This window comes from Mesorhizobium sp. M0189 (genome assembly GCF_040322135.1).
In the GTDB taxonomy this organism is placed as follows: Bacteria; Pseudomonadota; Alphaproteobacteria; order Rhizobiales; family Rhizobiaceae; genus Mesorhizobium.
This window is the reverse complement of record NZ_JAMYSW010000003.1, coordinates 1-109,130: the sequence shown is the minus strand read 5'-3', so window position 1 is coordinate 109,130 and position 109,130 is coordinate 1. Positions and strand designations below refer to the sequence as shown.

At 63.9% G+C, this 109,130-nt stretch carries 118 protein-coding genes (1 of these 118 running past the window's edge); 49 read left to right on the top strand and 69 right to left on the bottom strand.

Annotated features, from left to right (window positions below; all coding sequences use genetic code 11):
* The 6 genes from NKJ09_RS06260 to NKJ09_RS06235 all read left to right on the top strand — a co-directional run.
* Positions 1–668: the final stretch of a glucan 1,4-alpha-glucosidase gene (locus NKJ09_RS06260; RefSeq protein WP_352762486.1), read on the top strand. The gene continues 1,771 nt to the left of window position 1, outside the view; only the last 668 of its 2,439 coding nucleotides appear in the window; its start codon lies beyond the left edge, outside the window; it ends in the stop codon at positions 666–668.
* A 14-nt stretch (positions 669–682) separates the two neighbouring features.
* A complete protein-coding gene (gene gnd, locus NKJ09_RS06255) occupies positions 683–1,699 on the top strand; it encodes a phosphogluconate dehydrogenase (NAD(+)-dependent, decarboxylating) (protein ID WP_023721366.1) in 1,017 nt (338 codons plus the stop codon).
* 22 nt (positions 1,700–1,721) lie between these two features.
* Positions 1,722–3,098 (top strand): glucose-6-phosphate dehydrogenase, encoded by a 1,377-nt coding sequence (gene zwf, locus NKJ09_RS06250; RefSeq protein ID WP_352494084.1) that lies wholly within the window; start codon positions 1,722–1,724, stop codon positions 3,096–3,098.
* A 19-nt stretch (positions 3,099–3,117) separates the two neighbouring features.
* A complete protein-coding gene (locus NKJ09_RS06245) occupies positions 3,118–3,822 on the top strand; it encodes an ROK family protein (RefSeq protein WP_023721368.1) in 705 nt (234 codons plus the stop codon).
* Positions 3,823–3,986: 164 nt separating this feature from the next.
* Complete coding sequence (locus NKJ09_RS06240) at positions 3,987–4,451, top strand: Ros/MucR family transcriptional regulator (RefSeq protein ID WP_023721369.1); 465 nt, start codon at positions 3,987–3,989, stop codon at positions 4,449–4,451.
* A gap of 182 nt (positions 4,452–4,633) precedes the next feature.
* The gene (locus NKJ09_RS06235; protein ID WP_023721370.1) at positions 4,634–5,875 is read left to right on the top strand and encodes an MFS transporter; all 1,242 of its coding nucleotides are present in this window, start codon (positions 4,634–4,636) and stop codon (positions 5,873–5,875) included.
* Positions 5,876–5,957: 82 nt separating this feature from the next.
* On the opposite strand, the gene NKJ09_RS06230 is transcribed toward NKJ09_RS06235, so the two are convergent.
* From NKJ09_RS06230 to hemC, 6 genes are all read right to left on the bottom strand, one after another.
* The gene (locus tag NKJ09_RS06230) at positions 5,958–6,674 is read right to left on the bottom strand and encodes a glutamine amidotransferase (RefSeq protein ID WP_352494083.1); all 717 of its coding nucleotides are present in this window, start codon (positions 6,672–6,674) and stop codon (positions 5,958–5,960) included.
* A gap of 19 nt (positions 6,675–6,693) precedes the next feature.
* Positions 6,694–7,173 carry a tellurite resistance TerB family protein gene (locus NKJ09_RS06225; RefSeq protein ID WP_352481012.1) on the bottom strand — a complete coding sequence of 160 codons (480 nt, stop codon included), beginning with the start codon at positions 7,171–7,173 and terminating at the stop codon, positions 6,694–6,696.
* A 39-nt stretch (positions 7,174–7,212) separates the two neighbouring features.
* The gene (locus tag NKJ09_RS06220; protein WP_352481013.1) at positions 7,213–8,829 is read right to left on the bottom strand and encodes a heme biosynthesis protein HemY; all 1,617 of its coding nucleotides are present in this window, start codon (positions 8,827–8,829) and stop codon (positions 7,213–7,215) included.
* Between the two features lie 8 nt (positions 8,830–8,837).
* Complete coding sequence (locus tag NKJ09_RS06215; protein WP_352494082.1) at positions 8,838–10,343, bottom strand: COG4223 family protein; 1,506 nt, start codon at positions 10,341–10,343, stop codon at positions 8,838–8,840.
* A 337-nt stretch (positions 10,344–10,680) separates the two neighbouring features.
* Positions 10,681–11,397, bottom strand: a complete 717-nt coding sequence (locus NKJ09_RS06210; RefSeq protein WP_023721375.1) for a uroporphyrinogen-III synthase — start codon at positions 11,395–11,397, stop codon at positions 10,681–10,683.
* 1 nt (position 11,398) lies between these two features.
* Positions 11,399–12,325 (bottom strand): hydroxymethylbilane synthase, encoded by a 927-nt coding sequence (gene hemC / locus NKJ09_RS06205; protein ID WP_023721376.1) that lies wholly within the window; start codon positions 12,323–12,325, stop codon positions 11,399–11,401.
* A 106-nt stretch (positions 12,326–12,431) separates the two neighbouring features.
* Between hemC and tsaD the strand changes: the two genes are divergently transcribed.
* The 6 genes from tsaD to NKJ09_RS06175 all read left to right on the top strand — a co-directional run bounded on the left by tsaD (position 12,432) and on the right by NKJ09_RS06175 (position 16,535).
* Entirely contained in the window at positions 12,432–13,517 is a 1,086-nt protein-coding gene (gene tsaD, locus NKJ09_RS06200) for a tRNA (adenosine(37)-N6)-threonylcarbamoyltransferase complex transferase subunit TsaD (protein WP_031194644.1), read from the top strand.
* 11 nt (positions 13,518–13,528) lie between these two features.
* The gene (locus tag NKJ09_RS06195) at positions 13,529–14,530 is read left to right on the top strand and encodes an NAD(P)H-dependent glycerol-3-phosphate dehydrogenase (protein ID WP_352494081.1); all 1,002 of its coding nucleotides are present in this window, start codon (positions 13,529–13,531) and stop codon (positions 14,528–14,530) included.
* A gap of 26 nt (positions 14,531–14,556) precedes the next feature.
* On the top strand, positions 14,557–14,853 hold the full coding sequence (locus NKJ09_RS06190) for a YciI-like protein (protein ID WP_023721379.1): 297 nt from the start codon (positions 14,557–14,559) through the stop codon (positions 14,851–14,853).
* A 135-nt stretch (positions 14,854–14,988) separates the two neighbouring features.
* Positions 14,989–15,414, top strand: coding sequence for an EVE domain-containing protein (locus NKJ09_RS06185; protein ID WP_352494080.1), 426 nt, complete (start codon positions 14,989–14,991; stop codon positions 15,412–15,414).
* The gene (locus tag NKJ09_RS06180) at positions 15,411–16,067 is read left to right on the top strand and encodes a class I SAM-dependent methyltransferase (protein ID WP_023721381.1); all 657 of its coding nucleotides are present in this window, start codon (positions 15,411–15,413) and stop codon (positions 16,065–16,067) included. The genes NKJ09_RS06185 and NKJ09_RS06180 overlap by 4 nt, the downstream gene beginning before the upstream one ends.
* A gap of 48 nt (positions 16,068–16,115) precedes the next feature.
* Positions 16,116–16,535: a DUF1761 domain-containing protein gene (locus NKJ09_RS06175; protein WP_023721382.1), complete on the top strand. Its 420-nt coding sequence runs from the start codon at positions 16,116–16,118 to the stop codon at positions 16,533–16,535.
* 25 nt (positions 16,536–16,560) lie between these two features.
* Here NKJ09_RS06175 and gcvA read toward each other — a convergent pair whose 3' ends face one another.
* On the bottom strand, positions 16,561–17,481 hold the full coding sequence (gene gcvA / locus NKJ09_RS06170; protein WP_352494079.1) for a transcriptional regulator GcvA: 921 nt from the start codon (positions 17,479–17,481) through the stop codon (positions 16,561–16,563).
* A gap of 162 nt (positions 17,482–17,643) precedes the next feature.
* On the opposite strand from gcvA, the gene NKJ09_RS06165 reads away from it, so the two are divergent.
* Entirely contained in the window at positions 17,644–17,889 is a 246-nt protein-coding gene (locus NKJ09_RS06165; RefSeq protein WP_023721384.1) for a hypothetical protein, read from the top strand.
* Positions 17,890–17,973: 84 nt separating this feature from the next.
* On the opposite strand, the gene NKJ09_RS06160 is transcribed toward NKJ09_RS06165, so the two are convergent.
* On the bottom strand, positions 17,974–18,510 hold the full coding sequence (locus tag NKJ09_RS06160) for a L,D-transpeptidase family protein (RefSeq protein WP_352494230.1): 537 nt from the start codon (positions 18,508–18,510) through the stop codon (positions 17,974–17,976).
* Positions 18,511–18,654: 144 nt separating this feature from the next.
* Here NKJ09_RS06160 and NKJ09_RS06155 point away from each other — a divergent pair, with 144 nt between their 5' ends.
* The gene (locus tag NKJ09_RS06155) at positions 18,655–19,338 is read left to right on the top strand and encodes a response regulator transcription factor (protein WP_023721386.1); all 684 of its coding nucleotides are present in this window, start codon (positions 18,655–18,657) and stop codon (positions 19,336–19,338) included.
* 195 nt (positions 19,339–19,533) lie between these two features.
* A complete protein-coding gene (locus NKJ09_RS06150; protein ID WP_023680480.1) occupies positions 19,534–19,989 on the top strand; it encodes a Crp/Fnr family transcriptional regulator in 456 nt (151 codons plus the stop codon).
* 43 nt (positions 19,990–20,032) lie between these two features.
* Here NKJ09_RS06150 and NKJ09_RS06145 read toward each other — a convergent pair whose 3' ends face one another.
* The 6 genes from NKJ09_RS06145 to NKJ09_RS06120 all read right to left on the bottom strand — a co-directional run bounded on the left by NKJ09_RS06145 (position 20,033) and on the right by NKJ09_RS06120 (position 26,765).
* Positions 20,033–20,926, bottom strand: coding sequence for a sugar phosphate isomerase/epimerase family protein (locus tag NKJ09_RS06145; RefSeq protein WP_352494078.1), 894 nt, complete (start codon positions 20,924–20,926; stop codon positions 20,033–20,035).
* 117 nt (positions 20,927–21,043) lie between these two features.
* The gene (locus NKJ09_RS06140; protein WP_023721388.1) at positions 21,044–21,982 is read right to left on the bottom strand and encodes an ABC transporter substrate-binding protein; all 939 of its coding nucleotides are present in this window, start codon (positions 21,980–21,982) and stop codon (positions 21,044–21,046) included.
* A gap of 85 nt (positions 21,983–22,067) precedes the next feature.
* Positions 22,068–23,045, bottom strand: coding sequence for an ABC transporter permease subunit (locus NKJ09_RS06135; protein WP_502896313.1), 978 nt, complete (start codon positions 23,043–23,045; stop codon positions 22,068–22,070).
* A 20-nt stretch (positions 23,046–23,065) separates the two neighbouring features.
* On the bottom strand, positions 23,066–24,610 hold the full coding sequence (locus tag NKJ09_RS06130) for a sugar ABC transporter ATP-binding protein (protein WP_352494077.1): 1,545 nt from the start codon (positions 24,608–24,610) through the stop codon (positions 23,066–23,068).
* Positions 24,607–25,986, bottom strand: coding sequence for an FGGY-family carbohydrate kinase (locus tag NKJ09_RS06125; protein ID WP_352494076.1), 1,380 nt, complete (start codon positions 25,984–25,986; stop codon positions 24,607–24,609). The genes NKJ09_RS06130 and NKJ09_RS06125 overlap by 4 nt, the downstream gene beginning before the upstream one ends.
* Positions 25,983–26,765 carry a DeoR/GlpR family DNA-binding transcription regulator gene (locus NKJ09_RS06120; protein WP_023721392.1) on the bottom strand — a complete coding sequence of 261 codons (783 nt, stop codon included), beginning with the start codon at positions 26,763–26,765 and terminating at the stop codon, positions 25,983–25,985. Before NKJ09_RS06120 ends, NKJ09_RS06125 begins: the two co-directional genes overlap by 4 nt.
* A gap of 229 nt (positions 26,766–26,994) precedes the next feature.
* Here NKJ09_RS06120 and NKJ09_RS06115 point away from each other — a divergent pair, with 229 nt between their 5' ends.
* From NKJ09_RS06115 to NKJ09_RS06105, 3 genes are read left to right on the top strand one after another with little or no spacing between them, the layout of a single operon-like run.
* Positions 26,995–28,038, top strand: a complete 1,044-nt coding sequence (locus tag NKJ09_RS06115; RefSeq protein ID WP_023721393.1) for a class II aldolase/adducin family protein — start codon at positions 26,995–26,997, stop codon at positions 28,036–28,038.
* A gap of 1 nt (position 28,039) precedes the next feature.
* Entirely contained in the window at positions 28,040–29,341 is a 1,302-nt protein-coding gene (locus NKJ09_RS06110) for an FGGY-family carbohydrate kinase (protein WP_352494075.1), read from the top strand.
* The gene (locus NKJ09_RS06105) at positions 29,338–30,189 is read left to right on the top strand and encodes a TIGR01459 family HAD-type hydrolase (protein WP_023721395.1); all 852 of its coding nucleotides are present in this window, start codon (positions 29,338–29,340) and stop codon (positions 30,187–30,189) included. The genes NKJ09_RS06110 and NKJ09_RS06105 overlap by 4 nt, the downstream gene beginning before the upstream one ends.
* A gap of 20 nt (positions 30,190–30,209) precedes the next feature.
* On the opposite strand, the gene NKJ09_RS06100 is transcribed toward NKJ09_RS06105, so the two are convergent.
* From NKJ09_RS06100 to NKJ09_RS06090, 3 genes are all read right to left on the bottom strand, one after another.
* Positions 30,210–31,016 (bottom strand): exodeoxyribonuclease III, encoded by an 807-nt coding sequence (locus tag NKJ09_RS06100; RefSeq protein ID WP_023721396.1) that lies wholly within the window; start codon positions 31,014–31,016, stop codon positions 30,210–30,212.
* A 384-nt stretch (positions 31,017–31,400) separates the two neighbouring features.
* Positions 31,401–32,084 carry an outer membrane lipoprotein carrier protein LolA gene (locus NKJ09_RS06095; protein WP_352481025.1) on the bottom strand — a complete coding sequence of 228 codons (684 nt, stop codon included), beginning with the start codon at positions 32,082–32,084 and terminating at the stop codon, positions 31,401–31,403.
* A gap of 133 nt (positions 32,085–32,217) precedes the next feature.
* A complete protein-coding gene (locus NKJ09_RS06090; protein WP_352494074.1) occupies positions 32,218–34,878 on the bottom strand; it encodes an FtsK/SpoIIIE family DNA translocase in 2,661 nt (886 codons plus the stop codon).
* Between the two features lie 136 nt (positions 34,879–35,014).
* Here NKJ09_RS06090 and NKJ09_RS06085 point away from each other — a divergent pair, with 136 nt between their 5' ends.
* Entirely contained in the window at positions 35,015–35,164 is a 150-nt protein-coding gene (locus NKJ09_RS06085; protein ID WP_023722684.1) for a hypothetical protein, read from the top strand.
* 130 nt (positions 35,165–35,294) lie between these two features.
* Here the strand turns inward: NKJ09_RS06085 and NKJ09_RS06080 are convergent, their stop codons facing one another.
* The 3 genes from NKJ09_RS06080 to tesB form a co-directional block, all read right to left on the bottom strand.
* The gene (locus NKJ09_RS06080) at positions 35,295–36,716 is read right to left on the bottom strand and encodes an ammonium transporter (RefSeq protein ID WP_352494073.1); all 1,422 of its coding nucleotides are present in this window, start codon (positions 36,714–36,716) and stop codon (positions 35,295–35,297) included.
* Positions 36,717–36,747: 31 nt separating this feature from the next.
* Positions 36,748–37,086, bottom strand: coding sequence for a P-II family nitrogen regulator (locus NKJ09_RS06075; protein ID WP_023679755.1), 339 nt, complete (start codon positions 37,084–37,086; stop codon positions 36,748–36,750).
* A gap of 219 nt (positions 37,087–37,305) precedes the next feature.
* A complete protein-coding gene (gene tesB / locus NKJ09_RS06070) occupies positions 37,306–38,181 on the bottom strand; it encodes an acyl-CoA thioesterase II (RefSeq protein WP_023722686.1) in 876 nt (291 codons plus the stop codon).
* Between the two features lie 100 nt (positions 38,182–38,281).
* Here tesB and NKJ09_RS06065 point away from each other — a divergent pair, with 100 nt between their 5' ends.
* Entirely contained in the window at positions 38,282–39,526 is a 1,245-nt protein-coding gene (locus tag NKJ09_RS06065) for a ubiquinone biosynthesis hydroxylase (RefSeq protein WP_352494229.1), read from the top strand.
* A gap of 187 nt (positions 39,527–39,713) precedes the next feature.
* Here the strand turns inward: NKJ09_RS06065 and NKJ09_RS06060 are convergent, their stop codons facing one another.
* The 3 genes from NKJ09_RS06060 to NKJ09_RS06050 all read right to left on the bottom strand — a co-directional run bounded on the left by NKJ09_RS06060 (position 39,714) and on the right by NKJ09_RS06050 (position 40,954).
* On the bottom strand, positions 39,714–40,241 hold the full coding sequence (locus NKJ09_RS06060; protein WP_023722688.1) for a hypothetical protein: 528 nt from the start codon (positions 40,239–40,241) through the stop codon (positions 39,714–39,716).
* A 117-nt stretch (positions 40,242–40,358) separates the two neighbouring features.
* Positions 40,359–40,715 (bottom strand): YciI family protein, encoded by a 357-nt coding sequence (locus NKJ09_RS06055; protein WP_031195230.1) that lies wholly within the window; start codon positions 40,713–40,715, stop codon positions 40,359–40,361.
* Positions 40,716–40,717: 2 nt separating this feature from the next.
* Complete coding sequence (locus NKJ09_RS06050) at positions 40,718–40,954, bottom strand: hypothetical protein (RefSeq protein ID WP_031195231.1); 237 nt, start codon at positions 40,952–40,954, stop codon at positions 40,718–40,720.
* 237 nt (positions 40,955–41,191) lie between these two features.
* On the opposite strand from NKJ09_RS06050, the gene NKJ09_RS06045 reads away from it, so the two are divergent.
* Complete coding sequence (locus NKJ09_RS06045) at positions 41,192–41,617, top strand: OsmC family protein (protein ID WP_352494072.1); 426 nt, start codon at positions 41,192–41,194, stop codon at positions 41,615–41,617.
* 311 nt (positions 41,618–41,928) lie between these two features.
* On the opposite strand, the gene NKJ09_RS06040 is transcribed toward NKJ09_RS06045, so the two are convergent.
* A complete protein-coding gene (locus NKJ09_RS06040; protein WP_352494071.1) occupies positions 41,929–42,888 on the bottom strand; it encodes a helix-turn-helix transcriptional regulator in 960 nt (319 codons plus the stop codon).
* 180 nt (positions 42,889–43,068) lie between these two features.
* On the opposite strand from NKJ09_RS06040, the gene NKJ09_RS06035 reads away from it, so the two are divergent.
* From NKJ09_RS06035 to NKJ09_RS06025, 3 genes are read left to right on the top strand one after another with little or no spacing between them, the layout of a single operon-like run.
* The gene (locus tag NKJ09_RS06035) at positions 43,069–43,221 is read left to right on the top strand and encodes a hypothetical protein (protein ID WP_352494070.1); all 153 of its coding nucleotides are present in this window, start codon (positions 43,069–43,071) and stop codon (positions 43,219–43,221) included.
* Positions 43,218–43,571: a hypothetical protein gene (locus tag NKJ09_RS06030; protein WP_352494069.1), complete on the top strand. Its 354-nt coding sequence runs from the start codon at positions 43,218–43,220 to the stop codon at positions 43,569–43,571. The genes NKJ09_RS06035 and NKJ09_RS06030 overlap by 4 nt, the downstream gene beginning before the upstream one ends.
* Positions 43,572–43,626: 55 nt before the next feature.
* Positions 43,627–44,109 (top strand): hypothetical protein, encoded by a 483-nt coding sequence (locus NKJ09_RS06025; protein WP_352762477.1) that lies wholly within the window; start codon positions 43,627–43,629, stop codon positions 44,107–44,109.
* A gap of 9 nt (positions 44,110–44,118) precedes the next feature.
* Here the strand turns inward: NKJ09_RS06025 and NKJ09_RS06020 are convergent, their stop codons facing one another.
* The 8 genes from NKJ09_RS06020 to NKJ09_RS05985 all read right to left on the bottom strand — a co-directional run bounded on the left by NKJ09_RS06020 (position 44,119) and on the right by NKJ09_RS05985 (position 50,119).
* A complete protein-coding gene (locus NKJ09_RS06020; RefSeq protein ID WP_352494067.1) occupies positions 44,119–44,754 on the bottom strand; it encodes a YceH family protein in 636 nt (211 codons plus the stop codon).
* Entirely contained in the window at positions 44,751–45,563 is an 813-nt protein-coding gene (locus NKJ09_RS06015; RefSeq protein ID WP_352494066.1) for a nucleotidyltransferase domain-containing protein, read from the bottom strand. The genes NKJ09_RS06020 and NKJ09_RS06015 overlap by 4 nt, the downstream gene beginning before the upstream one ends.
* Before the next feature lie 6 nt (positions 45,564–45,569).
* The gene (locus tag NKJ09_RS06010; protein ID WP_023722699.1) at positions 45,570–46,349 is read right to left on the bottom strand and encodes a succinate dehydrogenase iron-sulfur subunit; all 780 of its coding nucleotides are present in this window, start codon (positions 46,347–46,349) and stop codon (positions 45,570–45,572) included.
* Positions 46,349–46,786, bottom strand: coding sequence for a DUF3052 domain-containing protein (locus tag NKJ09_RS06005; RefSeq protein ID WP_352494065.1), 438 nt, complete (start codon positions 46,784–46,786; stop codon positions 46,349–46,351). The genes NKJ09_RS06010 and NKJ09_RS06005 overlap by 1 nt, the downstream gene beginning before the upstream one ends.
* Before the next feature lie 2 nt (positions 46,787–46,788).
* A complete protein-coding gene (gene sdhA, locus NKJ09_RS06000; protein WP_352481037.1) occupies positions 46,789–48,627 on the bottom strand; it encodes a succinate dehydrogenase flavoprotein subunit in 1,839 nt (612 codons plus the stop codon).
* Positions 48,628–48,630: 3 nt separating this feature from the next.
* The gene (sdhD, locus tag NKJ09_RS05995) at positions 48,631–49,026 is read right to left on the bottom strand and encodes a succinate dehydrogenase, hydrophobic membrane anchor protein (protein WP_352494064.1); all 396 of its coding nucleotides are present in this window, start codon (positions 49,024–49,026) and stop codon (positions 48,631–48,633) included.
* On the bottom strand, positions 49,023–49,448 hold the full coding sequence (gene sdhC / locus NKJ09_RS05990) for a succinate dehydrogenase, cytochrome b556 subunit (protein WP_352494063.1): 426 nt from the start codon (positions 49,446–49,448) through the stop codon (positions 49,023–49,025). The genes sdhD and sdhC overlap by 4 nt, the downstream gene beginning before the upstream one ends.
* Before the next feature lie 242 nt (positions 49,449–49,690).
* The gene (locus NKJ09_RS05985; RefSeq protein WP_352494062.1) at positions 49,691–50,119 is read right to left on the bottom strand and encodes a hypothetical protein; all 429 of its coding nucleotides are present in this window, start codon (positions 50,117–50,119) and stop codon (positions 49,691–49,693) included.
* Positions 50,120–50,311: 192 nt separating this feature from the next.
* On the opposite strand from NKJ09_RS05985, the gene NKJ09_RS05980 reads away from it, so the two are divergent.
* Positions 50,312–50,671 carry a hypothetical protein gene (locus NKJ09_RS05980; protein WP_352494061.1) on the top strand — a complete coding sequence of 120 codons (360 nt, stop codon included), beginning with the start codon at positions 50,312–50,314 and terminating at the stop codon, positions 50,669–50,671.
* Here NKJ09_RS05980 and NKJ09_RS05975 read toward each other — a convergent pair.
* Together NKJ09_RS05975 and NKJ09_RS05970 are read right to left on the bottom strand one after the other, a co-directional pair.
* Positions 50,655–51,881, bottom strand: coding sequence for a GGDEF domain-containing protein (locus NKJ09_RS05975; RefSeq protein WP_352494060.1), 1,227 nt, complete (start codon positions 51,879–51,881; stop codon positions 50,655–50,657). The two genes, NKJ09_RS05980 and NKJ09_RS05975, sit on opposite strands and share 17 nt — an antisense overlap.
* 78 nt (positions 51,882–51,959) lie before the next feature.
* A complete protein-coding gene (locus NKJ09_RS05970) occupies positions 51,960–53,156 on the bottom strand; it encodes a GGDEF domain-containing protein (protein WP_352494059.1) in 1,197 nt (398 codons plus the stop codon).
* 161 nt (positions 53,157–53,317) lie between these two features.
* Here NKJ09_RS05970 and NKJ09_RS05965 point away from each other — a divergent pair, with 161 nt between their 5' ends.
* On the top strand, positions 53,318–53,629 hold the full coding sequence (locus tag NKJ09_RS05965) for a hypothetical protein (RefSeq protein ID WP_023722708.1): 312 nt from the start codon (positions 53,318–53,320) through the stop codon (positions 53,627–53,629).
* Positions 53,630–53,687: 58 nt separating this feature from the next.
* Here the strand turns inward: NKJ09_RS05965 and leuC are convergent, their stop codons facing one another.
* The 5 genes from leuC to rplS all read right to left on the bottom strand — a co-directional run bounded on the left by leuC (position 53,688) and on the right by rplS (position 58,522).
* Entirely contained in the window at positions 53,688–55,097 is a 1,410-nt protein-coding gene (leuC, locus tag NKJ09_RS05960) for a 3-isopropylmalate dehydratase large subunit (protein ID WP_023722709.1), read from the bottom strand.
* A gap of 250 nt (positions 55,098–55,347) precedes the next feature.
* Positions 55,348–55,983 (bottom strand): class I SAM-dependent DNA methyltransferase, encoded by a 636-nt coding sequence (locus NKJ09_RS05955; RefSeq protein ID WP_023722711.1) that lies wholly within the window; start codon positions 55,981–55,983, stop codon positions 55,348–55,350.
* Positions 55,984–56,034: 51 nt separating this feature from the next.
* Positions 56,035–56,850 carry an amino acid ABC transporter permease gene (locus NKJ09_RS05950; protein ID WP_023722712.1) on the bottom strand — a complete coding sequence of 272 codons (816 nt, stop codon included), beginning with the start codon at positions 56,848–56,850 and terminating at the stop codon, positions 56,035–56,037.
* A gap of 76 nt (positions 56,851–56,926) precedes the next feature.
* Positions 56,927–57,724 carry a transporter substrate-binding domain-containing protein gene (locus NKJ09_RS05945; RefSeq protein WP_031195240.1) on the bottom strand — a complete coding sequence of 266 codons (798 nt, stop codon included), beginning with the start codon at positions 57,722–57,724 and terminating at the stop codon, positions 56,927–56,929.
* A gap of 258 nt (positions 57,725–57,982) precedes the next feature.
* Positions 57,983–58,522 (bottom strand): 50S ribosomal protein L19, encoded by a 540-nt coding sequence (gene rplS, locus NKJ09_RS05940; RefSeq protein ID WP_352494058.1) that lies wholly within the window; start codon positions 58,520–58,522, stop codon positions 57,983–57,985.
* 367 nt (positions 58,523–58,889) lie between these two features.
* Between rplS and NKJ09_RS05935 the strand changes: the two genes are divergently transcribed.
* Positions 58,890–59,642 carry a sulfite exporter TauE/SafE family protein gene (locus NKJ09_RS05935; protein WP_352481045.1) on the top strand — a complete coding sequence of 251 codons (753 nt, stop codon included), beginning with the start codon at positions 58,890–58,892 and terminating at the stop codon, positions 59,640–59,642.
* Here the strand turns inward: NKJ09_RS05935 and trmD are convergent.
* Together trmD and rimM are read right to left on the bottom strand one after the other, a co-directional pair.
* Positions 59,624–60,322 carry a tRNA (guanosine(37)-N1)-methyltransferase TrmD gene (gene trmD, locus NKJ09_RS05930; protein ID WP_031195242.1) on the bottom strand — a complete coding sequence of 233 codons (699 nt, stop codon included), beginning with the start codon at positions 60,320–60,322 and terminating at the stop codon, positions 59,624–59,626. The two genes, NKJ09_RS05935 and trmD, sit on opposite strands and share 19 nt — an antisense overlap.
* Positions 60,319–60,918 (bottom strand): ribosome maturation factor RimM, encoded by a 600-nt coding sequence (rimM, locus tag NKJ09_RS05925; RefSeq protein ID WP_023722717.1) that lies wholly within the window; start codon positions 60,916–60,918, stop codon positions 60,319–60,321. Before rimM ends, trmD begins: the two co-directional genes overlap by 4 nt.
* A 115-nt stretch (positions 60,919–61,033) precedes the next feature.
* On the opposite strand from rimM, the gene NKJ09_RS05920 reads away from it, so the two are divergent.
* Entirely contained in the window at positions 61,034–61,972 is a 939-nt protein-coding gene (locus tag NKJ09_RS05920; RefSeq protein ID WP_352494057.1) for a tyrosine recombinase XerC, read from the top strand.
* Between the two features lie 84 nt (positions 61,973–62,056).
* Positions 62,057–63,124, top strand: a complete 1,068-nt coding sequence (locus NKJ09_RS05915) for a TraB/GumN family protein (RefSeq protein WP_023722719.1) — start codon at positions 62,057–62,059, stop codon at positions 63,122–63,124.
* 936 nt (positions 63,125–64,060) lie between these two features.
* Here the strand turns inward: NKJ09_RS05915 and lpdA are convergent.
* From lpdA to mdh, 11 genes are all read right to left on the bottom strand, one after another.
* Positions 64,061–65,467 carry a dihydrolipoyl dehydrogenase gene (gene lpdA / locus NKJ09_RS05910; protein WP_352494056.1) on the bottom strand — a complete coding sequence of 469 codons (1,407 nt, stop codon included), beginning with the start codon at positions 65,465–65,467 and terminating at the stop codon, positions 64,061–64,063.
* Positions 65,468–65,484: 17 nt separating this feature from the next.
* Entirely contained in the window at positions 65,485–66,234 is a 750-nt protein-coding gene (locus tag NKJ09_RS05905) for an SDR family oxidoreductase (protein WP_502901332.1), read from the bottom strand.
* Positions 66,231–66,758, bottom strand: a complete 528-nt coding sequence (locus NKJ09_RS05900) for a hypothetical protein (RefSeq protein ID WP_352481048.1) — start codon at positions 66,756–66,758, stop codon at positions 66,231–66,233. The genes NKJ09_RS05905 and NKJ09_RS05900 overlap by 4 nt, the downstream gene beginning before the upstream one ends.
* A 23-nt stretch (positions 66,759–66,781) precedes the next feature.
* Positions 66,782–68,083, bottom strand: coding sequence for a 2-oxoglutarate dehydrogenase complex dihydrolipoyllysine-residue succinyltransferase (odhB, locus tag NKJ09_RS05895; protein ID WP_352494054.1), 1,302 nt, complete (start codon positions 68,081–68,083; stop codon positions 66,782–66,784).
* A 49-nt stretch (positions 68,084–68,132) separates the two neighbouring features.
* Positions 68,133–71,120, bottom strand: a complete 2,988-nt coding sequence (locus tag NKJ09_RS05890) for a 2-oxoglutarate dehydrogenase E1 component (RefSeq protein WP_352762467.1) — start codon at positions 71,118–71,120, stop codon at positions 68,133–68,135.
* 36 nt (positions 71,121–71,156) lie between these two features.
* Complete coding sequence (locus NKJ09_RS05885; protein WP_352494052.1) at positions 71,157–71,903, bottom strand: hypothetical protein; 747 nt, start codon at positions 71,901–71,903, stop codon at positions 71,157–71,159.
* Between the two features lie 41 nt (positions 71,904–71,944).
* Positions 71,945–72,847, bottom strand: a complete 903-nt coding sequence (sucD, locus tag NKJ09_RS05880; RefSeq protein WP_352494051.1) for a succinate--CoA ligase subunit alpha — start codon at positions 72,845–72,847, stop codon at positions 71,945–71,947.
* 64 nt (positions 72,848–72,911) lie between these two features.
* Positions 72,912–73,283: a cupin domain-containing protein gene (locus NKJ09_RS05875; protein WP_352494050.1), complete on the bottom strand. Its 372-nt coding sequence runs from the start codon at positions 73,281–73,283 to the stop codon at positions 72,912–72,914.
* An 18-nt stretch (positions 73,284–73,301) separates the two neighbouring features.
* Positions 73,302–73,685 carry a hypothetical protein gene (locus NKJ09_RS05870; RefSeq protein WP_023723109.1) on the bottom strand — a complete coding sequence of 128 codons (384 nt, stop codon included), beginning with the start codon at positions 73,683–73,685 and terminating at the stop codon, positions 73,302–73,304.
* 18 nt (positions 73,686–73,703) lie between these two features.
* Positions 73,704–74,897, bottom strand: a complete 1,194-nt coding sequence (gene sucC, locus NKJ09_RS05865; RefSeq protein WP_352494049.1) for an ADP-forming succinate--CoA ligase subunit beta — start codon at positions 74,895–74,897, stop codon at positions 73,704–73,706.
* Positions 74,898–74,938: 41 nt separating this feature from the next.
* Positions 74,939–75,907 (bottom strand): malate dehydrogenase, encoded by a 969-nt coding sequence (gene mdh / locus NKJ09_RS05860; RefSeq protein ID WP_023723107.1) that lies wholly within the window; start codon positions 75,905–75,907, stop codon positions 74,939–74,941.
* 231 nt (positions 75,908–76,138) lie between these two features.
* Here mdh and NKJ09_RS05855 point away from each other — a divergent pair, with 231 nt between their 5' ends.
* Positions 76,139–76,567 carry a GNAT family N-acetyltransferase gene (locus NKJ09_RS05855; RefSeq protein ID WP_031195456.1) on the top strand — a complete coding sequence of 143 codons (429 nt, stop codon included), beginning with the start codon at positions 76,139–76,141 and terminating at the stop codon, positions 76,565–76,567.
* Positions 76,568–76,654: 87 nt separating this feature from the next.
* On the opposite strand, the gene zapE is transcribed toward NKJ09_RS05855, so the two are convergent.
* Positions 76,655–77,851: a cell division protein ZapE gene (gene zapE / locus NKJ09_RS05850; RefSeq protein WP_352494048.1), complete on the bottom strand. Its 1,197-nt coding sequence runs from the start codon at positions 77,849–77,851 to the stop codon at positions 76,655–76,657.
* A gap of 82 nt (positions 77,852–77,933) precedes the next feature.
* Positions 77,934–78,473 (bottom strand): protease inhibitor Inh/omp19 family protein, encoded by a 540-nt coding sequence (locus NKJ09_RS05845; protein ID WP_023723103.1) that lies wholly within the window; start codon positions 78,471–78,473, stop codon positions 77,934–77,936.
* A 281-nt stretch (positions 78,474–78,754) separates the two neighbouring features.
* Between NKJ09_RS05845 and NKJ09_RS05840 the strand changes: the two genes are divergently transcribed.
* Complete coding sequence (locus NKJ09_RS05840; RefSeq protein WP_352494047.1) at positions 78,755–79,765, top strand: MBL fold metallo-hydrolase; 1,011 nt, start codon at positions 78,755–78,757, stop codon at positions 79,763–79,765.
* Here the strand turns inward: NKJ09_RS05840 and NKJ09_RS05835 are convergent.
* Positions 79,762–81,021, bottom strand: coding sequence for a flavin-containing monooxygenase (locus NKJ09_RS05835; RefSeq protein WP_352762463.1), 1,260 nt, complete (start codon positions 81,019–81,021; stop codon positions 79,762–79,764). The genes NKJ09_RS05840 and NKJ09_RS05835 overlap by 4 nt on opposite strands.
* Before the next feature lie 289 nt (positions 81,022–81,310).
* Here NKJ09_RS05835 and NKJ09_RS05830 point away from each other — a divergent pair, with 289 nt between their 5' ends.
* From NKJ09_RS05830 to NKJ09_RS05800, 7 genes are all read left to right on the top strand, one after another.
* Positions 81,311–81,472, top strand: a complete 162-nt coding sequence (locus tag NKJ09_RS05830) for a DUF1328 family protein (protein WP_031195454.1) — start codon at positions 81,311–81,313, stop codon at positions 81,470–81,472.
* A 74-nt stretch (positions 81,473–81,546) separates the two neighbouring features.
* Positions 81,547–82,431, top strand: coding sequence for a diaminopimelate epimerase (gene dapF / locus NKJ09_RS05825; RefSeq protein WP_352481057.1), 885 nt, complete (start codon positions 81,547–81,549; stop codon positions 82,429–82,431).
* Entirely contained in the window at positions 82,431–83,732 is a 1,302-nt protein-coding gene (gene mtaB / locus NKJ09_RS05820; protein WP_352494045.1) for a tRNA (N(6)-L-threonylcarbamoyladenosine(37)-C(2))-methylthiotransferase MtaB, read from the top strand. The genes dapF and mtaB overlap by 1 nt, the downstream gene beginning before the upstream one ends.
* 11 nt (positions 83,733–83,743) lie before the next feature.
* Positions 83,744–85,507 (top strand): signal recognition particle-docking protein FtsY, encoded by a 1,764-nt coding sequence (gene ftsY / locus NKJ09_RS05815; RefSeq protein ID WP_352494044.1) that lies wholly within the window; start codon positions 83,744–83,746, stop codon positions 85,505–85,507.
* A 60-nt stretch (positions 85,508–85,567) separates the two neighbouring features.
* The gene (locus tag NKJ09_RS05810) at positions 85,568–86,233 is read left to right on the top strand and encodes a septation protein A (RefSeq protein ID WP_352494043.1); all 666 of its coding nucleotides are present in this window, start codon (positions 85,568–85,570) and stop codon (positions 86,231–86,233) included.
* Between the two features lie 91 nt (positions 86,234–86,324).
* Complete coding sequence (locus tag NKJ09_RS05805; protein ID WP_352494042.1) at positions 86,325–86,945, top strand: pyridoxamine 5'-phosphate oxidase family protein; 621 nt, start codon at positions 86,325–86,327, stop codon at positions 86,943–86,945.
* Between the two features lie 40 nt (positions 86,946–86,985).
* Positions 86,986–87,519 carry an NADPH-dependent FMN reductase gene (locus NKJ09_RS05800; protein WP_352494228.1) on the top strand — a complete coding sequence of 178 codons (534 nt, stop codon included), beginning with the start codon at positions 86,986–86,988 and terminating at the stop codon, positions 87,517–87,519.
* A 278-nt stretch (positions 87,520–87,797) separates the two neighbouring features.
* On the opposite strand, the gene NKJ09_RS05795 is transcribed toward NKJ09_RS05800, so the two are convergent.
* Together NKJ09_RS05795 and NKJ09_RS05790 are read right to left on the bottom strand one after the other, a co-directional pair.
* The gene (locus tag NKJ09_RS05795; protein WP_352494041.1) at positions 87,798–88,007 is read right to left on the bottom strand and encodes a tautomerase family protein; all 210 of its coding nucleotides are present in this window, start codon (positions 88,005–88,007) and stop codon (positions 87,798–87,800) included.
* Positions 88,008–88,039: 32 nt separating this feature from the next.
* On the bottom strand, positions 88,040–88,957 hold the full coding sequence (locus tag NKJ09_RS05790) for an SMP-30/gluconolactonase/LRE family protein (RefSeq protein ID WP_352494040.1): 918 nt from the start codon (positions 88,955–88,957) through the stop codon (positions 88,040–88,042).
* Between the two features lie 256 nt (positions 88,958–89,213).
* Here NKJ09_RS05790 and NKJ09_RS05785 point away from each other — a divergent pair, with 256 nt between their 5' ends.
* Positions 89,214–89,381, top strand: a complete 168-nt coding sequence (locus tag NKJ09_RS05785; protein WP_023721879.1) for a hypothetical protein — start codon at positions 89,214–89,216, stop codon at positions 89,379–89,381.
* A 32-nt stretch (positions 89,382–89,413) separates the two neighbouring features.
* Here the strand turns inward: NKJ09_RS05785 and NKJ09_RS05780 are convergent, their stop codons facing one another.
* The 5 genes from NKJ09_RS05780 to ccmA all read right to left on the bottom strand — a co-directional run bounded on the left by NKJ09_RS05780 (position 89,414) and on the right by ccmA (position 91,921).
* On the bottom strand, positions 89,414–89,989 hold the full coding sequence (locus NKJ09_RS05780) for a DsbE family thiol:disulfide interchange protein (protein WP_352762458.1): 576 nt from the start codon (positions 89,987–89,989) through the stop codon (positions 89,414–89,416).
* Positions 89,986–90,153, bottom strand: coding sequence for a heme exporter protein CcmD (gene ccmD, locus NKJ09_RS05775; protein WP_352494038.1), 168 nt, complete (start codon positions 90,151–90,153; stop codon positions 89,986–89,988). Before ccmD ends, NKJ09_RS05780 begins: the two co-directional genes overlap by 4 nt.
* Before the next feature lie 102 nt (positions 90,154–90,255).
* Positions 90,256–90,633: an Imm50 family immunity protein gene (locus NKJ09_RS05770; protein ID WP_352481064.1), complete on the bottom strand. Its 378-nt coding sequence runs from the start codon at positions 90,631–90,633 to the stop codon at positions 90,256–90,258.
* The gene (gene ccmB, locus NKJ09_RS05765; protein WP_352481065.1) at positions 90,633–91,298 is read right to left on the bottom strand and encodes a heme exporter protein CcmB; all 666 of its coding nucleotides are present in this window, start codon (positions 91,296–91,298) and stop codon (positions 90,633–90,635) included. Before ccmB ends, NKJ09_RS05770 begins: the two co-directional genes overlap by 1 nt.
* A complete protein-coding gene (gene ccmA, locus NKJ09_RS05760) occupies positions 91,292–91,921 on the bottom strand; it encodes a heme ABC exporter ATP-binding protein CcmA (protein ID WP_352494037.1) in 630 nt (209 codons plus the stop codon). The genes ccmB and ccmA overlap by 7 nt, the downstream gene beginning before the upstream one ends.
* Positions 91,922–92,204: 283 nt before the next feature.
* On the opposite strand from ccmA, the gene acnA reads away from it, so the two are divergent.
* Positions 92,205–94,895, top strand: coding sequence for an aconitate hydratase AcnA (gene acnA / locus NKJ09_RS05755; protein WP_352481066.1), 2,691 nt, complete (start codon positions 92,205–92,207; stop codon positions 94,893–94,895).
* A 67-nt stretch (positions 94,896–94,962) separates the two neighbouring features.
* Here acnA and NKJ09_RS05750 read toward each other — a convergent pair whose 3' ends face one another.
* Complete coding sequence (locus NKJ09_RS05750; RefSeq protein WP_023721887.1) at positions 94,963–95,625, bottom strand: ceramidase domain-containing protein; 663 nt, start codon at positions 95,623–95,625, stop codon at positions 94,963–94,965.
* Between the two features lie 175 nt (positions 95,626–95,800).
* Here NKJ09_RS05750 and NKJ09_RS05745 point away from each other — a divergent pair, with 175 nt between their 5' ends.
* Both NKJ09_RS05745 and NKJ09_RS05740 read left to right on the top strand, forming a co-directional pair.
* Positions 95,801–96,550 (top strand): DUF1223 domain-containing protein, encoded by a 750-nt coding sequence (locus tag NKJ09_RS05745; RefSeq protein ID WP_023721888.1) that lies wholly within the window; start codon positions 95,801–95,803, stop codon positions 96,548–96,550.
* A gap of 599 nt (positions 96,551–97,149) precedes the next feature.
* Complete coding sequence (locus NKJ09_RS05740; RefSeq protein WP_023721889.1) at positions 97,150–97,536, top strand: DUF2794 domain-containing protein; 387 nt, start codon at positions 97,150–97,152, stop codon at positions 97,534–97,536.
* Positions 97,537–97,540: 4 nt separating this feature from the next.
* On the opposite strand, the gene NKJ09_RS05735 is transcribed toward NKJ09_RS05740, so the two are convergent.
* The 4 genes from NKJ09_RS05735 to NKJ09_RS05720 all read right to left on the bottom strand — a co-directional run bounded on the left by NKJ09_RS05735 (position 97,541) and on the right by NKJ09_RS05720 (position 102,533).
* A complete protein-coding gene (locus tag NKJ09_RS05735) occupies positions 97,541–98,110 on the bottom strand; it encodes a GNAT family N-acetyltransferase (RefSeq protein ID WP_352494036.1) in 570 nt (189 codons plus the stop codon).
* 164 nt (positions 98,111–98,274) lie between these two features.
* The gene (locus NKJ09_RS05730) at positions 98,275–99,054 is read right to left on the bottom strand and encodes a Bax inhibitor-1/YccA family protein (protein ID WP_254817871.1); all 780 of its coding nucleotides are present in this window, start codon (positions 99,052–99,054) and stop codon (positions 98,275–98,277) included.
* A gap of 219 nt (positions 99,055–99,273) precedes the next feature.
* Entirely contained in the window at positions 99,274–101,823 is a 2,550-nt protein-coding gene (locus NKJ09_RS05725; RefSeq protein ID WP_352515627.1) for an ABC transporter permease, read from the bottom strand.
* A complete protein-coding gene (locus tag NKJ09_RS05720; protein WP_023721893.1) occupies positions 101,823–102,533 on the bottom strand; it encodes an ABC transporter ATP-binding protein in 711 nt (236 codons plus the stop codon). The genes NKJ09_RS05725 and NKJ09_RS05720 overlap by 1 nt, the downstream gene beginning before the upstream one ends.
* Positions 102,534–102,641: 108 nt before the next feature.
* Between NKJ09_RS05720 and NKJ09_RS05715 the strand changes: the two genes are divergently transcribed.
* From NKJ09_RS05715 to NKJ09_RS05700, 4 genes are all read left to right on the top strand, one after another.
* Entirely contained in the window at positions 102,642–103,286 is a 645-nt protein-coding gene (locus tag NKJ09_RS05715) for an arylesterase (protein ID WP_023721894.1), read from the top strand.
* Between the two features lie 137 nt (positions 103,287–103,423).
* Positions 103,424–104,020, top strand: a complete 597-nt coding sequence (thpR, locus tag NKJ09_RS05710; protein WP_352481070.1) for an RNA 2',3'-cyclic phosphodiesterase — start codon at positions 103,424–103,426, stop codon at positions 104,018–104,020.
* 6 nt (positions 104,021–104,026) lie between these two features.
* Positions 104,027–104,323 (top strand): 4a-hydroxytetrahydrobiopterin dehydratase, encoded by a 297-nt coding sequence (locus NKJ09_RS05705; protein ID WP_023721896.1) that lies wholly within the window; start codon positions 104,027–104,029, stop codon positions 104,321–104,323.
* A gap of 92 nt (positions 104,324–104,415) precedes the next feature.
* Entirely contained in the window at positions 104,416–104,778 is a 363-nt protein-coding gene (locus NKJ09_RS05700; protein ID WP_023721897.1) for a YkvA family protein, read from the top strand.
* 45 nt (positions 104,779–104,823) lie between these two features.
* Here NKJ09_RS05700 and NKJ09_RS05695 read toward each other — a convergent pair whose 3' ends face one another.
* Complete coding sequence (locus tag NKJ09_RS05695) at positions 104,824–105,432, bottom strand: methyltransferase family protein (RefSeq protein ID WP_352494034.1); 609 nt, start codon at positions 105,430–105,432, stop codon at positions 104,824–104,826.
* Between the two features lie 362 nt (positions 105,433–105,794).
* Between NKJ09_RS05695 and NKJ09_RS05690 the strand changes: the two genes are divergently transcribed.
* The 3 genes from NKJ09_RS05690 to NKJ09_RS05680 all read left to right on the top strand — a co-directional run bounded on the left by NKJ09_RS05690 (position 105,795) and on the right by NKJ09_RS05680 (position 108,324).
* Positions 105,795–106,301, top strand: a complete 507-nt coding sequence (locus tag NKJ09_RS05690; protein ID WP_023721899.1) for an invasion associated locus B family protein — start codon at positions 105,795–105,797, stop codon at positions 106,299–106,301.
* Between the two features lie 314 nt (positions 106,302–106,615).
* Positions 106,616–107,848 (top strand): dual-specificity RNA methyltransferase RlmN, encoded by a 1,233-nt coding sequence (gene rlmN, locus NKJ09_RS05685; RefSeq protein ID WP_352481073.1) that lies wholly within the window; start codon positions 106,616–106,618, stop codon positions 107,846–107,848.
* Positions 107,845–108,324 carry a hypothetical protein gene (locus tag NKJ09_RS05680; protein ID WP_023721901.1) on the top strand — a complete coding sequence of 160 codons (480 nt, stop codon included), beginning with the start codon at positions 107,845–107,847 and terminating at the stop codon, positions 108,322–108,324. The genes rlmN and NKJ09_RS05680 overlap by 4 nt, the downstream gene beginning before the upstream one ends.
* Here the strand turns inward: NKJ09_RS05680 and NKJ09_RS05675 are convergent.
* Positions 108,296–108,937, bottom strand: a complete 642-nt coding sequence (locus NKJ09_RS05675; protein ID WP_023721902.1) for a LysE family translocator — start codon at positions 108,935–108,937, stop codon at positions 108,296–108,298. The genes NKJ09_RS05680 and NKJ09_RS05675 overlap by 29 nt on opposite strands.
* Positions 108,938–109,130: the final 193 nt, after the last annotated feature.

Sequence of the window (109,130 nt, the reverse complement as noted above, 5' to 3'; positions counted from 1 at the left end):
CCGACGGCGCACCCTTCGATGGAACCGGCCCGCGCCGGCCCAGGCCGCTGCTGGTCGGCGAGCGCGCCCATTACGAGCTGGCGGCAGGGCGCAGGGACAGTGCGGCACGCCTGCTCGCCACGTTTGAGGGCTCCGCCGGGCCGGGCGGCCTGCTGCCGGAGCAGGTCTGGGACGGTCCCGACATGCCGGAGCGCGAATTGCGGCATGGCGGCCCCTCCGGCAGCGCCAAGCCGCTGGTCTGGGCGCATTCCGAGCACATCAAGCTGCTGCGTTCGCTGCGCGACGGCGCCGTGTTCGACATGCCGCCGCAAGGCGTCAAGCGCTATATCGAGGGCAGGACGGTGTCGTGCCTCAGGGCATGGCGCTTCAACCACATGATCCGTACCGTCCCGGCAGGCAAGGCGCTGCGCATCGAACTTCTGGCCCGGGCGGTGGTTCATTGGAGCAGCGACAATTGGGCAACCGTCCATGACACCGAGACCGCCGCGAACCTTTTCGGTATCCATCTCGCAGAGTTGCCGGTTGCCGACGCCGCTCCGGGCAATAGCCCGGACAATAGCATTGTCTTCACATTCTTCTGGTCCGATGCCGGCCGTTGGGAGAATGCTGACTTTTCTGTCGGCATCGGCGATACCGCACAGCCACTAGATCATCGATCCCTCAAGTAAGGCAGGACGAGACCATGCAGATAGGAATGATGGGACTGGGCCGGATGGGCGCCAACATGGTTCGGCGCCTGTTGCGCGATGGCCACGAATGCGTCGTCTACGACATTAACCCGGCGAGCGTCGCGGCGCTTGTGACCGCCGGCGCGGTCGGAGCCGCCTCGATGGAGGAGTTCGTCGGCAAGCTGACCAAGCCGCGCAGCGCCTGGCTGATGCTGCCGGCGGCGATCACCGGCCGGATCGTCGACCAGGTGGCCGCCCTGATGGAGCCGGGCGACATCATCATCGACGGCGGCAATTCCTATTATCATGAGGCCGTCGACCACGCCGCGCGCCTGGCCTTGAAAGGCTTGAGCTATGTCGATGTCGGCACCAGCGGCGGCGTCTGGGGCCTCGAGCGCGGCTACTGCCTGATGATCGGCGGCCCCGACAGCGCGGTGCAGCATCTCGATCCGATTTTCGCAACGCTGGCGCCGGGCGCCGACGCCGCTTCGCCCGCCCCTGCCAAGGACGCCGGAACCGCTCCCTTCGGCTATCTCCACTGCGGACCGAGCGGCGCCGGCCATTTCGTCAAGATGGTCCATAACGGCATCGAATACGGCGTCATGGCCGCCTATGCCGAGGGCATGAACATCCTGAAGTCGGCGAACGCCGGCAAGCGGCAGCGCACCGCCGACGCCGAAACCAGTCCACTCGAGAACCCGCAATATTACCAGTTCGACATCGACATCGCTGAGGTGGCAGAGGTCTGGCGGCACGGCAGCGTCATCGGCTCGTGGCTGCTCGACCTGACGGCCGGCGTGCTGAAGGCCGATTCGTCGCTGACACAGTTCGGCGGGCGGGTCTCGGATTCCGGCGAAGGCCGCTGGACGCTGAAGGCGGCGATCGACACCGGCGTGCCGGCGCCGGTGCTGTCGTCGGCGCTGTTCGACAGGTTCTCCTCGCAAGGCGAGTCCGAATTCGCCGACAAGCTTCTGTCCGCCATGCGCTATGCCTTTGGCGGCCATGTCGAAAAACCCAAGGCCGGCTCGTGACGGGCGACAGGGAGGCACGCCCATGAGCCAGGAACGATCGGACACGCTGGTGCTTTTCGGCGCCACCGGCGATCTCGCCCACAAGAAGATCTTCCCCGCCCTCTACGCCATGGTGGCCAAGGGAACGCTGAACGAGCCGGTGATCGGCGTCGCCTTCGATCCTTGGGATATCGCCAAGCTGCAGGCGCGCGCCCGCGACGGCATCGTCAACGCCATCGGCAGCATCGACGAGAAGATCTTCGCAAGGCTCGCGTCGCTGCTGCGCTATGTCAGCGGCGACTACCGGGCGCCTGCGACCTTCGATAAACTGAAGACCGCGCTCGGCAGCGCACAGCGGCCGCTGCACTATCTGGCGGTGCCGCCCGCCATGTTCGAGGTCGTCGTCCAGGGACTGGAGCAGTCGGGCGCCGCCCAGGGCGCACGCCTGATGGTGGAAAAGCCGTTCGGCCATGATCTGCAATCGGCGCGCTGGCTGAACCGGGTACTGCATCTGGTCTTCGACGAAAAGTCGATCTTCCGCATCGACCATTATCTCGGCAAGGAGGCGATCCAGAACCTGCTCTATTTCCGCTTCGCCAATTCCTTCCTCGAGCCGATCTGGAACCGCAACTTCGTCGAGAGCGTGCAGATCACCATGGCCGAGGATTTCGGTGTCGAGGGCCGCGGCCGCTTCTATGACGAGGTCGGCTGCATCCGCGACGTCATCGAAAACCATCTGCTCAACATCCTCTTGCTGCTCGCCATGGAGCCGCCGGTCGGCCGCTCGGCCGACGATCTGATCGACGAGAAGGTGCAGGTGCTGCGGGCGATCCGGACGCTGACCAGGGACGATGTCGTGCGCGGCCAGTTCGACGGCTATCTCAACGAGCCGGGCGTGGCGCCGAACTCGCCGGTCGAGACCTTCGCGGCGGTGCGCTTTTTCGTCGATACCTGGCGCTGGCAAGATGTGCCGTTCTTCATCCGCGCCGGCAAATCCCTGCCGGTGCACGCCACCGAGGTCATCGTGCGGCTGAAACGGCCGCCGCTCGACGTCTTCGATCCAATCAAGCCCGGCGACTGCAATCACGTGCGCTTCCGCATCGATCCGCAGGTGGCGATCTCGATCGGAGCCCGGCGCAAGGCGCCCGGCGACGACATGGTCGGCGAGCAGGTCGAGCTCACCGCGCTCGACGATTCGAAGGGCGACATGCCGCCTTACGAGCGGTTGATCGGCGACGCTATGAACGGCAACGGCCAGCTGTTCACCCGCCAGGACGCCAGCGAGCTCGCCTGGCGCATCGTCGGCCCGGTGCTCGGCGACACCACGGCGCCCGCGATCTACGCGCCAAAGACCTGGGGGCCGACCGAAGCGATGACTGGATTCGGCCCGCCGAACGGCTGGATCAATCCATCGAAATGATTTCTGGGAGGCGAAAGCGATGGCCAAAGCGGTGAAGCGACCGGCACCCGACGCCGAAAAGATCGTGCTTGCGATCGATATCGGCGGCTCGCACGTCAAGATCCGCACCAGCGCCGGCGGCGACGAGCGCAAGACCGCTTCCGGACCGGAGCTGACGCCGCAGCAGATGGTCGCGGCGGTGAAGACGCTGGCCGAAGGGCTGCAATACGATGTCGTCTCGATGGGCTATCCGGGTCCGGTGCACCACAACCGGCCGCTCACCGAACCCGCCAATCTCGGCAAGGGCTGGGTCGGCTGCGATTTCGCCGCTGAGTTCGGCAAACCGGTGAAGGTCGTCAACGATGCGCTGATGCAGGCCGTCGGCAGCTATGAAGGCGGCCGCATGCTGTTCCTCGGCCTCGGAACCGGCCTCGGGGCCGCGATGATCGTCGACAACGTCGCCCAACCGATGGAGCTTGCCCATCTTCCCTACAAGAAGCGCGGCAGTTTCGAAGACTATGTCGGCGAACGCGGCCTGCAAAAGCGCGGCAAGAAGAAATGGCGCAAACACGTCTTTGACGTGGTCGACCGGCTTCGCGCCGCCATGCAGCCGGATTACGTGGTCATCGGCGGCGGCAATGTCGAGGAACTCGCCGACTTGCCCGCCGATTGCAGACGCGGCGACAATACACGCGCCTTCGAGGGCGGATTTCGACTGTGGCGCGACAAATCCCTGATTATCTGATATTGCTGATTGTCTGATATTATCGAGCACCGGCTCAGGGTTGTTAATCCCGCGCTGCCGTTAGTATTATTATTCAAAATAATGTGTGACGTGGTGCGGCGTCATTGCATTGCGCAGATTTGCCGACTAGGAATTTCTGCGACCCCCACGGACGGAGAAATAGATTGACCGACGACAACAACAACGCTCGCAAAGACATCGACCTGCTTGAGCTGACCGCCCATATCGTGTCCGCATATGTCGAGAAGAACCGCTTGCCGGCTTCCGGCCTCGGCGATCTCATCGCCAGCGTCAGCGCTTCCATAGGCGGGCTCGGGCAACCGGCAGTGCCGGTCGCCGCGCCGCTGACGCCTGCCGTCAATCCCAAGAAATCGGTGACGCCGGACTACATCATCTGTCTCGAGGACGGCAAGAAGTTCAAATCCTTGAAGCGCCATATCGGCGTCCATTTCGGGCTGACGCCCGACGCCTATCGCGCCAAATGGGGCCTGCCGTCCGACTACCCGATGGTCGCCCCCAACTACGCGGCCTCGCGTTCGCAGCTGGCCAAGGCAATCGGTCTCGGCCGCAAGGCCGCCCCGCCCGCGCCCGTCAAGGGCAGGGGCAGGAAGGCCAAGGCGACGGCCTAAAGCGTTCGGAGCAGGTCCGGTCGCTCCGCCAGCGGCAACGCCCGGCGGAGCGGAAATTGTTGATCCAGGCCGGATTTTTGCGCGCGCCCTGCGCTGAACTGCGCTAAAGGCTCTCTTGGCCGGACCAGCGCCCATCGTGGAAGTGCCCCGCCGGCCGACATCGCCGCCACGGGGCCTGATCCATGACCACAGAATCCCAAGTACCGCCTGACCAGCGTTATGCCGCCTTTCGCCATCGGCCGTTCCTGAGCTACTGGGCGGCGCGCTTCCTCTCGACATTCTCCACCCAGATCGTGTCGGTCGCCGTCGGCTGGCAGATCTACGATCTGACCCGCGACCCGTTCGACCTTGGGCTTGTCGGCATCGTCCAGTTCCTGCCTTCGCTGCTGCTGGTGCTGGTCACTGGCGACGTTGCCGACCGTTTTGGACGCCGCCTGATCATGGCGCTGGCGGTGCTGGTCGAGGCGGGCTGCGCTTTGGCGCTTCTGTTGCTGACGCTGCGCGGCCTCTCCGGGCCGATGCCGGTCTTCATCGTGCTCGCCATGTTCGGCATCGCGCGCGCCTTCTTCGGGCCGGCCTCGTCATCATTGTTCGCCAATCTGGTGCCGCCCGAGGATTTCGCCAACGCCATCGCCTGGAACTCGTCCGCCTGGCAGACGGCAACCATCGTCGGGCCGGTCGCCGGCGGTCTGCTCTACGGGCTTTCGGCCGAAGCCGCCTACACCACCGCGGCCGCGCTGATGCTCATCGCCGCCGTGCTGATCTTCACCATCCCGAAGCCCGCCCAGCGCAGCCGGACCGACAGACCGACGGTACGGACCCTGTTCGCCGGCTTCGGCTATATCTGGAGCGAAAAGATCGTGCTAGGCGCGATTTCGCTCGATCTGTTCGCGGTGCTCCTGTCCGGCGCCTCGGCGCTGCTGCCGGTCTATGCGCGCGATATCCTCGAACTCGGCCCATGGGGGCTCGGCCTGTTGCGCTCGGCGCCCGGCGTCGGCGCCATCTGCGTCGCCATCTGGCTGGCCGGACACCCGATCCGCAACCATGCCGGCCTTGTCATGCTCGGCTTCGTTGCGCTGTTCGGCGCGTTCACCGTCTTGTTCGGCCTCTCGACCATCACCTGGGTGTCGATCGCAGCCCTTGCCCTGCTCGGCGCCACCGACATGTTCAGCGTCTATATCCGCGAGACGCTGATCCAGCTGTGGACGCCGGACGACGTTCGCGGCCGCGTCAACGCCGTCAACCAGGTGTTTGTCGGCGCCTCCAATGAGCTCGGCGAATTCCGCGCCGGCACCATGGCCGCGCTGATCGGCACGGTTCCGGCCGTGGTGGTCGGCGGCGTCGGCGCGATCGCTGTCGCCGGTCTATGGGCGGTGCTGTTCCCACAGCTGCGCAAGGTGCGTCATCTCAGGGGGCGAAACTAAAGCGCGACGCGCTTTAGTTCGTTTGTTTGTGCATGTCGTTTTCCCAAAACCGCTGCACACTTTTGGGCGACATGCACCGACTTCACCGCAGCGCCGGCTTGCCAAAAATCATGGGCAGGAACTCGCCGAGCCAGCGCTTGAGGTGCATGTCCCAGATCAGCCGGCCACCGAGATGGTCGCGGCCGGGCTGCGCGCCGGGCAATTCGAAGCGATGGGCGCCGCGCACCACCCAGCGCTGCATCATCGCCCGGGTCAATTCGCCATGGAACTGGATGCCCCAGGCATTGTCGCCATAGCGGAAGGCCTGGTTGGGATAGGTTTCGGCCGTCGCCAAAAGTGTTGCGTCCTTCGGCAGCGAAAAGCCCTCACGATGGAACTGATAGACCATCTCCGGCCAATGCATCAGCCTGCTGCCTGCTTCAGTCGCCTTTAGCGGATACCAGCCGATTTCGACGAGGCCCTCGCCATGGCCCTCGACCCTGCCGCCGAGATGCTTGACCAGCATTTGCGCGCCGAGGCAGATGCCAAGCAGCGGCCGGTTCTCGTTGAGTGGAATTTTGAGCCAGTCGGTCTCGCGGCGGACGAACTCGTCGCCGTCATTGGCGCTCATCGGCCCGCCGAACACCACGGCGCCGGCATGGCCATCCAGCGTCTGCGGCAAGGCCTCGCCGAGCGGCGGGCGGCGGATGTCGAGATCGAAGCCTTCCTCGATAAGCATATGGCCGACCCGTCCCGAGCTCGAATGCTCCTGATGCAGCACGATCAGGATCTTTGGTCTCGGGCTTGGCTTGGGCGGCATTGGAAGGCGGGATCCTGTTCTATTCGTCGCTTGACGTTCCGGCAGCACCAGGAGCCGCGGCCGCCGCCTTGAGGCGCGCCTCGACGCGGTCGCGGCGTTCGACGCCGATCAGCTCGGCGACCCGCCAGACGGTATTGTCCTCGAGTTCGTGCAGCTCGCCATCGGCATAGACGATCTCCCACATCAGGCCGATAAAGGCCTTTCGCGCCTCGGCGTCGAGATGGCGCTTGAGCACGCTGGTAAAGGCGTAAAGGTCGATCGCCTCATTGTCGGCCCGCTCGCCGGCAGCCGCCAACGCATCGAGTTCGTCGCCGCTGATAGAATAGCTTTCCGCCAGCACCTTCTTGAACCGTTCCCATTCGGTATCCTGGCGCACGCCGTCGGCGTTCATCACGTGGAAAAGGAGGGCGGATGCGGCAACGCGCGGATCGTCGGCGCTGGCGCTGGCGCCACTACCGGACGGCAGGTCCCTTAGAAACGACAGAACGCGTTCGAACATCAAATCATTCCCAATAAGACCGGGTCCACTCGACCCGGATCAGAACAAACGAAACCGGCGCGTCGATTTACCCGCCTCGTCGTCGGGGTCGACGCCGGGGTCGTCGGGCAGCCGCGTCAACTCCTGCGCCGGCTCGACGGCTTCGGCATCGTCCGGCACCGCGGCAAACGCCGCCGCGGCGACCGGTGTCACATGATCCTCGCCGGCACGGTTTTCGGTCTCTGCTTCGGTCGCGGTGCCCGGTGTCTCGGCAGCAACCGCTGTGTGCTCGATCGCCTCGGCTGTTTCCTGTACCGGCTTGGCTGAAGCCGCAATTGCCGGCACCGATGCCTCCTGCGTATCCTCATCGCTGTCGATCAACTGGCCGAGCCGCTCCATCGGCGCTCGCCATTCGAATGCATCGAGCCTGCCGGTGATCGGCGATACCGGAGCCCAGCGGTCGGAGACGACGCCGTCGGCGACCCAGGCCGGGTCGCGCGGCGCTCTCACCGCCTTCGACAGCAACTGCCGCACCTTGCCCTGGTCGCCGGTCTCGGCCTCCTCGATATCGGCCAGCAGCAGATAGGCGCCTTCGCGGCGATCGATGCGGATGGCGGCTTCGGCCTCGCGGCGCGCGGTTGAAAAGTCCTGCGCATCGAGCGCGGCGCGCGCCACGGCAAGCGAGGCCTCGGCATGGTTCTTCTTCAGGTCCTGCAGCTTCTTTGCCCGGTTCAGCCGGTCGAGCACGGCATCGCCGGGCCTGGCATGGGTGTAGAGCTCGGCGATCTCCGGGTGCGGCTCGGCCTTCCACGCCGCCTCGAGGATTTTCGAGCCCTTGCGCACGTCGTTCAGCCGAAACAGCAATTTCGCCGCGGCGACCGCCGCCGGCGCGAAATCCGGCCGCAGCCGGTTGGCTTCGAGAGCCGCCGTCCGGGCGGCATTGGCATCGCTGTCGATCAGCGCCTGCGCCTTGGCGGTCAGCAGCACAGCGCGGCGCCGGTTAGCGGCGTCGCGCTCGATCTGCCGCGTTGACTTCTGGGCGTCGACAAGTTTCAGCGCACCATCCCAGTCGCCACGCCCGGTCAGATCTTCCAGCGTCGATTCGGCCGCCCAGGCCAGCTGCGGCGCCACCGCCGCCGCACGGCCGGCATAGTGGCGGGCTGCGTTGCGGTCGCCGAGCCGCTCGGCTTCGAGATACAGTCCGCGCAGGCCGAGCAGCCGCATTTCGGGATCGTCGAGCATGGTCTCGAACTTTTCGCGGGCGCCCTCATGGTCGCCTTCGAGCAGCGAGGCCTGCGCGTCGAGCAGCTGGATCAGCGGCTCCTGGTCGGAGCGGATCAGCTTTGCCGCTTCCTTGGTCTTCTTGCGGGCGAGCGCGCCGTCACCGGCGCCGGCGGCGATCATGCCGGTCGACAGCGCCTGATAGCCGCGGTCGCGGCGCCGCACGCGGAAATAGCGCGAGATCGTATAGGGGCTGGTCCACAGCGCCTTGACCAGCCACCAGACGATCATCACCGCGGCAACCACGGCAACGATCGCCACCGCCGCGACCATCAGGCTGACCTGGTATTGATAGCCGTTGAAGGTGACGAGCATTTCACCCGGCCGGTCGGCCAGCCAGGCGAACCCGAGCCCGAGCGCAAAGACGACGGCAAGGAAGGCGAGGATGCGGATCATCGGGTTCCTCACGCCTTCATCGCGCCAGCGATGAGTGAATCGATCTGCGTCTCGACCTCCATCCGCGCTTTCAGTTTGCCGGCAAAGTCGGCGCCGGCGGCCTTGGCCGCTTCAGGCAGCGTTTCGTATTCGCTGAGCGCCTTGGCGTAGTCGCCCTGATTGACGGCGACCTCCATGCGGGCGACGGTTTCCGGGGCGCCGGCGCCCTCGACCGCACCGATCGGCCTGACCTTGACCAGCGATTCGGCGCTCGACAGCAGCTTTTGCAGGATGCCGGCATTCTGGTCGACAGGCGTCGCGGCAGCGACCATGGCGTTGGCGGTGGCGTCCGCTTCGGCGGCGATCTCGGCGCGCGTTGGGACGCCCTTTTCGGCATAGGCGCGCAGCGTCGCGATCTCGGGTGCATCGGGTGAGATCGCGGCAAAGGTTTCGAGTTCGGTCGCGAACGGCGCACCGCGGTCGAGCGCTGCCTTGAGCGCCGAGGCGGCAATGGCCAGCGCGATCTTCGGCTGCGAAGCCTGTGCATCGACCTTGCCCGAGAGCTGTGAAACCGACTGTTCCAGCGCCGCAAGCCGGCCTTCCTGCGCCTTTGCCGTCTCGCCGGCCGATTTCACCAGCGCGTCGAGCGCGGCCAGCCTTTCGTTGAGCGGCTCGAGATCGACCGGCGCCGTGCCGCCGGCCTTGCCGAGGCCCGCGACCGCCGTCTCGATCTGCCGGACCTTGTCGCCAAGTGCGGCCAGCCTGGCATTGTCGCCGGCGCCGCCTTGCTCGACCGCCGATTTGAGCGCCGTGACGTCCGCCCTGACCTGATCCAGCGCCGACGACAGCCCGTCCACCTTGGCTGATGCGTCATTGTTGGCGTCGGCCTGTCTGAGGTCCGCGACCTCGCGTTTCAGCGAAGCGATCTCACTATTGACGGGGTCGAGCGACACGCCGCCCGACCCCGGCGCCCCGAGCAGGCCGGCAAATTGCAGCCCGCCGGCGGCGGCCAGCGCGATGACGCCGCCGACAATACCGGCGGCGATGCCGTTGATGCCGCTCCGCTTCGGCTGCGCTGCCATATGGTCGTCCCTCGTCTCAGCTGTCTTCTCGCCGGAACCTGGTATTCTCGGTTCGTTGGCCCCGGTTCCGCTGGGTGCATCTTCGAAACTGTAGTCGGAAGCCGTGAAGCGACCGACCGGCGCATCCGAACCGGCCGGATAAGGGATTTCCGCTTCCCTGGCAGAATCGGCGCCTGCGTCCGTCGGCTCTTGCGTGCCGGCCCGCGCGGCTGCGTCGGCATGTTCCCATGGTTCGAGATCGGTCTGGTCGGCATGCACCGGCTCCTCAGGCGGCTCCGGCTGCGATGCGTTCGCCGCTTCCTCGGCCCGCGCCTCGTAGGTCTGCGCCGCGGCCGGCTGCTGCGAGCTGGCATCCTGTTCGTCGGCGACTCGCGAGACGGCGCCGGGCTCGAGATCGATGGTCACCGGCTCACGGCGGCTCTTGGAATGCCGCATCTTCGGCGTCTTGACCATGCTCGGGCTCCGCAAAATTCGCTTCGGGATGGTTTGAAGGGTCTAGCACATCACCAAGCGGTGAAAAGGGGCGGCGTGATGACGCCACGGCTTGGAGTTCAGTTTTGGCAAAACGCCGCAGCGGTTTTGGGACACGGCATGCGGAACCAGAAATGAAAAACCCGCCTCGGCGGCGGGTCGTTGGGGCGAATCAGCACCATAAGTGATTTTCTAGCATAGCTGCCGGCACAAAGCAAGAACAAAATAGCTGTGTCGCGGACAATCGCCCCAGCTTAGCTGCGGAATGTTTCAGGAGCCCGCAGGAGGTATGCCAACGTCCGGAACAGGCGGATGCCGGTCAGCGCCGCGCCTGCAAAAGCCCCAGCAAGGCATCTTCGCTGGGCTCAGGCGCAATCCGGATCCTTTCGCCAGCGGCATCATCCAAGGCCGCGGCAATACGTCCCGACAATGCGAAAAAGCGCGTCTCTTCAAAAAAACCGCGCACCGCCGGCCGGCTAGCCAGGGCCTGCATCGCCATGGCCGCCTTGGCCGAATAGAGCAGCACCGCCTCGACCGGCCGGGCGGACAGGCGCGCAAGCACGGCCTCGTCGGAGTAATCCAGCACAACGGTGTCGTAGGTCTCGACGGCGCGGACCTGAGCGCCCGCCGCCTGCAGCCGCTCCTCGAAGCCCGGAAAGCGCACCCGCCCGCAGAGATAGACGATGGTCTGCCCCGCGTAACCACCAGCAAGCGCATCGGCCAGCGCCTCGGCATTCCCTGGGCCTTCGCTGACCGACAGAAACCCGGCCGCGCGGGCGGCTTCCGCCGTCTTCCTGCCGACGGTGTGGCACGGCAAGCCGGCGAGCGCCGCGATGACCTCTTTCGGCGCATGGCGAACGCCGTTGGCACTGGTGGCCGCGACCGCCGCAGCCGCATCGGCGACCGCGCCGACGTCGACGGGCAGCGCCACCGTTTCGGTCAGCGGCAGCAGGATCGGCTGAAAGCCGGCATCCGCAAGCCGGCGCGCCGTGCGCAAGGCGCCCGGTTCGGGTCTCGTCACCAGGACGCGGAGCATGTCAGGTCCAGCCGTCGAAGAATGTTTCGCCGGCTTTGGCCCGAACGGTCGCGGCGGCTTCCGCGCCAATGCGCGCCGCCTCCTGCGCTGGCCCTTCCAGCCTGACTTCATGCGACTGCGTGCCATCGGGCGAGATGATCAGCCCGGCAAAGGAAACCGTTGCGCCGGATATCGTCGCATGGCCGGCGATCGGGGTGCGGCAGGAGCCGTCGAGCGCCGCCAGGAAGGCGCGCTCGCAGGCCAGCGCCTGGCCGGTCGGCACGTCGTGGATTGCCGCCAGCATCGCTTCCACGTCGCGGTCGCCGATGCGGCTCTCGATACAGATCGCGCCTTGCCCCGGCGCCGGCGGAAAGACGTCGAGCGGCATCAGGTCGGTGACGACATTTTCGAGCCCGAGCCGCTTCAGCCCGGCATAGGCGAGGATGGTGCCGTCGGCGATGCCTTCGTCGAGCTTGCGCAGCCGCGTCTGCACATTGCCGCGAAACATCACCACGTCGATGTCCGGCCGCATCCGCCGGATCAGTGCCTGGCGCCTGAGCGACGACGAGCCGACCCTGGCGCCTTGCGGCAGGCCGGCAATCGTTCGCGCCGCCTTGCCGATGAAGGCATCGCGTGCGTCCTCGCGCGGCAGGAAGGCGGCCAGTTCCAGCCCCTCGGGCAACAGCGTAGGCATGTCCTTCGACGAATGCACGGCGATGTCGATGCGCCGCGCCAGCAACGCCTCCTCGATCTCCTTGGTGAACAGGCCCTTGCCGCCAGCTTCCGACAGCGGCCGGTCCTGGATGCGATCGCCGCTGGTCGAGATGACGACCACCTCGAACGCCTCGGCCGGCATGCCATGCGCCGTCATCAGCCGCGCCTGCGTTTCATGCGCCTGCGCCAATGCCAGCGGGCTGCCGCGTGTTCCGATTTTCAAGGTTGTTTGCATGGCGCGCCGTCCGTGATAACCCCCGGCAGGATCGAGGTCCGTCTTTCCGGCTTCCTCCTATCGGGGAAAGGCAGGCCGTACAATCCTTGGAGACAGCGACGAATTGATCCGCGTTCTGGGCATCGAGACGAGTTGCGACGAGACCGCCGCCAGCGTGGTGGCGCTGGACGGTCGCAGCACGCCGCAAATCCTGTCGAACATCGTGCTCAGCCAGATCGAGGAGCATGCCGCTTTCGGCGGCGTCGTGCCGGAGATTGCCGCGCGCGCCCATGTCGAGGCGCTCGACGGCATCATCGAGGCAGCGCTGGCCGATTCCGGCGTCGACCTCGCCGACATCGATGCGATTGCCGCCACCGCCGGTCCCGGTCTTGTCGGCGGGCTGATCGTCGGCCTGATGACGGCAAAAGCAATCGCCGCGGCAGCTAAAAAACCGCTGATCGCCGTCAACCATCTCGAAGGCCACGCGCTGACGGCCAGATTAACCGACGGGCTCGACTTTCCCTACCTCTTGCTGCTGGTTTCCGGCGGCCATACCCAGATCGTCGCCGTGCGCGGCGTCGGCGACTACCAGCGCTGGGCGACGACCATCGACGACGCGCTTGGCGAAGCCTTCGACAAGACGGCCAAGATGCTCGGCCTGCCCTATCCGGGCGGACCGAATGTCGAGAAGGCGGCGGCAAATGGCGATGCGGCCCGTTTTGCGTTTCCGCGCCCGATGAAGGGCTCGGCGCAGCCCGATTTTTCCTTTTCCGGCCTCAAGACCGCAGTGCGCCAGGCGGCATCCGCGATCGCCCCGCTGAGCGACCAGGACGTCGCCGATATCTGCGCCTCGTTCCAGGCGGCGGTGGCGGATGCGCTCGGCGACCGTGTTTCGCGGGCGCTGACCAGATTCCGTCAGCAATTCCCGGACAAGGCCGAGCCTGCGCTGGTTGTCGCCGGCGGCGTCGCCGCCAACCGGACGATCAAGGCGACATTGCAAGCGCTGTGCGAACAGGCCGGGTTCAGCTTCGTCGCCCCGCCGCTTAATCTCTGCACCGACAATGCGGCGATGATCGCCTGGGCCGGCATCGAGCGGCTGCGCGCCGGCATATCAGGCGAAAACGCCGCCGATTTCGTGCCGCGCTCGCGCTGGCCGCTGGACAGCGTCTCGGCCCCGATGGTCGGCTCTGGCCGGCGCGGGGCCAAGGCGTGACGAGCAAAGCCATGACGCGCAAAGCCAGCGCCGGCTGGCGTGTCGCCGTGCTTGGCGGCGGTGCCTGGGGCACGGCGCTGGCGCTGGCCATGCTGCGCGCCGGCCATTCGGTCCGGCTGTTCGCGCGCGACCCGGAGACCGTCGCGGCGATCGACCGTGGCGAAAATCCGCGCTATCTGCCCGGCATCGCGCTCGATCCCGGCATCGCGGCGACAAGTGACATCAAACTGGCTCTCGCCGACGCCGACTGCGTGCTGGCGGTGGCGCCGGCGCAATCGTTGCGCGCCATGCTGACGGCCGCGTCCAGCCATGTGCCGAAAGGCGTCCCGCTGGTGCTCTGCGCCAAGGGCATCGAGCGCGACACCGGCGCGCTGCTGTCGTCCATTGCCGAGGAAATCCTGCCGGCAAATCCGGTCGCCGCTTTGTCCGGCCCAAGCTTTGCCACCGACGTCGCCAGGGGCCTGCCCACGGCCGTGGTGGTCGCCGCCCGCGACGAGGCTCTGGCCACCGACCTTGCCGCCCGTTTCTCGGCTGAAAACCTGCGTTGTTATTGGAGCGACGACCTGATCGGCGTCGAGATCGGCGGCGCGCTGAAGAACGTCTTTGCCATCGCCGCGGGTGCCGTTACCGGCGCCGGGCTCGGCGCCAGCGCCCAGGCCGCAATGGTGACGCGCGGCTTCGTCGAATTGCGCCGCATCGGTGCCGCCTTCGGCGCAAAGCCGGAGACGCTGATGGGGCTTTCCGGCCTCGGCGACCTGCTGCTCACCTGCTCGTCCGCCCAGTCGCGCAATTTCGCCTATGGGCTGGCGCTCGGGCAAGGCAAGCCGCTTGCCGGCCTGCCTCTGGCTGAAGGCGTGCCGACGGCGGCGATCGCCGCCCGCATCGCCGGCGAGCGCCGGATCGACGCGCCGATCATCGCCGCCGTCGCCGCCATACTGGACGGCACCGTCACCATAGACCAGGCTGTGTCGGCGTTGATGACCAGGCCGCTCAAAACCGAAACCGACATGTAATCCCGAACGATTGCGGAGATGGAAAGATGCTGTTTGCGTTGATTTGCAAGGACAAGCCAGGAAGCCTGCAGGTGCGGCTCGATACGCGGCCTAAGCACCTTGCCTTCCTGGAAGGGCTGAACGGTGACAAGAAATTGGCCTTCGCCGGCCCGTTCCTCGACGCAGACGGCAAGCCGAACGGCACTCTCGCCGTTGTCGAGGCGCCCGATCTGGCTGCGGCAAAAGCCCTGTCGGCGGCCGATCCCTATACCAAGGCAGGGCTGTTCGAAAGCGTCGAAATCCGGCAGTGGAACTGGAGCTTCAACAAACCGGCGGGTATCTAAATGCATGTCGCGCAAAAGTGTGCAGCGGTTTTGTGATAACGACATGCATAAAACAAGAACCTGAAGCGCGTCGCATGACGCCGGTCGAACGCGACGCGCTTTTAGTCGCGACGGCACCTGAGGAGGAGCAAGACAATGAACTACTGGCTGTTCAAATCCGAACCCTCGGTCTTCTCCTTCGAGGACCTCAAGGCCAAGGGCAAGGCCGGCACGCAATGGGACGGCGTGCGCAATTATGCGGCGCGCAACAACATGAAGGCGATGCAGATCGGCGATCTCGGCTTTTTCTACCATTCCAATGATGGGCTCGACATAGTCGGCATCGCCGAAATCTGCGCTCTGGCCCATCAGGACAGCACGACCGACGATCCCCGCTGGGAGTGCGTCGATATCCGCGCCTTCAAGGACATGCCGAAGCCGGTGACGCTGGAACAGGCCAAGGCCAATCCAAAGCTGGCCGACATGGCGCTGGTGCGGCTCGGGCGGCTGTCCGTGCAGCCGGTGACGCCTGCCGAATGGCAGGAGGTCTGCCGCATGAGCGGACTGACGCCGGCGCCATGACGGCGCTGACGCCGGACAGTGCCAAGAAATTCATCCTCGACAACACGGCGCTGATGGCGCCGCCGCATGTGCCGGAGATACGCCTGCAGCTGGCCGACGAGGCGCATGAATTGTGGCAGCGGACCGAGGATGAGCTGACCGAAATCGGCCTGCCGCCGCCCTTCTGGGCCTTCGCCTGGGCCGGCGGCCAAGGCCTTGCCCGCTACATCCTCGACAATCCGGCGGCGGTGCGCGGCAGGCGCGTGCTCGACTTCGCCTCCGGCTCCGGCCTCGTCGCCATTGCAGCAGTGAAGGCCGGATCTGCCGAGGTGATCGCCGCCGACATCGACCCGTTCTGCGCGACCGCGGTCCGCCTCAATGCCGAGGCCAATGGCGTCGAGATAGAATTCCTCGCCGGCGACTGCATCGGCACCGATGCGGGCTGGGATCTGGTGCTGGCCGGCGACGTCTTCTACGACAAAGCTTTCGCCGACAGGCTGATGCCGTGGTTCGCAGCGTTGAAGGCGCGCGGCGCCGACATCCTCGTCGGCGATCCCGGCCGCTCCTATTTGCCGAAGACCGGGCTGGAACCGCTTGCCGTCTACGAAGTGGCGGTGACCCGCGCGCTGGAGGACGCCGAGGTCAAGCGCACCACCGTCTGGTGCCTTGCTTGACGGCATCGCCGAACAGGCGTTCCATCGCGCAATCGACCGGAGGGAATCATGGATTTTTCAGCAATCAATTGGCTGGCGGTAATCGTCGCCGCCGTGGTGGCGTGGCTGTTCGGCGCGGCCTGGTATATGGGCCTGAGCAAGCCGTGGCTGAAGGCCGCCAAGCTTGATCCGGCGACGATGAGCAAGTCGATGCTGCCCTTCGTCGTCTCCTTCGTCGCGGAGCTTGTCATGGCGCTGGTCATGTCGCTGATCATCGGCGCAGTGACCGGCGGCGAACCGAGCCTGCTTGCCGGGGTGATCTTCGGCTTCGTTCTCTGGCTGGGGTTCGTCGCCACGACGCTTTCGGTCAACCATCGCTACGAAGGTTTCGGCTGGGATCTGACGCTCATCGATGTCGGCCATTGGCTCGGCGTGATGCTTCTCATCGGCGCGGTGATCGGCTGGTTCGGCGCGGCGGCGACAGGCTGACCTTTAGGCGGCGACAGGCTGACCTTTAGGTTGGGGTCTTGGCGACTTCCTCGAGAAGCCAATCGCGAAAGGCGACGATGCGCGGATCGTTCGCCGCACTTTCGGGATAGACCAGGAAATAGGCGAATTCGGGCGCGACCTTGATGCCGAGTTCAAAGGGCCGGATCAGCCGGCCTTCCGAAAGGTCGTTTGCCACCATGGCGAAATCGGCGAGCGCAACCGCGTTGCCGTCGAGCGCGGCCTGCACGGCATCCGTCGAATTGCCGAACACGATGGTCCGGCTGTCGTCGAAATCGTCGACGCCCGCCGCCGCCATCCACATGCTCCAGTTCGGCCAGGTGACGCCCTGGCGCGACCACTCGATATGCGCCAGCGTATGATGGAACAGGTCGCGTGGCTCCTTGAGCGGCGGCCCTGACCGCAGCAAGGCCGGACTGCAGACGGGAATGATGACGTTTTCGAACAGCCGGTGCGAGCGAAGCCCCGGATATTTGCCGGCGCCGAAACGGATGCCGACATCGACATCGTCGCGGTCGAAATCGCGCACCTCATAGCTGATATCGAAGCGCAGCTCGATTGTCGGATGCTGTTTGCGAAAATCGTCGACGCGCCGCATCAGCCACTTCGTCGCGAATTGCGCATCGAGGGTGACCTTCAGCAGCGCCGATCCGCGCGCCGTCTTCTGCGCCCGTGAGACCGCGCGGCCAAGCAGGTCGAGCGCGTCGGTCGAGGCCTCGAACAGCACCGCACCCGCCTCGGTGAGCCGGATTGTGCGGCTGGTGCGTGTGAACAGCATGATGCCGAGCTGATCCTCGATTTCCTTGATCTGGTGGCTGACCGCTGCCGGCGTCAGGCCGAGCTCGTCGGCGGCGCGGGTGAAATTGAGGTGCCGGGCCGCCGCCTCCAGCGTCCGCAGCGCACGGGTTCCAGGCAGCAGGCGCGCCATCAGGGCCAGACGAGGAGGGTTCGGTCGAGCATTCCAATCCTCAAACAAAACTTGAAGATGCAGAAAAAACTACTCGTTTCCCGTTTGAATTTCAATCCGCCATGATCTGAGCATCGAAGAAACATCAAACCGGATTTGATGTCCGGAGAAGCGGATTGCACCATGTCTGACATCGCCCTGCGCTCGGTAACCCTCCGCCCGGCCTGGCTGCGCGCCGTGCTCGACTGGCTTCGGCACGCGAGAATCGCGGCCAATCTTCCCTACGAGAATGTCGAGGATCTCTCCGATCGCCAGCTGCGCGACATCGGTAGCGAACGCAAGGACATCGCACGCGCCATGGACCGCGAACTCGGCCGGCTCGGCCTTCTCGACATAGGGTGGCAAAGGAGTAGGGGAGTAGGGGAGTAGGGGAGTAGGGGAGCTAAGCGGCGCGCCCGCCCCTGTCTCTACTTTTACTGCCCTATTCCCCTACTCCCTTATTCCCCTATTCCCTTACCTTACCACCCTCACCACCGTCCGCTCCGACAGCAGCGGCAGCAGCCGTGCCATGGTGCGGGCTGTTACCGCGACGCAGCCTTGCGTCGGCGTGAAGCCGGGGCGCGCCAGGTGGAAGAAGATGGCGCTGCCGCGCCCGCGCCGGCGCGGCACAATGTTCCAGTCCAGCACCAGGCAGGCATCGTAGAGATCGTCGGCCCGCTGCATCCGCTCATGGCTGGCGCCATAGGGGATTTTGACCGGGCGGTTGTAGTTGCGGTCCCCAGGCACTTCGCACCAGCCGAGGTCGCGGCCGATCGGCGTCATCGCCAGCCGCGTCCGGCGGCCGCTGGAAAAACGGTCGCCGCGAAAATATCCCGACAATATCCGCATCGAGGCGAGCGGCGTGGCGCCATCGCCCTCGCGCTTGCCGGCCGAGATGCCGCCATGCCCCAGCGCACATGGAAACACGAGTTTGCCGGCCTGTAGAAAGCCCTGGCTGACATGGCCGGGCCGCGCGCGCACGGTGAGCACGGTGAGCCCTTTCGGCAAAATTGCGCCGACTGCATTGCGATCGTGTTTTTTCTTGTATGATCGTGCCACGGAACAAATCACTGTGAACGGCTGTTGTGCCGGTCAGCTTCCGCATAAACAGGCAGCGGTCAACTGAAATCTCTTTTCAAAACAACGGATTGATCCATGACTTCACGCACCATTCTGATCGTCGACGACGATGACGACCTGCGCGGCACCCTTGTCGAGCAATTGTCGCTTTATGAGGAATTCGATGTCCTGCAGGAAGCGACCGCCGCCAAAGGCGTCGCCGCGGCGCGCGGCGGGCTTATCGACCTGCTCATCATGGATGTCGGCCTGCCCGACATGGATGGCCGCGAGGCGGTGAAGATATTGCGCAAGGGCGGCTACAAGGCGCCGATCATCATGCTGACCGGCCACGACACCGATTCCGACACGATCCTTGGTCTCGAGGCCGGCGCCAACGACTATGTGACCAAGCCGTTCCGCTTTGCCGTGCTGCTGGCCCGCATTCGCGCCCAGCTGCGCCAGCACGAGCAGAGCGAGGACGCCACTTTCTCGGTCGGCCCCTACACGTTCAAGCCCAGCCAGAAGCTTCTGATCGACCCGCGCGGCGCCAAGGTGCGGCTGACCGAAAAGGAAGCCTCGATCATCAAATATCTCTACCGCGCCGACCAGAAGGTGGTGACCCGCGACGTGCTGCTGGAGGAAGTCTGGGGCTACAATTCCGGCGTCACCACGCATACGCTCGAAACCCACGTCTACCGGCTGCGCCAGAAGATCGAGCGGGATCCTTCCAACGCGGAAATTCTCGTGACAGAAAGCGGCGGCTACAAGCTGGTTCCTTAAACATTTCATTATTCAAATAAGCGATCCGGGCGGGGCGCTTTTCGGGTACGGTCCTGAGCTGGAGGTGGGTCTGGATCGAACTCGCGGAGGCATCGGGTCCAAGGAGCGGAACCGATTTTTGAAACGCCTTGCGCGTCCGGGGGACGCGCGGCGCTCTAGGGAGGAGTGGGACTGACGGTTCGGGGACATAGCTAGATGGCGCTGGATGACGACATCCGCATCCTGTCCACCGTGAGGCTCTTCGAGGGCTTTACGCAGGAACAGCTGCGTCTGCTCGCCTTCGGCGCCGAAACCACCATGCTGAAAGCCGACCACAAGCTTTATCGCGAGGACGACGAAGCTGATTCGGCCTACATCGTGGTCAGCGGCCGCATCGTGCTCTATCGCGAGCACGACGGGGAGCGCATCCCGATCGGCACCGCCGGTCCCGGCACCATACTCAGCGAACTGGCGCTGATCGCCGACACCAACCGGCTGACCAGCGCCTCCGCCGAAATCGATTCGGAAGTGCTGCGGCTCAGCCGCAAGATGTTCCGCCGCATCCTCGAGGAATATCCGGAGCTGGCGGTTCACTTGCACCAGCGCATATTGGAGGATTTCCAGGCGATGATCCGCCGGATCGAGGAACTTGGGCCGCGTTTTGCCGGCTAATGTAGCGCCTCTGGTTTAACCAGATTTCGGAATTTGCGAGTTCTCAAGGCCGGTGCGTTGCGGAAACAAGCTCCGCCTTGCGCCGCGCGGTCTCCAGTCCGAGCGCAATGAAGCGGCGCGCATGTTTGGCCAGCTCCATATTGTCGGTCCACAGATTGCGCCAGATCGCGGTTTTCCGCGACAGGTTCTCGTCGACGATTTCCGACGAGAAGGATTCGAAGCTGAGGTCGTCGCTGTAGCCGATAGCGGTCAGCGCATCGAATATCCCGGCGAAATCGATATTGCCGGTGCCGAGGAAGCCGCGATGGCTCTCGCCGATATGGACATAGCCGATTTTCTTTGCGGCGTTGCGGATGGCCAATCCGACATCGGCCTCCTCGATGTTCATGTGGAACGTGTCGAGATGCAGGAAGATGTTGTCGGAGCCGCTGTCCTCGATAAAGGCCATGCCTTGCGCGGCGGTGTTGAGCAGGTTGCTTTCGAAGCGGTTGACGATCTCGAGGTTGAGGGTGACGCCGGCTGACTTTGCCGTCTCCGCCACCTCGGCAAGCGTGCCGGCGCTGCGGTTCCACTGGTCGCGCGTCGGCGCCTCGCTCTGCAAGCCGTGGCTGGTGCTGAGGATGCCGGCAACCTTCTGGCCGCCGAGATCGCGAGTCAGCGCGATCGTACGTTTCAGGATTTCGACGCCGTGCGCCGCAATCGTTTTGTCGGCGCTCGAAATATCGCCGTCGGCCGGCAGTCCGATGCTGATCGCGACGCCGAGGCCGAGATCGGCTATCCGCTTGGCCAAGCCGTCAATGTCGACATTAGCGGGGTCGAGATAGGAGAATTCGATCAGGTCGAAGCCGGCTTCGCTGGTGTTGGCCAGCGTCCGCTCGAGATCGCTCTGCGTCGAGCTCGCCGACCAGACGAATGAGTGGATTCCGATGCGCGACATGATTGTCTCCGGTTATTCCAGCAGTAGCGGACCCAAGTCCAAATCGGTGTTTGGCAATCCGTTGCTCAGACAAAAAAGGTGCGGCCGGTCATCCCGGCCGCCCCAGGCGTGGGAGGTTTAGCGAGCTGCGGTCCAGCCCTTGTAATCCTTCAAATTGTCGGCCGTGATCAGCTTCGGGTCGAGCAGCACCGTCGGCTCGGCCGGCTTCTTGCCGGCAAGCAGGTCAGCCGCCATCGTCAGCGACTGGCCGGCCATCACATAGGGATCCTGCGAGGCCGAGGCCTTGATCATCGACGTGCCGGAAGCGAGTTCCTTCTCGATATCGGGCGCGCCGTCGACCGCCGTGAAGATGAACTCCGAGCGGTTGAGCTGCTTGGCCGCAAGCTGGGCGCCGATCGCCGTCGGATCGTTGATGGCGAACACCGCGTCGATCTTGTCGAAACGGGTCAGCAGCGACTGAAACACTTTCAAGCCGCCGTCACGTGAGCCTTCGGCGTTCTGGTCGTCTGAAAGGACCTTGATGTCGGGGTGTTTTGCCAGCACGTCCTTGCAGCCCTTGACCCTCTCCAGGATCGACGACGAGGCCGGGCCGTTGAGGATGACGTAGTCGCCCTTGCCGCCGGTATGGTCGACCAGATACTGGCACGCCTCTTCGCCGGCCTTGACATTGTTGGTCATCACGGTGACGTCGGCGCCCGGCGCCGAAACGTCAAAAGCGGCAACGACGATGCCGGCCGCCTGTGCCTTCTTCACCGCCGGTGCGATCGCCTTGGCATCGACGGCATTGAGCATGATGACGTCGACGCCGGCGGCGATGAAGGAATCGACCTGCGAGACCTGCTTGTTGAGATCGTAGTCGGCCGATACCGATGTCACCTGCACATTCGGGTTGATTTTCTTGGCCGCGTCCTCGATGCCCTTGATGGTGGCGACGAAGAACGGGTTGCCGAGCAGGCCGACCGAGATGCCGACCTTGTTCAGGTCCTTGGCCGATGCCGGCGCGATGACGGCGGCTGCAAGGGCGACGCCGCAGAGCAGTTTAGCGATGATCTTCATAGTTTTATTTTCCTCCTGATGCCCGCGCCTCTCACGGTGCGTTACACATGAAACCGGCTCGATGGACGCCGGCGACTAAGGGCCATCACGTTCTTGCTCCTGCCTGGAGCCGGTAACGGTCGAGGGCGACCGCCACGATGATGACCAATCCCTTGATGATGTACTGCCAGATGTCGGAAACACCGGCGAGGATGAGCCCATTTGACAGCACGGCGATGATCAGGCCGCCGATCAGCGTGCCCCAGATCGAGCCGACGCCGCCGACGAAGCTGGTGCCGCCGAGGATGACCGCGGCAATGGCGTCGAGTTCGTAGGACTGGCCGAGCTGCAGCCCGTTGGCGGCATAGAGCCGGGCCGCCGACATGGCGCCGCCAAGGCCGGCCAGAAGGCCGGAAACGCCGTAGACGAAGAGCAGCACCAGCGGCACCTTGATGCCGGTCAGTCTGGCGGCCTCGGCGTTGCCGCCGACGGCGTAGATCCAGGTGCCAAGCACGGTGCGCTTGAGCACCAGCCAGGACAGCACCACGACCGCCAGCGCGATGATGACCAGCCATGGAACGCCGAACAGCGAACCGTTGCCGATGAAGTCGAACGGCAGGTCCGAGTTGAACACCGTCGTGTCCTGGCCAAGCAACCGGGCGACGCCGCGCACGGCGGTCAGTGATCCCAGCGTGACGATGAAGGGCGGCAGCTTGATGTAGGCGATCAGCAGGCCGTTGATGACGCCGAAGCCGAGCCCGACGAGAATGGCCGCCGGCACGCCCAGCAGTCCCCAATCGGGCACCAGCGACACCATCACCGCCACCATCGCCGAGGCGGCAAGGATCGAGCCGACGGACAGGTCGATGCCGCCGGTCAGGATGACGAAGGTCATGCCGGCCGCCAACACGATGTTGATCGACGATTGCTGCATGACGATCAGCAGATTGGTCTGGGTGAAAAAGCGCGGGTTGATGAACTGGAAGCCGACCGCCAGCAGAATCAGGATCGGCAGCATGCCGAGCGCAGCGATGGCGGTGCGCCACCTTGTGCTCCTGCCCACCGCCCGGTCGTCCGCTTTCATCGTGTCGGCCACCTTGTCGGTCATCGCTGAGCCGCTCCCGTTGCAAGTTCCATGATCGCTTCCTGCCGCAGTGGCTCGCCCTCCGACGCCGTTACCTCGCCGGCAATGGTGCCGTCGCGCATCACCAGCACGCGGTCGGCGATGCCGATCACCTCCGGCAGTTCGCTGGAGATCATCAGGATGGCGATGCCTTTCTTGGCCAGATTGTCGATCAGCCGGTAGATTTCCGACTTCGCCCCGACGTCGACGCCGCGGGTCGGCTCATCGAGGATGACGACCTGCGGCTCTGTTTCCAGCAGGCGGGCGAGCAGCACCTTCTGCTGGTTGCCACCCGACAGCGAGCCGGCATTGGCCTGCACCGAGCTGGTGCGGATCGAGAGGTCTGACACCGCCTTGGCGGCGCGCCTTTCGGCGGCCGTGAAGTCGCGCAGACCGCCGGCCTTCGCGTCCCTTGCCAGCACGCCCATGCTGATGTTGTCGGAGATCGACATGTCGAGGAACAGGCCAAGTTGCTTGCGGTCCTCGGTCAGGTAGGCGATGCCGGCATCCAGCGCCTCGCTTGGCGAACCGATGGATATCGGTTTGCCGCCGAGCTCCAGCGTGCCCGATATGTGCCTGTCGGCGCCGAAGATCAGCCGTGCCAGTTCGGTGCGGCCCGAGCCGACCAGGCCTGCCAGTGCCAGCACCTCGCCTTTGTGGAGGTCGAAGGAGCAATTCTTTATGAGATTGCCGTCCGACATGCCGCGCACCGACAGCGCGACGGCGCGCTTGCTGTCCGGCGGGCGGTGATCCTTCTTGTAGAACGTCGACAGATCGCGCCCAACCATCATCGATACCAGGCGTGAGGCGTTCAGATCGGCGCGGTCGAGCGTGCCGACATAGCCGCTGTCGCGTAGCACGCTGACGCGGTCGGCGAGCTGGTAGACCTCTTCCATGCGGTGGCTGATGTAGATGATGGCAATACCTTGCGACTTCAGCGTCGCGATCACCTCGAACAGCCGGTCGGTCTCACGCGAGGTCAGCGACGTGGTCGGCTCGTCCATGACGATGATGCGCGCATTGGTCGACAGCGCGCGGGCGATTTCGACCAACTGGCGTTCGCCGAGCGACAGGCTGGTGACCGGGGTGCGCGCCGAAAAAGTCACGCCGAGCCGCGCGATGATGTCGCTGGCGCGCCGGTTACACTGCTCGCGATCGACGATGCCGAACCGTCGCGGCTCGTTGCCGAGGAAAATGTTCTGCGCCACCGACAGATTGGGCGCCAGCGACAGCTCCTGGTAGATGACCGCAATGCCGGCGGCGCGTGCCTTGATCGGGTCGCCGGTGGCGGCCGGCATGCCGTCGATCAGGATCTCGCCGCCGGGATCCGGCCGGTAGGCGCCGGACAGCACTTTCATCAGCGTCGACTTGCCGGCACCGTTCTCGCCCATCAGCGCGTGCAGCTCGCCGGCATGGACGGTCAGCGACACATCGTGCAGGGCGCGGATCGGGCCGAATGTCTTCGAGATGTGGCGCATCTCCAGCACCGGCTGGCGCACCGTCTCGATCCGGGCGATGGCGCTCATCGCGCACCTCCCGCAGCTGCTCTGGGGGCACCCCGATCGGCGGCAAGGCCGCGCCAGTCGTTGCGGTAGCCGGCAAGGCCGCTGAAGCTTGCCGCATGCACCGCCTCCGGCGCCTCGGTGGCAAACTCGCGTCCGACGCTTTCGAAGGCAAGTGCTGCGGCACCGGTGGCGCTGCCCTCCAGCGTTGCGCCCTGCAGGAAGGCCTGCCCGGGACGCACTTGCGCCAGCAGCGCGGCAAGCAGCCCGCCATTGTTCAGGCCGCCGTCGACGATGACGGTATTATCGGAATGGATCAGCTCGAGGCACAAATCGACCATCAGCGCGACATAGAGCAGCGCCATGGCCGCGCGTTCGTCGGCGTTGGGCGTGCGCCCGACCAGTTCGCCGCGCCGGTGTGCCATCGGGCCGCCGGGCGCGAAGCTCGGCAGCGCCATAATGCCGGCGTCGATCACCCGCTGTATCGATGACGGCGCGATGGCGCCCTGCCAGCCGGCGCTGATCGTCGCGAATTCGCGGCCGCCCATGAAGCGGATGGTTGGCACCGGGCCGCCATCGACATCGACGTTGACCAGCATGTCGCGCTCGCCGTCGAGTGCGTCGAGAGGACAGTCCGGGTTGAGAACGACGACCCAGGTGCCGGTCGAGACCACGGTCACCGGCCCGAGCTGCTGCCGGCGGTAGGCATGGAGCGCGGCATTGCTGTCGTGGACGCCATTATGGATGGCGACCGGCTTCGCGGCTCGGCCGAAGCGCTGCTCGCCGATCACCGCGCCGGCACGCTCGAAGGCGGGCATCTGGCCGCGCCAGCCCTCGGCATCGACCAGCGAGCTGAAATCGCGTCTGCGCGGCGCCCATAAATGCGAGTGGCAGCCGAGATAGGACACTTCCGATACCGGCCGGCCACCAAGGCGCCAGCTCCAGTATTGGGGGTAGCCGAGGATCGATTTCGCTGCGGCGAAGGCACCGGGGTCCACCTCCTTCAGCCACAACATGTGGCGGCCGTAGTTGAAGCCAAGCGGCAGGCGCGGCGAAAAGGTCTCGGCAAAATCCGGAATGCGGCGATCGATTTGCGCGGCGATCTCGGCCGGCGGTTCCTGCTCGTAATCGAGGATCGGATGCGTCAGCGCGGCGTCGTTGACCAACGCGAAGGTGCAGCCATGGCCGGATACCATCAGCCCTTCCACGCCATGCGTGTCGACGGCGTCATCGATGGCGCGGGCCGCCCAGTCGTGCAGCGTTGCCTCGTCGAGCACGCTGAAGCCGTTTTTGCGGATCCAGCTCGGCTGGGTGCGGCGCTCGTCGAGGATGCGTCCGTCCTGGCCGAAGACGAACAGCTTCGAATTGGTCTTGCCGAAATCGAGGACGGCTACTTTCACTGGGCGCCTCCCGAGGAAGCGGCGATGCGCACCATGACGCCGGCATCTTCGAGCATGCGCGCGTCGGTGTCGGACAGGCCCTCATCGGTGACCAGCGTACCGATCCGCGACAGCGGCAGCGCCACGTTGCGGGCGTGGATCGACAGTTTGCGGCTGTCGGCCAGCACGACGATCTGGTCGGCGCAGAGGCTGAGCTCGACGATCGAGCGAACCAGCAGCGGGTGCGATTCCAGAAGGCCTTCCTGGCCGATGCCTTGCGCGCCGAGAAAGAACTTCGAGGCGTAGAACGGCACCGTCTGGGTCAGCGAATGGATGATACCCGGCTCGCGGTGCAGTTCGCCGCCGGCGACGGTCAGGCTGCAATGGCCGTGATCGCTGAGATAGGCCGCGAGCGGCATCGAGTTGGTGTAGAGCCGGATGTTGCGGTCGGCGAGCTTGACGCCGAGATGGAAGCAGGTCGAACCGCCATGCACGATGACCGCGTCGCCGTCGCGCACCATGGTGGCGGCGAGAGCGGCGATCTGCCGCTTGGCCTCGACGGCGAGGTCGCGGTTCTCGTCATAGGGCCTGGCATAGGCGACGCCGACTTGCGAAGCGCCATCGAGCGCCGAGATGCCGCCATAGACCTTGCGCGCTTCGCCGGCCTCGTCGATCTTGTCGATGTCGCGCCGCACCGTCGCCGCCGACACGCCAAGCCGCTCCTGCAGCTCGCGCACCGATGCGAAAGGCCGGTCTCGCAAAAGCTCGACAATCTGGCGCTGGCGGCCGGAGTCGCTCAACCCTTACCTCCCAATGCGCTTGCCTCCCAAGCCATTTTGCACGGCATTGCCATTTTGCACGGCAATTGGTGCAACTTACTCAACGGGCCTCGGATTGCAAGCGTGATTTGACGCGATAACATCACTGTTGACGTAACTTACTCGCATCTGCGATACCAGCGTCGGTCTTAGTCCCGGCAACGGGCCGTCCAAAGCCGTGGCCACGCGGCCGGTTTGTGGAGGAATTTCGATGACGATCAGTGCGGATGCGCAGGAATTGGCAGCGCTGCGGTCGCTTTCGGCCGTCATCGGCAGCGACCCGCATCTGACCCAGGCCGCCGGCGGCAATACCTCGCTGAAAGCCGGCGACACGCTCTGGATCAAGGCCTCCGGTACCTGGCTGAAGGACGCGCTTACCGCAGACATCATGGTGCCGGTCAGCATCCCGCCATTGCTTGAAGCCATCGAACGGCGCGACCCGGCCGCCGAACAGCCGCAGGCCTTCGCCATCGGCGCCCTCAATCCACGCGGCTTGCGTCCGTCGATCGAGACCACGGTGCATGCGCTGATGCCGCAGCGCATCGTTCTGCATGTCCACTGCGTCGAGACCATTTCGCTGGCAGTGCAGGCCGATTGCGAGGCCGAGATCGCCAGGCGGCTCGATGGCCACCAATGGGCGTATGTTCCTTATCGCCGGCCGGGGCTGCCGCTCGCCCAGGGCATCGCCGAGCGCCTGCGGCCAGGCGTAGACATCCTGATCCTCGGCAATCACGGCCTGGTCGTTGCAGCCGAGACCGTCGCCGCGGCCGACATGCTGCTACGGCGCGTAACCCGGCTCTTGGCGCGGCCGCCGCGCCAGGTGGCAGAACCGGACATCGTGGCGCTGACGGCGCTCGCCGGCGGCAGCGGCTACAGACTGCCGGCCGACGTCGAGGCGCATGCGGTGGCGATCGACCCCGAATGCTGCCGCATGGCGGCAGGGGGCAGCCTCTACCCCGACCACGTCATCTTTCTCGGCGAGGGTTCGGTCGTGGCGAGACCGGACGAGGATGTGAAGCGCGTGATCGAGCGCTGCGGCGCCGCACCCGTGGCGATCCTGTTTCCCGGCCTTGGCGTGCTGATGCGCGGCGACGCCGGCGCCGGCGCCGACGCCATGCAGCGCTGCCTCGCCGACGTGACGGCGCGGGTCGATGTCGCTGCGAAGCTGAATTATCTGACAGCGGCGGAGAATGACGAACTGATCAACTGGGACGCCGAAAAATATCGCCAGAAACTCAATGCCGGAGGCAGCTGACATGCCGCGTTCGTCAAGTCCGCTATCAACTGGCCCGCTTGCCATCGGCATCGACATCGGCACATCCGGCGCGCGCGCCGTCGCAATGCGCCCGGACTTTTCCATCGCCGCGCATTCCGCAATTGCCCTTGAGCGATTTGGGCTGAACGGCCGCGACCCCGCCGTATGGTGGGAGGCGGTCGGCGCGACGTTGGCGGAAGTGCTCAAATGTATCGATCGCGCGGCAGTGCTCTCGATCGCCGTCGACGGTACGTCGGGCACGCTGCTGCCGGTCGACGGCTCCGGGCGGCCGCTGGCCGAACCGCTGATGTACAACGACAAGGTCGCCGACGACATTATTCTGACTGCAATAGCCGGCGCGGCACCGGCAACGAGCGCTGCACTTGGGGCGACGTCCGGTCTCGCCAAGGCGCTGTCTTTCCAGCACCTGCCCGGCGTCGCCACTGTGCTGCACCAGGCCGACTGGATCGCCGGACAGTTTTCCGGCCGCTTCGATGTCAGTGACGAGAACAACGCGCTGAAAACCGGCTACGACGTCGAGGCCCGGCGCTGGCCGGACTGGATCGCGGCGACCGGCATGCGCATGGAATTCCTGCCCCGAATCGTGCGGCCGGGCGATGTCACGGGCACGCTCACCGCCAGCGTTGCGAAAATGTTCGGCCTGCCGCGCGACGTGGTTGTTGTCGCCGGCACCACCGATGGATGCGCGTCGTTCCTGGCGACCGGTGCGACTGCCGCGGGCGCCGGCGTCACCGCGCTCGGCTCATCGCTGACCATCAAGATCCTCTCCGACCGGCCGATCTCGGCGCCGCAATTCGGCATCTACAGCCATAGGCTGGGAAACACCTACCTGGCGGGCGGTGCCTCGAACTCCGGCGGCAAGGTGCTGGCCCAGCATTTCCCCGTCGCCCGCATTGTCGAACTCAGCAAAAAGATCGACCCGGCGACAGAGACCGGCCTCGATTATTACCCGCTGCCGGCGCCGGGCGAACGCTTCCCCATAGCCGATCCGGCGCTGCCGCCCCGCCTCGAGCCGCGGCCCGCCGACGACGCCGATTATCTGAAAGCGATGTTCGAGGGTATTGCGGCGATCGAAGCGCTCGGCTATCGCCGGCTTGCCGAACTCGGCGCACCCCGGCTTACATCGGTCAGGAGCGTCGGCGGCGGTGCGGCCAATCCGGCCTGGACGGCGATCCGGCAGCGCAAGCTTGGCGTCGCTCTCGTGCCGGCTCTTTCGGAGGAGGCCGCCGCCGGCACGGCGCGGCTGGCGCTGATGGGCGCAGGCGCAGCGGGGCTTTTATGACGGCCAAGATAATTCAGCACCTCGACGGCATCGCCGCGCTGGCCGAGCGCTATCAGGTGTTCCTGCTCGACCAATTTGGTGTGCTGCACGACGGCACCAGCGCCTATCCAGGCGCTATCGAAGCCTTGTCGGCACTCAAGCGCGCCGGCAAGACCATCGTGCTGATCTCGAATTCCGGCAAGCGGGCGCAACCCAATGAGCGCCGCCTGCTGAAGCTCGGCTTCGCACCGGGAAGCTGGGACCATTTTGTCTCCTCCGGCGAGGTGGCGTGGCGCTCCTTCCACGAAATGGCGGCATCGGGGACCCTGCGCCCGCAGACAAAATGCCTGCTGATCAGCCGCGATAATGACCGTTCGGCTGTCGACGGCCTGCCCTTCGTCCTGGCCAAGGACGGCGACGATGCAGAACTGGTACTGATTTCCGCCAGCGAGGGCGATCGCTACGACCTCGACCATTATCGCCGGCTTCTCGGTCCGGCGGCGAAGCGCCAGGTGCCGTGCTTCTGCACCAACCCCGACAAGATCATGCTGACTGCCGTCGGGCCTTGCTTCGGCGCTGGCCGGCTGGCCGATCTCTATGAGAACCTCGGCGGCAGCGTCACCCGCATCGGCAAGCCCTATCCGCAGATATTCGAGGCAGCGCTGGCGCTGGCGGGCAACCCGGAGCGCGGCAACGCGGTCTGCGTCGGCGACAGCGTCGAGCACGACATCGCCGGCGGCAACGGCGTCGGCGTCGCGACGACGCTGGTCCTGTCCGGCATATTGGCGGAGACACCTGATCTGGAGACTGTTTTCGCCACGCTGAACGCCCGCCCCGACTACATCGCGGATAGCTTCAGGTTTCGCTGAATTGTTAATGCGAGACAAAGCTAATCGAGGTTGAAACGCCCGATCACCGGCACATGGTCGGAGGGCCGCTCCCAGCCGCGCGCCGGCCGCAGGATTTCATAGCCGGCAAACTGCGGCACCAGGTTTGGCGACGACCAGATATGGTCGAGGCGGCGGCCGCGATTTGACGCCTGCCAATCCTGTGCACGATAGCTCCACCAGGTGTAGAGCTTCTCCTCGTAGGGCACATTGAGCCGCATCAGGTCGACCCAGTCGCCGGCGAGCCGCATCGCTTCGAAATTTTCCGTCTCGACCGGCGTATGGCTGACGACGTTGAGCAGCTGCTTGTGCGACCAGACATCGTGCTCGAGCGGCGCGATGTTAAGATCGCCGACCAGGATCGAGCCGGAAACCTCGTCATGCTCGGCGCGGACGGCGTTCATCTCGGCAACAAAATCGAGCTTGTGCTTGAACTTCCGGTTGACGGCCGGGTCGGGCTCGTCGCCGCCGGCCGGCACGTAGAAATTGTGCAGCAGGATCGCCTTGCCGCCAGCCTTGACGGTGACCGACAGATGCCGGCTGTCGTCGATCTCGCAGAAGCGGCGCTTTTCGACCACCTCGATCGGCCGCCGTGCCACCGTCGCAACGCCGTGGTAGCCCTTCTGGCCATGGAAGGCGATGTGCTCGTAGCCAAGCTTGCGGAACGCCTTCTCCGGAAACAATTCGTCAGGAACCTTGGTTTCCTGCAGGCAGAGCACGTCCGGCGCCTGCTCGACCAGCAGACGCTCGACGATCGGCATGCGCAGCCGGACGGAGTTGATGTTCCAGGTAGCGACGGAAAACGGCATGTGGGGTTCCGGACAACGCAAGATCCGCCGGATGGCCCGACGGAAGTCAATCGCGGAAACTACTGCCAGCCGCGCACCGCAAAAACAAGCCGGCCGCGCCTTGGGGGCGCGGCCCATGACTTTCCAGAAATATCAATACAGGAACCAAGCCCAAGGTGTGCTGAGATTCAGGTCAGGCCGAGTCGGAGTCGAAGACGGGCGCGAAGCGACCAGAATGGTGGATTCCGAGAACCGGAGCGGAGCGTACTTTTGGGTACGTGAGCACCGGCCTACGCCGGCCGTAGCCTTAACTGCCACGACCGCTCATGAGTGCTTTGGCCGGCGAAGGCCGGAAGCGCAGGAAACCGCCGTTGCAGGCCGGCATCACCTGAATATCGACACACCTTAGCGCGACTTGGTGTTCAGTTCCCGGTTGGCCGTATAGTCGATGGCAAAGGTGTCGGGCGCGAAACTGACGCCCTCCTTGGTGTTGAAGATCATCACCGTCGTGTCCTTGCCTTGCGCATCGGTGATGGTCCACTGCCGCAATTCATAGGATTTCGGATCGAACATCATGGTGATCTTCGAATTGCCGAACACCGATTTGTCGGCAAGCTGGATGGTGGTGAGATCGTTTTCTTCCTTAACGCTTCTGACGCGTCCGCCCGACAGATCGATCTTGTCGTCGAGCAGCAGCTTCAGCGGTGTCTTCGACAGCGGGTAGAGGTCGGAGGTCCGCAGCTTCTTGTTGAGGATGACCACCGACTTGCCGTCGGAAATCACCCTGAAATTCGAGGCGCCGTCATAGTTGAAGCGGATCTTGCCCGGCCGTTCCAGAAAGAACTTGCCGCCGGTCTGCTCGCCCTTTGGCCCGAACTGCACGAACTCGCCGCTCATCGATTTGACCGAGGAGAAATGATCGGCGATCTTCTGCGCCGTCGCCGGAACCGCTGCTTGCGCCGACGCCAGCAGCTGGAAGCCGGGCACGACGTTGACGGCCGCGGCACCGGCCAGGACCAGACCGAGGCCGAGCACCTGTCGGCGGGTTGGGGCGAAATCCCTGCTCGGGGCGAAAGATGCGTTTTTCATGCCGGTCACCATCATCTGATTGCTTGTTCGTTATATTGGTCTGGCCCCCCAGTTGGGCTTAAGTTTGGCGGGCGCGCAGCGCTCATCCGTTGCAACGCGCCGAGAGGTTCAAAGTTGCCGGCGCGGGTGCGCTCTAGAACTTGTCGTCCTCCGTCGGCACCAGGATTTCGCGTTTTCCGGCATGGTTGGCCGGGCCGACAATGCCTTCCTTCTCCATCTTCTCGATGATCGAGGCGGCGCGGTTGTAGCCGATGCCGAGCCGGCGCTGGATGTAGCTGGTCGAGGCCTTGCCGTCGCGCAGCACCACCGCGACCGCCTGGTCGTAGGGATCGTCGGAATCCTCGAAATTGCCGCCGTCGCCGCTGCCGCCACTGCCTTTGCCCGACGGCTCATCATCATCCTTGTCGTCATCCTCGGTGATGGCGTCGAGATATTCCGGCACGCCTTGCAATTTCAGATGCGCGACGATCCTCTCCACCTCGTCGTCGGAAACGAAGGGACCGTGCACGCGCTGGATGCGGCCGCCGCCGGCCATGTAGAGCATATCGCCCATGCCGAGCAGCTGTTCGGCGCCCTGCTCGCCCAGGATGGTGCGGCTGTCGATCTTCGATGTCACCTGGAAGGAGATGCGGGTCGGGAAGTTGGCCTTGATGGTGCCGGTGATGACGTCGACCGACGGCCGCTGCGTTGCCATGATGACATGGATGCCGGCGGCGCGCGCCATCTGCGCCAGGCGCTGCACTGCGCCTTCGATGTCCTTGCCGGCGACCATCATCAGATCGGCCATCTCGTCGATGATGACGACGATGTAGGGCATCGGCTCGAGGTCGAGGTTCTCCGTCTCGTAGATCGCTTCACCGGTCTGGCGGTCGAAGCCGGTCTGCACGGTGCGCGAGATTCTTTCGCCTTTTTTCTCGGCCTGCTGCACGCGCGCGTTGAAACCGTCGATGTTGCGGACGCCGACCTTCGACATTTTGCGGTAGCGGTCCTCCATCTCTCGCACGGTCCATTTCAGCGCCACCACCGCCTTCTTCGGATCGGTGACCACCGGCGTCAGAAGATGCGGGATGCCGTCATAGACCGAGAGTTCCAGCATTTTCGGATCGATCATGATCAGCCGGCAGTCCTGCGGCGTCAGCCGGTAGAGCAGCGACAGGATCATGGTGTTGATGGCGACGGACTTGCCCGAGCCGGTGGTGCCGGCGACCAGCACGTGCGGCATCTTGGCGATGTCGACGATGACCGCCTCGCCATTGATGGTCTTGCCCAGCGCCAGCGCCAGCTTGGCCTTGGTGGTCTCGAAATCGCGGCTGGCCATGATCTCGCGCAAATAGACGGTCTCGCGCCTGGCGTTCGGCAATTCGATGCCGATGGCGTTGCGGCCAGGCACCACGGCGACACGGCAGGCGATGGCGCTCATCGAGCGGGCGATGTCGTCGGACAGGCCGATCACCCGCGACGATTTGATGCCGGGCGCAGGTTCCAGCTCGTAAAGCGTGACGACCGGACCCGGGCGCACATGGATGATTTCGCCCTTGACGCCGAAATCCTCCAGCACGCCCTCGAGCAGGCGGGCGTTCTGCTCCAGCGCGTCCTTCGACAGGCTGGCGTCGCGCACCACGTTCTTCGGTTCCGACAGGAAATGCAGTGACGGCATCTCGAATTTTTCCGATCCGATCAGCGAGGTCTGCGCCTCGCGCTGGACCCGGGCGCCGGGTGCCGGCCGCGGCGCCGGCGCCTCGACGCGTGTCGCCGCATCGGAACGGAAGTTCTGCACCTTCGCCGTCGGCGCGGCGCGGCGTTGGCCGGCCGGCTCGGGCGCGAAATCCATGTCGTCGTCATTGTCGTCGTTATCGAAGACATCGGCATCGTCGGGGTCGATCGAGGCACTGCGGTCGTTGACCATGGCGGCGAAGAATTCCGGCTCGACGCGGGCGCGCCCGCCCGGGCTCATCCGCGCCTCGGCGAACTCGGCCGATTCGACCCGTTCTGCCGCCCGCCGCCAGGCGCTGGCCCGCGGCTCCATCTCCGGCTCGAAATCGTCGCGCTCGCGCCGGCGCGCGGCGCGGCGACGCAGATAGGCCCGCAGCGACAGCCACCAATGGGTGATGGCGCCAAGCGCCAATATGCCTTCGTCGCCCTCGTCCTCTTCATTGTCGAAAAGCAGGTCGTCCTGCGGATCGGCAGCAGTGGGCTGATCAAGCACGGCAAAGCCGTTCTTGCGTGAAATCAGCGCCGAACCATACAGAAACAGCCCCAGCGCCGGTGCTGCAAGGAGCACGGCAAGCACGCTGGCGACGAGGCCGGTCGGATAGCCGCCGATGACCAGGCCGGGAATGTTGAGCACCATGTCGCCAAAGACGCCGCCGAGGCCGGTCGGCAGCGGCCAGGTCTTGGGCGGCACCACGCAGCCGGCAATTGCCGCGCCAAGCAGCGAAAACCCGAACCAGGCCAGCGCCCGTTTCGGCAGCCGGTCGACGCCGCGCGCGGTAAACAGCAGAAATCCCCAGATCACCGCCGGCACCAGCGCCGCAACGGCGGCGAGTCCGAAGAACTGCATGGCAATGTCGGAAAAGACGGCGCCGGCATAACCCATTGCATTGGTGACGATATTATCGGTGGCGTGCGAGAAGCTCGGATCGGCGACGTTCCAGGTGGCAAGGGCGGCGACGCCGAAGCCAACCAGAGCAAACAGCCCGGCACCGACCAGCCGCCCGACCTGGCGCCTCGCGAACGCCCGGATGCCGTGCCCCGTATCGGCCAGCGCAAGCGGTGCTGAAGCCCCTGAACGCATGCTCTTCCTCGTCTGTCGTTGCCCGGCCGGGCGCGGACGCGCAACACGGCAGATTCGGCTGTCAGACTAGCGGCGGGAAGGTTAAGGGCGCATTAACCATGGGCAGCCTGCGTCTGCGGAACGGGCGCAGGATGTCATGCCTGACTTCCTGTTCAAACGCGGCGGTGATCCTGCGACAGGCATTGGCAACCACGCTGACTCGGCGAAAATGGCGGGCACGCTGGAGCCGCTGCGGCAGATGTTTCACGCCGCCGACGGATCGAGCACCTTGATCAAGCGATCGTGATCGAGCCGTCACGGCCATCCGCGCACAAAAAGAGGCCCGGAAGATTTCCGGGCCTCAAGGCGTGAGCCCTTGCGGGAGCATCACGACGGGATGGGACGTCGCGAGGCGGCCGAGGCCGCCCCGGACGAGCTTACGGGTGATAGGCCACTTCGCCGTGCGAGGTGAGATCGAGCCCTTCGCGCTCTGCATCGGCTGTCGGACGCAGGCCGACGATCAGGTCGACGATCTTGTAGAGGATCGCGCTGCCGATACCCGACCAGAGGATTGTCACCAGCACACCTTTGAACTGCGACATCAGCTGGGTGGCCGTGCCGGCGTAGCCGGCGGCGAAGTCGGCTGTCGAGTAATCGACGATGCCGGCGCCGCCGAGAGCGGGATTGACCAGGATACCGGTGCCGAGCGCGCCGATGATGCCGCCGATGCAGTGGATGCCGAAAACATCGAGGCTGTCGTCGTAGCCGAACTTGTTCTTCACCACCGAGACGAAGAAGTAGCAGACGCAAGTGGCGACGAGACCGAGCACGATGGCGCCCATCGGTCCGGCAAAGCCGGCGGCAGGTGTCACGGCGACGAGGCCGGTGACAGCACCCGAAACGGCGCCAAGCATGGATGCTTTGCCGCGCAGCAGCGTTTCAAGCACGATCCAGGCCACTGCCGCCGCCGCCGTGGCGACAAACGTATTGACCATGGCCAGCACGGCATAGGCGTTCGCTTCCAGGTTCGAACCGGCATTGAAGCCGAACCAGCCGACCCACAGCAGCGAGGCGCCGACCATGGTCAGCGTCATCGAGTGCGGCGCCATGACGTCCTTCTGGTAGCCGATACGCTTGCCGATCATCAGCGCGCCGACAAGGCCGGCAATGCCTGCATTGATGTGAACGACGGTGCCGCCGGCGAAGTCGATGGCGCCGAAGCCGAAGATGAGACCCGACGGATCGCTATAAGCGCTCGGGCCGCCCCAGAACCACACCATGTGCGCGATCGGGAAATATACGAAGGTGACCCAGAGGATGGTGAAAAGGATCACGGCGGAGAACTTGATGCGTTCGGCGAAAGCGCCGACGATCAGGGCAGGCGTGATGCAGGCGAAGGTCATCTGGAAGAGAACGAACACCAGTTCGGGAATGGCCACGCCCTTGGTGAAGGTTTCGGACACCGTCGTCACGTCGACGCCGGCCAGAAACATCTTGGAAAGGCCACCGACGAAGGCGTTGCCGGGGGTGAAGGCCAGGCTGTAGCCGTAGAAAACCCAGACGATCATGACCACGCTGGTGATGGTGAAGACCTGCATCAGCACCGACAGCATATTCTTGGCGCGAACCAGGCCACCGTAGAAAAGGGCAAGGCCGGGAATGGTCATCAGCAGCACCAGAATAGTGGAGATCATCATCCACGTCGTGTCGCCCTTGTCGACGGTGAATGCCGGCGCCGCTGCCGGTGCTGCCGGAGCCGCTTCCTGAGCGAACGCAGCAACCGTGCCCAGTGCAGCGAGAGCGAGCGAACCCAAAACGGCCGCGCGTCCCGTTATCTTCAAGGTGGAAGGAATATTCATTGAACTCTCCATTGGAATACGTGTCCGCGGCTCAAAGCGCGTCGGTGTCTGTTTCGCCGGTGCGAATGCGCACCGCCTGGTCGATGCCGAAGACGAAGATCTTGCCGTCGCCGATCTGACCGGTCTTGGCCGCCGCGGTGATGGCTTCGACGGCCTTGTCGACCATGTCGACGGCGACCGCGACTTCGATCTTGATCTTCGGCAGGAAGCTGACCGCGTATTCCGCCCCGCGATAGATTTCCGTGTGCCCCTTCTGACGTCCGTAGCCTTTTACTTCGGTGACGGTCAGGCCTTGGATGCCGACTGCGGTGAGCGCCTCGCGCACCTCGTCGAGCTTGAACGGCTTTATGATTGCCATCACGATCTTCATAAGGTTTCACCCTTTGCTGTTGCGGGTCCCCGCGTTTGCACGACTTCGCCGATCCCCATGAGAGCCGGAGAGTGCCCGCTAGGATTCAAGCTCCGTGCCAATTGCCGAAGCAGGGTGTTAAGCTGTTGTTAAACAACGAAATCGGGAAGGTTTGTCGGCTGCCTGTTCACAGTCGCGTCAATGCAAATGATTAAAAAATAGGCAAAATTCGAAAAATGCCTACTCGGCAGGCGGCCGCTTCAGCCGGATGAGTCCTTCTTGGGCAACCGAGGCGATCAACGTGCCGTCGCGGGCAAACAGCGAGCCGCGGGTAAAGCCACGCGATCCTTGCGTCGACGGGCTGTCCTGCGTGTACAGCATCCAGTCGTCGAGCGGGTGGCTGCGATGGAACCACATGGCGTGGTCGAGGCTCGCTGCCTGGATGTCGCGATCGAAAATGGCGCGGCCGTGGGCAAAAGTCGAGGTGTCGAGCAACGTCATATCGGAGAGGTAAGCGAGCACGGCCGCCTGCGTGGCGCGGTCGGCCGGCACCGGGCCGGTGGTGCGGATCCAGATGTTCTGCTTCGGCTCGAGCTTTTCCCGGCTGGTGTAATGCTTCAGCATCACCGGCTTCATCTCGATCGGCCGGTCGCGCTCCCAATAGCGCTTGATGCCGTCGGGCACGGCTTCGCCGAACTTGCCCAGCAATTCGCGCTGCGACAGCAATGTGTCGGGCGCCGGCACGTCCTGCGGCATCGGCACCTGATGTTCCAGGCCGACCTCATCCTGCTGGAATGAGGCTTCCAGCGAAAAGATCGCCTGGCCGTGCTGGATCGCGACGACGCGGCGCGTGGTGAAGGAGCCGCCGTCACGGATGCGGTCGACCTCGTAGATGATCGGCACCTTGGTGTCGCCCGGTCGCATGAAATAGCCATGCAGCGAGTGCACATGGCGCTCGGCCTCGACCGTTCGCTGCGCGGCGACAAGCGCCTGGGCGATGGTCTGGCCGCCGAAGATGCGCTGCCAGTCGAGCTTGGGGCTGCGACCGCGATACAGGTTGTGTTCCAGCTGCTCGAGGTCGAGAATGCCGAGAAGCTCGTCCATGGCTGCCGTCATCTTGACCTCGCCGCAAAATTACCATGGCGGTTTCCGACAGGAACAGCGGGCAGTCAAGGGCGGAATGCCCGGCGACAGTCAGGCTGCGAAAGGAATTGCCATGGTCGACAGCAAGAATTCGCTCGACGTTCTGGTCGCCGGCGCCGGCTATATCGGCCTGGCCGCCGCCGTGTCTCTGAAGCAGGCGCGGCCGAGCCTCGCCGTTGCCGTCGTCGACGCAGCACCCGCCGGCGTCTGGCAGAAGGACGGCCGCGCCTCGGCGATTGCAGCCGCCGCGTGCCGCATGCTCGACCAGCTCGGCGTCTGGAACGAGATAGCGCCGGAGGCGCAGGCGATCACCGAAATGACCGTCACCGATTCGCGCACAACGGATCCGGTCCGTCCGGTGTTCCTCACCTTCGACGGCGAGGTCGCGCCCGGCGAACCCTTTGCGCATATGGTCGCCAACAAGGATTTGAACGGCGCCTTGCGCCGGCGCGCCGAACAGCTCGGCATCGGCATCATCGGGGGCGTCGCCGTCCGCGCCTTCGATACCAACGGCGCCGGCATCACCGTGCATCTTGCAGATGGCGCGACGCTTAAGGCGCGGCTGCTGGTCGCCGCCGACGGCGTCAACTCGAAGCTGCGCGACATGGCCGGCATCAAAACGGTGAAATGGGAGTATGGCCAGTCCGGCATCGTCTGCACGGTGGCGCATGAGCGGCCGCACAACGGCCGCGCCGAAGAGCATTTTCTTCCGGCCGGCCCCTTTGCCACGCTGCCACTCAAGCCGGGCAAGGACGGCACCAACCGTTCGTCGATCGTCTGGGTCGAACGGTCGCAGGATGCCGAAAAGCTGGTCGCAGGCGACACCCTGATCCTGGAGTATGAGCTCGAGCACCGCTTTGGCCTCAAGCTCGGCGAAATCCATATCGCCGACAAGCCCCGCGCCTGGCCGCTCGGGCTGACCATTGCGCGCGCCTTCGTCGCGCCGCGCATCGCCTTGGCCGGCGACGCCGCCCACGGCATCCACCCGATCGCCGGCCAGGGCCTCAATCTGGGCTTCAAGGACGTGGCGGCACTTGCTGAGGTGGTGGTCGAGGCCGACCGGCTCGGCCAGGACATCGGCGCGCTCGACGTGCTTGAGCGCTACCAGCAATGGCGGCGCTTCGACACGGTGCAGATGGGCATCACCACCGATGTGCTGAACCGGCTGTTTTCCAACGATTTCGGCCCGCTGCGTACGTTGCGCGACGTCGGTCTTGGCCTTGTCGAACGCATGCCGCGGCTGAAGGGGTTCTTCATCCGCCAGGCGTCAGGTCTGTCCGGCGACACGCCGAAGCTGTTGAAGGGCGAGGCGATCTGATCCATCTCACAGACATGCCAGGATGTGTTGAGATTCAGGTCAGGCCGAGCCGGAGTCGAAGACGGGGCGCGAAGCGACCAACAGTGGCTTCCGAGAACCGGAGCGGAGCGTGCGTTTGGGTACGTGAGAATAGGAAGCGCAGGAAGCCACCCTTTGCAGGCCGGCATCACCTGAATATCAGCACACCCTAATTGACCTCGAAACCGAGCTTCTGGCGCAGCCGGAGCATGCGCTGGTCGGAAATCTGCTGGCTTTGCCCGCCGACTTCCGTGACACGGCTGACCATCTGTAGCAGATCGTTCCTTTCAGCCGCGTCGAGGCGTTCGCGCAGGAACGGTGCCAGCTTGTCGATGACGACCGTGGCATCGTCGATTTGCGAGGCCGCCCATTTGGCGTAGATCACCGCTTCATCGGTCTGCTTTTTGTCGGCAATCTCCGAGATCACCGATCGAATGGCAGCTTCGCGTTGCGGCAGCACCGGACCATGCTCGGAAACAATGGCGGTGATCAGCGTCGCCGCCGCCACGACCGGATCGTCGATCGCCGTCAACGGCGAGAGCGCCGCCTGCTTGCGCAGTTTCTTGCGGCGGACATTGCCCTGGACGCGGCCAACGACGTCGGCAACCTCACGCGCCGCGTCGTTCATGGTCTTCAGCCGGTACCACCAGAACGCCGCTGCCCCCAGCAGGCCGATTGCAGCAATCAATATATGCATGCCCAAGATCCCCAATCTCAGGCGACGATAAGAGAAGTGTCGTTTCGCTTCAACACGCAAAAGTTGCGCCAATTGAAGAAAACGAAAGCCTGCGCCAGTCGCCGGCCGCCGACATCTCTACGACCCCGGCACATTGTAGATCGCCCGCACCTCGATCGTGCCGATTTCTGCCAGCGGAATGCCGCCGGCGATCTCCAGCGCCTCGTCGACGTCCCCGGCCTCGATCATGACGAAACCGAGCAACTGCTCCTTGGTCTCGGCGAAGGGGCCGTCCGTGACCAGCCGCTTGCCTTTGCGCCGGCGCACGGTTTTCGACGTCTGCACCGATTGCAGCGCCTGCGCGATGATCAGCCGGCCGCTTTGTGCCACCGACCTGTCATAGGCCAGCGAATCGGCGTCGAGCTTGGCCAGCCTCGCAGGCGTCATTGCGTAGAGATCTTTTTCTTCGCCGTAGACCAGGCAAACGTATTTCATCTTTACCTCCATTCCTGGGTTGAAGCGGCAGCCGAGGCTAGGGAAATCTCGGCCGGGCCTTTGCCCGCTGTATGATCGAGCCCCGCTGCATAATCCAGAAAGGACACCGCAATCCCGATAATGGCAATCGCCGCAAGCAGCCGGCCGAAGCCGGAAGGCGGCACGCGCGACCAGTCGGCTTGTTGTTCACCGGCCCTGTGGCTGGTGTTTGTCCAGTGAGCAGAAAACAGATTGTTCATGTGGTCCTCCATCCGGCCACCAATTCTATGGCCGCCCGCAGGACGGTCGGGGCAGATGGAAGTCGACATTTTTGCACGCATATTTTTTTCGCGATTTTTTCCCGAGCGATTTTTTGCTTGACCATGATGTGTCACGCTGCCGCCGATACGAAAGCGCGGGTGGCCTTCGCTCCAGCGCGCGCTATAGTCGACTGGATGCCGATCACGGGCTCAATCACGACAATCAAGGAGGAATTGATGGACCGCACCGCCAACGCCGTTTGGAAAGGCAGTTTCAAGGAAGGCAAAGGCACGCTCGAAACCCAGAGCGGGACGCTGAAAGGTACGCCCTATTCTGCCAAGATGCGTTTCGAGGACGAGAGCGGCAAATCCGGCACCAACCCGGAAGAGCTGATCGCCGCCGCCCATGCCGGCTGCTACGCCATGCAGCTTTCGCATTTCCTCGCCGAGAACGGCACTCCGGCTGCCGAGCTCGACGCCAAGGCCGTGGTAACGCTGGTCCCCGGCACCGGCATCACCGGCAGCGCGATCACGCTGGTCGGCAAGGTGCCGGGCATCGATGCCGCCAAGTTCAAGGAACTGGCCGAAAAGGCCAAGGCCGAATGCCCAGTCTCGAAAGCGCTCGGCGCCATCAAAGTATCGCTCGACGCCAGTCTCGGGTGAGCCGTAAGCAAACCTGCATCGAACAGCCGGTCGATGATTGGCGACAGCATAGCGGCCATCCGATCTCCCTTGCGGGGGGCTGGCAGGATAGAGGGAAGATCGCGGCTTTATTCCAGCTTGGGTTGCTCGCCCCACGACAGTGGGGAGAGGTGTCTCGGCGAAGCCGAGACGGAGAGGGGAACCGCGCTCTATGACGCCCCCTCTCGGGCGGCGTCGCGGCCACCTCTCCCCCGCTTCGCGGTGGGCGAGGAACCCAGTCTTGAGAGTCGGGGGCCCCACGGGCTCCCATCATGCCCGGGCGTAACCCAATGTCAGTTCTTTAAGGCCGCAGCGCGCACGTCCGACGGCGTCGCGTCATAGCGCCGGCGGAACGCCCGGTTGAAATAGGAAAGGTCGTTGAAGCCGGCATCGAAGGCGATTGCCGTGATGCTGCGGTCGGCATGAGAAGGATCGCCCAGCATGCGATGCGCGCGCACTAGCCGCTGGCGCAGCATGAAGTCCGACAGCGACGTGCCTTCGCTCTCGAACAGTTTTCGCACATAGCGGGCGCAGAGATGGTGGCGGGCGGCGATGTCTTCGGCCGACAGCTCGCCGTGCCCGCCATGGGCGAGGATATCGGCCTTGATGGCGCGCAGTCGCGCCACCCGCACGCCGCGGCCACGCGCAATTTCGGCGGCATCCCTGGTCGCCCCCATGGCAAGCGCGGCAAGGTCGAAAATGTGAGTCGCGGCCAGCTGCCAGGTTTCCGGCGTCAGCGCATCGTCTGCATCCTGGATCGACTGGACATAGTCGAGCAGCAGCCGCATCGCCCCGCTCGTGGTCGGCAACGGCTGCATAAGCACCGAAGCCGGATCGCCGATCAGCGGCGAAAGCTGCCTCAGCGAGAAGCTCATATTGACGAAGCGCATGCCGCCGGGCTGGATGAGGTTGAGGCCGACCTCTTCGCCGCTCATCATCAGCGCCCGGCCGTTGCCGATCGGTTCCTCGCGGCCGCGATGCTTCATGACGCTCGCGCCATCGAGCGCCGCCAACAGGATGAGATCGTCGCTGTCGATCAGCGGCATCGAGTGATGCGCCCGGAATTCCGAGGAAGTGCCGGTGGCAATGCCGAGGCCGGGCAGCGCACGCACTTTCATGTCGACACGCGTCGGTGCGAGCGGATCGAGCTCGACCTTGAGGACCGTGCGGCCGTAGACCTCGCGCATCACCTCGACGCGATCTTGCTCCGGAAACGCGTCCGTCATCAGCCTGAACGAGGTCGTCGCATTCATCGGCATCCCCCAGCCCGAGAGCGCGCTGATATGCGCCGAGCCCCCTGAAACGTCAATACAGGGCCGTTTAGGCCGTTTTTAGGGCCGTCTCGTCCAAGCCGGCTTGTCTCATCGGACGTAGTTTGCAGCCCGTTTCCAAAACCGGAAATCCATCGGCAATGACCACCACAAGGGGGTTCGATGTATCACCTGCAACTGCTCAGGACGCTGTCGGCGCTCGCCTCGGCGGGCTTCAATCCGCGCGTCTATCTCCTGTCGCTTGCGCTCGGAAAAACCGCCACCGATCATCGCGACCTGAAGCTGCCGCCGCGCATCAGGGAGCGTCAGCCATGAGCCTGCGATATGCTTTTTTGGCGGCGCCGATGCTGTGCCTTGGCCTTTCCGGCTGCGTCGGCCTCAATCCGATTTCCGCGGCTGTCGGCCTCGGCGGCATGGCGGCGGCAAACTCCATCGGCATGGCGCAATCGGGTGTCATCAGCCCGCAGGAGCAGGCGAAATATGCCGGCATGTCCTGTGCCGAGTTGCGGCAACAGGCCGCCGGCTACGAGGAGGCCAGGAACCATGGGCCTTCGCCGAAGAAATATGGCGGCATGGCACCCCCCGGCAAGATGGCGATCGTCAACAATGTCATAGCCACGCGGCTTGCCCATCTGCACAAGCTTATCGCGAACAAGGGATGCTGACCGGCTCCTCACCCGCGCGCCTGGCGGTTTTTGTCACACTGGCGGGCCTGACCGGTTGCCGGCCGTCGGCCCGGCCGATGCCGCCGGCCAAGGCAAGGGGCGGACAGCCCGTTCGCGCCAGGGCTCGATACCACCAGCACTTGTCGGCAAATGGGGCTTTGCAGTCGCCAGCGGCGATTATTGCACGACGCTCGGCCATTGTGCGCCGGGCAGCGGCGGCAGCATCTCCTTCACCTTCAGCGCCAACGGGCGCACGCAATATGCGCTGTTCGAATCCTCGCTGGTCGACGGCTGCGGCCAAATCCAGTCGCTGACGCTGAAGACGGGCACGACGACCGTGCACGGCTCGACGCTGGTCTTCACGCCTAAGGCCGGAACCTACAAATCCGTCAATGGCTGCCGGCCCGATCTGACCGGCACCTGGAAGTTCGGCGCCGGCGACCTGAAGCCGGTCTCGCTGAGTTGGCAGCTGAATGGCCGGCAGTTGCGGCTGGTCGATCCGGGGGGCGAGGCGAGCGGCGTCTACAGCAGGAGGTGAGGTCGCGATTCAGTGCCCCTCCCCGGTCAGCGCGTCGAGGCGGGCGCGCAATGCCGCGACCTCCTGCTCGAGGGCCTGCACGCGCATTTCCAGATCCGAGGCCGGCAAGGGCAATTGCTGGGGCGCCGCGGCAGCCGACAGCTGCACCGGCCCGCTGAGCAGTTGGACATAACGGTCCTCGCGCTGGCCCGGGCCGCGGTCGATCTGCTGCACCAGCGGCGGCCTGCGGCCGATCAGCAGATCGAGATTGCCGCGGAGCTCGTCGATCGACGGCAGCCGCGCCATGCGCTCGCTTCGTGCCAGCAATTCATAAGCCGTCTGCGGGCCGCGCAGCAGCAACAGGCCGAGCAGCGTGATCTGCGCCGAGGTCAGGGAAAAGCGCTGCGCCACGACATGCTCGTAGCGCTCGACGCGCGACGCGAACACCTGCCTGACCAGGCCCTTCTGCTCCAGCTGGCCAAGCGCCCGCCTGACCTCGGCCAGCTCGACCGACATCACCGGCTCGCGCGCCGTCTTCTGGTTGGCCGCGGCAAGTGCCGCATTGAGCGTCAGCGGATAGACGTCGGGCGTCAGCTCCTTCTTCTCGATCAGGCAGCCGAGCACACGCGCCTCGATGGGGAAGAGGATGGGAAGCTCATCGCTCATTGAAGTTCAGCCTCCCGGCGGTAAAAGTCGGTTGCAAGGACACGGTTTCGCGCCTGGCGGGCTTCATCCCGGATCACGCCGGCAAGGTTCATTTCGTGGTGACCATAGCGCGCCTCAAGATAGCGCGCGATCGCCGTCGGGATGAGACCGGTCCCCATTTCCCGCGTCTGGCTTTTGCGGTCGATCAGGCTGCGGATTTCATCGCTTGCCTGCGCTGGCATCTCGATCTGGTCGATGCACTCGCCAAGGTTCATCGGCGGTAGACCGGCGAGGCCGCGCTGCTCCATCCAGTCCAACGCGACCAGTGGTCGAATGAGATAGAACAGCTTCTTCAGCTTCACCTCGCCGGAAAAGCTGCCGATCTTGGCAACATGTGAACGCGCCAGGCCGAGATAGTGACGCGCTACTTTTGCCGGATCGACGATCTCGGCAAGCAGGTCGAGAAGGCGCCGCCGAAATCCCGTGACCTCTTCGTAGACGATTGATGATTTTGCCCATTCGACGATGACGGCATTGCCGCCGAGCCCGAGCAGCAAGGCCTTGCGCAGATCCCAGCCACCGGCATCGATCTCGCCTTCGATGGGAAATTCGATCACGTCGCGTGCCTGTTCCAACACAAGGTGATCCGATGCCGGCCTGACATAGACGAAACGGCAGTCATAGTCGCTGTCGGGAGACGGGAACCCCCAGGCGCGGCTGCCGTTTTCGATGGCGAACAGGATCGTCACGCCTTGCGTTCGCACGACATCGAGTCGCGCCCGGATCGCCGCGACGGCGTCAGATGAAAAATCGGCAGGTAGCTGCTTCATCTGCTGCTAAACCCGTCGCTCCACCATCATCTTCTTGATCTCGGCGATCGCCTTGGCCGGGTTGAGCCCTTTGGGGCAGGTCTGGGCGCAGTTCATGATCGTGTGACAGCGATAGAGCCGGAACGGGTCTTCGAGATTGTCGAGCCGCTCGCCCGTTGCCTCGTCCCTGGAATCGATCAGCCAGCGATAGGCCTGCAGCAGCGTCGCCGGGCCGAGATAGCGCTCGCCGTTCCACCAGTAGCTCGGGCAGGAGGTCGAGCAGCAGGCGCACAATATGCACTCGTAGAGCCCGTCGAGCTTTTCGCGGTCCTCATGGCTCTGCAGCCATTCCTTGGCCGGCTCGGGCGACACCGTCTTCAACCACGGCTCGATCGAGGCGTGCTGGGCGTAGAAATTGGTGAGGTCGGGCACAAGGTCCTTGACCACTTGCATGTGCGGCAGCGGGTAGACCTTGATCGCGCCGGAAATGTCGTCGCAGCCCTTGGTGCAGGCCAGCGTGTTCGACCCGTCGATGTTCATGGCGCAGGAGCCGCAAATGCCTTCGCGGCAGGAACGGCGCAGCGTCAGCGTCGGGTCGATCTTGTTCTTGATCCAGAGCAGCGCGTCGAGCACCATCGGCCCGCAATCGTCCATGTCGACGAAATACGTGTCCATGCGCGGGTTCTCGTCATCGTCCGGCGACCAACGGTAGATGCGGTATTCGCGCAGGTTGGTCGCGCCCTCCGGCTTCGGCCAGGTTTTTCCGGCCATGATCTTCGAGTTTTTCGGAAGCGTGAGTTCGACCATTATCTCAGGTCCTTTCGGATGACGAGCTTCAGCCCGGACCAGATCCCGTTTATGGCGGCGACCTTGACGTCGACGAGGTCGAGCTTCAGCGCCTCGGGGCGGATAACGTCCTCGGTGACGTCGGTCGGCACTTTCGATGCCTTCTTTGGCCACGACACCCAAACCATGCCGTGCCGCTTAATCGCCGCTTCTACGTCGCCAAGACGGTCCTCGATTTCGACACGCCGCCGGGCGAAAGCATGCACGGCATCGTATTTCTCATGAACGCCAGAGATCGCCGACCAGTCAGCCAGCCGGTCGACGTGGGCAAAGTCGACGGCGTCGGTCAGATCGTCGAGTTCGGGCGGCAGGGCGACGAAGGCGGCAATCATCCCGTCCTTCAGGCCGAGCTTGGCCGGAAGGGGCGTGCCGGAATATCCAGCTGCCGCCAGCGCCATGATCAATACACCCTGGCCTTCGGCGCAATCTTGGCCGGGTTGATGCCGCCGTCTGCTTCCTTAAGCAGCGTCTCGGTGTGCACCGGCCGGTAGCTGAGCGCTACCTCGCCGGCCTCGTTGAGCCGGGCCAGCGTATGCTTGCGCCAGTTCGCGTCGTCGCGGGCCGAAAAGTCCTCCCGCGCGTGCGCCCCGCGGCTTTCCTTGCGCGCTTCGGCGCCATAGACGGTGGTGATGGCGTTGGCCATCAGGTTTTCCAGCTCCAGCGTCTCGACCAGGTCGGAGTTCCAGATCATCGAGCGGTCGAACACCTTGACGTCGCCGAGTTCACCCCAGATCTGCGAAATGCGCCTGCAGCCGCTTTCCAACGATTCCTGGGTGCGGAACACCGCCGCGTCCTCCTGCATCGCCTTCTGCATCTTTTCGCGCAAAACCGCTGTCGGCGTCGAACCGTTGGCGTGGCGCAGCCGGTCGAAGCGGTCCATGATCTTTTCGACCGAGGCTTCGTTGGGCGACGGGATCGCGACGTTGCGGTCGATCACCTGGCCGGCCCGGATCGCCGCCGCACGGCCGAACACCACCAGGTCGATCAGCGAATTCGAACCCAGCCGGTTGGCGCCGTGCACCGAGGCGCAGCCGGCCTCGCCGACGGCCATCAGCCCGGGCAACACCTGGTCCGGGTTCAGGGCGGTCGGGTTGAGCACCTCGCCCCAGTAATTGGTCGGCACGCCGCCCATATTGTAATGGACGGTCGGCAGCACCGGGATCGGTTCCTTGGTCAGGTCGACGCCGGCAAAGATCTTTGCCGATTCCGAAATGCCAGGCAGCCGCTCGTGCAGCACGGCCGGATCGAGATGGTCGAGATGCAGGAAGATGTGGTCCTTCTTCGGGCCGACACCACGGCCTTCGCGGATCTCCAGCGTCATGCAACGTGAGACCACGTCGCGCGAAGCAAGGTCCTTAGCCGACGGCGCATAGCGCTCCATGAAGCGCTCGCCTTCGGAATTGACGAGATAGCCGCCCTCGCCGCGCGCGCCCTCGGTGATCAGGCAGCCGGCGCCGTAGATGCCGGTCGGGTGGAACTGCACGAACTCCATGTCCTGCAGCGCCAGGCCGGCGCGTGCGGCCATGCCGCCGCCATCGCCGGTGCAGGTATGCGCCGAGGTGGCCGAGAAATAGGCGCGGCCATAGCCGCCGGTCGCCAGCACCACCATCTTGGCCGAAAAACGGTGGATGGTGCCGTCGTCGAGGTTCCAGGCGACGACGCCGGTGCAGGTGCCGTCCGGCTCCATGATCAGGTCGAGCGCGAAATACTCGATGAAGAACTGCGCATTGTGCTTCAGCGACTGGCCGTAGAGCGTGTGCAGCATGGCATGGCCAGTGCGGTCGGCGGCCGCACAGGTGCGCTGCACCGGCGGCCCCTCGCCGAAATTCATCATCATGCCGCCGAACGGGCGCTGGTAGATTTTCCCGTCCTCGGTGCGGCTGAAGGGCACACCGTAATGTTCGAGTTCGTAGACCGCCGCCGGCGCCTCGCGCACCATGTATTCCTGCGCGTCGGTATCGCCCAGCCAATCCGAGCCCTTGACCGTGTCGAAGAGATGCCACTGCCAGTTGTCGGGGCCCATATTGGCGAGCGAGGCGGCGATGCCGCCCTGAGCGGCGACCGTGTGCGAGCGCGTCGGGAACACCTTGGTGATACAGGCGGTGCGCAGGCCCTGCTCGGCCATGCCGAGCGTGGCGCGCAGGCCGGCACCGCCGGCGCCGACGACCACGACGTCGAATTTGTGGTCGACATAGCTATAGGCGGAAGCCGTATTGGCGTTCTTCGCGTCCTTGGCCAAAAATCAGCCTCCAAATGCCAGTTTAAGCAGGGCGAAGACCGAGGCGACGCCGACGACTACGGGAAAGAATGTGTTGAGCGCGAGCAACGCCAGCCTGGTGCCCTCGCCATGCACATAGTCTTCGATGATCGCCTGCATGCCGAGCCGCATGTGGTAGAGCACCGACAGCAGCACCAGCGCCAGCAACAGTGCCACGAACGGATTGGCAAGTGCGGCGCGCACCTCGAGATAGCTGGCGCCGTTGAGTGCGATCAGGAAGCCGACGAAGAACAGGACCAGCGGGATGTTGGAGATCGCCGTCAGCCGCTGGCGCCAGAAATGGCCGGTGCCCTCGCGGGCCGAACCGAGGCCGCGGACCCTGGCCAGCGGCGTGCGCATATCGGTGTTTTTGCCGGTCATGTCAGGCTCCCCCGCGCCATGTAGCCGGCGATCCAGATCAGCAGCGTCAGTACAACCGAGCCGGCCAGCGTCGCCCAGGCGATCCTCGACGCCGTATGCTTTTCAAGGCCCGCGCCGGTATCCCAGATCAGATGGCGCACGCCGCCCAGCATGTGGTGCATCAGCGCCCAGCTGTAGCCGAACAGCACCAGCCGTCCCAGCCACGAGCCGAAGGCCCAGTTGACGGCATTAAAGGTCGCCTCCGAGCTCGCCGCCGCCATCAGCCACAGTGCGACCAGCAGCGTCCCGAAATAGAGCGCCCCGCCAGTGATGCGGTGGACGATCGACATTGTCATCGTGATCGGCGGCCGATAGACGGTCAGATGCGGTGAAAGCGGCCGTTCACGTCTGGTAAATTCGCGGGTGGCTGGTGATTTGCTCATGGCTCCCCCAGTTCGGCGTCTCTGGAGCCTCAGGTGGAAATGCGGCATTGCCGCTTCCGGTTGCGACTTCGGACAGCCGGTTTCTAATGCTCTTTTTGCACCGCGTCAAAGCCGGAAAATCGTTTTGAAAACGTAATTTAGTCTTATGAAAGCGAGGCTTCCAGCTTCAATCGATTAGGACTGTCGCCTTGAGCCGGCACAATGTCGCTGCACTGCAAAATATGGCTGCCGCACCGGACGGATCAGCGTTTACAGGCCAGCGGTGAGGCACCGCCCTTCATCACCAGCGCGTCGCGGCCGTCGATCACGATCGCGTCATGCGCCTCGCCGTAACGGCTGGTCTGATTGGCAGGTGAGGCCGGCAGCTCGGAGCTGCTGCCGTCCGGGCCGAGCACGCGCACCGACGTGCCGAGGTTCTCGATGGCCATCATGCTCCCGTCGGCGCATTTGTAGGTGGCCTTGCGCGGCTGTGGCGCCGACGACTCGCCGACAGCGGGAGCGACGGCGGTATTTTCGAGCTTAGGCCCACTGGTCTGCGGCGCGCAGGCGGCGGCAGCCAGCAGCGAGGAGACGGCCAGCGCTATCCGAAACGTGCGGCGTAACCTCATATGCTGCTTTCCCCCGCGCGCATCGAGCCCGCCGCGATGCTTCGGCAGGCCACCGGATTTCATGCTTTTTGAGTCGCGCTCGATGCCGGCGATGGTCGGAACAAGGCATGGCCGAATGATGGCCGGTGGGCGCTCGAGTATTAACCATGTTTTCCGAGACCTCGCCCCGGCTGCCGTTGCCCTCTTAACAAAGGTTAATAAAAGGTTAATTTCTGATTCGAGGAGGCTAGCCTCTCAGCAATGGAGCAGCACGCCATGCATTCGAATTCAGCAGGATCGCGCCTTCCCTGGTTCCTAGTGGCGGCGCTCGCCCTCGGCATCGCCGCACCGGCATTCGCCGGAACGCGCCACCACGACCGCGTCTATGCCGATTCCTTCGGCAATCTGGTCATCGAAAGCGCCGCTGGCTACAAGCGCATCCTCGTCGGCGAGGGCAAGCTCGCCAAGGAATTGTCCGACTATACCAGCGCCGGCCAGCCCGACGTGATCTACGAGAACGAAGCGGACGATGTCCGCGGCGGCGATTGCTACAGGCCGCCGGTTTTCGTGAAGGGCCGCAGCTATATGTACGGCCTCTCCGACGGCGAGATGCCGGAGCTCAGCCCCTGCCGCTGACGGCCGCGCTGCCGTTTGTCGCCGGCGCCGGCGCCGGCTGGGCAGCAGCCGGCCCGGCCGAGACACGCACGCAATCGCGGCCGCTGCCCTTCGCCTGATAGAGCGCTTTGTCGGCGCGCCGCAGCAGGTCGGAAAAGCTTTCGCCCGAACCAAGCTCGGCAACGCCGAAACTGGCGCTGCAGCGATGATCCGCCGGCAGGCAGTCGATGGGCGTGGCACCGAAGGCGGTACGCGTGCCCTCGGCGAAGAGCCGGGCGGCGGCGAGGTTGGTCCCCGGCAGGAAAATAGCGAATTCCTCGCCGCCGATCCGGCCGGCGACATGATGGTCGGCCGCGGCATCGCGGAGAAAACCGGCAAAGGTCTCGATGACCCGATCGCCGGACGCGTGGCCGTACGTATCGTTGATGCGCTTGAAATGGTCGAGATCGGCAATGACCAGTGCCGCCGAGACAGCCCGCCGCATGGCGTCGCGCAGTGCGATCTCGGCATGGCGCTCGAAGCCGCCACGGTTGAGCAGCCGTGAAAGCGTATCGGTTTCCGATTTCGACGTCGCCTCGGCGAGCACGTCGCGGACCAGGATAGCCAACGTCACCAGCGCAAGCGCCAGGCCGAACACGGTGCCGATAGACTGCGACACCAACGCGTAGCTGGTCTGCGCATAAGATTGCGGGTTGGCGCCCCAGCCGCCAAGCGTATGGGCGATGAAGGGTTTGCTGGCGAACTGCAAGGTGCTGGCTGCCAGGACAGCCATCAGCATATAGTCGAGCCGCTCGCGTCTTTGCCTGGACGACAAGACGATCGTCAGCCCGGTGAATTGCATGGCCGCATAGGGAAACTGGTAGGCCGCCATGCGCACAAAGGATTGACGTTGCAGGTCCTGTACGACGTAGACCGCCACGGTGGCGAAGACCAGGAAGAAGAGCATCGGCGGCCAAGGGCGCGAAACGCCGTATTTATGGGCAAGCCCGCCATTGAAGGCGACGGTAGCGCCAAGGAAAGCGGCAAAGGCTGCAACAACCAGCGGTCGTGCATTGTCGAAGGCAGGGATGCTGAATTCGATGGCGAAATAGGCCATGCCCAGTACATAGCCGAACGCAAGCCAGCGCGCCGACACCCGTCCTGCGTCATAGACGGCGATCGTCATGAAGGCCGCCGCCAGCAGCCCGGCAACGAACAGGTTGATCACCAGGATGAAATTGGCGCTGCCCATTGCGTTTTTGGCACTCCCCGCCGAACAGCAAACCACCGAGGCGCGAAAAAGACGTTAATTCGAGGCCGCCGCTGACGCTCAGCCGGCACTGGTCCGATCGGGAAAGAACACCGTTTCAGGCCGCTGATAGGACAGGCACACGCTGTCGCGGCCATTTCTCTTGGCTTTGTAGAGCGCTTCGTCGGCACGGCGCATCAGCGGGTCCAGCCCTTCGTCGCCCGTACGGGCGGCCACGCCGAAGCTCGCGGTCACTCTTGTGTCGGGCGGAAGCCCGTCGATTCTGCCCGCCGAATAGAGCGTGCGAATGGCTTCGGCAAACAGTCTTGCCGCGCCAAGGTCACTGAGCGGCAAGAGCACGGCGAACTCCTCGCCGCCGATGCGGCCGGCAACGCCGCGCGTGCCTGCAGCCGATAGAAGCTTGGCGGCGAAGTCGGCGATGACGCGATCCCCGGCCGCGTGGCCATGCTGATCATTGAGCGCCTTGAAATGATCGAGATCGGCCAACACCAGCGCAACCGGCAATCGCGCCGTGGCACAGTGCTGCAGGACAAGCATGGCGCGCTCCTCGAAGCCACGGCGGTTGAGCAGGCCCGACAGCGGGTCCGTCAGGGTTTCGGTCTTCAGCGCCTTCATCACATCGAGCGCGGCGGCGCCGAACAGGCAAAGCGCGATAAGCAGCGACAGCAGCGCATGCGACAGCAGTGCCGTCGTCCAATAGGACGAGGAGTAAAGCCCTTCATAGCTGGCAAATGGACCATGCGCGATGACGACGGCAAGGGTCCGCACCAGGAAGTTCAGGCCGGAAAGCAGCGACAGCACGAACAGGATCATTTCCGTCGGGCCGTTGTTGCGCACCACGCGCAGCTCGGCGGCGACAACCAGGCTGATGCCGCCGAAGCTGAAATTGATGGCAAGGATCCGCCAGGTGATATCCGGCCGGGCAAAGAGAAACCATGAGACCGCGGCAAGGCCGCCGGCCGCCAGAATGCCGATCGCTGGATACGGCACGCGCCGCCCGTAGCGCGCGATGACCGCGCCGGCGAGACAGCAGGTCGCGAAGGTGAAGCATAGGATGGACATGAGCTTGGTCGGCGCCATACCGACCGGCAGCGTGAAATACTGGAGCAGGAAGCCTGCGGCCGAGGCCGAGTAGCCCGCCGCCAGCACGATCAGATAGGGACGGTGGCGCTGATAGAACCACAGCACGAGAAATGCCGCGCCGAGTGTGAGGGCGATGCCTGGATTGAGCAGCGCTATGAGCAGGCCGGTGTCCAAGCGCTGTAAGTTCCCCTCGCTTCCCCTGAGGAGACATTAGAGCGGAAGCCCAAACAAGCGGTTAAGCGAAGGCGAATATACGACGGATTCATCGGTGAAGCTGCTGGACGGAACCGGGAACGGCGGGCGGCGTTTCACGACGGCAACCAGGAGACGCTCTGATGGCCGACACGATCATGCTGACCGATCACGATGCAATTCGCTCATGGGCCGCGGCGCGCGCCGGCTTTCCGGCGATCGTCGACGTGTCGCCTGAAGCCGGAACCCAGGCCATGCTGAGGCTGGTCTTCGGCCAGCACGCCTACCAGGATCAGGACGAGGCCGAACGCCCGATCAATGCCGGCGGCTATGAACTGGTCGAATGGGACGAATGGTTCAAGCTCTTCGACGAGCGCCAACTGGCGCTGGTCGTCGCAAAGGACCAACCCGGCCGCCGTGAGGGATTCCACGAATTCGTCAGGCGCCCCAGCTGAAGAAATGCCCGAACCGCACTGCGGCTCGGGCAACTCATATCCGACTGCGTGCCCTGCGCTATTTCCACTCGCGGATATCGACGAAATGGCCGGCGATCGCTGCTGCTGCCGCCATTGCCGGCGACACCAGATGGGTGCGGCCCTTGAAGCCTTGGCGGCCCTCGAAATTGCGGTTCGAGGTCGAGGCGCAGCGCTCATGCGGCTTCAGCCGGTCGTCGTTCATGGCAAGGCACATCGAGCAGCCCGGCTCGCGCCAGTCGAAACCGGCGGCGACAAAGATCTTGTCGAGACCTTCGGCCTCGGCCTGTTCCTTGACCAGGCCGGAGCCCGGCACGATCATCGCACTGACCCGCGGATTGACCTTTTTGCCCTCGATCACCTTGGCGGCGGCGCGCAGATCCTCGATGCGGCCATTGGTGCAGGAGCCGATGAAGACGCGATCGAGTTCGATATCGGTGATCTTGGTGCCCGGCGTCAGGCCCATATAGTCGAGCGCGCGTTGCTTGGAGGTGCGCTTGTTCTCATCAGTGATGTCGTCCGGGTTCGGCACGATGCCCTGGACCGAAACGACGTCCTCGGGCGAGGAGCCCCAGGAGACGATCGGCGGCAGCTTTGCCGCGTCGAGCACGACCACCTTGTCGAAATGCGCGCCTTCGTCGGACTGCAGCGTCTTCCAATAGGCGAGCGCGGCATCCCAGGCTTCGCCCTTGGGGGCGCGCGGCTTGTCCTTGACATAGGCGAAGGTGGTCTCGTCGGGCGCGATCAGGCCGGCGCGGGCGCCGGCTTCGATCGACATGTTGCAGATCGTCATGCGGCCTTCCATCGACAGCGCACGGATCGCTTCGCCGGCATATTCGATGACATAGCCGGTGCCGCCGGCCGTGCCGATTTCGCCGATGATGGCAAGGATGATGTCCTTGGCGGTGACGCCTTCCGGCAGCGCGCCGTCGACACGCACCAGCATGTTCTTTGCCTTGCGCTGGATCAGCGTCTGCGTCGCCAGCACATGCTCGACTTCCGAGGTGCCGATGCCATGCGCCAGCGCGCCGAACGCGCCATGCGTCGAGGTGTGGCTGTCGCCGCAGACGATGGTCATGCCGGGCAGCGTAAAGCCTTGCTCCGGCCCGATGATGTGGACGATGCCCTGGCGGATGTCCTTCTCGGAATAGTATTCGATACCGAAATCCTTGGCGTTTTTGGCCAGCGCCTCGACCTGGATGCGGCTTTCCTCGTTCTTGATTCCAAACTTGCGTTCCGGCGAGGTCGACACATTGTGATCGACCACGGCCAGCGTCTTTTCCGGATGCCGAACCTTGCGGCCGGTCATGCGCAGGCCTTCGAAAGCCTGCGGGCTGGTGACTTCGTGGACGAGGTGGCGGTCGATGTAGAGCAGGCAGGTGCCGTCGTCCTGGCGGTCGACCACATGGTCGTCGAAAATCTTGTCGTAGAGGGTGCGCGGTGCGCTCATTTGCGTAAATCCGTCGATTTAAAAAAAGGAAAAGGACGCCGGTCGGCCCGGCGAAACAGCCCGGCGAGTCTGCCTTAGCTAAGTCGGCTGGTCAGCGCCCCGCAGACGCGCGCCGAAAATCGCGACGGCAGGCGTTTTCTGTCCTGCAGCACGAAACCCTTATAGGCCGGATCGCCAAAAAGCTCTTCCATGGCGCTGCTCTTATCAATGTTTTGGCTTTTCAGCAATCGTGGCGGCCTTCGCAGGCGCTTCACAGCACCTCGAACACAAACGTCTTCACCAGCGCGTCGGGCTCGGCGATCGCATAGCAGCGGAACCATGGGCTCTCCTCGACCGGCCGCCATTTTTTCGCCTGCTCCAGTTCGTCAAACACGGCTTGAAACCCGCCGCTTTCAAATACCTGGTCACGGACGGTGAAGATGGCGTGGCCGCCCTTCCTGGTGATGCGTACCAGTTCACGCAGGCCGGACGCCGGCGCGTGGCTGATGGTGAACACGCCGGTCGAGAAGAAGGCGCGAAAATACCCGTCCGCCCAGGGCAATGGCCCGCCGAGCATCGCCTGTTTCAGCTCGCTGTAGGCCTGCCGGCTGCCGGCGATTTTCAGCATGTCCTGCGACAGGTCGAGCCCGGCAATATGGTGGTAGCCGAGTGCCTTCAGGGACGGCCCCGACAGGCCGGTGCCGCAGCCGGCGTCCAGCAGCGGCCCTTCGCCTGACGGCACGTGGCGCGCCACCCAGGCGGCGATCAGGAACGGCAGGAGATAGCCGAGCGCCGCGGTTTCGCTGTCATAGGTCGCAGCCCATTGCGCATAGGCTTTGGCGAGCGCCTCAGGCGTGTCGGCCGTGTAGACTGCTTCTAGCGCCGCATTGGCTTTGTCGATGATCATGGTTCTCCCCGGTCGCATTCGTTCGATGGTAGCGCCGTTTTCGCCTGCCTTCTATTCCCCATGCTGGTGCCGCAGCCGCTTCTCCAGCGCCCGCAACGCCAGCGACAGACCGACGGTCAGGATGAGATAGATATAGGCGACGATCGAATAGGTTTCGAAGAAGCGGAACGAACCGGCGGCGTAGATCTTGCCCATCTGGGTGATGTCGGCGACGCCGAGCACCGAGACCAGCGAGGAATCCTTGACCATGGCGACGAAATCATTGCCGAGCGGCGGCAGGATGGTGCGGATCGCCTGCGGAAAGACGATCAGCCGGAAGCGCTGCGTGCGCGTCAGCCCGAGCGCCTTCGCCGCCTCGATCTGACCCTTCTCGACCGCCTGGATGCCGGCGCGGAAGACCTCCGAGATGAAAGCGGAATAGCCGATGGTCAGCGCCATGATGGCGCGCCATAGCAGCGACACGTCGCGTACCAGCAGCTCACCGAACAGGCCGGCGCTTTGCAGCGGCGCCGTCAGCGCGTTCCATGCCGCGACGAAGGCCGGCGCGCCAGCAAAGGCGATCCAGAACAACAGCACCAGGATCGGCACGCCGCGGATGATCTCGACGTAGAAGCGGGCGATCTGGCTGAGCCAGCGTGAGCCCGACAGCCCCATCAGCGCCACGCCAAGCCCGATGGCGCAAGCCAGCGTGAAGGCGACCACGGTGACGAAGATGGTGACGCCGATGCCCTTGGCGACGGTCGCGAACACCTGGGCATAGAGGTCGCTGGCGGCGATGAAGATGGCGGCGGCCAAGGCGATCGTCACGGCCACGGCAAGCCACCACGGGAAGTCGGATTTGGCGGAGGCTGGGGGCGCCGGCGGCATCAAGCAATACCGGTGACAGAGTCGCCCAGAGTCAGCACGAGTTCCCGCGCATCACCCGGCACCCGCGACAAAAGTCCTACTGCCCCATCTTGTAGTCGAGGAACCACTTCTTGTTGAGCGCGTCGAGCGTGCCGTCGGCCTTGAGCGCGGCGATTGCCGCGTTGACCGGCTTCACCAGGTCGGAGCCCTTGGGGAAAATGAAGCCGAAATCCTCGGTGCCGAGTGGGCCGCCGATCAGCTTAAGGCCGCCATTGGACGCATCGACATAGCCCTTGCCGGCAGTGCCGTCGGTGAGCACGACGTCGACGTCGCCGGACTTCAGCGCCTGCACCGTCGCGCCGAATGTCTCGAACAGCTTGATGCGCGGATTCTGTTCATTGCCGTCGAGGACGCTGTAGACCGCGGTGTAGAACGGCGTGGTACCGGCCTGCGCGCCGATCAGCCCGTCCTTGAAGGCAGCGAACGTCTTGGCATCGCTGAAGCGCTTCTCGTCGCCGCGCACCAGCATGAACTGTTCCGAGCGCATATACGGGTCGGAGAAATCGACCTTCTGCTTGCGGTCGTCCTTGATGGTGATGCCGGTCATGCCAATGTTGTACTGGTTGTCGGAAACCGCCTGGATCATCGCGTCCCAGGAAGTATTCTGGTACTCGACCTTGAAATTCAGCCGCTTGGCGATCTCGTTCATCGCGTCATATTCCCAGCCGATCTGCTTGCCGGTCTTGGCATCGATGAACTGCAGCGGCGGATAGGCGTTTTCCGTCACCACCACCACTTTCTTGCCGCCGAGGTCGGGCAACACCTGCGCCATAGCCGCGACAGGCACAAGAAGGCAAGCCAGCAGGCCGGCCAGCAGCAGTTTCGAATTGATCATGACTATGCTCCCCAGGAACTGAACCGCCTCGATCGGCCGAGGCATGCAGGAAAATCCGGCGCCGACTTTAGCTTTCCGCAGGCGCCTTGCAAGCCGCTCCGATGCGCCGCTCGGCACGAAAATGGATTTCCGATGCTTTCAACGGCGGCATTACGGAACGATCCGTATCGATTGCGGGACTGGCAAAATCGAATCCACCTCGCGAAACAAAAAGGCGGCCGAAGCCGCCTTTCCGAAAACATGGGTTTTGAAGACGCCTTATTCGGCGGCAGCTGTTTCCGCGGCCTTGGCTGCCTCGTCGGCGGCCTTCTTCTCGGCGGCGTCCTGCGCTGTCTTCTCGGCGGCCAGCGCCTGGGCGGCGGCCACCTTCTCGGCCTCGATGCGCGCCTTCTCGGCGTTCAGCGCATCGCGCTCTTCGTCGTTCAGCTTGCGGGCGCGCACGCCGGTGTTTTCCGAAATACGGGCCGATTTGCCGCGACGATCGCGCAGGTAATACAGCTTGGCGCGACGCACCTTGCCGCGGCGCACGATCTCGACGCCCTCGACCATCGGCGAATAGACCGGGAACACACGCTCCACGCCTTCGCCGTAGGAGATCTTGCGAACGGTGAAGCTCTCCTGGAAACCGGCGCCGGCGCGGGCGATGACGACGCCCTCATAGGCCTGGACACGGGTGCGGGTGCCTTCGGTCACGCGGACCTGGACGCGCACGGTGTCGCCGGGCTGGAATTCGGGAAGCTTGCGCTTGGCTTCGATCTTGGCGGCCTGCTCGGCCTCGAGCTGACGGAGGATATCCATCTCATAAATCCACTTCTTGTTCTTCCGACAGTCAGAGCGTCCGACACTCGCCTTGCAGTCGCATCGACCGCTCGGCTATGCCCTTCGTTCGAGAACGTCTGTTCGAGAACATCGGGCAGGGGCGACTACACCGTCATTGTTGACGGGCCAGAAGATCGCTCTTGGCAGATTTTCTTCCGGTTCGGCGCGCACATACAGCTATTTCGGCGCTTTGTCACGCCTTCGCTGTTTCTTTTTTGGCGCTGCTTCTTTTGACTGGCGCCCGCTGTGGCAATCCCATGATCGCTTGTGGTCCAGGGGGTTGCGCCCGCGCGTCAAGCTTTCTAAGCCGGAAGATAAGCATTTTCCTCCAGCGACGACACCCCTCATGCCAATCTTGGACGCGGTCCTGCTCTTTCTCGCCGGCTTTCTATCAGGCGCGGTCAACGCAGTTGCCGGCGGCGGCACGTTCATAACCTTTGGCGCCATGACCCTGGCCGGCCTGCCGCCGATCGTCGCCAATGCGACATCGTCGGTGACGCAATTTCCTGGCTACATCACCTCGACGCTCGCCTATTGGCACGACATCAAGCATTTCTGGCGCGGCGCACTGCTGCTCAGCCTCATTTCGGCTTTCGGTGCGCTGTCTGGCGCGCTCATCCTTCTAGGGCTCGACAACCCGGCGTTCCGCGCCTTGGTGCCGTGGCTGCTGCTGGCGGCGACGGCGTTGTTCGCTGCCGGGCCATGGCTGAAGCCGGCGCCCAAGCCGGAGCATGAGGCCGCGGTGGGTTCGCTGGTCGGATCGCTGGCGCAGTTCGCCACCGCCGTCTATGGCGGCTTCTTCGGCGCCGGCATGGGCGTCATGATGCTGGCGACGCTCGGCCTCACCCAGTCCGGCGACTATCACCGGCTGAACGCACTGAAGAACATGCTGGCCGTTGTCATAGCTGCGGTCGCCATCCTGGTCTTTGTCTCCGGCGGCGTCATCGCCTGGCTGCAGGCGATCATCATGATCCCAGGCGGCGCGCTGGGCGGCTATGCCGGCGTCTGGATCGCCAGGCGCGTGCCACAGAACGCGGTGCGCGGCTTCGTCATCGCGGTCGGCCTGTTCCTGGCGTTTTACTATTTCGACAAGGGCTGAGCGGCCAAAAGATCCGGCCTTCGCTCTTTCGTCAGCTTTTCCGCCTCGGCCCGCCGCCAGGCGGCGATCTTCTTGTGATTGCCCGAAATCAGCACTTCGGGGATCGGCCGGCCCTCGAACTCCTGCGGCCGCGTGTAGTGCGGATGTTCGAGCAGGCCGTTCTCAAAGCTCTCTTCGTCGCCCGACACCGCATTGCCCATGACACCGGGCAGCAGCCGCACCACGGCGTCTAACAGCACAAGTGCCGCCGGCTCGCCGCCGGACAGGATGAAGTCGCCGATCGAGACTTCCTCGAGGCCTCGCGATTCGATGACCCGCTGGTCGACGCCTTCGAAGCGGCCGCAGACAATCACCGCACCCGGCCCGCCGGCGAGCTCGCGCACACGGCGCTGCGTCAGCGGCTTGCCGCGCGGGCTCATTAGCAGTTTTGGACGCAGATCGCCCGGCGGCGAGGCATGGTCGATGGCGCTGGCCAGCACGTCCGCCCGCATCACCATCCCGGCGCCACCGCCGGCCGGTGTGTCATCGACAGTACGGTGACGATCGCTGGCAAAGTCGCGGATCTGGATCGCCTTGAGCGACCAAATGCCGGTCTCCAGCGCGCGTCCGGCCAGCGACAGGCCGAGCGCGCCGGGAAACATCTCGGGATAGAGCGTCAGCACCGAAGCGGAAAAACTCACCGGTTGCCTCCGGCGTCCCGCGGCCCGCGCGGCCTGCCTTTGGGGTCGAAGCTGTCGCGGCCGGCAGGCTCGCCGTCCTCGTCCTCGACCAACCCTGCGGCGGCCGGATCGATGCGGACAAAGCCGCCGGCGATCGACACTTCCGGAACGGCGGCCTGCGTGAACGGGATGAGCACGCCTTTGCGCCCCGCCAGCGTCACGTCGAGAATGTCGCCGCCGCCGAAATTATGCACGGCGACGACCTTTCCGATGACCGCACCAGTGTCATCCTTGACCTCCAGCCCGACGAGGTCGGCATGGTAGAATTCATCCTCTTCGCCCTCATCCGGCAACACCGAACGGTCGACGAACAATTCGGTGCCGGCAAGCGCCTCCGCGGCATTGCGATCGCTGACGCCTTTGAAACGCACCACCACCACCGTGTTGGCAGGCCTGATATCGACGATCTGGAAGGCGCGGCCATCCCTGGCGTAGAGCGGACCGTAATCGGCCAGCGCCAGCGGGTCGCCGGTAAAGCTCTTGACGCGCAATTCGCCCTTGATGCCATGCGCGGCACCGATCACGGCCATCTGGACGGGGTTTTGCGGCTTGCTCATCTGCGGAAAATCCTTTGCCTTGCTCTAACCCCAGCCCGTCGTCATTTCAATGATGCCGCTCTTCACCGCTTCCTAACCCGCGTGCCGGAAGATGGCGGAGAACTGGAAGAGCGCAATGCAGGAATTCCTCATACCGGCAAAACCCGATCTACAGGCGGCGCGCGAGGCCTGGCTGAAGATGCTGGCGCGCGAACGACGGCTGTCGCCCGAAACCGTCGAGGCCTATGAGCGCGACACGCGCCAGTTCCTGCATTTCCTGACCGGCCATTGCGGCGGCTCGCCCGGCATTTCCGACATCGCCGATCTGCGCCCCGCCGATCTGCGCGGCTTTCTCGCTGCCCGCCGTACCGAGGGCGCCGGCGCCCGCACGCTCGGGCGCGGCCTAGCCGGCATCCGCTCGCTGCTGCGTTTCCTGGAACGGCGCGGCCTCGCCAATGCGGCAGGTGCGGCAGCCTTGCGCGCGCCGCGGCAGCCGAAATCGCTGCCCAAGCCGCTGACCGCAAGCGATGCAAAACACGTCGTCTCGGTGGAAGGCCAACTGGCGGAGGAGCCGTGGATCGCCGCGCGCAACGCCGCCGTGCTGACCCTGCTCTATGGGTCCGGCTTGCGCATTTCCGAGGCGCTCGGCCTGTCGGGCGCCGATCTGTCCTCGCCTGGTGAGACCGTGCTGCGCGTCACCGGCAAGGGCGGCAAGACGCGGTTGGTGCCGGTGCTGCCGGTGGCGCTGCGGGCGATTGCCGAATACCGCCGCTTGTGTCCCTATCATCTCGATCCCAAGGGCGTGCTGTTTCGCGGTGCCCGCGGCGGCCTGCTGAACCCGGCAATCGTTCAGCGCGACATGGCCAAGCTGCGCTCGGCGCTCAACCTGCCCGACACGGCGACGCCGCATGCGCTGCGCCATTCCTTTGCAACGCATCTGCTTGGGCGCGGCGGCGACCTGCGCACCATCCAGGAGTTGCTCGGCCACGCCAGCCTGTCGACAACCCAGATATACACCGGTGTCGACACCGCCAGGCTGCTCGAGATTTACGAAGCAGCTCATCCGCGTGCGTGATGGATGCTTGATTGGTGGCCATCTCGCAACAATTTTGATGCGCCGATTAACCGTTTTGCCGCTTTTTGCGCCTAGAACCGCAGCATGAAACGCCTCATCGCCATCGCCGACCGCGCGACCCATGTGTCGCTGAAGCTGCTTGTCGCGCTCAACGCCCTGTTTTTCCTCTCCTTCCTCATCATCGCGCTGCTCGCCGCAGGCAAGGCACGCGCCGAGATCCCGGTCTGCGCCGGTACCGATATGCTGGGCGCGCTGCAAAAGGACGACCCGGCCACCTACCGCAAGATCGAGGCGGACGCGGCAGTGACGCCGAACGGCAAGGGCCTGCTGTGGAAGCTCGAAAAATCAGGCGAAAAACCGTCTTTCCTGTTCGGCACCATGCACGTTACCGACCCGCGCGTCACCACGCTGCCGCCCGCCGCGCAGAAGGCATTCGATGCGGCTGGCACCGTCATCATCGAGACCACCGAAGTGCTCGACAAGCAGAAGATGATGGCCGCACTGCTGAAAGAGCCGGATCTGATGATGTTCACCGACAAGACGACGCTTTCGTCGCTGCTGTCGCCGCAGGATGCGGCGGTGGTCAACAAGGCGCTCGATGCGCGTGGCATCCCGCCAGCGACCGTCGCCAAGATGAAGCCCTGGTTGCTGTCGGCGATGGTGGCGCTGCCTGCATGCGAAGTCGCCCGCCAAGCTGGCGGCGCACCGGTGCTCGACGTCAAGCTTGCCAAGGACGCCGAGGCTTCGGGCAAATCAGTCGAGGGGCTGGAGACAATCGCCGACCAGTTGCGCGCCATGGCTTCGCTGCCGATCGCCTTTCACCTGAAGGGGCTGGTCGATACGCTGAAGCTTGGCGACAAGGTGAACGACGTCAACGAAACCATGATCGTGCTTTACCGGCGTGGCGACACTGGCATGTACGTACCGCTGTTTCGGACCGTCATTCCCGAACAGGTCGACGACCAATCGGGTTACGCCGAATTCGAGCAGACCATGATCACCAGCCGCAACAAGGTGATGGTCGATCGGGCAGCGCCGATCCTCGCCCACGGCAATGTCTTCATGGCGGTCGGCGCCATGCACCTTCCTGGAGCGCAAGGCTTGGTCGAGGGTTTCCGCAAGACCGGCTACACGGTGACCGCCGTCAACTGAACAACACGGCGGAGTTGCACACCGAATCATTGCCGTGGCGCGACGGCGGACCACCCGCGCTTCGTGCCAAGAAACTGAAAAAGGTTCGGTTTGGCTCGATCGAACCCATTTTGCGGTGGAAATGCATGCCTGCAAGCGATTCCGGATCAGAATTGCCCTGTTTTCGGCGTTTTCAACGCCTAATGTGAAACCGATTCAACGATTGTACGTTGATGGCTATTACTTGATGTTTTTCATCCACGGAGGACACTTTTATGGCGAACACACCCAATCCGAACGACCCATTCACCTCACCGGGTACCGCACGGCCACGCGGCGGCGGCAGCGGCTGGCTGATTGCCCTGGTCGTCGTTATCCTGGCAATTGTCGCCTATTATGTTTTTGGAAGACGTAGCGAGGCACCTGCGCCTGCCGAACCGCCCGCAGCCAGCACACCGGCTCCGGCTCCAGCACCTGCCGAGCCGATGAAGCCAGCCGAACCGGCTCCTGCGCCAGCTCCGGCAACACCCGCTCCGGCTCCCGCTCCGGCAGAACCTGCACCCGCGCCAGCCCCGGCCCCGGCCCCGGCACCAGCACCGGCCCCTCAGTAATCAGACTGCCGACTTAATATATGAACGGCCCGCTGAAAGGCGGGCCGTTTTGTTTTTGGGAACAGCCGTCGATGGCTTCGTCATCCCAGGGCGGAGCGAACGCGAAGCGGAGCGCAGACCCTGGGATCCATGCCGTGACATCCGCCGAAGAATGCAGTGGTGCAGAATCACCGGTTACCAGCCGATGCGAAGAGGCACTCGATTCTGGTTCGCCGGAACACTGCCGCTTAGGTAACGGCATGGATCCCAGGGTCTCCGCGACATCGCTCCGCTCCTGCTCCGCCCTGGGATGACGAATCGCGGATGTTTCAGCCAATCTCTAAGCTTTGCGATTCACCGCGTTTGCTCAGATATGGATGGGCTTGAAGAACGTCGCCAATGCCGCCTCCTTGACCGCCTCCGACATTGTCGGATGGGCGTGACAGGTGCGGGCTAGGTCTTCCGACGAGCCGCCAAATTCCATCAGCACCGCCGCCTCGTGGATCATCTCGCCGGCGCCGAAGCCGACGATGTGGACGCCGAGCACGCGGTCGCTGGCCTTGTCGGCCAGGATTTTCACAAAGCCGTCGGTGTGCAGCATGGCGCGCGCCCGGCCATTGGCGCTGAACGGGAATTTTCCCGCCTTGTAGTCGACGCCGGCCTTCTTCAATTCTTCTTCGGTCTTGCCGACCGAAGCGATTTCCGGCGTGGTGTAGACGACGCTCGGAATCACGTCATAGTTCACATGCCCGGCCTGGCCGGCAATGGTTTCGGCCACCGCCACGCCCTCGTCCTCGGCCTTGTGGGCGAGCATCGGGCCGGCGATGACATCGCCGATGGCGTAGATACCGGGGACGTTGGTCCTGAGATGGCCGTCGGTCTTGACCCAGCCGCGCTCGTCGACGTCGACGCCTGCCTCCTTAAGCCCGAGAGCGTCCGAATAGGCCCGTCGTCCCGTCGCGATCAGCACGGCGTCGGCCTCGATCGTCTCGGCCGCCCCGCCTTTGACTGGCTCGAAGGTGACCGTCGCTCCCTTCTTGGCCTTGGCGACGCCGGTCACCTTGGCGCCCAGCCTGAACTCAAAGCCCTGCTTCGACAGCAGGCGCTGGAACTGCTTGGAGACCTCGCCATCCATGCCGCCCAGGATGGTGTCGAGGAACTCGACCACGGTGACCTTGGCGCCGAGCCGCGCCCATACCGAGCCGAGCTCCAGCCCGATGACACCGCCGCCGACCACCACCAGATGGCCCGGCACCTTGTCCAGCGACAGCGCGCCGGTCGACGAGATGATCACCTTCTCGTCGAAATCGACCTTGACGCCGGGAATGCCGGCGACGTCGGAGCCGGTGGCGATGACGATGTTCTTGGTCTCGATCTCCTCGACCTTGCCGTCATCGGAGGTCACCGACACCTTGCCGGCCGCAACTACCTTGCCGGTGCCACGAAAACTGTCGATCTTGTTCTTCTTGAACAGGAAGGCGACGCCATTGACGTTGGCCGTCACCGTCGCATCCTTGTGTGCCATCATCTTGCCGAGATTGAGCTTGGGCGCGTCGATCTCGACGCCGAGCGCGTCGAAGGAATGGCCGGCCTCGGCAAACATCTCGGACGCATGCAGCAGCGCCTTTGACGGGATGCAGCCGATGTTGAGGCAGGTACCGCCGAAGGTCGGGTTCTTTTCGACCACCGCCGTCTTCAGGCCGAGCTGTGCCGCCTTGATGGCGCAGACATAGCCGCCCGGTCCCGATCCGATGATAACGACGTCATAGGCCATGATACTGTCCCTTTGCTTTAGCGGCCGCCGCCGACTTCCAGATTGGCGCCTGTCGTATAGGAGGCCTCGTCCGACAGCAGCCAGAGAATTGCGGCCGCGACTTCCTCGGCAGTGCCTGCGCGCTGCATCGGCACCACCCGGCCCATTTTCTCGGCGCGATCCGGCTGCCCGCCGGAGGCATGAATTTCCGTGTCGATGATGCCCGGGCTGACCGCGTTGACACGGACGCCTTCCTCGGCCACTTCCCGCGCCAGGCCGACAGTGAAGGCGTTGATCGCGTTCTTGGAGGCTGCGTAGTCGATATATTGACCTGCCCCGCCAAGCCTTGCCGCGATCGAAGACAAATTGACGATGGCGCCGCCCTTGCCGCCATTTCTGGTCGACATGCGCTTCACCGCTTCGCGTGCGCAAAGCATCGGCCCAATCACATTGATCCGCATCATGCGCTCGAGCCGCGCGAACGACATCTCGTCGACCCGTGACAGGCTGTCGATGACACCGGCATTGTTGACCAGCGCATCAAGCCCGCCGAAGCGGTCTTCGACCGCCTCGAACATGGCCAGCACATCCGTCTCGCTGCCGACATCGGCCTTGAGGGCAAAGGCTTCTCCGCCGCCGGCCTCGATGTCGGCGACCACCGTTTCGGCCGCTTTTGCATTCGACGCGTAATTGACCGCAACGCGGTAGCCGGCCTCGGCGGCAAGCCTGCATGTAGCGGCGCCAATGCCGCGGCTGCCGCCGGTCACCAGCAGGATTTTTCCGCTCATTCCTGACATCCTTTCAGGGCAAAGACGTCCCAGGGCACCTTGGAAAAGCCGTTGGCGCCATAGGCCGCCGACATCTGCAACGACGCCCCCAGATCGGGCAGGATCAGCTTCTTCGGCGCATCCTTTCCTTCGCCCGGCAGCAACGCGATATTGCCCTGGTCGTCGGCCGTATAGATGACCCCCTCCCACACAGTGCAGGCGGCGAGCTCGTCGCCGGTGACGTCGCCGGCCGGGCATTTGTACATCAGTGAGCCATGCGGCCGCGCCACGCCCTCCGTCCACATGACGATTCCGTCGAGAACGACGCCCTTGTCGAGCACCATCTTGAAACTGTTGGTGACGGCGGCCGATTCGCCGGTTGGCCTGAAATCGATCTCGGCTGCGTTTTCAGTGTCGCCGTAGACGGCCAGTTCGAGCGGGCAGGCGGCAAGCGCAGCGGAGACCGTCTGCACGCCGAGTGCGGAGATCGTGACAAACAAACCGGACCGGAAACGAGAGGAACCAATCCGGTGGCGCAGATCCATTCTCCGGCTCACTCGGGCCGCCCCTAGAGGTCGAGCACCAGCCGCTCGGGATCCTCCAGGCTTTCCTTGACCCGCACCAGGAACGTCACCGCTTCCTTGCCGTCGACGATGCGGTGATCGTAGGACAGCGCCAGATACATCATCGGCCGGATGACGATCTGGCCGCCGACCACCACCGGCCGCTCCTGGATCTTGTGCATGCCCAAAATGCCCGACTGCGGCGCATTGAGGATCGGCGTCGACATCAGCGACCCGTAAACGCCACCGTTGGAAATCGTAAACGTGCCGCCTTGCATATCCGCAACCGATAGCTTGCCGTCGCGCGCCGCAAGCCCGAGCCTGCCGATGTCCTTCTCGATTTCGGCGATGGACATCTGGTCGGCATTGCGCACGACCGGCACGACAAGGCCTTTTTCGGTACCAACGGCGACGCCGATATGGGCGTAGTTCTTGAAGACGATGTCGGTGCCGTCGATCTCGGCGTTGACGGACGGGATCTCCTTCAGCGCATGGGTGACGGCCTTGGTGAAGAAACCCATGAAGCCGAGCTTCACGCCGTGCTTCTTCTCGAACACGTCCTTGTATTTGCTCCTCAGCGCCATCACCGCGCTCATGTCGACCTCGTTGAAGGTGGTCAGCATCGCGGCGGTCGATTGCGCTTCCTTGAGGCGGCGCGCGATGGTCTGGCGCAGCTTGGTCATGCGCACGCGCTCCTCGCGCGACGCATCGTCGGCCGAGGACGGCGCGCGCGCGGCGACAGGTGCCGACACAGGTGCTGCCTTTGGCATTTCGGCCGGCTGCGACGGCGCGCCCCTGGCGATCAGGTCGAGCACGTCGCCTTTCAGCACCTGGCCGCGCTTGCCCGAGCCCGAGACCTGGTCGACCGCAAGATTGTGCTCGGCCAGCAGCTTTGCCGCCGACGGCGCCGGCGGCATTGTGCGTGTCTCAATCGCGCCGGCGTCGCCGGCGATCTTGGCCGTCTCGGCCGCGGCCTGCTGGACGCTCGAGGCCGCGGTCGGAGCCGAGGCCTGCGACACCGCGTCCGGCTTCGCTGCCGGAGCGGCGGCAGCATTGGCTGCTGCGCCGGCGCCTGCCGAAATCGTGCCGAGCAGCGCCCCGACGCCAACCGTCTCGCCTTCCTTGACGGCGATCTCGCTGAGCGTGCCCGCGGCGGCGGCCGGCACTTCCACCGTCACCTTGTCGGTTTCGAGTTCGACCAGCGGCTCATCGGCGGCGATCGCGTCGCCGACCTTCTTGAACCATTTGCCGATGGTCGCCTCGGTGACGGATTCACCAAGTGTCGGGACGCGGATTTCGGTTGCCATTTGTGCCTGTCCGTTTCTTTCGGTTCTATTTTATCCGCCCAGTTCTGTTCTATTCACCAAGCGCGTCGTCGAGCAAGGCGGCAAGCTGGGCGAGATGCTTCGACATCAATCCGGTCGCCGGCGAGGCGGCGGCCGCCCGGCCGGTATAGCGCACCCGCTGGTGCTTGGCGTCGATATGCGCCAGCACCCATTCGAGATACGGATCGATGAACGACCAGGCGCCCATGTTCTTGGGCTCCTCCTGGCACCACACCATCTCGGCATTGCGGAAGCGCGACAGTTCGGTGATCAGCGCCTTGGCCGGGAACGGATAGAGCTGCTCGACGCGCAGCAGGTAGATGTCGTTGATGCCGCGCTTCTCGCGCTCTTCGTAGAGGTCGTAGTAGACCTTGCCCGAACAGAGCACGACACGGCGGATCTTCGAATCCTTGGTGAGCTTGATGGCCTGGCCCGACAGCAGCTGGGCGTCGTCCCACAACAGCCGGTGAAAGGCGCTTTCGCCCGACATTTCCGGCAGCGTCGACACCGCCCGCTTGTGGCGCAGCAGCGACTTCGGCGTCATCAGGATCAGCGGCTTGCGGAAGTCCCGCTTCAATTGCCGGCGCAAGATGTGGAAGTAGTTGGCCGGCGTCGTGACGTTGGCGACCTGCATGTTGTCTTCCGCGCAAAGCTGCAGGAAGCGCTCGAGCCGGGCCGACGAATGCTCCGGCCCCTGGCCTTCATAGCCGTGCGGCAGCAGGCAGACGAGGCCCGACATTCTGAGCCACTTGCGCTCGCCCGACGAGATGAACTGGTCGAATACCACCTGGGCGCCATTGGCGAAGTCGCCGAACTGCGCTTCCCACAGCGTCAGCGCCTTCGGCTCAGCCAGCGAGTAGCCATATTCAAAGCCGAGCACGGCCTCTTCCGACAGCATCGAGTTGATGACCTCGAACCCGGCCTGCGCCGCCGACAGATTGTTGAGTGGGATGTAGCGGGTCTCGTCGCGCTGGTCGTAGAGCACGGAATGGCGCTGCGAGAAGGTGCCGCGCTCCGAATCCTGTCCGGACAGCCGGATCGGATTGCCGTCGAGCAGGATGGCGCCGAAGGCCAGCGCCTCGGCCGTCGACCAGTCGATGCCTTCGCCCGATTCGATCGCCTGGCGGCGGTTGTCGAGGAAGCGGATGATCGTCTTGTGTGCCTCGAAATCCTTCGGCACCTCGGTCAGCTTCTTGCCGATCTCCTTCAGCGTCTTGACCGGTACCGCGGTCTTGCCGCGCCGCTGTTCGTCCTGGTTGTCGGCCGAGCGCAGGCCGGACCAGGCGCCGTCCAGCCAGTCCGCCTTGTTCGGCTTATAGTGCTGGCCGACCTCGAATTCCTGCTCGAGATGCGCCCGCCAGTCGGCCTTCATCTTTTCGAGCTCGGCCTGGCTGATATGGCCTTGGGCGATCAGCCGGTCGGCATAGATCTGCATGGTCGTCTTCTGGTTGCGGATCTTGCGATACATGATCGGCTGGGTGAAGGCCGGCTCATCGCCCTCATTGTGGCCGAAGCGGCGGTAGCAGAACATGTCCACCACGACAGGCTTGTGGAACTTCATGCGGAATTCGATCGCCACCTTGGTGGCATGGACCACGGCTTCCGGATCGTCGCCATTGACGTGGAAGATCGGCGCCTCGATCATCTTGGCCACGTCGGACGGATAGGGCGACGAACGCGAAAAGCGCGGGTTGGTGGTGAAGCCGATCTGGTTGTTGATGATGAAATGCAGCGTGCCGGCGACGCGGTGGCCGCGCAGGCCGGACAAGCCAAGGATTTCGGCAATCACGCCCTGGCCGGCAAAAGCGGCATCGCCATGCAGCAGCAGCGGCAGCACCTTGGCGCGCTCTTCCAGCGGCACGATCTCCTCGCGGCTGCGGCCAAACAGATAATCCTGCTTGGCGCGCGCCTTGCCCATCACCACCGGATCGACGATTTCCAGATGCGATGGGTTGGCGGTCAGCGACAGATGCACCTTGTTGCCGTCGAACTCGCGGTCGGATGAGGCACCGAGATGGTACTTCACGTCGCCCGAGCCTTCGACCTCGTCGGGCGCGGCCGAGCCGCCCTTGAACTCGTGGAAAATGGCGCGGTGCGGCTTGGCCATCACCTGCGACAACACGTTCAGCCGGCCGCGATGCGCCATGCCGAGCACGATCTCCTTCATGCCGAGCTGGCCGCCGCGCTTGACGATCTGCTCCAGCGCCGGGATCAGCGACTCGCCGCCATCGAGGCCGAAGCGCTTGGTTCCCTTGTACTTGACGTCGATGAACTGCTCGAAGCCTTCGGCCTCGACCAGCTTTTGCAGGATCGCCTTCTTGCCGGTGGCGGTGAAGGAGATCTCCTTGTCGGCGCCCTCGATGCGCGCCTGGATCCAGGCCTTCTCCTCGGGATCGGAAATATGCATGAATTCGACGCCGAGCGTCGAGCAATAGGTCCGGGTCAGGATGTCGAGCATCTGCCGGATGGTGCCGAATTCCAGCCCGAGCACATTGTCGAGGAAGATCGGCCGGTCGTAATCGGCTTCGGTGAAGCCGTAATTCTCCGGCGACAGCTCGTTATAATCCTCGAGCGGCTTGGCAATGCCGAGCGGATCGAGATTGGCATGCAGATGGCCGCGCATGCGAAAGGCGCGGATCATCATGATGGCGCGGACGGAATCGCGCGTCGCCTGATGCACGTCGGCGTCGGAAAGGGCTGCGCCGTTGCCGGCCGCTCGGTCCTTGACCTTCTTTTCGATGTGCTTTTCGACCAGGCCCCAATTGCCGTCCAGCGCCGAGACAAGCTCGCCATTGGCCTGCATCGGCCAGGAGGGCTTGGCCCATGAGGCGCCCTTGGCATTCTTGCGCACGTCGCCGGCGTCGTCCTTCAGCGCCGCGAAAAAGTCCTGCCATTCGGGATCGACCGACGCGGGATCGTCCTCATAAGCGGCATAAAGCGCGTCGATATAGTCGGCATTGCCGCCATAGAGAAACGAGGTAAGCGAAAACTGGTCGTTGGTTTGATCTTGTCGTGCCATTTTGCCTAGCGGAGTGCTACTCCGTTCTCCCTATCCCTAATGCGCTACCACGCGGCTAAGCCGCCACATGCCAAAAGGGTTCGTATACAGATTGTGTTCCCCGTCTGGCTGCTGCGTCTCCACACTCAAACGATATCGCGGTGCGCCTGCTTCCAGTCCAAACGTCTGACCGGCCAAAAGCTCGGGGCTTTCGTAAAGTTGATACATGTTGAAGCCGCGAAGCAGCTTGACGGCAGACTGAAATTCGTCACCTGAAACGATAGAATCCCAAAGCCCCAAATTACGCATGCCGCAGCTGTAGGTCGTTGTGCCGTCCGAGACAGAATCCATAACCATCAGTCCATAGATCTCAACAAAATCACCGCTTGTGCGTTCAAGCCATTGATCCGCTGAGAATGCCTTGCCGGCCGTTTCGACCTTCACGCCAAGACCGCCGGCCTTGATCAGATGGGCTGCCGCTTTTGCGACGGAAATCGACGTTTCCTTCGTTTGTGGGGATGTAGAAAGCAGGTAGACGACGCTCCTATGCGAGGCGATTTTGTCGATGACATCCTTACCGAGCTCGTTGACGAGGCCAGCGCTAGCGAAGGCTCTCGTCATGTCCTCGTCGCGGTCGCAGAAATCAAACTCGAACGAAGCTTTGCTCGGGCCGTGCATCACGATCATCCCCGCAGCCACATAATCAGCTGAAGGCATCGACGCCTCTGCAACGGCGCGCACAAAGGCCGACTTGCCTTCCCAAGGGCCGGGTATGCATAGGATGATGCGCTTCTCGTCTTCCATGTCCTGCTCATCGGCATTCGAAAGCTCGACTGCTCACTTTCTTAACCCTTAATCGCCTCGACCAGCGTCGTGCCCAGCCGTGCCGGCGATGGCGAAACCTTGATGCCGGCCGATTCCATCGCCGCGATCTTGTCTTCCGCGCCGCCCTTGCCGCCGGAGATGACCGCGCCCGCATGGCCCATGGTGCGGCCCGCCGGCGCGGTGCGCCCGGCGATGAAGCCGGCCATCGGCTTGCTGCGGCCGCGCTTGGCCTCGTCCTTGAGGAACTGCGCGGCGTCTTCCTCGGCCGATCCGCCGATCTCGCCGATCATGATGATCGACTTGGTCTCGTCGTCGGCAAGGAACATTTCCAGCACGTCGATGAACTCCGTGCCTTTGACCGGATCGCCGCCGATGCCGACGGCGGTGGTCTGGCCGAGGCCGACATTGGTGGTCTGGAACACCGCCTCATAGGTAAGCGTTCCCGAGCGCGAAACAACGCCGACCGAGCCCTTGCGGAAGATGTTGCCGGGCATGATGCCGATCTTGCATTGGTCGGGGGTCAGCACGCCGGGGCAGTTCGGCCCGATCAGCCGCGACGTCGAACGGTCGAGCCGTGCCTTGACCTTGATCATGTCCATCACCGGTATGCCCTCGGTGATGCAGACGATCAGCGGGATCTCGGCCTCGATCGCTTCCAGGATCGCTTCGGCAGCACCCGCCGGCGGCACGTAGACGACCGAAGCGTTGGCGCCGGTCTTCGCCTTGCCTTCGGCTACGGTGGGGAAGATCGGCAGTGCCTCGCCCTTGGCGCCGGTCCAGGTCTCGCCGCCCTTCTTGGGGTGGACGCCGCCGACCATTTTCGTGCCGTGATAGGCCAGCGCCTGTTCGGTGTGGAACGTGCCGGTCTTGCCGGTCAGGCCCTGCACCAGCACCTTGGTATTCTTGTCGACGAGAATGGACATGGTGGTCCTTTTCAAAAACCGTTGATCGGGGAAGGCCGCGCGCTCATGGTCATAGCCGCCGTGGTCACAATCGCTTGAGGTCGGCGACCGTGAGGTCGCTCTTGGCATTGCCGGTGTTGAGCGTCGTCGCCGGCTCGAACATCAGCACAACAGGTTCTTCGCTCAGCGAGCGCGGCCGGTGCTCGACGGCGCGCGGCACGACGATGAACTCGCCGCTGGAAAGCTCCACCGTGCCGTCGCGGAAATCGATGGCGATGCGGCCGCGCAGCACCAGGAAGGCCTCGTCTTCATTGTCGTGCGCGTGCCAATCGAAGACGTCGCCGAACTTGGCGATCTTGACCTGGGAATCGTTGACGTCGCCGGCAATATGCGGATCGAAGACCTTCTTGATCTTCGTATCCGCCGCCTCGACGAGGTTTATCTTGTGCGGAGGCACAGGCTCATTCCTTTTCCGTCATCGGGCATCGGCAGCGTGCTGTTCATCAATCTCATCCCGCAGGAAACGGTCAGGTGCATGTCCGAGATCATTCTCTTTGCCATACATCCAGGCTCTCATTTTCATCGTAGGTTTGAACGGGCTCTTTCCTGCTCCGACGACGACGTACCACTCGCGCCCAATCTCATCTGACACCTGATAAAGCCAGAAACGTCGATAATTATCGGTCTCCTCAGCGACTACGCCCCGCACTTTGTAGTGCATCGGTTTTTCGTCCAGCTTCCAATGATAGTGGCACTCCCAAAGGTATTGTTCGATTTCCTCGACCGAATAGGGGCTGCGGTCGGGCAGCTGGTCCAAGCTCTGAACCTCTTCTTCCCAGTGAATGGGGAAGCTACCCAACGCAACGCTCCTAGTTTCTCAGTGTTTCACCGCCGCCACGATCTTCTTGGCCGCATCGTCGAGATCATCGGCCGACACCACGTTCAGCCCGCTGTCGTTGATGATCTTCTTGCCGAGCTCGGCATTGGTTCCTTCCAGCCGCACAACCAGCGGCACTTGCAGGCCGACCTCCTTGACCGCGGCGATGACGCCCTCAGCGATGATGTCGCACTTCATGATGCCGCCGAAGATATTGATCAGAATGCCTTTGACCGCTGGATCCTTGGTGATGATCTTGAACGCCGCCGTCACTTTTTCCTTAGACGCGCCGCCGCCGACATCGAGGAAGTTGGCCGGCTCGGCGCCGTAGAGCTTGATGATGTCCATCGTCGCCATGGCAAGGCCGGCGCCGTTGACCATGCAGCCGATATTACCGTCGAGCGCGACATAGGCGAGGTCGTATTTCGACGCCTCGATCTCCTTCTCGTCCTCTTCGGTGGTGTCGCGCAATTCGAGCACGTCCGGGTGGCGGAACAGCGCATTGTTGTCGAACGACACTTTTGCGTCGAGCACGCGCAGCCGGCCGCTCTTCATGACGATCAGCGGGTTGATCTCGAGCAGGCTCATGTCCTTCTCGACAAATGCCTTGTAGAGGATCGGAAACAGCGTGCCACCATCTTTGGCGGCGTCGCCGTCGAGCCTCAGTGCGGCGTTGAGCGTGTTCACATCGTCGGCCGTCACGCCCTTTTCCGGGTCGATGGCGACGGTGATGATCTTTTCCGGCGTGTCGTGGGCGACCGCCTCGATGTCCATGCCGCCCTCGGTCGAGACGACGAAGGCGACGCGCCCGACCGAGCGGTCGACCAGGATCGACAGATAGAGCTCGCGCTCGATGTCAGCGCCGTCCTCGATGTAGAGCCGGTTGACCTGCTTGCCGGCCGGGCCGGTCTGCTTGGTGACCAGCGTATGGCCGAGCATCTCCTTGGCGTTGGCGACGACCTCGGCCACCGACTTCGCCAGCCTGACGCCGCCCTTCGCATCGGCGCCGAGCTCCTTGAACTTGCCCTTGCCGCGGCCGCCGGCATGGATCTGGCTCTTGACCACATAGAGCGGGCCGGGCAGCGCCTTGGCGGCGGCTTCCGCCTCGCTCGCCTTGAACACCGGCACGCCCTCGGCCACCGGTGCGCCAAAACCTTTCAGCAGCGCCTTGCCCTGATACTCATGGATGTTCATGCGCTATGTCTCCAGCTTGTTTGGCGGGCTTGGTTGCCGGCTTATTTGGCCGCGAGATGCGGAGCGATCTTGACGCAGGCGTCGCACAGACCCTGCACCGCGGCGACCGAACTGTCGAACATCTTCTGTTCGCTTTTCGCCAGTTCGATCTCGATGATACGCTCGACGCCGCCGGCGCCGATCACCACGGGAACGCCGACATAGGTGTTCTTGACGCCATATTGGCCGGAAAGAAAGGCAGCACAGGGCAGCACCCGCTTCTTGTCCTTGAGATAGGCTTCGGCCATGGCGATGGCCGAGGCGGCGGGCGCGTAGAAGGCCGAACCGGTCTTGAGCAGGCCGACGATCTCGGCGCCGCCGTCGCGGGTGCGCTGCACGATCTGGTCGAGCCGCTCCTTCGAGGTCCAGCCCATCTTGATAAGGTCGGGCAGCGGGATGCCGGCAACGGTGGAATAGCGGATCATCGGCACCATGGAATCGCCGTGGCCACCGAGCACGAAGGCGGTGACATCCTCGACCGAGACCTTGAATTCCTCGGCCAGGAAATAACGGAAGCGCGAACTGTCGAGCACGCCGGCCATGCCGACGACATGGCTCTTCGGCAGGCCGGAAAACTTCTGCAGCGCCCAGACCATGGCGTCGAGCGGATTGGTGATGCAGATGACGAAGGCCTTCGGCGCGTATTTCTTGAGGCCGGCGCCGACCTGCTCCATCACCTTCAGATTGATGCCCAGAAGATCGTCGCGGCTCATGCCGGGCTTGCGCGGCACGCCGGCGGTGACGATGCAGACGTCGGCGCCCTCGATGCCGGCATAGTCGTTGACGCCGGTCAGCCTGGAGTCGAACCCATCGACCGGCGACGACTGCGCGATGTCCAGCCCCTTGCCTTGCGGGATGCCTTCGGCGATATCGAACAGCACGACGTCGCCGAGATCCTTCAGGCCGACCATGTGGGCGAGGGTGCCGCCGATCATGCCCGAGCCGATGAGCGCTATCTTGTTGCGTGCCATGTCAGGATGTTTCCCTTTGACTATGACGGCGCCCAAATCCTTGACGATTTGATGACGGCGTCGGAGGAAGAGGCCGGAATGCTGCGGAACCGCGAAATTCGCCGCACGCAATAGCCCCGGCCGTGCAAAAATTCAAACGATTATTTTGGAGTGAGTAATTTCAATCGGTTAGAAACAATGGGACTTACGTAAACGTAAAAGTTCTGAAGCCGGCTAGAGGAATTCTACACAATGGCATCTGAAATCAGAAGGCTGTTTCCGGGCGATGACGCCCTTGTGATGCGGGTTGCCGACGAGGTTTTCGATGAGCCGGTCAGGCCGGATCGACTCTCTGCCTATCTCGCGGCGCCCGGCCATTTCATGATCGTGGCCCTCGCCGACGGCGTCGTTATCGGCCAATGCGCCGCGATCGTCCACCGGCACCCGGACAAGGTGAGCGAACTCTACATAGACGAGGTCGGCGTGGCGCCGGCCTTTCAACGCCAGGGCATTGCGACGAGGATGCTCGACGCCATGTTCGCACTCGGTCGCGAGCATGGTTGTGAGGAGGCCTGGGTCGGCACCGAGCCGGACAATGTTGCTGCTCGCGCACTTTACGAGTCGCGAAAGGTGCCGCATGGGCCGGCGGAGGATTTTGTGATGTATGTTTATCGATTATAGACGCGGCGGGACGGACCCTTTTAACGATGGCTGGACAGGTGTGAAGGAGCGCTGCAGATCAGCCTGCTGGGCATCGGGCTCCTAGCCCTAAGCCTGCCGCGCCTCTGTCGATGATCCCCGCGCCTTCTGCCTTTCCACCCAATCCTCCAGCCAGTCGTGGCTCTGCATCTCGATCAGCCGCGATGCGGTGCGCTCGAACTCGAAGACCTCGTTGCCGCGCTTGGCCGTATAGAGCTGCGGCGGCGGTGCTGCGGCGCTCATCACCAGCCGCACATGATGATCGTAGAGCGTATCGACCAGCAGGATGAAGCGCTTGGCTTCGTTGCGCTTGCCTTCGCCGAGCACCGGCACATGGTCGATGAAGATGGTCGAGAAACGGCCGGCGATGGCAAGATAGTCACGGGCGCCGAGCGGCCTCTCGCAGAGATCAGCGAAGGAAAACCGCGCCGCCTCGCCGGCAGCACGCGGCACTACGACATGCCGGCCCTTCACCATCAGCATCGTCTCGGCCGTCGGCCTGCCATGCGTCATCACCGCCCAGGCGTCGTCGAGCGCATGGTCGGCGGCGGCATCGGCCGGGGTGACGTAGACCGGCATGCGGCTGAGCTTGTCGAGGCGGTAATCCTTGTCGGCGTCCAGCGCCAGCACCTGCGCGTGGCGCTCCAAGATAGCAACAAACGGCAAGAACAACTGACGGTTCAGGCCGTCACGGTAGAGCTCCTGCGGCGCGACATTGGAAGTGGCGACCAGCACCACGCCATTGGCAAACAACGCCGAAAACAACCTGGACAGGATCATCGCATCGGCGATGTCGGTGACCGAAAACTCGTCGAAGCACAGCACCCAGGCTTCCTCGGCCAGCGCGCGCGCCACCGGTGGGATCGGATCGTCCTCCTTGGCCGTGCCGTTCTTGCGAGCCTGCCGGTGCTTCTGGATGCGATCCTGCACGTCGGCCATGAAATCGTTGAAATGCACGCGGCGCTTGCGCCGCACCGGCAGCAGCTCGAAGAACATATCCATCAGCATGGTTTTGCCGCGGCCGACGCCGCCATGGATGTAGAGGCCCTTGACTGCCTCGTGCACTTCGCGCTTGCGGGCGAACAGCCACCCAAGTGCGCTTGATTTATGCGCCAGCCGCTTTGCCGATATTTCGTCGATCAGCCGGTCGAGCGCAGCGGCGATCCGCTCCTGCGCCGGGTCGCGCCCGATGGCGCCCGTCTCGACCAGATGGTCGTAGCGCTGCTTGACGGTCGCATGGGTCTGGAGGCCGTCACGCAGATGCATCGGTCACGTCGTTCTGCAGCAATTCCAGGAAAGTGTATAACGGTTTTCCGTCCGGAATTGCGTAACAATAGGGGCGGTTCGATTACCTTGTTAGCGAGATCGGCAGGCCGTTGGAAGTCTGGCCGTCGAATTTCTCGCCGCCCGAGGAATACAGCCGTGCCAGCGTGCCGCCGTTCTCGTCAAAGAGCGTCAGCTGTTTGCCGGCGACGTTCCAGGATTTGATGCCGTCGAGCGGCGCCGGGCAATGCAGCGGTCCGGCGCGATAGCCCGAGCCGAATTTGGTCTGCGGCGTCGCCACCTGACAGCTCTGGCCGGACACGCTTGCCTTCCACACGCCGGCGACGCTGGAGGCGGTCAGGTCGGCCGCGCCGGCCGGCGCCGTCCCGTCGGGCGGCAACGAGGCGACCTGGGTGTTCTGCGGCGCGGTTGGAAATTTCGACGGATCGGCCGGGCCGGGTGTCGCCGGGGGCGGCAGCTGGTTTGCAGTCACCTTGCCGGCGGGCGCAGCTTCCAGCGGCGCCGGCTGCTGCTCGTCCATTGATGAGAACCGCGAGGTTGAACAGCCGCTCGCAACGAGCGCGGCCAGCGATACGGCCAGCAGGCCGGTTTTCGAAAATCTCATTCTTCAACCTCCGTCGGATCCGGCTGGGGGGTGCCGTCCGCGCAATGTCCCTCTCACCAAGATGGAGAAGGTGGCGAAATTTCAACCCGATATGGTTAAAATACGGTTTGCGCCGCTAATGTTGCAAATTTATCGCAAAATGCACATTGCCTGGCTGATACCTCCGGGTCGGTGCGATACGGCGCGCCGGCTCCAAATCCTTGACGTTCACCTCAAATGCTTGCGCCAGTTGGCTCCGGCATTATCTCTTGGCGATCAGCAAACTGCAGGGAGCCGATTTCTTGGCCGCGAGAAAGAGAGCCGCCAACCGCTATTACAGCGGCCCGCCCAGCGATCATTTCGACGGCACCTTGTTCTTCAATCCCGACGGCCGGCCGCCGGGTCGCTTTGCCGATCTGTTGAAATGGCAATTGAGCGGCGAGCGCTCGAAATGGCCGGCGGCGAATCCGAGTCCGTTTCCACCGGCAAGACCGGTCGAGCGGATCGATGGTGCAGCGCTCCGCCTCACCATGGTCGGCCATTCCTCGCTGCTCGTCCAGACAGCCGGCCTGAACATCCTTACCGATCCGGTCTGGTCGCGGCGTGTCTCGCCAATCTCGTTCGCCGGGCCGAAACGCGTCAATCCGCCGGGCATCGCCTTTTCCCATCTGCCGCCGATCGACCTCGTGCTGGTCAGCCACAACCATTACGACCATCTCGACCTCGCCACGCTGAAGCGCCTGAAGGCAAGGCACGACCCGCTACTGCTGACGCCGCTCGGCAACGACGCCATCATCGGCGCTGCCGTTCCCGGTATGCGGCTTTCCGCGCATGACTGGGGCGATCGGGTCGATATCGGCGATGACGTCGCCGTGCATGTCGAGCCGGTGCACCACTGGTCGGCCCGCGGTACTCGCGACCGGCGCATGGCGCTGTGGGCGGGTTTCGTCGTCGAAACGCCAAGTGCAAAGATCTATTTTGCCGGCGATACCGGCTTCCACGGCGGTATCAACTACCGGCTGATGGCTGAAAAGCATGGCGGCTTCCGCCTCGCCATCCTGCCGATCGGCGCCTACGAGCCGCGCTGGTTCATGGCGCCGCATCACCAGGATCCGGAGGAGGCGGTGCAAGGCATGCTTTTGTGCAACGCTGGCTATGCCGCCGGCTGCCACTGGGGCACATTCCGGCTCACCAACGAGCCGATCGACGAGCCGGCCAGAAAGCTCGGCGAAGCACTTGGAGCCGCCGGTCTGCCGCGGGATCGTTTCCGTGCCTTGCAGCCGGGCGAAGTCTGGGACGTGCCAGAGGTTTAGCGCGGCGGCTGGCCTGACGGCGAAGGCGGCTGCAAAGCTTCCATATGCCTGGCTATATGGGCGGCGTCGCGGCCCACATATGAAAGAAGGCCGGAGCCGAAGGTATGCATCCAATGAAGGCCAAGAAAGTATAGGCCGGGAAAGGCTGTCACGCCACGCTGTTGAATAGGTGCGTTGCGCGAATCGAAAATTGGTAAATCGATCCAGTTATAGTCGAAGCGATATCCCGTTCCCCAGATGACCGAGCCGACGTTCTCGCCGGAGATATCCACTGACCGGGCGCCGCCGACTTCCGCCAGGATTGGCGTTGCTGAGCGTTCATTGCCATCGCTGATGTGGTCCGAGACTTCAGGTTTCTCTGCCAACGCCTCTGCCGCGGAGACAAAATCGTCATAGGACCTATCGGCTTCAGCCAATATCTGCGAGGCATCCCCGGCCACCAACAGTTTTCCATCGGCGCACCCGAGTACACGTCGCAGCACCACTCCACCATCGTGTGCAAAACGGCGGACGTTCATATCGTAACCGCCGTTGACACCGGTTACGACGGTCGAGGGGGGATACCGCCGCTCCGGGAAACTATCGATAGTGATCTCGAAACGTCCCATTTTGTCGAACCACCACAAAACATCCTGGCCGCGATAGCGCCGCGGCACCCGACGATGCGGACTGACCGAAAGATAGACATCGCGCCCGGATTGCTGGAGTTCATCCGCAATCTGGCTGCCGGATGCACCACTGCCCACCACCAGCACCACTCCGGGGGGAAGCTCGTCGGGGTTGCGGTACCTCGAAGCGTGAACCTGGTAAACGGATCGAGGCAAATCCTTGGCCGCCGCCGGTACCATCGAACGCTGGAAAGGGCCCGTCGCCACAACGACATTGCGGGCCGTCATGCTGCCGGCGTTTGTCTCCAACGCATAATCGCCGGTATCCCTGTGTCGGAGCTTCGTGACCTCCACACCCTCGCGAACCGGAGCTGCAATTTTTGCCGCATAGTGCTCGATGAACCGCGTGATGGCGGTGTGGTGGGCGAATCCTTCCGGTTCAGGGTCCTGATAAGAAACCCCAGGAAGCTCTATTGCCTGGTTGATGAATTGAAACCGAAGCGAATCCCAACGCTCAGTCCGCCAGCGTCCGGCAATACGCGCGCGTTCCAACACGACATGCTCACGTTCATATTGGTGAAGATAGTAACTCATGGCGAGCCCCGCCTGGCCGCCACCAATAATGATCGTGTCCCAACGCTCAGTCATTGGAAAACTCTATCGCCGGCCCGCCAAACACGTCGTCAGCTTACGGTCTCGGTGCGGTGAAGATCATGGGTAAGACGAAAAAACGGATCCAAGATTGCTTAGCAGCGAAATATCCATTCCCGGACGTCAAATCGACACAACGGTAGCGTTCATTCAACACCATGACAACATTGCATCCGTAGCTGCATATCACAGCCAGGTCCTCGACCCGCCCAGCCACCGCAGGGAACCCAAGCCCTCGCAGAAGCGTTTGTAGGTGTTCAAACCTGCCGGCTGCGAGGTGTCTCTCATGATCAGGTGGATCATCATTCTTTTGATTATCGCGGCCGCGGCAAGCCTGCTCGGCATGCCGGCACTGGCTGGAGCCGCCGCAACCGGCGCCCGCATCCTCATCGGCATCGTGCTGATCATCTTCCTGCTGATCGTGCTTGGCGTATTCGCGGTGACCTGAAAAGCATGCCGCACTGGTAATTTCGGCCGGTATCCGCCATATAGGCGCCAAATCGGCAAGAGACCTTTCGATCCATGGCAAGCGCGGCCCCTTTCGCCAAGATGAACGGTATCGGCAACGAAATCATCGTTGCCGATATGCGTGGCCGTGCCGATCGCGTAACGCCTGCGGCAGCCGTCGCGCTTAATGCCGACGCCGCGACCAGGTTCGACCAGATCATGGCGATCCACGATCCCAGGACGCCGGGCACCGCCTTTTTCATCGACATCTTGAATTCCGACGGAACCAGTGCGCAAGCCTGCGGCAACGGCATGCGCTGTGTCGTCCAGGCGCTCGCCGCCGAGACGGGCCAGAAGACATTTGCCTTTGAAACAGTCGCCGGCATCCTCAATGCCGAGGAACATGCCGACGGAATGATCTCGGTCGACATGGGCAAGCCGCGCTTTGGCTGGCGGGACATCCCGCTGGCCGAGGAGTTTCGCGACACCCGCATGATCGAACTGCAGATCGGCCCGATCGATGCGCCGGTACTGCATTCGCCGTCGGTCGTCTCGATGGGCAATCCGCACGCCATCTTCTGGGTCGACCGCGACGTCCGGTCCTATGAACTCGAGCGCTTCGGCCCGCTGCTCGAAAACCACCCGATCTTCCCTGAGCGCGCCAACGTCACCATCGCGCAAGTGACTTCGCCGGAGACCATGGCCATCCGCACCTGGGAGCGCGGCGCCGGACTGACCAAGGCCTGCGGCTCGGCTGCTTGCGCCGCCGTGGTCGCCGCGGCCCGCACCCGGCGCACCGGCCGCAGCGTCACGCTGATGACGCCCGGCGGCGGCTCGCTGCACGTCCTGTGGCGCGACGACGACCACGTCATCCTGACCGGTGCCGCCGAATGGGAATTTTCCGGCAGCTTCGATCCGTCGACCGGGGCGTGGGCGCGCGACACCGAAAGCGCCGCCTGATGGCTCCTCGTGGCAACAGGGGTATCGACGTCGTCACCTTCGGCTGCCGGCTGAACACCTATGAATCCGAGGTGATGCGGCGTGAAGCCGAAAGTGCGGGCCTCGGCGGGCTCGAAGGCGGCGCTATCATCTTCAACACCTGCGCCGTCACCGGCGAGGCGGTGCGCCAGGCCAAGCAGTCGATCAGAAAAGCCCGCCGTGAGAACCCGGCCGCCCGCATCATCGTCACCGGCTGCGCCGCGCAGACCGGCCCGAAGGATTTCGTCGCCATGGACGAGGTCGATCTCGTCCTCGGCAATGAGGAGAAGCTGAAGGCGCATTCATATCGCGCGCTGCCGGATTTCGGCGTCAACGACACCGAAAAGGCGCGCGTCAACGATATCTTTTCGGTGCGCGAAACGGCCACCCACATGGTCGACGCCATCGAGGGCCGGGCGCGCGCTTTTGTCCAGGTGCAGAACGGCTGCGACCACCGCTGCACCTTCTGCATCATTCCCTACGGTCGCGGAAATTCGCGCTCGGTCCCGATGGGCGCCGTGGTTGAGCAGGTCAAGCGACTCGCCGGCAATGGTTATGCCGAGATCGTGCTGACGGGCGTCGACATGACCAGTTTTGGCGCCGATCTGCCGGGCGCACCGAAGCTCGGCAAATTGGTCAAGACCATCCTGAAGCAGGTGCCAGACGTGAAACGCCTGCGGCTTTCTTCCATCGATTCGATCGAGGCCGACGACGATCTGCTGGACGCCATCGCCACCGAGCCGAGGCTGATGCCGCATCTGCACCTGTCGCTGCAATCGGGTGACGACATGATCCTGAAGCGGATGAAGCGCCGGCACAGCCGCGACCAGTCGATCCGCTTTTGCGAGGATGTGCGCAAACTGCGCCACGGCATCGTTTTCGGCGCCGACATCATCGCCGGCTTCCCGACGGAGACGGATGCCATGTTCGAAAACTCGCTGGAGATCGTCGAGGAATGCGGCCTGACGCATCTCCATGTCTTCCCGTTTTCGCCGCGCCAGGGCACGCCCGCCGCGCGCATGCCGCAGCTTCGCCGCGAAATGGTCAAGCAGCGCGCCGCACGGTTGCGCGCCGCCGGCGAGGTCGCCTACCGCCGTCACCTTTCCTCGCTCGCTGGCACACGCCAGTCGATCCTGGTCGAGCGCGATGGGCTCGGCCGCACCGAAGGGTTTACGCTGGCCGTGTTGTCAGCCGGGGCGCCGGGCGACATCGTCGAGGCTGATATCGCCGGCAATGACGGTATCAGACTGATCGCCGCGCCGCTTGCCGCCCGCGCCGCCTGAGAGCGCAAGACATGGCCGGGTTTTTCAAGAAGATATTTTCGTTCGGCAAGAAGGAAGTTGTCGAGGAGCGGCCCGACGAGACCGCACCGCTGCCGCCGATCAAATGGGACGAACTGGAGGCGCTGAAGCCGGCGGCCGAGCAGGCCGTCCCGGAGTTTTTGAAACGCGAAGAGTCGCGGCCCGAGGCAGACACTGCGCCTCCGCCGTCTGTCGAGACGGAAGCGCCGCCCGCGCCGCAGCCACCGCTCGAACCCGCACCAACCATTCCGCCCGAGCCAGAGATCCAGCCGGAGTCGGAAACGCCTGCTGAGGAGCCGGAAGAAATCCCGGCCGAGCTTGTTATTCCCGAGCCGGAGCAGCCGGAGATTGTCCAGACTGAGCCTCGGTCATCGGAAGCTGGCGCTGCCCCTCATCCGCCTGCCGGCACCTTCTCCCCGTATGGTGACGGGGAGAAGGGGGCTGATCGGCAGGCCGAGCCTCCTTTTGAAAGCGATGAAGAAGAAGCTGCAACGCTGACGTCCCCCTCTCTCCGTCCTTCACGGGGGTCCGGAGGACCGGCGAGACAAGCGGCTCGCCCCGGAACGGGAAAGGGTGAGGGGCAGCGCGAACCTCTGCAAGATACCGCACCGCCCGCCGAGAGCCCCTCCGCAGCGCCCGAAGCGCCGCCGGCCGAAATCCCGCCTCCGCTCCGCCAGCCCGCCCCGGTCGAAACGAAACCGGTCTTGACCGAGATTGCGCCCGAACCAGAGGCCATTCCGCAACCATCGCCGGAGCCAAAACCTGCCCCCGGCAAGGTGACCGTAACCAAGAAGGTCGAGCAGAAGGCCGAGCCGCAAAGAGCGCCCGAACCGGCGCCGAGGCGCTCCTGGTTCCAGCGCATGCGAGACGGGCTTGCCCGCTCTTCCAGGGAGTTGTCCGGCAACATCGCCGGCGTCTTCACCAAGCGCAAGCTCGACGAGGACACGCTGCAGGACCTGGAGGATGTGCTGATCCGCGCCGATCTCGGCATGGAGACGGCTTTGCGCGTTACCGACGCGCTCTCCGCCAGCCGCTACGGCAAGGATGTCTCCGAGACGGAAGTCCGCGCCATCATGGCGGCGGAGGTGGAGAAGGTGCTGACCCATGTCGCCATGCCGCTGGAACTCGACCTCAGCCACAAGCCGCATGTCATCCTGGTCGTCGGCGTCAACGGCACGGGGAAAACCACGACCATCGGCAAGCTCGCCGCAAAGCTGACCGATGGCGGCCTCTCGGTGATGCTCGCCGCCGGCGACACTTTCCGCGCCGCCGCGATCGAGCAGTTGAAGATCTGGGGCGAGCGCACCAACTCGCCGGTCATTGCCTCGAAGCTCGGCGCCGACGCCGCCGGCCTCGCTTACGACGCCTTCGAGCGGGCGAAGGAGGCCGGCTCCGACGTGCTGATCATCGACACCGCCGGGCGGCTGCAGAACAAGACCGAACTGATGGCGGAACTGGAAAAGATCGTCCGCGTGCTGGGCAAGCTCGATCCGGAAGCGCCGCACACCGTGCTGCAGACGGTCGATGCCACCACCGGCCAGAATGCGCTCAACCAGGTCGAGATCTTCCGCAATGTCGCCGGCGTCAACGGCCTGGTGATGACCAAGCTGGACGGCACGGCGCGCGGCGGTATTCTGGTGGCGATCGCGGCAAAGCACAAATTGCCGGTCTACTTCATCGGCGTCGGCGAACAGGTCGACGACCTCGAACCCTTTTCCGCAAGCGAGTTCGCCAGGGCGATCGCTGGCGTGGCTTGACGAGCATGATCCCGAAAAGTTGCAGACTTTTTGGATTGGATCGTGCGTAAGAAGGATCCCATGAACCCACCCATCCTCGAACGCGACCTGTCCGATCCGCGACGCAAGGCGTTGAACCCCGGCCTGAAATTCCTGCTCGAACTCGGGCCTGGTCTGGTGTTCTTTTTCACCACCATCCGCGGCGCGTGGCTTGTCGGGAAATTCCCGATCCTCAGCCATATCGGCGAGCCTATCCTGATTGCCACAGCGTTCTTTATGGTGGCGACGGCGCTGTCGCTCAGCGTTTCGTGGATTTTGACGCGCAGCTGGCCGATCATGCCGCTGGTCTCGGCCATCGTCGTGTTTGTGTTTGGTGCGCTGGCGCTGTGGCTGCAGGACAAGACCTTCGCTTTCATGAAGCCGACAATCATCAACAGCCTGTTCGGCATCACGCTGCTTGGCGGGTTGGCGTTTGGCAGATCGCTGTTGGGCTATGTCTTTGATTCCGCCTTCAATCTCGACGCCGAAGGCTGGCGCAAGCTCACTTTCCGATGGGGGCTTTTCTTCCTTTTTCTGGCTGTGCTGAACGAGGTCGTGTGGCGCGATTTTTCTGAGGAAACCTGGCTTTATTTTAAGGTCTGGGGCACGATTCCCATTACCCTTGTCTTCACGTTAAGCCAAATGCCGTTGATCCTGCGCCACTCGCTCGAGGACAAGGCCGCCAAGGAAGAGAAAGCCGGCAAATAGAGCAATTCCAGGAAAAGTGTGTAGCGGTTTTCCGGGGAAAAGCGCGTAGCGCTTTCCCTAGGGAATTGCGTCAGAATAGGAGGAGAGGGGCATGGAATTCATCACCACGCGCGACGAGTTGAGGACGATCTACAAGACGCCTCGGCCGACCGACGGTTCGATCCGCAAGGAACTGAAGGCATTGGACGGCCACTGCCGTTCCTTCATCGGCAAGAGCCCCTTCGTGCTGATCGGCTCGTCCGACGGCGCCGGCAATGCCGATGTGACGCCGAAGGGCGACAGGCCGGGCTTCGTAACAGTGCTCGACGAGAAGACCATCGCCATCCCCGACCGGCCCGGCAACAACCGGCTCGACACGCTGGAGAACATCCTTCTCAATCCCTCGATCGGGCTGCTCTTCCTCATTCCCGGCATGAACGAAACGCTGCGTGTCAATGGCGATGCCCGCATCACGGTCGATGCGTCATTGCGTGAGCGGCTGGCGGTCGACGGCAAGGCACCGCAAAGCGTCGTCGTGGTGACGGTCAAGGCCGCCTACATGCATTGCGCCAAGGCCTTCATGCGCTCCGAATTGTGGAAGCCGGAGAGCTGGTACGACCGCGCGACGCTGCCGACGCTCGGCCAGATCCTGCGCGACCAGTTGGCGCTCGCCGATTCGGCCGAGGCGACCGACCGCTGGCTGGAAGAGGAATACAGAGAGACCATGTGGTAGTGTGCCCGGCGACGAATCGCTCAAGCCGGTTTCCATTCCTTTGCTCAGCATCCTCGCCATCTCCGGCAGCCTGCGCGCCGCCTCGACCAATTCGGCCCTGGTCGCGGCACTCGCGCAAAACGCGCCGCTGGACTGTCACGTCTCCGTCTACGATGGGCTTGCCCGGCTGCCGATTTTCAACCCCGACGACGAGGGCGAGCGGACGCCGCCGCAAGCAGCGGCGCTGATCGACGCGGTCACCGCCGCTGACGGCGTCATCGTCTCCTGCCCGGAATATGCCCATGGTGTGCCAGGCGGCCTGAAGAACGCGCTCGACTGGCTGGTGTCGCGCGATGCAGCCGTCGGCAAACCGGCCATGCTGGTACATGCCTCGCCGCGCTCGCTGTTTGCCCGCGCCGCACTTGCCGAGATCATGCGGACAATGTCTTTCGCGCTCTATGAGGAAGCAGCGCTCGAAATCGCGTTGCTCGGCAAGAAGCCGCCGGAGGTGGAGAAAATCCTGGCGGAACCGGAAAACCGGCTGGCGATGCGCAGCGCCGTTTCGGCCTTCGCGGGCTTCATCCGCTCGCGTTAAGTGGCGCCCATCGTGCTGTCGTATCCCAGGGCAGAGCGAACGCGAAGCGAGCGTCGGCGATCCTTCGCGCCCCCCTCTGTCCTGCCGGACATCTCCCCCACAAGGAGGGAGATTGGCCGTCATCCCTGCTTTCGCCAATCTCCAACGTTGAAAGAAGGGCCATGCGGCGAAGCTGCCGATCTCCCCCCAAGTGGGGGAGATGCCCGGTAGGGCAGAGGGGGGCGCTGTCCCGCAGGCCTCTCGCAAACTTCCGCACTGCCGCTGTGCTCGTCGAGAAATCAGCCCTTGCCCCTCCGCGTCTCGACGTCGGTCTCGCCGACGAACCAGTCGCGTGCAGCGACCTCCTCGAACACCACCCAGACATCGTTGCTGGTCAGGCCGGTGGCGCCGGTGATGGCCGCCGTCACCTGGGCGGTGATCGCGGCCTTTTTTCCGGCCGGGTCGTCGGCAATCACCTCCTTGACCAGGCGGATGTTTACGAATGGCATGGTGCCCTCCCTTGGATATGCTTGGCGGCCGCTCAAAATGTCTTGGCGCCGTTGACCATGAGCCGGACCATGTAGAGCGAGGTCGTGCCGGCGATGTAGAGGCAGTTCAGCTTGTTGCCGCCGAACACGCAATTGGCGACGACTTCCGGTACCTTGACCTTGCCGATCAGCGTCCCGTCTGGATCGTAGCAATGGACCCCGTCGGCGGCACTGGTCCAGATGCGGCCGTCCGCATCCAGCCTGAAACCGTCGAACAGGCCGGCGGTGCAGTCAGCAAAGACCTTTTCGCCGGACACCGTCTTGCCGCCCTGGCCGACATTGAACACCCGGATGTGCGCCGGGTTTTGGGCGCCATGCGTGCGGCCGGTGTCGGCGACATAGAGCTTGCTCTCGTCGAGCGAGAAGGCGAGCCCGTTTGGCCTGACCATGTCGGTGATCACCGCCTCGGTCTCGCCGGTGCCGGGATCGACCCGGTAGACATGGCAGGCCCCGATCTCGCTTTCGGCCTTGTCGCCCTCGTAATCGGTATCGATGCCGTAGCTCGGATCGGTGAACCAGATCGAGCCGTCGGACTTGACCACCGCGTCATTGGGCGAGTTCAGCCGCTTGCCGCGCCATTTGTCGGTTATGGTGATGACCGAGCCGTCATGCTCGGTGCGGCTGACGCGGCGGCCGGAATGCTCGCAAGTAACCAGCCGTCCTTGCCGGTCGACGGTGTTGCCGTTGGAATTGCCGGATGGCTGACGGAACACGCTGACGCTGCCGTCGGTCTCGTCGTAGCGCAGCATGCGATTGTTCGGGATGTCGGACCAGACCACATAGCGCCCGGCCGCAAACCAGGCCGGCCCCTCCGCCCATCGGCAGCCGGTAAACAGCCTGTCCACCTGTGCGTTGCCGTTGAACAGCCGCGAAAAGCGCGGATCGAGAACTTCGTAGAATTCGCTGGCCATGGTTCCTCCCGGTATCAGTCGCTTGGCGAGCCGCGATCAAGCCAGCCTGCGATCGATATGGCAAGATCGATGATGCGTCAGAAGCAAGCGAATGCTGGGCCGGACGGCAGGTCACATCCCGTTAACCGGCTATGCGCCCAGCGCAATGGTGCATTGCAACATCTTATTTTTGCAACGCACCATAACTATGTCATGCTTCGTATCGATCAAGGGAGGAACAACTGGCCGCGAAATGCGGCGCAAAAGGAAACTCGCTATGATCATCGACAGCCTCATGAGCCGCGCTCGCGCCAGCATCGCCAAGCGCCGGCATTACAACCGCCTCGTCGCCGAAATCGACAGCTTCAGCAGCCGCGACCTCGCCGACATGCGCGCCGACCGCTCAGAAATGCTCTATCAGGTCCACAAGCAGATCTACGGCTGAGTCTTCGGTCGACCTATCACGATCGGCGGGCATCAGCCCGGCACGGCCAGCGCCTTCTCGATCTCCGGCAGCAGCAGCGTCTGCGCCGAGTCCGGCGTCAGCGGCCCGACATGCTTGTAGGCGATCTTGCCATCCTTGCCGATGACGAAGGTCTCCGGCACGCCGTAGACACCCCAGTCGATCGCCGTGCGCCCGGCCTGGTCGACGCCGATCGCCTGGAACGGATTGCCGAGATCGCCAAGGAACCGACGGGCGTTTTCCGGCTGGTCCTTGTAGTTCAGCGCTGCCATGACGAAGCGTCTGTCCTGCGACAGCGCCAGCAGCACCGGATGCTCGTCGCGGCACGGCGCGCACCAGGACGCGAAGACGTTGACCAGCGTCACCTTGCCGGCGAACTGTTTTGAATCGAGGCCCGGCAAATTGGTGCCTTCGAGCGCCGGCAGATTGGTCTGCGGCGCCGGCAGGCCGATCAGTGCCGACGGCACTTCCGAAACGTCGCGCCCGGACAACAGCTGCGCCAGGAACAATCCCGTCAGCCCGAGAAAGACCAGCAGCGGCAGCAGCACGATCAGGCGGCGGCGCGCCGGAGTTTCCGTTTCCGTGCTCATGATTTTGCTGCCTTGTCGGAGCGCCGGCGCACGCCGGACGCCTCCAGCTCGGCGAGCTCTCGCTTGCGGCCGCGCTGGTCGAGCAGGATCCAGCCAACCAGCCCGGCCAGCACCACGGCCGTAATGGCATAGGCGGCGGTGACATAAAGGGCGTGCACGCTCATTTTCCCGATCCAAGGCTTCTCACGGCGAAATTCATAGCCTCACCGGCTGTTTGCCGCAATGAACGGGTCTGCGGCAGATTTGCGGTTATCGCAAGCCGAAGGTCACTGCGAAAGCAAAACACCTGATATGTTTTTGATACGCATGTATTGGCACGTGAGGGACAGCCTGACAGCTCCTTCGCAGGTAAGCAGGATTCTACCGGCGTCATCCCACATCCTGATTGCACTGGAGCCATGGCTCTGGAACTTGCGAAGGCTAATGGATTCGACCGCGATGAACTCAAGCCCGAAAGACACGGCATTGAACGCCGCCCATTTGGCGGGAGGCCGGTAGGGGAGGACGGTCGAGATGAAGGAAAGGTGCATGCTAGGCCCGTTGCGGTCCATCTTGGCCCCGGTAACCTCGACGGAGGACAGATCGGGGTAGTTGCCGTAGATGGTCTGGAGAAAGATCGGGTTCTCTATGCGCAGCGGCCACATCAATCCGTTCCGTGCCGCAGCGCCAGCGCCGCTGCCACCGGCCCGAGCACGGCAAGAAACAGGGTCAGCGCGGTAAGAATGAGGAAGGGCTGCAGGAAGGGATCGGGGTCCGCCACCGCGCCATAGCTTGCCGATACGCCGAAGATCAGCACGGGAATGGTCAGCGGCAGCACCAGCACCGAGATCAGCAGCCCGCCGCGCGGCAATGCTACCGCCACCGCGGCACCGGCGGCACCGATGAAGGTGATCGCCGGCGTGCCTACCAGAAGCGTCAGCGCCGTGGCACCGATGCCGATGGGCTCCATGTTCATGAACAGGCCGAGCAGGGGAGCCGCGATGACCAGCGGCAACACGCTACCCGCCCAATGCGCCAGGCATTTCGTCAGCACGGTCAGGGCCAGCATGTGCCGGTCGTTGCCAAGCACCAGAAGATCGAGCGAGCCGTCCTCGCGGTCAGCCTGGAACAGCCGGTCGAGGCCGAGCAGGCAGGCCAGCAAGGCGGCGATCCACAGGATCGCCGGGCCGATGCGGGCCAGCAGCTTCAGGTCGGGACCGACGCCGAAGGGGATGGTCGCGATAACGGCGAGAAAGAAAATCACGCCAGTCAGCGCCCCGCCGCCGGCGCGGATACTTAAGCGGATGTCGCGGAGAAAGAGGGCTAGCATGATGTGAGATGCTTTCGCCCAGGCACCCCCATCACAAGCTCCCTCGCCCCCTCCAGCCCCAGCGGCAAATGCGTGGCCGCAACCACGATCCCCCCACCATCGAGATGCTTCCGCAGTAGCCCGCCGAATCTCTCCTCCGAAGCCTTGTCCAGTCCCGCCGTCGGCTCATCGAGCAGCCACAATGGCCGATGACTGACCAGCAGTTTTGCGATCGCGGCGCGGCGGCGCTGGCCGGTCGAGAGATAGCCGAACGGCAGATGGCCGATGCCGCCCAACCCGACGGTCTCCAGCGCCTCTTCAACACCCCTGGAACCCGCGCCCGAAAAATCGCGCCAGAAGCACAGATTCTCCTTAACGGTGAGTGCGCTCTTCATCGCGTCGAGGTGGCCGAGATAGTGACAGGCCGAGGCGGCCGACGGAAAGTCTTCGCCACCACCTTCGAACCGCACACGGCCTGCCGCCACCGGCAACAGTCCGGCGATGATCCTGAGCAGCGTCGATTTGCCGGCGCCGTTCGCGCCGGTGACGACCAACGCCTGGCCATCCCCCAGCGCGAATTCGATGCCGGAAAATACCGTCTCGCCGCCGCGTTCGCCGCCCAGATTTTCGGCGATCAGCCGCATCCGTTCCCCTTCGCCGAAAGTTCAAGCGCGGCTTCGGTGCGCCGCAGCAAAAATGGCAATTCCGTGTCTAGAACTATTCCAGAAAATTCTCTATATCCGCATCATCCGTGCCAGCGGTCGGCACGGGAACCGAATTTGCGCCGAACCAGCGCGCGTGCCGCCTTGAACGGCCCGGACGCTTGGGAACGGATAGCGGAAATGGCCGTACCCGCACCTTTGCGCGTGATTTGCATGCCCACTGGCGTCCGTTCCCTCCCCGGCAACCGACAGTTAGGGATCGCACGTGTCCAAATCACTCGACAGCTTCAATTGCCGCCGCACGCTGACCGCCGGCGGCGCCGAGTACATCTACTATGACCTTGTCGAGGCCGAAAAGAACGGCCTCACCGGCATCGCTCAATTGCCCTATTCGATGAAGGTGCTGCTGGAGAACCTGCTGCGCAACGAGGACGGCCGTTCCGTCACCAAGGAGAGCATCCAGGCGGTCGCCGGCTGGCTGACAGACCGGGGCACTGCCGGCGTCGAGATCGCCTATCGCCCGGCCCGCGTGCTGATGCAGGATTTCACCGGCGTTCCGGCTGTGGTCGACCTTGCCGCCATGCGCGACGCCATGGCCTCGCTCGGCGGCGACCCGCAAAAAATCAATCCGCTGGTGCCGGTCGATCTGGTCATCGACCATTCGGTCATCGTCGACGAATTCGGCACGCCGCTGGCTTTCGCCCGCAATGTCGAGCTTGAGTATGAGCGCAATGAGGAACGCTACAAATTCCTGAAATGGGGCCAGCAGGCGTTCCGCAATTTCCGCGTCGTGCCGCCCGGCACCGGCATCTGCCATCAAGTCAACCTTGAGTACCTCGGCCAGGTCGTGTGGACCAACAGCGAAGATGGCGAGACCACCGCCTATCCCGACACCTGCGTCGGCACCGATTCGCACACCACCATGATCAACGGCCTCGGCGTGCTCGGCTGGGGCGTCGGCGGCATCGAGGCCGAGGCCGCGATGCTCGGCCAGCCGGTTTCCATGCTGTTGCCCGAAGTGATCGGCTTTCGCCTCACCGGCAGGCTGAGGGAAGGCGTCACCGCCACCGACCTGGTGCTCACCGTCACGCAGATGCTGCGCAAGAAGGGCGTCGTCGGCAAGTTCGTCGAATTCTTCGGTCCGGGCCTGTCCAACATGACGCTGGCCGATCGTGCCACCATCGGCAACATGGCGCCGGAATATGGTGCCACCTGCGGCTTCTTCCCGGTCGACAGCGAAACCATCCGCTACCTCACTATGTCCGGCCGTGACGAAAGCCGCATCGCCCTGGTCGAGGCTTATTCGAAGGCGCAAGGCCTATGGCGCGACGTCGGCTCGGCCGATCCGGTCTTCACCGATCTGCTCGAGCTCGATCTCGGCAGTGTCGTCCCGTCGATGGCCGGCCCGAAGCGGCCGGAAGGCCGCGTGGCACTTGAAGACATTCCGGCCGGCTTCGACAAGGCCATGGAGACCGAGTACAAGAAGGCCGCCGAAATCGACAAGCGCTATGCCGTCGAGGGCACGGACTACGATCTTGGCCATGGCGATGTCGTCATCGCCGCCATTACCTCCTGCACCAACACCTCGAACCCGAGCGTGCTGATCGGCGCCGGGCTGTTGGCGCGCAACGCCAACCGGCTCGGCCTCAAGCAGAAGCCGTGGGTCAAGACCTCACTGGCGCCGGGCAGCCAGGTCGTCGCCGAATATCTGGAGAAATCCGGTCTGCAGAAGGAGCTCGACCAGATCGGCTTCAACCTGGTCGGCTTCGGCTGCACCACCTGTATCGGCAATTCCGGCCCGCTGCCGGCGCCGATCTCCAAGACCATCAACGATAAGGGCTTGATTGCTGCGGCAGTCTTGTCCGGCAACCGCAATTTCGAAGGCCGCGTCTCGCCCGACGTGCAGGCGAACTATCTCGCCTCGCCGCCGCTGGTCGTCGCCCACGCGCTGGCCGGGACCGTGACCAAGGATCTGACCACCGAGCCGCTCGGCGAGGATCGCAACGGCAATCCGGTCTATCTCAAGGACATCTGGCCGAGTTCAGTCGAGATCCAGGAATTCATCGAGAAGAATGTCACGCGCGAATTGTTCGCCCGCAAATATGCCGACGTCTTCAAGGGCGACGAGTACTGGCAGAACGTCAAGGCGCCGGAAGGCCAGACCTATGCCTGGGACGACAATTCGACCTATGTGCAGAACCCACCCTATTTCGCCGGCATGACATCAGGCTTCGGCAAGATCGGCGATATCAAGGGCGCGCGTGTGCTCGGTCTGTTCGGCGATAAGATCACCACCGACCACATTTCGCCGGCCGGTTCGATCAAGGCGGCCTCCCCGGCCGGCAAGTACCTCACCGACCACGGCGTCGGCGTCGCCGATTTCAACCAGTATGGCACGCGCCGCGGCAACCACGAGGTGATGATGCGCGGCACCTTCGCCAACATCCGCATCCGCAACCACATGCTGGGCGAGAACGGCCGCGAGGGCGGCTACACCATCCATTACCCGTCGAAGGAAGAGGAATCGATCTACGACGCCGCCATGCACTACAAGAAGGAGGGCGTGCCGCTGGTCATCTTCGCCGGCGTCGAATATGGCAACGGCTCGTCGCGCGACTGGGCGGCCAAGGGTACGAATCTGCTCGGTGTCCGCGCGGTCATCGCCCAGTCCTTCGAGCGCATCCACCGCTCCAACCTGGTCGGCATGGGCGTAATCCCCTTCGTCTTCGAGGAAGGCACCTCGTGGGCCTCGCTCAACCTCAAGGGCGACGAACTGGTCGAGATCGACGGACTGAGCAACATCAAGCCGCGGCAGAAGATGATCGCCAGGATCACCTATGGCGACGACAGCGTCAAAGAGGTTCCGATCATCTGCCGCATCGATACGCTGGACGAGCTCGACTACTTCAAGAATGGCGGCATCCTGCAATACGTGCTGCGCGACCTTGCGGCTTAAGGGAGTAGGGCAATAAGGGAGTAGGGCAGTAGGGGAAGCAAGGACAAGCACCTACTGCCCTACTGCCCTACTTTGGCTTTCCAAACCGCGCTGTCGCCGCCAGCAGCACGCCGAGCATCAGCCCGTTGAGGATGTGCCACAGGAAATGCGTGCCGAGCGGAAAGCCGCCGCAGACCAGCGGATCGATCATCCGGCAGACGACCGACACGACGAAGATCGCCGAACCCGCCAGATTGTACCAGCCGGCACGATTGCCGCTGGCCGCCACCCAGGCGCCGAAGAAGGCAAGCGCCAGGAAGGGCGGCAGGTAGCCGGTCGTGCCGTTCGACGCTTGGCGCAGCCAGTCCGGCACGGCAAAGGTCACCAGCCCGGCAACGGCGTAAAAGGCGACGAAGATGACGATCGCCTTGCCCCATTTCATGCCGAGAAAACGTCGCAGGTTGAACAGCGTGTAGGCCAGCGTGAACCCTGCAATCGGCAGCACGTCGGCCAGGATCATTCCCCTTGTGGCAAAGGTGTGGAACAGCGACGAGCCGACGCCGATCGCCACCACCCACCAGGCCAGCACTTCGGCGAAGGCGCCGGTGCCGCGCTTGCGCACCTGCCAGACACCCCATAGCCCGGCGGCAAAAAAAGCCAGATTGCTCAGCGCATTGAGCGGTTCAGCCCAGAATTCCGGCCCCGTCCGTTCGCAATAGAGGTCGACCGGCGCCAGGAGAGATTGCCACATGCTGATTGCCGCCCGAATCGCTTCCATCGTGAAGTGCGCGTCCACCTATTGCGCCCTTGCCAGCGGTTGCAACGGCAAAATTTCACCGCAACGTGACTTCCCGTTGACTGCCGCTTCTGCCACATATTTCGACAATCAGAACAAAGCCGGCATCACCGGCGGGATCGGAACGGCCATGTCATCTCGAAGACCATTGCGGCTTGCGGCCGTTGCGCTGGCTCTCTCGGCGTTTGCCGGAAGCGCCTTCGCCGAGCAGGCCGACAAGCCATTAGGCGTCGTCGAGCTCTTCACCAGCCAGGGATGTAATTCCTGTCCGCCGGCCGACGAATTCTTTGCCGAGCTCGCCGCCAAGGAGAACATCGTCGCGCTCGCCTATCATGTCGACTATTGGGATTACCTCGGCTGGCAGGATACGCTGAGCCGCAAGGAAAATACCGAGCGGCAATATGAGTATATGCGCGCCTTCGGCAGCCGTTCCGTCTACACCCCGCAAGCCGTCATCAACGGCCGCAGCCATGTCAATGGCGCCAGCCGCAAGGAAGTCGACGGCGCGCTGGCCCGCATGGAGAGGGTCGGCGAAGGCATGCGCGTCGGCATCAAGGTCAGCCGGACCAGCGATCGCGTCATGATCGATGCCGGCGACGCCGTGACCGGCCCCGCCGACGCGCATGTCGTCATCGTCTATTTCAACCCGCCGCAGACGATCAAGATCGGCAAGGGTGAAAACACCGGCCGCAGCATGACCTACTGGAACGCCGTCTCCAGCATCCAGACCGCCGGCATGTGGCACGGCAAGGCGCAGCGCTACGAACTGCCGATGAGCGAGATCGCCAAGAAGGGCGGCTGCGCCGTGCTGCTGCAGTCGGTCGGCAAGGACGGCGTGCCCGGTCCGATCCTGGGTGCAGCCTTTATCCGCAAGCCTTAGATGGAGCGCTCTCCCTTCTCCCTTGTGGGAGAAGGTGTCGCCGAAGGCGACGGATGAGGGTGTTCCAGGGAACGCCAACGCCTCACTCCGTCCAACACCCCTCATCTGTCTCGGCGCTGCGCGCCGATCCACCTTCTTCCACAACAAGGGGAGAAGGGATAGCCGCGCTCAAGCCTCCGACGACAGCCTATCCGGATGGATCGCGCCGCCACGGCTCCAGCCAATAAAAAACCGGCGTCAGCTTGCTTCTGACGCCGGTCATTTAGGTTTTGGGATCGTCGCACCCGATCTTTCCAAGGAAAGACCGAGGTTGGTTCGATCCGACGCAGACCCGTGGGCGGGGGGCTTGGGGTTTACGAGCCGGTGCCGGACCGAACCGTCTCAGGCAACGCCGGTAAATTCGTCGGACATTGGGGCATGAGCACGGATAAAAAAAGGCAGGATTGTGGCGAAGCATCACCAATTCCAACAGGCGTTTCGCAAACGTGACTGGACGTTGGAGAAACCGCGCGGTGCTGCCGTTGCCCGGCCGGGCCTTGCAATTCGGCAACGAAAGCGCCAACTTTGGTCGGCGTACGATTCATTGCGAGGATCCAGGCATGACTGATCGCAGCAGCGGGACGGAGGATGGGGACGCATCCGCAATATTGATCCCGCTGCACGAGGCAAGACACGAACGCCTCGACCAGCCGGTGCGGTTCGACCGCCGCGAACTGGACCAGATCCTCAGGCTCTACGGCCGTATGGTCGCCGCCAATGAATGGCGCGACTATGCTATTGACCATCTCACCGACCGCGCCGTTTTTTCCGTCTTCCGTCGCACCAGCGAAGTGCCGCTTTTCCAGATCGTCAAGGATCCGAAGCTGGCGCGCCGGCAAGGCGCATTCGCCGTCATCGCCGCCGGCGGACGCATCCTCAAGCGTGGCCAGGAACTCGGCCGGGTGCTTGGCGTGTTCGACCGAACGCTGAAGCTGGTCGAGGCGTAACCCCTTATTTTTGTTTGCGGAACTTCCGCTCGGGCAGCGATTGCGGATCGGGCGGGACCGACGCTCCACCGTTGATCGGCAGTTGCATGAACACCGTGTCCAGCCAGCGTCCGTGCTTGTAGCCGGAGCCTTCCAGGCGGCCGGAATGGTGAAAGCCGAGCTTCTCGTGCAACCGCACCGAGGCGCTGTCGGGCCGGCCATCGCCAATCACCGCGATGATCTGGCGAAAGCCCGCCGCCTTGGCTGCCTCGATCAGCCTTTGCATCAGGAGCAGCCCAACGCCCTGCCCCTTGGCGTCGGGCGCGACATAGACGGAATCCTCAACCACGAAGCGGTATGCCGGGCGCGGCCGGAAAGCGCCGGCATAGGCATAGCCGAGCACAATGCCGCCTTTTTCCGCCACGAGATAGGGAAAGCCACCCGCTACCAAACTGTCGAAGCGCGCTCCCATCTCGATACGACTTGGCGGGTCGAGTTCATAGCTCGCCGTGCCGTTTGTCACCGCGTCGGCATAGATTTCCGTGATCCGGTCGAGATCGGCCGACGTCGCGGCCCGCAAGGTGATGCTGCTCATAATTTATGCACGTCGTTCATCTGCCCTATATCACAGCAAAAGCCGGCACAAAAGAAAAGGGCGGCCATTGGGCCGCCCTTTCCAAACTCGCTGGAGTCAGACCATGATCCCGAAAAGTGGAAACCGGTTTTCGGAACAGATCATGGTCAACAAAGAACGCCGTACTAGCGACGGTCGCCCATGAACTGCAGCAGGAACATGAACAGGTTGATGAAGTCGAGATAGAGCCTCAGCGCGCCCATGATCGCCTTGCGGCCGGCGACATCAGTCTCGTCACCCTCGAAATACATCTCCTTGATGTTCTGCGTGTCATAGGCGGTGAGGCCTGCGAAGATCAGCACGCCGATCGCCGAAACGGCGAAGGAAAGCGCCGACGACTGCAGGAAGATGTTGATCACCATCGCGATGATCAGGCCGACCAGGCCCATGACCAGGAACGAGCCGAACGCGGAAAGGTCGCGCTTGGTCGTGTAGCCGTAGAGCGACAGCCCGCCAAACGCGGCGGCGGTGGCGAAGAAGGTCTGCGAGATACTGGCGGTGGTGTAGACCAGGAAGATCGACGACAGCGACAGGCCGACAAGGCCGGCGTAAACCCAGAACGTCGTCTGCGCCGCCGAAACGCTCATCGATTGGACCCGGAACGACAGGAACATCACCGCTGCCAGCGGGGCAAAGATCACCAGCCATTTCAGCGGCGAGCCGAAGATCGCGTAGCCGAACGAGGTCAGCATCTCGCCGCTTGGCAACGTGGCAACCGCCGAGGCGGGATCGCTGGTGGTGGCCAGCATGATTGTGCCGACCGCGGCAAGGCCGGTGATGAGGAGGCCAAGCCCCATCAGGTTGTAGACTTTGATCATGTAGGCGCGCAGGCCCTGGTCGATGGCAGCATCGACGCCGGCGCCGGGCACGGCGCGCGTCTGATAATTGCGAACGGGATCAGCCATGGAAATCCTCATATTGCTTCTGCCCCGTCCGGTGTCAGGTCCTTTTGAACCCAGGCGCCGCTGGCGGGGCTCCAGCATGCCTGCGCCGAAATATGATGGTTCTTGGCGTAAAGGACAAGACCGTAACCGGACGTAATGCTCCGTGAAGTGCCGGAGATCCGGTTTTATTGGCCTTGCCGGTCGAAACATTAACGAGATTTAATCAAAACCGGCTCTGGCTCAAAGATTCCGCAGCACCGGCGCCGCCTTGTGGCCCAGCACCCGCCACGTGCCGGCCAGGCCGATACCCACCGTGACCACCAGTGAAAAGCCGATGGTCGCCACGGCTACCTCGGGCATGAAGTGCGATGGCAGCGTCATGATGCGCGCGACGACGTACCACGCCGCCACACCGCCCGCCGCCAGCGCGAAGATCGCGGTCGCAAGGCCGATCAGCATGTATTCCAGCGAAAAGGCCGCGATCAGCGTTTTCCTGGTCGCACCCAGGGTCTTCAGCACCACCGCGTCGTGGATGCGGGCCCGGTTGCCGGCGGCGAGCGCCCCGGCCAGCACCAGCACCGAGGCGATCAACGCCACGCCCGCCGCGGCCCTGATCGCGGTGCCGAGCTGCACCACCAGCCGGTTGACGATGTCGAGCGCGTCCTTGACCCTGACCGTCGTCACCGCGGGAAAAGCCCGGGTGACGGCATTGAGAAGATGCGCGTCGTCGGCCGCCGACGCATTCGTCTCGGTCAGCGTCGCCAACCAGCCATGCGGCGCCCCGGCGAATGTGTTGGGCGAGAACACCATGACGAAATTGATGCCCATGGTTTCCCATTCGACCTGGCGGAAATTGGCGATCTTGGCCGTGATATTGCGGCCGAGCACGTTGACGGTGATGGTGTCGCCGAGCTTCAGCCCGATCTCCTTGCCCTCCTCGGCGGAAAACGAGACCAGCGGTTCGCCGGAATAATTCCCCGGCCACCAGCTGCCCTCGGTCAGCGTTGCATTCTCCGGCAATTGTGCGTCATAGGTCAGCCCACGGTCGCCGCGCAGCACCCAGGCGCCTTCGGCCGGAACCTTGACCTTGTCGACATCGACGCCGTTGAGCGCCATCACCCGGCCGCGCAGCATCGGCACCTTGATCAGCGTGCCCTGCGGCGCCTCTTTGCCGACCAGCGCGGAGAAGGCATCGACGTCGCCGCTCTGGATATCGACGAAGAAGAAGTTCGGCGCCCGTTCCGGCAGGCTGCCGGAAATCTGCCGCCTGAGATTGCCATCGATCAGCGCCAGCGTCACCAGGAGCGTCAGCCCGAGACCCAGCGACAGCACCACGGACGGCGTCAAGGCGCCAGGCCGATGGATGTTGCCGATGGCGAGCCTGAGCGCCGTCGAGCGCACACGCGGACTTCTCTTCGCCGCCCACTGCACCAGCGTACCGACGACACGCAGCACCAGGAACGAAAAGACCGTGGCGCCGACGAAGATCGAGGCAATACGGCGGTCGCCGGAAAACAGGATCGCCAGCACCGCGAGCAGCAGCGCGATGGCCATTGCCGCGGCGACATAGAGCGGGCGGGGAAAACCGCGGCCCTCAAAACCCATTTCGCGAAACAGCGCCGTCGCTGGCACGTCGCGAGCACGGCCGAGCGGCAGCAGGGCGAAGGCCAGCGTCACCAGCAGCCCGAACAGCGCTGCCATGCCGAGGGCGCCGGGATAGAACCCACCTTCCGCCGGCACCGGAATAACCGACTGGAGTGCCGCGCTGGCCGCGAACGGCATCAGCGCGCCAAGCACAAGGCCCAGCGTGATACCGAGGGCGGCAATCATCAGGATCTGCACCAGGTAGACGGCAAAGACGAACCCGCCCGAAGCCCCCAGGCTCTTGAAGGTGGCGATGACGCCGCGCTTGCCGTCGAGATAGGCACGCACCGCATTGGCCACGCCGACGCCGCCGACCACCAGCGCCGTCAGCCCGACCAACGTCAGGAATTGCGAGAACCGCTCGATGTTCGAGGACAGCGCCGGCGCTGCGTTGCTGCGCGTGCGGATCGACCAGCCGGCCTGCGGGAACTCTTTCGCGGCCTGCTCCTGGATCGCCTTGATCTGTACTTCAGTGGTGCCGCCGGGCGGGCGGACCTTATAGGCGTTCTCGACCAGGCTGCCCGGCTGGATCAGGCCTGAAGCGGCAAGCCCGTCGGTCGACACCATCAGCCGCGGCGCAAAACCGAAGCCATCCGACACCGCATCTGGCTCGTTGACCAGCTTGGCGCGCAGCTCGAATGTCGCGCTGCCGAGCTTCAACCGGTCACCGATGCCAAGGTTCAGCCGCTCGAACAGAAGGTCCGGGGCGGCGGCGCCGAAGACACCGGATTTTTCGCCGAACAAATCCTCTCGCGACAGCACCGGCTGGGTCTCCAGCGCGCCATAGAGCGGATAGGCGCCGTCGACCGCCTTGGCCTCGACCAGCGCCTGGTCGGAGCCGTCCTCGAGCCTCGCCATCGAGCGCATGTTGGCGCTGTGCGAAACCGTGCCAAGCCGGCCGAGGAAGCTGCGTTCGGCTCTGGTCGGATCGCGCTGGTTGATCTGGAAGCGGAGATCGCCGCCGAGCAGCGTCTGACCCTGGTCGGCAACACCGGCGGAAATCGCCTGCGCCACCGAATTGACGCCGCCGATTGCCGCGACGCCGAGCGCAATGCAGGCAAGGAAGATCAGGAAACCGGACAGCCCGCCGCGCATTTCGCGCAGCGAGAACTTGAAGGCCAGCCTCAGCGTTTGCGACAGCGGCATCAGGCGGTCACCTTGCCGGCCCTGGAGGCCGGCTTGGATGCGTCCTCGATCAGCCCCGACCGCATCGACACCTGGCGCGAGCAGCGCGCCGCGAGCACCGGGTCATGCGTGACCAGCACCAGCGTCATGCCGCGTTCGGCCGCCTTGGCGAACAGCAGGTCGGCGACGTGCCGTCCCGTCGCCTGGTCGAGATTGCCGGTCGGCTCGTCGGCGATCAGGATGCGTGGCGACGGCGCCAGCGCCCGGGCGATCGCCACGCGCTGCTGCTCGCCGCCAGACAATTCGCCGGGATAATGGGTGATGCGATCGCTAAGGCCGACCGCCGCCAGTTCGCGCGCCGCCACGCCGAACGGATCGGCATGGCCGGCAAGCTCAAGCGGGACGGCGACGTTTTCCAGCGCCGTCATATTGGGGATGAGGTGGAACGACTGGAACACGATGCCGATGTTTCGCCCTCGAAACGATGCGATCTGGTCTTCGCTTTTGCCGTTGAGCAGCTCGCCGGCAATTCGTACCGCACCCGAATCGACCCTTTCAAGCCCGGCCAAAACCATCAGCAATGTCGACTTTCCCGAACCCGAAGGTCCAACGATGCCTGTCGCTTCGCCGCTCGCCACATCAAGGCTGACGCCCTTCAGCACATGCACCGAGGATGCGCCTTCGCCGAGCGTCAGCGATACGTCTTTCAGCGAAATGACGGCTTCTTCCAAAATCAAATCGTCCTATATGGGGGAAAGAGGGCTAGAGCATCCGATGCTCGACAAAGACGAAAACCTGCCTTCGCCAACAGATGTTCCTGGTCATATGGGGCCTGCCGCATGGCTTTCAAACACACTTTTGCCGCAGCCTTCGCCCTTTTCCTCGCGATCTGCAGCGCCATTTCGTCGGCGCGCGCCGAGCCCTTCACCATCGTTGGCTTCGGCGACAGCTTGATGGCGGGTTATGGCCTTGGGCCGGGTCAGGGGTTCACCGAAAAGCTGCAGGCCGCGCTTCGCGCCAAGGGCTACGATGTCACGGTCGCCAATGCCGGCGTTTCCGGCGATACGACGAGCGGCGGCCTGTCGCGGCTCGACTGGTCGGTGCCGGACGGCACGCAGCTGGTCATCCTGGAGCTCGGCGCCAACGACATGCTGCGCGGCGTTTCGCCCGCCATAGCGGAAAAGAACCTGGACGCCATGCTGGCAAAGCTGAAGCAGCGCAAGATCGCCGTGTTGCTGGCCGGGATGCGCGCGGCGCCGAATCTCGGCGCCGATTACCAGAGGGCCTTCGACGCGACCTTTCCGAGACTGGCTGAAAAATACGGCGTGCCGCTCTATCCTTTCTTTCTCGAGGGCATCGCCGGCCAATCCGTCCTGCAGCTCGAAGACGGTCTTCATCCAAACGCCCGAGGCGTCGACCGCATCGTCGAGGGTATCCTGCCCAGCGTGGAGAAGACCATTGAAGCGATCCGGGGCAATTCCTGAAGGCGAGGGTTCGCCGCCGCAACACCTTCCGCGGGGGAAGCTTTTAGGCAGGCCTGCGACCAACAAACCCCTTGCCCCGTTTGAATATCGATGATTCGCTAGGGGCAAGAGTTCGATTCGAGGACAGGAGGCTTGCCATGCCGCGTCTTTTTACCGCCCTCGAAATACCGCGTGATGCCGCTCTTTCGCTGTCCCTGCTCAGGGGCGGCCTGCCCGGAGCCCGCTGGATCGACGTCGAAAACTATCATCTGACGCTGCGCTTCATTGGCGATGTCGAGGGCCATGTCGCCGACGAAATCGCCAACGCGCTCGACCGCGTTCACCGCCCGTCCTTCCCGCTGACGCTGTCCGGCGTCGGCGCCTTCGGCCAGAAGAAGCCGCATGCGGTGTGGGCCGGGGTCGCCGCTTCGCCCGATCTTTCCGCTCTGCAAAGCGAAATCGAGCGCATCTGCCAGCGGCTCGGCATCCCGGCCGACCCGCGCAAGTTCATGCCGCATGTGACGCTGGCCCGCCTGCGCAATGCGAGCCCGCTCGACGTCGCCCAGTATCTGTCGGCGCGCGGCAATTTTTCGACGCTGCCGTTCCGGGTCGGCCGCTTCGTGCTGATGTCGTCGCGCGACTCGGTCGGCGGCGGGCCTTACGTCGTCGAGGAGGCTTGGCCGCTTTCAGGTGCCGACAACCGCGTCGCCAGCCGTTTGGCCGGCGCCGCCGACGCTTCGCGGATCATGCGGTAGACGGACATGGCCAGGGAGAAACTAGCAAAAGAGGCGATCAGCGCCGAACTTGCCGGCCTCGACGGCTGGTCGCTGGCCAAGGATGGTGGTTCGATCAGCCGCAGCTTCACTTTCAAGAATTTCTCGGAAGCCTTTGCCTTCATGACCCGCGTGGCGTTGGCGGCGGAGAAGATGGACCACCACCCCGACTGGTCGAACGTCTACAAGACGGTAAACGTGACCCTCAACACACACGACGCCGGCGGCCTGACCGCGCTAGATTTCGATCTGGCCAGGAAGATGAACCGCTATTTCGGCACCTGACGTTATCTGCACCTTGCAGCGAGGTTCGGCTTTCACCACATTTTGCCTCGCGGTCACGCGTGAAGTCACACGACGGCGGCAAGGAGAGGTTGATGGCGCAAAAATCCGGTTTTGATTTCTTCGGCCTCGGCAGCAAGCTGGGCAACGAGAGCGAAGTGCGCGAAAAGTTCTGGCGTACGGCGAAGAAGGCTGCCCGGCAGATCCCGTTCATGGAGGAGGTGGTCGCCGCCTATTACTGCGCCATGGACAAGAAGACGCCGCTGCGCGCCAAGGGCACATTGCTGGCTGCGCTCGGCTATTTCGTGCTGCCGACGGACGTCATCCCCGATTTCATCTTTGGGCTTGGCTTCACCGACGACATCGCTGTGCTGACCGCGGCGATCACAACCGTCAGCGCCCACATCACGCCGGCGCACCGGCTCGCCGCCAGGCAGGCCATCGCCGACAAGAGCTGAGCCGGTACGGCGCAAAAAATCGCGCGGGAACCGACTTTCCGGCCGTCAAAGCCACCGCCGCACCCGCGTCTTGTAGGCGCGATAGGCGTCTCCGAACTTACGCTCGAGATAACGCTCTTCCGGCGCGATGACGCCCGTATTGATCACCCACAGCAAGGGAATGACGAGCGCGATACCCCAAAGACTTCCGGCCGCGACACCGAGGCCCAGATAGATAAGGGTCGCTCCCAGATAGAACGGATTTCTGGTCCACCGATAGATACCGTCGACGACCAGCGCCGTCGTTGGCAAGGTCGGTGGTATGTTGGTTCCAGCGGCCTGAAAGCGGCCCGCCGCCATAAAGATGAGCACCAAGCCGCACACCGCGAGCACGGCGCCGGCCAGATAGCGGGCGAGGGCCTGCCCGGCCATGACCGGGAGCGGCGCGAGCACCTCGAGCACGGTTGCCGCCGCCAGGAAGCCGAGGAAGATCAAAGGCGGCAGCGCAATGACCCCCGCCACGTCGGGCGCGCCCGGTCCGCCCGCCACCTCTCCGCCATCCGACCGGGGCACCGCGCCGCTGGCCACCGCGCGGACGGCGACACGAATGCCGAACACGATCGCCAGGACGACTGTGCCGCCCGCCAGGATCAGAACTGTCTCGGAAATGGCCATGGCCAAATCTCCCGTAAGCCGCCAAGGAGGGCACCCTGGCCGAGTGCCGTGGAGCCGAACGCAGACATATACCGCCTGGCGGGAAATTCGTCACGTAGCTCTCAGAAAAGCGAGAATCGCTGCAAGACCTAGCTGCTTGAAAAGTCAAACTCTTGCCGTTTTCGTGGCCTCCAAGTCGCGGCAGGGACATTGCGCCAGCCGCTTTTTCAAGCGGCAGCGCGAAGACGGCGGCGGTTTCCTGGCGTGAACATCCTTTTCTCAGGGGAAATTCACCGTTTGGTAACCCAGATTAAATCAAAATGAAGCGACGGGCAGGACGCCGAGCCGGCCTGCCGCCGCACCAGTGGAATACGGGAAAAGCGATGCGCGGATTGATTGCTATAGTTTCCAGCCTGGCCCTGGTGGCCTTGACGGCGCCCGCGCTGGCGCAGTCGGCAACCAAGATCGGCCAGCACAATGCCTGGGGCACCTACAGCTACCAGGCGTCGGGCGGCGGCAAGGTCTGCTATGTCCTGACCGTGCCAACCGACAAGCAGCCGCCGACGCTCGATCATGGCGACATGTTCTTCTTCGTCAGCCAGCGGCCGGGGCAGCAAGTGTCCTACGAGCCGCAATTCATCGCCGGCTATACCTTCCAGGAAGGTTCCAAGGCCACCGTCACCATCGACAAGAAGTCTTTTTCGATGTTCACGCGCGGCAAGTCGGCCTGGGTCGAGAACGCCGCCGAGGAGCCGGTGCTGATCGCCGCGATGAAGACCGGCACCGACATGAAGGTGTCAGCCAAGTCCGGCCGCGGCAATACCACCACCTACGTCTTCTCGCTGAAGGGCATCTCGGCGGCGCTGGCCTCGATCGCCAAGTGCAAGTAAAGTCCTCGTCCGGGACGTTCACGACCTAACACAGCGACGTAAAGAACCAGTGTTCGTGCGGTCTTGCCTTCTCTCCTGTGGGAGAAGGTGGATTGGCGCGCAGCGCCAAGACGGTTGGGGGGTGCTGGACGGAGTGCAGGGGATGCCAAGCTGGAACACCCCTCATCCGACCGAGCTTCGCTCGGCCACCTTCTCCCACAAGGGGAGAAGGAAGAACCCCCTGCATGACTCCGCCATCAACCTGTGCTATGCGCCGCGCTTCATTTCGGGCACGATGCTGTAATCGGCCGCAAATCGCTTATATTGGCGCAACAATGACCCTTTCATTCGATCTTACCGCCGAAGGCGCGCGTGACGCGTTGCGCACCCGCACGACGCCTGAAAAGCCGTCGCTGATCGGCTTGACGCGCGCCGAACTCGGGGCCGCCCTCGTCGCCGCCGGCATCGTGCCGGAGCGCCAGGCGAAGATGCGCGCCCAGCAGCTCTGGCACTGGATCTATGTGCGCGGCGTTTCCGATTTTGCCGGCATGTTCAACATCTCCAAGGATTTGCGCGCCGCACTGGACAGGCATTTCACCGTTGCCAGGCCCGAGATCGTCGAGGAGCAGATTTCCTCCGACGGCACGCGCAAATGGCTGTTCCGCTTTCCGCCGCGCGGCGCCGGCCGGCCGGTCGAGATCGAGACCGTCTACATTCCCGAAGAAGGCCGCGGCACGCTCTGCATCTCCTCGCAGGTCGGCTGCACCCTGACCTGCTCCTTCTGCCACACCGGCACGCAAAAGCTGGTGCGCAACCTGACGGCGGAAGAAATCCTCGCCCAGCTTTTGACAGCTCGCGACCGGCTCGGCGATTTCCCCGACCGCGACACGCCCGACGGCGCCATCGTGCCGGCCGAGGGCCGGAAAGTGTCCAACGTCGTCATGATGGGCATGGGTGAGCCGCTCTACAATTTCGAGGCGGTGAAGAAGGCGCTGCTGATTGCATCCGACGGCGACGGGCTTTCCCTGTCGAAGAGGCGCATCACGCTGTCGACCTCGGGCGTCGTGCCCGAAATCTTCCGCACCGGCGAAGAGATCGGCGTCATGCTGGCAATCTCGCTGCACGCTACCAATGACGATCTGCGTGACCTTTTGGTACCGATCAACAAGAAGTATCCGCTCAACGAGCTGATCGCTGCCTGCCGTGCCTATCCCGGCCTGTCCAACGCCAAGCGCATCACCTTCGAATATGTGATGCTAAAGGACGTCAATGATTCCATCGAGGACGCCAAGGCGCTGATCAAGCTGCTCAAGGGCATCCCGGCCAAGATCAATCTGATCCCGTTCAATCCGTGGCCGGGCACCAACTACCAGTGCTCGGACTGGGAGACGATCGAGAAATTCGCCGACTACATCAACAATGCCGGCTATGCCTCGCCGATCCGCACGCCGCGCGGCCGCGACATCCTCGCCGCCTGCGGCCAACTCAAATCGGACTCCGAGCGCATGCGCAAAGTCGACCGGCTGGCGCTGGAAGCGATGATGATCGCAGGGCACGGCGAGGCGTGAATCGCGTCGTCGCCTATCTGATCCGCTTCGCCGTCATCCTGATCGGTTATGGCGTCGCCTCGCTGGCGGCCAGCGCATTTCTCAATATCATGTTTCTGGCGTCCCTGGGCTACACGCCGGAGCAGGCACCGCCGGCGGCGACGGCTTCCCTCTATTTTTCCGTCCCCTTCGTCGCGCTGTTCGTCGCCTATTTCGCTTTCATGCCGGCGGCGATCGCCATCCTGGTTTCCGAAATCCTCGGCCGGCGCGACTGGCTGTTCTATGCACTGGCGGGCGCGGCGGTGGCGGCGGTCTTCCTCGGCTTCGTCCACCAGACGAACGACGCCAATTTCGAGGTTACCAACACAAGCGTCATGCTGGCGGTGATCGGCTGCGGCATGGTCGGCGGTATTTTCTACTGGCTGAGCGCCGGCCGCTCGGCTGGGAGCTGGCGTCAAATCGGACGCCCTATTTCGCCTGGGCCGTCAGGATCTTGAGCGCGAAGGCCGAAAAAACTCCGGCAAACAGATAGTCGACGACGCGCGTCACGCGCGGGCTGGCTTTCATCGCCGCCGAGAATTTTTCCGCCGCCAGCACCATCGGCGCTGTCACCGGGACCGACAGCACGACGAACATCGCGCCGAGGAAGAACAGCTTTCCCGGCGCATTGGGATCATGCGCGGAGACGAATTGCGGCAGGAAGGTCATGAAGAACAGGATGATCTTCGGATTGAGCAGATTGACGCCGAGCCCCGCCGCCCAGCTGCGAACCAGCGATATCTGCGGCCCGCTCTTCTTCTCCGGTGAAAACGCCGACCCTTTTGTGATCGCCTGCCAGGCCAGGAAGACCAGATAGCCGGCGCCGAAAATCTTCAGCACGAAGAACGCCATCGGCGAGGCGACGATCAGCGCCGAGACGCCGACCACCACCAACGTGGTGTGGATCAGCGTGCCGCACAGCGCGCCGGCCATCGAGGCGAAGCCGGTGGCGCGGCCCTGGCTCAGCGTGCGCGACACGAACAGCGTCATGTCCGGCCCAGGCGTAATCGCCAGGATCACCGTCGCGATGGCGAATTGGATAAGCGTAGCGTTGTCGGGAATGAAGGACATTGGCGGCCTCGGACAAGAAGGCGCAGCCTATAGCGCAGGCGCCTCGCCGACGCCAGCATCTCGCCGCCACGGCGTCTGGTCCAGCGCTTGCGATAGTGTCCTGAAGGTTCTGCAAAAAGTTTTGGAGAGAGAACGGCGCTTGCTCTGAAGGGCGAGCGGCCATGGCACGGTGGTGACGTTGCAATCACCGATT

What these genes read in the sequence shown, in the direction of transcription:
- NKJ09_RS06100 (WP_023721396.1), bottom strand. Translation starts at nt 31,016, where the DNA reads ATGCCGTTTTCCGTCGCTACCTGGAACATCAACTCCGTCCGGCTGCGC.
- NKJ09_RS05955 (WP_023722711.1), bottom strand. Translation starts at nt 55,983, where the DNA reads ATGATCATCGACAAAGCCAATGCGGCGCTAGAAGCAGTCTACACGGCC.
- NKJ09_RS05985 (WP_352494062.1), bottom strand. Translation starts at nt 50,119, where the DNA reads ATGAAATCCGGTGGCCTGCCGAAGCATCGCGGCGGGCTCGATGCGCGC.
- NKJ09_RS05700 (WP_023721897.1), top strand. Translation starts at nt 104,416, where the DNA reads ATGGCGCAAAAATCCGGTTTTGATTTCTTCGGCCTCGGCAGCAAGCTG.
- NKJ09_RS05920 (WP_352494057.1), top strand. Translation starts at nt 61,034, where the DNA reads ATGCAGGAATTCCTCATACCGGCAAAACCCGATCTACAGGCGGCGCGC.
- NKJ09_RS06030 (WP_352494069.1), top strand. Translation starts at nt 43,218, where the DNA reads ATGAGCCTGCGATATGCTTTTTTGGCGGCGCCGATGCTGTGCCTTGGC.
- rimM (WP_023722717.1), bottom strand. Translation starts at nt 60,918, where the DNA reads ATGAGCAAGCCGCAAAACCCCGTCCAGATGGCCGTGATCGGTGCCGCG.
- NKJ09_RS05890 (WP_352762467.1), bottom strand. Translation starts at nt 71,120, where the DNA reads ATGGCACGACAAGATCAAACCAACGACCAGTTTTCGCTTACCTCGTTT.
- NKJ09_RS06055 (WP_031195230.1), bottom strand. Translation starts at nt 40,715, where the DNA reads ATGAAATACGTTTGCCTGGTCTACGGCGAAGAAAAAGATCTCTACGCA.
- NKJ09_RS05805 (WP_352494042.1), top strand. Translation starts at nt 86,325, where the DNA reads ATGGAATTCATCACCACGCGCGACGAGTTGAGGACGATCTACAAGACG.
- NKJ09_RS05950 (WP_023722712.1), bottom strand. Translation starts at nt 56,850, where the DNA reads ATGCCGCCGGCGCCCCCAGCCTCCGCCAAATCCGACTTCCCGTGGTGG.
- gnd (WP_023721366.1), top strand. Translation starts at nt 683, where the DNA reads ATGCAGATAGGAATGATGGGACTGGGCCGGATGGGCGCCAACATGGTT.
- NKJ09_RS06215 (WP_352494082.1), bottom strand. Translation starts at nt 10,343, where the DNA reads ATGGTCAAGACGCCGAAGATGCGGCATTCCAAGAGCCGCCGTGAGCCG.
- NKJ09_RS05730 (WP_254817871.1), bottom strand. Translation starts at nt 99,054, where the DNA reads ATGGCTGATCCCGTTCGCAATTATCAGACGCGCGCCGTGCCCGGCGCC.
- NKJ09_RS05745 (WP_023721888.1), top strand. Translation starts at nt 95,801, where the DNA reads ATGTCATCTCGAAGACCATTGCGGCTTGCGGCCGTTGCGCTGGCTCTC.
- NKJ09_RS06145 (WP_352494078.1), bottom strand. Translation starts at nt 20,926, where the DNA reads ATGTCGCGCATCGGAATCCACTCATTCGTCTGGTCGGCGAGCTCGACG.
- rlmN (WP_352481073.1), top strand. Translation starts at nt 106,616, where the DNA reads ATGACCCTTTCATTCGATCTTACCGCCGAAGGCGCGCGTGACGCGTTG.
- NKJ09_RS06115 (WP_023721393.1), top strand. Translation starts at nt 26,995, where the DNA reads ATGACGATCAGTGCGGATGCGCAGGAATTGGCAGCGCTGCGGTCGCTT.
- NKJ09_RS05905 (WP_502901332.1), bottom strand. Translation starts at nt 66,234, where the DNA reads ATGAGCGGAAAAATCCTGCTGGTGACCGGCGGCAGCCGCGGCATTGGC.
- ftsY (WP_352494044.1), top strand. Translation starts at nt 83,744, where the DNA reads ATGGCCGGGTTTTTCAAGAAGATATTTTCGTTCGGCAAGAAGGAAGTT.
- NKJ09_RS06090 (WP_352494074.1), bottom strand. Translation starts at nt 34,878, where the DNA reads ATGCGTTCAGGGGCTTCAGCACCGCTTGCGCTGGCCGATACGGGGCAC.
- NKJ09_RS06230 (WP_352494083.1), bottom strand. Translation starts at nt 6,674, where the DNA reads ATGCCGCCCAAGCCAAGCCCGAGACCAAAGATCCTGATCGTGCTGCAT.
- NKJ09_RS05695 (WP_352494034.1), bottom strand. Translation starts at nt 105,432, where the DNA reads ATGGCCATTTCCGAGACAGTTCTGATCCTGGCGGGCGGCACAGTCGTC.
- NKJ09_RS05885 (WP_352494052.1), bottom strand. Translation starts at nt 71,903, where the DNA reads ATGGAAGACGAGAAGCGCATCATCCTATGCATACCCGGCCCTTGGGAA.
- NKJ09_RS05675 (WP_023721902.1), bottom strand. Translation starts at nt 108,937, where the DNA reads ATGTCCTTCATTCCCGACAACGCTACGCTTATCCAATTCGCCATCGCG.
- dapF (WP_352481057.1), top strand. Translation starts at nt 81,547, where the DNA reads ATGGCAAGCGCGGCCCCTTTCGCCAAGATGAACGGTATCGGCAACGAA.
- NKJ09_RS06045 (WP_352494072.1), top strand. Translation starts at nt 41,192, where the DNA reads ATGGACCGCACCGCCAACGCCGTTTGGAAAGGCAGTTTCAAGGAAGGC.
- ccmA (WP_352494037.1), bottom strand. Translation starts at nt 91,921, where the DNA reads ATGCGGCTGATCGCCGAAAATCTGGGCGGCGAACGCGGCGGCGAGACG.
- sucD (WP_352494051.1), bottom strand. Translation starts at nt 72,847, where the DNA reads ATGTCCATTCTCGTCGACAAGAATACCAAGGTGCTGGTGCAGGGCCTG.
- NKJ09_RS05935 (WP_352481045.1), top strand. Translation starts at nt 58,890, where the DNA reads ATGCCAATCTTGGACGCGGTCCTGCTCTTTCTCGCCGGCTTTCTATCA.
- NKJ09_RS06130 (WP_352494077.1), bottom strand. Translation starts at nt 24,610, where the DNA reads ATGAGCGCCATCGCCCGGATCGAGACGGTGCGCCAGCCGGTGCTGGAG.
- zwf (WP_352494084.1), top strand. Translation starts at nt 1,722, where the DNA reads ATGAGCCAGGAACGATCGGACACGCTGGTGCTTTTCGGCGCCACCGGC.
- NKJ09_RS05785 (WP_023721879.1), top strand. Translation starts at nt 89,214, where the DNA reads ATGATCATCGACAGCCTCATGAGCCGCGCTCGCGCCAGCATCGCCAAG.
- thpR (WP_352481070.1), top strand. Translation starts at nt 103,424, where the DNA reads ATGCCGCGTCTTTTTACCGCCCTCGAAATACCGCGTGATGCCGCTCTT.
- ccmD (WP_352494038.1), bottom strand. Translation starts at nt 90,153, where the DNA reads ATGAGCGTGCACGCCCTTTATGTCACCGCCGCCTATGCCATTACGGCC.
- NKJ09_RS06165 (WP_023721384.1), top strand. Translation starts at nt 17,644, where the DNA reads ATGTCTGACATCGCCCTGCGCTCGGTAACCCTCCGCCCGGCCTGGCTG.
- NKJ09_RS06005 (WP_352494065.1), bottom strand. Translation starts at nt 46,786, where the DNA reads ATGGCGCTGGCGGCAGCTGGATATTCCGGCACGCCCCTTCCGGCCAAG.
- NKJ09_RS05735 (WP_352494036.1), bottom strand. Translation starts at nt 98,110, where the DNA reads ATGAGCAGCATCACCTTGCGGGCCGCGACGTCGGCCGATCTCGACCGG.
- NKJ09_RS05750 (WP_023721887.1), bottom strand. Translation starts at nt 95,625, where the DNA reads ATGTGGCAATCTCTCCTGGCGCCGGTCGACCTCTATTGCGAACGGACG.
- NKJ09_RS05830 (WP_031195454.1), top strand. Translation starts at nt 81,311, where the DNA reads ATGATCAGGTGGATCATCATTCTTTTGATTATCGCGGCCGCGGCAAGC.
- gcvA (WP_352494079.1), bottom strand. Translation starts at nt 17,481, where the DNA reads ATGGCGCGCCTGCTGCCTGGAACCCGTGCGCTGCGGACGCTGGAGGCG.
- NKJ09_RS05715 (WP_023721894.1), top strand. Translation starts at nt 102,642, where the DNA reads ATGGCTTTCAAACACACTTTTGCCGCAGCCTTCGCCCTTTTCCTCGCG.
- NKJ09_RS06075 (WP_023679755.1), bottom strand. Translation starts at nt 37,086, where the DNA reads ATGAAGATCGTGATGGCAATCATAAAGCCGTTCAAGCTCGACGAGGTG.
- NKJ09_RS06175 (WP_023721382.1), top strand. Translation starts at nt 16,116, where the DNA reads ATGGATTTTTCAGCAATCAATTGGCTGGCGGTAATCGTCGCCGCCGTG.
- NKJ09_RS06180 (WP_023721381.1), top strand. Translation starts at nt 15,411, where the DNA reads ATGACGGCGCTGACGCCGGACAGTGCCAAGAAATTCATCCTCGACAAC.
- NKJ09_RS06195 (WP_352494081.1), top strand. Translation starts at nt 13,529, where the DNA reads ATGACGCGCAAAGCCAGCGCCGGCTGGCGTGTCGCCGTGCTTGGCGGC.
- NKJ09_RS05795 (WP_352494041.1), bottom strand. Translation starts at nt 88,007, where the DNA reads ATGCCATTCGTAAACATCCGCCTGGTCAAGGAGGTGATTGCCGACGAC.
- NKJ09_RS06155 (WP_023721386.1), top strand. Translation starts at nt 18,655, where the DNA reads ATGACTTCACGCACCATTCTGATCGTCGACGACGATGACGACCTGCGC.
- NKJ09_RS06015 (WP_352494066.1), bottom strand. Translation starts at nt 45,563, where the DNA reads ATGAAGCAGCTACCTGCCGATTTTTCATCTGACGCCGTCGCGGCGATC.
- hemC (WP_023721376.1), bottom strand. Translation starts at nt 12,325, where the DNA reads ATGCAAACAACCTTGAAAATCGGAACACGCGGCAGCCCGCTGGCATTG.
- NKJ09_RS06245 (WP_023721368.1), top strand. Translation starts at nt 3,118, where the DNA reads ATGGCCAAAGCGGTGAAGCGACCGGCACCCGACGCCGAAAAGATCGTG.
- NKJ09_RS06135 (WP_502896313.1), bottom strand. Translation starts at nt 23,045, where the DNA reads ATGAAAGCGGACGACCGGGCGGTGGGCAGGAGCACAAGGTGGCGCACC.
- NKJ09_RS06140 (WP_023721388.1), bottom strand. Translation starts at nt 21,982, where the DNA reads ATGAAGATCATCGCTAAACTGCTCTGCGGCGTCGCCCTTGCAGCCGCC.
- NKJ09_RS05835 (WP_352762463.1), bottom strand. Translation starts at nt 81,021, where the DNA reads ATGACTGAGCGTTGGGACACGATCATTATTGGTGGCGGCCAGGCGGGG.
- NKJ09_RS06220 (WP_352481013.1), bottom strand. Translation starts at nt 8,829, where the DNA reads ATGATCCGCATCCTCGCCTTCCTTGCCGTCGTCTTTGCGCTCGGGCTC.
- NKJ09_RS05810 (WP_352494043.1), top strand. Translation starts at nt 85,568, where the DNA reads ATGAACCCACCCATCCTCGAACGCGACCTGTCCGATCCGCGACGCAAG.
- NKJ09_RS05845 (WP_023723103.1), bottom strand. Translation starts at nt 78,473, where the DNA reads ATGAGATTTTCGAAAACCGGCCTGCTGGCCGTATCGCTGGCCGCGCTC.
- NKJ09_RS05980 (WP_352494061.1), top strand. Translation starts at nt 50,312, where the DNA reads ATGCATTCGAATTCAGCAGGATCGCGCCTTCCCTGGTTCCTAGTGGCG.
- NKJ09_RS05915 (WP_023722719.1), top strand. Translation starts at nt 62,057, where the DNA reads ATGAAACGCCTCATCGCCATCGCCGACCGCGCGACCCATGTGTCGCTG.
- NKJ09_RS06020 (WP_352494067.1), bottom strand. Translation starts at nt 44,754, where the DNA reads ATGAGCGATGAGCTTCCCATCCTCTTCCCCATCGAGGCGCGTGTGCTC.
- NKJ09_RS05790 (WP_352494040.1), bottom strand. Translation starts at nt 88,957, where the DNA reads ATGGCCAGCGAATTCTACGAAGTTCTCGATCCGCGCTTTTCGCGGCTG.
- mtaB (WP_352494045.1), top strand. Translation starts at nt 82,431, where the DNA reads ATGGCTCCTCGTGGCAACAGGGGTATCGACGTCGTCACCTTCGGCTGC.
- NKJ09_RS06150 (WP_023680480.1), top strand. Translation starts at nt 19,534, where the DNA reads ATGGCGCTGGATGACGACATCCGCATCCTGTCCACCGTGAGGCTCTTC.
- NKJ09_RS05975 (WP_352494060.1), bottom strand. Translation starts at nt 51,881, where the DNA reads ATGGGCAGCGCCAATTTCATCCTGGTGATCAACCTGTTCGTTGCCGGG.
- leuC (WP_023722709.1), bottom strand. Translation starts at nt 55,097, where the DNA reads ATGAGCGCACCGCGCACCCTCTACGACAAGATTTTCGACGACCATGTG.
- lpdA (WP_352494056.1), bottom strand. Translation starts at nt 65,467, where the DNA reads ATGGCCTATGACGTCGTTATCATCGGATCGGGACCGGGCGGCTATGTC.
- NKJ09_RS06190 (WP_023721379.1), top strand. Translation starts at nt 14,557, where the DNA reads ATGCTGTTTGCGTTGATTTGCAAGGACAAGCCAGGAAGCCTGCAGGTG.
- NKJ09_RS06085 (WP_023722684.1), top strand. Translation starts at nt 35,015, where the DNA reads ATGCCTGACTTCCTGTTCAAACGCGGCGGTGATCCTGCGACAGGCATT.
- NKJ09_RS05740 (WP_023721889.1), top strand. Translation starts at nt 97,150, where the DNA reads ATGACTGATCGCAGCAGCGGGACGGAGGATGGGGACGCATCCGCAATA.
- NKJ09_RS06040 (WP_352494071.1), bottom strand. Translation starts at nt 42,888, where the DNA reads ATGAATGCGACGACCTCGTTCAGGCTGATGACGGACGCGTTTCCGGAG.
- NKJ09_RS05900 (WP_352481048.1), bottom strand. Translation starts at nt 66,758, where the DNA reads ATGGATCTGCGCCACCGGATTGGTTCCTCTCGTTTCCGGTCCGGTTTG.
- NKJ09_RS06210 (WP_023721375.1), bottom strand. Translation starts at nt 11,397, where the DNA reads ATGCTCCGCGTCCTGGTGACGAGACCCGAACCGGGCGCCTTGCGCACG.
- sdhC (WP_352494063.1), bottom strand. Translation starts at nt 49,448, where the DNA reads ATGAGCAAATCACCAGCCACCCGCGAATTTACCAGACGTGAACGGCCG.
- NKJ09_RS05945 (WP_031195240.1), bottom strand. Translation starts at nt 57,724, where the DNA reads ATGATCAATTCGAAACTGCTGCTGGCCGGCCTGCTGGCTTGCCTTCTT.
- NKJ09_RS06065 (WP_352494229.1), top strand. Translation starts at nt 38,282, where the DNA reads ATGGTCGACAGCAAGAATTCGCTCGACGTTCTGGTCGCCGGCGCCGGC.
- NKJ09_RS05780 (WP_352762458.1), bottom strand. Translation starts at nt 89,989, where the DNA reads ATGAGCACGGAAACGGAAACTCCGGCGCGCCGCCGCCTGATCGTGCTG.
- NKJ09_RS05690 (WP_023721899.1), top strand. Translation starts at nt 105,795, where the DNA reads ATGCGCGGATTGATTGCTATAGTTTCCAGCCTGGCCCTGGTGGCCTTG.
- mdh (WP_023723107.1), bottom strand. Translation starts at nt 75,907, where the DNA reads ATGGCACGCAACAAGATAGCGCTCATCGGCTCGGGCATGATCGGCGGC.
- NKJ09_RS05965 (WP_023722708.1), top strand. Translation starts at nt 53,318, where the DNA reads ATGGCCGACACGATCATGCTGACCGATCACGATGCAATTCGCTCATGG.
- tesB (WP_023722686.1), bottom strand. Translation starts at nt 38,181, where the DNA reads ATGACGGCAGCCATGGACGAGCTTCTCGGCATTCTCGACCTCGAGCAG.
- NKJ09_RS06050 (WP_031195231.1), bottom strand. Translation starts at nt 40,954, where the DNA reads ATGAACAATCTGTTTTCTGCTCACTGGACAAACACCAGCCACAGGGCC.
- NKJ09_RS06105 (WP_023721395.1), top strand. Translation starts at nt 29,338, where the DNA reads ATGACGGCCAAGATAATTCAGCACCTCGACGGCATCGCCGCGCTGGCC.
- zapE (WP_352494048.1), bottom strand. Translation starts at nt 77,851, where the DNA reads ATGCATCTGCGTGACGGCCTCCAGACCCATGCGACCGTCAAGCAGCGC.
- NKJ09_RS06010 (WP_023722699.1), bottom strand. Translation starts at nt 46,349, where the DNA reads ATGGTCGAACTCACGCTTCCGAAAAACTCGAAGATCATGGCCGGAAAA.
- NKJ09_RS06225 (WP_352481012.1), bottom strand. Translation starts at nt 7,173, where the DNA reads ATGTTCGAACGCGTTCTGTCGTTTCTAAGGGACCTGCCGTCCGGTAGT.
- NKJ09_RS05725 (WP_352515627.1), bottom strand. Translation starts at nt 101,823, where the DNA reads ATGCCGCTGTCGCAAACGCTGAGGCTGGCCTTCAAGTTCTCGCTGCGC.
- NKJ09_RS05705 (WP_023721896.1), top strand. Translation starts at nt 104,027, where the DNA reads ATGGCCAGGGAGAAACTAGCAAAAGAGGCGATCAGCGCCGAACTTGCC.
- ccmB (WP_352481065.1), bottom strand. Translation starts at nt 91,298, where the DNA reads ATGCTAGCCCTCTTTCTCCGCGACATCCGCTTAAGTATCCGCGCCGGC.
- rplS (WP_352494058.1), bottom strand. Translation starts at nt 58,522, where the DNA reads ATGGATATCCTCCGTCAGCTCGAGGCCGAGCAGGCCGCCAAGATCGAA.
- NKJ09_RS06235 (WP_023721370.1), top strand. Translation starts at nt 4,634, where the DNA reads ATGACCACAGAATCCCAAGTACCGCCTGACCAGCGTTATGCCGCCTTT.
- NKJ09_RS06110 (WP_352494075.1), top strand. Translation starts at nt 28,040, where the DNA reads ATGCCGCGTTCGTCAAGTCCGCTATCAACTGGCCCGCTTGCCATCGGC.
- NKJ09_RS06080 (WP_352494073.1), bottom strand. Translation starts at nt 36,716, where the DNA reads ATGAATATTCCTTCCACCTTGAAGATAACGGGACGCGCGGCCGTTTTG.
- NKJ09_RS06095 (WP_352481025.1), bottom strand. Translation starts at nt 32,084, where the DNA reads ATGAAAAACGCATCTTTCGCCCCGAGCAGGGATTTCGCCCCAACCCGC.
- NKJ09_RS05770 (WP_352481064.1), bottom strand. Translation starts at nt 90,633, where the DNA reads ATGTGGCCGCTGCGCATAGAGAACCCGATCTTTCTCCAGACCATCTAC.
- NKJ09_RS06035 (WP_352494070.1), top strand. Translation starts at nt 43,069, where the DNA reads ATGTATCACCTGCAACTGCTCAGGACGCTGTCGGCGCTCGCCTCGGCG.
- odhB (WP_352494054.1), bottom strand. Translation starts at nt 68,083, where the DNA reads ATGGCAACCGAAATCCGCGTCCCGACACTTGGTGAATCCGTCACCGAG.
- NKJ09_RS05855 (WP_031195456.1), top strand. Translation starts at nt 76,139, where the DNA reads ATGGCATCTGAAATCAGAAGGCTGTTTCCGGGCGATGACGCCCTTGTG.
- NKJ09_RS06060 (WP_023722688.1), bottom strand. Translation starts at nt 40,241, where the DNA reads ATGCATATATTGATTGCTGCAATCGGCCTGCTGGGGGCAGCGGCGTTC.
- NKJ09_RS06185 (WP_352494080.1), top strand. Translation starts at nt 14,989, where the DNA reads ATGAACTACTGGCTGTTCAAATCCGAACCCTCGGTCTTCTCCTTCGAG.
- sucC (WP_352494049.1), bottom strand. Translation starts at nt 74,897, where the DNA reads ATGAACATCCATGAGTATCAGGGCAAGGCGCTGCTGAAAGGTTTTGGC.
- sdhD (WP_352494064.1), bottom strand. Translation starts at nt 49,026, where the DNA reads ATGACCGGCAAAAACACCGATATGCGCACGCCGCTGGCCAGGGTCCGC.